General features: G+C 69.6%; 116 protein-coding genes and 1 pseudogene (2 of these 117 only partly in view). 50 read left to right on the forward strand and 67 right to left on the reverse strand.

The window, feature by feature from the left end; all coding sequences use genetic code 11:
• A protein-coding gene (locus EPO51_RS27050) for a lytic murein transglycosylase (protein ID WP_293357240.1) crosses the window boundary here: on the reverse strand, positions 1–442 show its start. 869 nt of this gene lie to the left of the window's left edge; the window shows 442 of its 1,311 coding nt (coding positions 1–442); the start codon lies at positions 440–442; its stop codon lies beyond the left edge, outside the window.
• Between the two features lie 130 nt (positions 443–572).
• Between EPO51_RS27050 and ykgO the strand changes: the two genes are divergently transcribed.
• From ykgO to EPO51_RS27065, 3 genes are all read left to right on the forward strand, one after another.
• Positions 573–698 (forward strand): type B 50S ribosomal protein L36, encoded by a 126-nt coding sequence (ykgO, locus tag EPO51_RS27055; RefSeq protein ID WP_068878397.1) that lies wholly within the window; start codon positions 573–575, stop codon positions 696–698.
• A gap of 9 nt (positions 699–707) precedes the next feature.
• Positions 708–1,313, forward strand: a complete 606-nt coding sequence (locus EPO51_RS27060) for an HAD family hydrolase (RefSeq protein WP_293357244.1) — start codon at positions 708–710, stop codon at positions 1,311–1,313.
• Positions 1,314–1,460: 147 nt separating this feature from the next.
• The gene (locus tag EPO51_RS27065) at positions 1,461–2,120 is read left to right on the forward strand and encodes an Npun_F0296 family exosortase-dependent surface protein (protein WP_293357246.1); all 660 of its coding nucleotides are present in this window, start codon (positions 1,461–1,463) and stop codon (positions 2,118–2,120) included.
• A 77-nt stretch (positions 2,121–2,197) separates the two neighbouring features.
• On the opposite strand, the gene folE is transcribed toward EPO51_RS27065, so the two are convergent.
• Positions 2,198–2,788: a GTP cyclohydrolase I FolE gene (gene folE, locus EPO51_RS27070; RefSeq protein WP_293357248.1), complete on the reverse strand. Its 591-nt coding sequence runs from the start codon at positions 2,786–2,788 to the stop codon at positions 2,198–2,200.
• Between the two features lie 129 nt (positions 2,789–2,917).
• Here folE and gapR point away from each other — a divergent pair, with 129 nt between their 5' ends.
• The 4 genes from gapR to EPO51_RS27090 all read left to right on the forward strand — a co-directional run bounded on the left by gapR (position 2,918) and on the right by EPO51_RS27090 (position 6,169).
• Entirely contained in the window at positions 2,918–3,187 is a 270-nt protein-coding gene (gene gapR, locus EPO51_RS27075; RefSeq protein ID WP_293357250.1) for a nucleoid-associated protein GapR, read from the forward strand.
• Entirely contained in the window at positions 3,184–3,507 is a 324-nt protein-coding gene (locus EPO51_RS27080) for a hypothetical protein (protein ID WP_293357252.1), read from the forward strand. Before gapR ends, EPO51_RS27080 begins: the two co-directional genes overlap by 4 nt.
• Positions 3,508–3,575: 68 nt before the next feature.
• A complete protein-coding gene (locus EPO51_RS27085; RefSeq protein ID WP_293357254.1) occupies positions 3,576–4,409 on the forward strand; it encodes a M15 family metallopeptidase domain-containing protein in 834 nt (277 codons plus the stop codon).
• Positions 4,410–4,543: 134 nt separating this feature from the next.
• Positions 4,544–6,169 (forward strand): amidohydrolase, encoded by a 1,626-nt coding sequence (locus EPO51_RS27090; RefSeq protein ID WP_293357256.1) that lies wholly within the window; start codon positions 4,544–4,546, stop codon positions 6,167–6,169.
• On the opposite strand, the gene EPO51_RS27095 is transcribed toward EPO51_RS27090, so the two are convergent.
• Together EPO51_RS27095 and yczE are read right to left on the reverse strand one after the other, a co-directional pair.
• Positions 6,166–7,650, reverse strand: a complete 1,485-nt coding sequence (locus EPO51_RS27095) for a sigma-54-dependent transcriptional regulator (protein ID WP_293357258.1) — start codon at positions 7,648–7,650, stop codon at positions 6,166–6,168. The two genes, EPO51_RS27090 and EPO51_RS27095, sit on opposite strands and share 4 nt — an antisense overlap.
• A gap of 106 nt (positions 7,651–7,756) precedes the next feature.
• Positions 7,757–8,368 carry a membrane protein YczE gene (gene yczE, locus EPO51_RS27100; protein ID WP_293357260.1) on the reverse strand — a complete coding sequence of 204 codons (612 nt, stop codon included), beginning with the start codon at positions 8,366–8,368 and terminating at the stop codon, positions 7,757–7,759.
• A 65-nt stretch (positions 8,369–8,433) separates the two neighbouring features.
• Between yczE and yczR the strand changes: the two genes are divergently transcribed.
• Together yczR and EPO51_RS27110 are read left to right on the forward strand one after the other, a co-directional pair.
• Positions 8,434–9,876, forward strand: coding sequence for a MocR-like transcription factor YczR (yczR, locus tag EPO51_RS27105; protein ID WP_293357262.1), 1,443 nt, complete (start codon positions 8,434–8,436; stop codon positions 9,874–9,876).
• 104 nt (positions 9,877–9,980) lie between these two features.
• On the forward strand, positions 9,981–12,095 hold the full coding sequence (locus tag EPO51_RS27110; protein ID WP_293357264.1) for a PQQ-dependent dehydrogenase, methanol/ethanol family: 2,115 nt from the start codon (positions 9,981–9,983) through the stop codon (positions 12,093–12,095).
• Here EPO51_RS27110 and rocD read toward each other — a convergent pair.
• Together rocD and EPO51_RS27120 are read right to left on the reverse strand one after the other, a co-directional pair.
• Positions 12,092–13,312, reverse strand: coding sequence for an ornithine--oxo-acid transaminase (gene rocD / locus EPO51_RS27115; protein ID WP_293357266.1), 1,221 nt, complete (start codon positions 13,310–13,312; stop codon positions 12,092–12,094). The two genes, EPO51_RS27110 and rocD, sit on opposite strands and share 4 nt — an antisense overlap.
• An 11-nt stretch (positions 13,313–13,323) precedes the next feature.
• Complete coding sequence (locus EPO51_RS27120) at positions 13,324–14,193, reverse strand: dimethylarginine dimethylaminohydrolase family protein (protein ID WP_293357268.1); 870 nt, start codon at positions 14,191–14,193, stop codon at positions 13,324–13,326.
• Between the two features lie 118 nt (positions 14,194–14,311).
• Here EPO51_RS27120 and EPO51_RS27125 point away from each other — a divergent pair, with 118 nt between their 5' ends.
• Positions 14,312–14,737: an Lrp/AsnC family transcriptional regulator gene (locus EPO51_RS27125; protein ID WP_293357270.1), complete on the forward strand. Its 426-nt coding sequence runs from the start codon at positions 14,312–14,314 to the stop codon at positions 14,735–14,737.
• Here the strand turns inward: EPO51_RS27125 and EPO51_RS27130 are convergent.
• A complete protein-coding gene (locus EPO51_RS27130) occupies positions 14,732–15,925 on the reverse strand; it encodes an alpha/beta fold hydrolase (protein WP_293357272.1) in 1,194 nt (397 codons plus the stop codon). The genes EPO51_RS27125 and EPO51_RS27130 overlap by 6 nt on opposite strands.
• On the opposite strand from EPO51_RS27130, the gene EPO51_RS27135 reads away from it, so the two are divergent.
• The gene (locus EPO51_RS27135; RefSeq protein WP_293357274.1) at positions 15,909–17,699 is read left to right on the forward strand and encodes a M3 family oligoendopeptidase; all 1,791 of its coding nucleotides are present in this window, start codon (positions 15,909–15,911) and stop codon (positions 17,697–17,699) included. The two genes, EPO51_RS27130 and EPO51_RS27135, sit on opposite strands and share 17 nt — an antisense overlap.
• A gap of 4 nt (positions 17,700–17,703) precedes the next feature.
• On the opposite strand, the gene EPO51_RS27140 is transcribed toward EPO51_RS27135, so the two are convergent.
• Complete coding sequence (locus EPO51_RS27140) at positions 17,704–18,471, reverse strand: sulfite exporter TauE/SafE family protein (RefSeq protein WP_293357276.1); 768 nt, start codon at positions 18,469–18,471, stop codon at positions 17,704–17,706.
• Between the two features lie 102 nt (positions 18,472–18,573).
• Between EPO51_RS27140 and EPO51_RS27145 the strand changes: the two genes are divergently transcribed.
• Positions 18,574–19,932 (forward strand): M24 family metallopeptidase, encoded by a 1,359-nt coding sequence (locus tag EPO51_RS27145; RefSeq protein ID WP_293357278.1) that lies wholly within the window; start codon positions 18,574–18,576, stop codon positions 19,930–19,932.
• 106 nt (positions 19,933–20,038) lie between these two features.
• On the forward strand, positions 20,039–20,539 hold the full coding sequence (locus EPO51_RS27150) for a DUF3617 domain-containing protein (protein WP_293357280.1): 501 nt from the start codon (positions 20,039–20,041) through the stop codon (positions 20,537–20,539).
• A gap of 19 nt (positions 20,540–20,558) precedes the next feature.
• On the opposite strand, the gene EPO51_RS27155 is transcribed toward EPO51_RS27150, so the two are convergent.
• The 7 genes from EPO51_RS27155 to EPO51_RS27185 form a co-directional block, all read right to left on the reverse strand.
• A complete protein-coding gene (locus tag EPO51_RS27155; protein WP_293357282.1) occupies positions 20,559–21,140 on the reverse strand; it encodes a hypothetical protein in 582 nt (193 codons plus the stop codon).
• Between the two features lie 56 nt (positions 21,141–21,196).
• Positions 21,197–22,165 carry a helix-turn-helix transcriptional regulator gene (locus EPO51_RS27160; protein WP_293357284.1) on the reverse strand — a complete coding sequence of 323 codons (969 nt, stop codon included), beginning with the start codon at positions 22,163–22,165 and terminating at the stop codon, positions 21,197–21,199.
• A 39-nt stretch (positions 22,166–22,204) separates the two neighbouring features.
• The gene (locus tag EPO51_RS27165; protein WP_293357286.1) at positions 22,205–22,714 is read right to left on the reverse strand and encodes a hypothetical protein; all 510 of its coding nucleotides are present in this window, start codon (positions 22,712–22,714) and stop codon (positions 22,205–22,207) included.
• A 113-nt stretch (positions 22,715–22,827) separates the two neighbouring features.
• Positions 22,828–24,450 (reverse strand): EAL domain-containing protein, encoded by a 1,623-nt coding sequence (locus tag EPO51_RS27170; RefSeq protein ID WP_293357288.1) that lies wholly within the window; start codon positions 24,448–24,450, stop codon positions 22,828–22,830.
• A gap of 137 nt (positions 24,451–24,587) precedes the next feature.
• A complete protein-coding gene (locus EPO51_RS27175) occupies positions 24,588–25,061 on the reverse strand; it encodes a GFA family protein (RefSeq protein ID WP_293357290.1) in 474 nt (157 codons plus the stop codon).
• Positions 25,061–26,134, reverse strand: a complete 1,074-nt coding sequence (locus EPO51_RS27180) for a carboxylesterase family protein (RefSeq protein ID WP_293357292.1) — start codon at positions 26,132–26,134, stop codon at positions 25,061–25,063. The genes EPO51_RS27175 and EPO51_RS27180 overlap by 1 nt, the downstream gene beginning before the upstream one ends.
• Before the next feature lie 55 nt (positions 26,135–26,189).
• Positions 26,190–26,921, reverse strand: coding sequence for a winged helix-turn-helix transcriptional regulator (locus tag EPO51_RS27185; protein WP_293357294.1), 732 nt, complete (start codon positions 26,919–26,921; stop codon positions 26,190–26,192).
• Positions 26,922–26,997: 76 nt separating this feature from the next.
• Here EPO51_RS27185 and EPO51_RS27190 point away from each other — a divergent pair, with 76 nt between their 5' ends.
• The 7 genes from EPO51_RS27190 to EPO51_RS27220 all read left to right on the forward strand — a co-directional run bounded on the left by EPO51_RS27190 (position 26,998) and on the right by EPO51_RS27220 (position 33,108).
• Entirely contained in the window at positions 26,998–28,143 is a 1,146-nt protein-coding gene (locus EPO51_RS27190; RefSeq protein WP_293357296.1) for an acyl-CoA dehydrogenase family protein, read from the forward strand.
• 88 nt (positions 28,144–28,231) lie between these two features.
• Positions 28,232–29,275 carry an alpha/beta fold hydrolase gene (locus tag EPO51_RS27195; RefSeq protein ID WP_293357298.1) on the forward strand — a complete coding sequence of 348 codons (1,044 nt, stop codon included), beginning with the start codon at positions 28,232–28,234 and terminating at the stop codon, positions 29,273–29,275.
• 63 nt (positions 29,276–29,338) lie between these two features.
• The gene (locus EPO51_RS27200; protein ID WP_293357300.1) at positions 29,339–29,581 is read left to right on the forward strand and encodes an aa3-type cytochrome c oxidase subunit IV; all 243 of its coding nucleotides are present in this window, start codon (positions 29,339–29,341) and stop codon (positions 29,579–29,581) included.
• A gap of 310 nt (positions 29,582–29,891) precedes the next feature.
• Positions 29,892–31,025: a Re/Si-specific NAD(P)(+) transhydrogenase subunit alpha gene (locus tag EPO51_RS27205; RefSeq protein WP_293357302.1), complete on the forward strand. Its 1,134-nt coding sequence runs from the start codon at positions 29,892–29,894 to the stop codon at positions 31,023–31,025.
• A 15-nt stretch (positions 31,026–31,040) separates the two neighbouring features.
• Positions 31,041–31,361: a proton-translocating transhydrogenase family protein gene (locus tag EPO51_RS27210; RefSeq protein ID WP_293357304.1), complete on the forward strand. Its 321-nt coding sequence runs from the start codon at positions 31,041–31,043 to the stop codon at positions 31,359–31,361.
• The gene (locus EPO51_RS27215; protein ID WP_293357306.1) at positions 31,358–31,699 is read left to right on the forward strand and encodes a hypothetical protein; all 342 of its coding nucleotides are present in this window, start codon (positions 31,358–31,360) and stop codon (positions 31,697–31,699) included. The genes EPO51_RS27210 and EPO51_RS27215 overlap by 4 nt, the downstream gene beginning before the upstream one ends.
• A complete protein-coding gene (locus EPO51_RS27220; RefSeq protein WP_293357308.1) occupies positions 31,696–33,108 on the forward strand; it encodes an NAD(P)(+) transhydrogenase (Re/Si-specific) subunit beta in 1,413 nt (470 codons plus the stop codon). The genes EPO51_RS27215 and EPO51_RS27220 overlap by 4 nt, the downstream gene beginning before the upstream one ends.
• 21 nt (positions 33,109–33,129) lie before the next feature.
• Here EPO51_RS27220 and EPO51_RS27225 read toward each other — a convergent pair whose 3' ends face one another.
• Together EPO51_RS27225 and EPO51_RS27230 are read right to left on the reverse strand one after the other, a co-directional pair.
• Complete coding sequence (locus tag EPO51_RS27225; protein WP_293357310.1) at positions 33,130–34,500, reverse strand: calcium-binding protein; 1,371 nt, start codon at positions 34,498–34,500, stop codon at positions 33,130–33,132.
• Between the two features lie 27 nt (positions 34,501–34,527).
• Positions 34,528–34,866 (reverse strand): helix-turn-helix domain-containing protein, encoded by a 339-nt coding sequence (locus EPO51_RS27230; RefSeq protein ID WP_293357312.1) that lies wholly within the window; start codon positions 34,864–34,866, stop codon positions 34,528–34,530.
• 135 nt (positions 34,867–35,001) lie between these two features.
• Between EPO51_RS27230 and EPO51_RS27235 the strand changes: the two genes are divergently transcribed.
• From EPO51_RS27235 to EPO51_RS27245, 3 genes are all read left to right on the forward strand, one after another.
• Positions 35,002–37,995 carry an autotransporter outer membrane beta-barrel domain-containing protein gene (locus tag EPO51_RS27235; RefSeq protein WP_293357314.1) on the forward strand — a complete coding sequence of 998 codons (2,994 nt, stop codon included), beginning with the start codon at positions 35,002–35,004 and terminating at the stop codon, positions 37,993–37,995.
• 126 nt (positions 37,996–38,121) lie between these two features.
• On the forward strand, positions 38,122–39,015 hold the full coding sequence (locus EPO51_RS27240) for a M23 family metallopeptidase (protein WP_293357316.1): 894 nt from the start codon (positions 38,122–38,124) through the stop codon (positions 39,013–39,015).
• The gene (locus EPO51_RS27245; protein WP_293357318.1) at positions 39,012–39,869 is read left to right on the forward strand and encodes an alpha/beta fold hydrolase; all 858 of its coding nucleotides are present in this window, start codon (positions 39,012–39,014) and stop codon (positions 39,867–39,869) included. The genes EPO51_RS27240 and EPO51_RS27245 overlap by 4 nt, the downstream gene beginning before the upstream one ends.
• Here the strand turns inward: EPO51_RS27245 and tilS are convergent.
• From tilS to EPO51_RS27300, 11 genes are all read right to left on the reverse strand, one after another.
• On the reverse strand, positions 39,851–41,047 hold the full coding sequence (gene tilS / locus EPO51_RS27250; RefSeq protein ID WP_293357320.1) for a tRNA lysidine(34) synthetase TilS: 1,197 nt from the start codon (positions 41,045–41,047) through the stop codon (positions 39,851–39,853). The genes EPO51_RS27245 and tilS overlap by 19 nt on opposite strands.
• Positions 41,035–41,898, reverse strand: a complete 864-nt coding sequence (gene ybgF / locus EPO51_RS27255; RefSeq protein ID WP_293357322.1) for a tol-pal system protein YbgF — start codon at positions 41,896–41,898, stop codon at positions 41,035–41,037. Before ybgF ends, tilS begins: the two co-directional genes overlap by 13 nt.
• Before the next feature lie 6 nt (positions 41,899–41,904).
• Positions 41,905–42,465, reverse strand: coding sequence for a peptidoglycan-associated lipoprotein Pal (gene pal / locus EPO51_RS27260; protein WP_293357324.1), 561 nt, complete (start codon positions 42,463–42,465; stop codon positions 41,905–41,907).
• Positions 42,466–42,533: 68 nt separating this feature from the next.
• On the reverse strand, positions 42,534–43,871 hold the full coding sequence (tolB, locus tag EPO51_RS27265; RefSeq protein WP_293357326.1) for a Tol-Pal system beta propeller repeat protein TolB: 1,338 nt from the start codon (positions 43,869–43,871) through the stop codon (positions 42,534–42,536).
• A complete protein-coding gene (locus EPO51_RS27270) occupies positions 43,871–44,665 on the reverse strand; it encodes an energy transducer TonB (protein ID WP_293357328.1) in 795 nt (264 codons plus the stop codon). The genes tolB and EPO51_RS27270 overlap by 1 nt, the downstream gene beginning before the upstream one ends.
• Positions 44,662–45,153, reverse strand: coding sequence for an ExbD/TolR family protein (locus EPO51_RS27275; RefSeq protein WP_293357330.1), 492 nt, complete (start codon positions 45,151–45,153; stop codon positions 44,662–44,664). Before EPO51_RS27275 ends, EPO51_RS27270 begins: the two co-directional genes overlap by 4 nt.
• A 3-nt stretch (positions 45,154–45,156) precedes the next feature.
• Entirely contained in the window at positions 45,157–45,858 is a 702-nt protein-coding gene (gene tolQ / locus EPO51_RS27280; RefSeq protein ID WP_293357332.1) for a protein TolQ, read from the reverse strand.
• Between the two features lie 50 nt (positions 45,859–45,908).
• Positions 45,909–46,352 (reverse strand): YbgC/FadM family acyl-CoA thioesterase, encoded by a 444-nt coding sequence (locus EPO51_RS27285; RefSeq protein WP_293357334.1) that lies wholly within the window; start codon positions 46,350–46,352, stop codon positions 45,909–45,911.
• A complete protein-coding gene (gene ruvB / locus EPO51_RS27290) occupies positions 46,349–47,374 on the reverse strand; it encodes a Holliday junction branch migration DNA helicase RuvB (RefSeq protein ID WP_293357336.1) in 1,026 nt (341 codons plus the stop codon). Before ruvB ends, EPO51_RS27285 begins: the two co-directional genes overlap by 4 nt.
• Complete coding sequence (ruvA, locus tag EPO51_RS27295; RefSeq protein ID WP_293357338.1) at positions 47,371–47,985, reverse strand: Holliday junction branch migration protein RuvA; 615 nt, start codon at positions 47,983–47,985, stop codon at positions 47,371–47,373. The genes ruvB and ruvA overlap by 4 nt, the downstream gene beginning before the upstream one ends.
• Before the next feature lie 112 nt (positions 47,986–48,097).
• Positions 48,098–48,799 (reverse strand): PEPxxWA-CTERM sorting domain-containing protein, encoded by a 702-nt coding sequence (locus EPO51_RS27300; RefSeq protein WP_293357340.1) that lies wholly within the window; start codon positions 48,797–48,799, stop codon positions 48,098–48,100.
• Between the two features lie 135 nt (positions 48,800–48,934).
• On the opposite strand from EPO51_RS27300, the gene EPO51_RS27305 reads away from it, so the two are divergent.
• The 3 genes from EPO51_RS27305 (at position 48,935) to EPO51_RS28120 (ending at position 50,766) form a co-directional block, all read left to right on the forward strand.
• A complete protein-coding gene (locus EPO51_RS27305) occupies positions 48,935–49,816 on the forward strand; it encodes an AraC family transcriptional regulator (protein ID WP_293357342.1) in 882 nt (293 codons plus the stop codon).
• Positions 49,817–49,931: 115 nt separating this feature from the next.
• Positions 49,932–50,387 (forward strand): DUF3788 domain-containing protein, encoded by a 456-nt coding sequence (locus tag EPO51_RS27310; RefSeq protein ID WP_293357344.1) that lies wholly within the window; start codon positions 49,932–49,934, stop codon positions 50,385–50,387.
• Between the two features lie 199 nt (positions 50,388–50,586).
• Positions 50,587–50,766 carry a terminase small subunit-like protein gene (locus EPO51_RS28120; protein ID WP_363201534.1) on the forward strand — a complete coding sequence of 60 codons (180 nt, stop codon included), beginning with the start codon at positions 50,587–50,589 and terminating at the stop codon, positions 50,764–50,766.
• A gap of 149 nt (positions 50,767–50,915) precedes the next feature.
• On the opposite strand, the gene EPO51_RS27315 is transcribed toward EPO51_RS28120, so the two are convergent.
• Positions 50,916–51,971, reverse strand: a complete 1,056-nt coding sequence (locus tag EPO51_RS27315; RefSeq protein ID WP_293357346.1) for an AraC family transcriptional regulator — start codon at positions 51,969–51,971, stop codon at positions 50,916–50,918.
• A 176-nt stretch (positions 51,972–52,147) separates the two neighbouring features.
• Between EPO51_RS27315 and EPO51_RS27320 the strand changes: the two genes are divergently transcribed.
• The gene (locus EPO51_RS27320) at positions 52,148–52,837 is read left to right on the forward strand and encodes a PEPxxWA-CTERM sorting domain-containing protein (RefSeq protein WP_293357348.1); all 690 of its coding nucleotides are present in this window, start codon (positions 52,148–52,150) and stop codon (positions 52,835–52,837) included.
• A 95-nt stretch (positions 52,838–52,932) separates the two neighbouring features.
• Here the strand turns inward: EPO51_RS27320 and ruvC are convergent, their stop codons facing one another.
• The 4 genes and pseudogenes from ruvC to EPO51_RS27340 all read right to left on the reverse strand — a co-directional run bounded on the left by ruvC (position 52,933) and on the right by EPO51_RS27340 (position 55,450).
• Positions 52,933–53,442, reverse strand: coding sequence for a crossover junction endodeoxyribonuclease RuvC (ruvC, locus tag EPO51_RS27325; RefSeq protein WP_293357350.1), 510 nt, complete (start codon positions 53,440–53,442; stop codon positions 52,933–52,935).
• 68 nt (positions 53,443–53,510) lie between these two features.
• Positions 53,511–54,200, reverse strand: coding sequence for an SHOCT domain-containing protein (locus EPO51_RS27330; RefSeq protein ID WP_293357352.1), 690 nt, complete (start codon positions 54,198–54,200; stop codon positions 53,511–53,513).
• A gap of 79 nt (positions 54,201–54,279) precedes the next feature.
• Positions 54,280–54,375, reverse strand: a pseudogene (locus EPO51_RS28200) (PEPxxWA-CTERM sorting domain-containing protein); the annotation flags it as partial.
• Positions 54,376–54,679: 304 nt separating this feature from the next.
• Positions 54,680–55,450, reverse strand: coding sequence for a site-2 protease family protein (locus EPO51_RS27340; protein ID WP_293357356.1), 771 nt, complete (start codon positions 55,448–55,450; stop codon positions 54,680–54,682).
• Positions 55,451–55,559: 109 nt separating this feature from the next.
• Here EPO51_RS27340 and EPO51_RS27345 point away from each other — a divergent pair, with 109 nt between their 5' ends.
• Complete coding sequence (locus EPO51_RS27345) at positions 55,560–56,186, forward strand: adenylate/guanylate cyclase domain-containing protein (protein WP_293357357.1); 627 nt, start codon at positions 55,560–55,562, stop codon at positions 56,184–56,186.
• On the opposite strand, the gene EPO51_RS27350 is transcribed toward EPO51_RS27345, so the two are convergent.
• From EPO51_RS27350 to EPO51_RS27360, 3 genes are read right to left on the reverse strand one after another with little or no spacing between them, the layout of a single operon-like run.
• The gene (locus tag EPO51_RS27350) at positions 56,183–56,659 is read right to left on the reverse strand and encodes a cupin domain-containing protein (RefSeq protein ID WP_293357358.1); all 477 of its coding nucleotides are present in this window, start codon (positions 56,657–56,659) and stop codon (positions 56,183–56,185) included. The genes EPO51_RS27345 and EPO51_RS27350 overlap by 4 nt on opposite strands.
• Positions 56,660–56,670: 11 nt before the next feature.
• Complete coding sequence (locus EPO51_RS27355; protein WP_293357359.1) at positions 56,671–57,255, reverse strand: TetR/AcrR family transcriptional regulator; 585 nt, start codon at positions 57,253–57,255, stop codon at positions 56,671–56,673.
• Positions 57,252–57,671, reverse strand: a complete 420-nt coding sequence (locus EPO51_RS27360) for an ester cyclase (protein ID WP_293357360.1) — start codon at positions 57,669–57,671, stop codon at positions 57,252–57,254. The genes EPO51_RS27355 and EPO51_RS27360 overlap by 4 nt, the downstream gene beginning before the upstream one ends.
• A 167-nt stretch (positions 57,672–57,838) precedes the next feature.
• On the opposite strand from EPO51_RS27360, the gene EPO51_RS27365 reads away from it, so the two are divergent.
• Positions 57,839–58,528 (forward strand): PEPxxWA-CTERM sorting domain-containing protein, encoded by a 690-nt coding sequence (locus tag EPO51_RS27365; RefSeq protein ID WP_293357361.1) that lies wholly within the window; start codon positions 57,839–57,841, stop codon positions 58,526–58,528.
• 18 nt (positions 58,529–58,546) lie between these two features.
• On the opposite strand, the gene EPO51_RS27370 is transcribed toward EPO51_RS27365, so the two are convergent.
• From EPO51_RS27370 to EPO51_RS27390, 5 genes are read right to left on the reverse strand one after another with little or no spacing between them, the layout of a single operon-like run.
• Positions 58,547–59,215, reverse strand: a complete 669-nt coding sequence (locus EPO51_RS27370) for a peptidylprolyl isomerase (RefSeq protein WP_293357362.1) — start codon at positions 59,213–59,215, stop codon at positions 58,547–58,549.
• Between the two features lie 8 nt (positions 59,216–59,223).
• Positions 59,224–59,820, reverse strand: coding sequence for a hypothetical protein (locus EPO51_RS27375; protein ID WP_293357363.1), 597 nt, complete (start codon positions 59,818–59,820; stop codon positions 59,224–59,226).
• Complete coding sequence (locus tag EPO51_RS27380; RefSeq protein ID WP_293357364.1) at positions 59,805–60,308, reverse strand: Cif family virulence factor; 504 nt, start codon at positions 60,306–60,308, stop codon at positions 59,805–59,807. Before EPO51_RS27380 ends, EPO51_RS27375 begins: the two co-directional genes overlap by 16 nt.
• An 8-nt stretch (positions 60,309–60,316) precedes the next feature.
• Positions 60,317–61,090, reverse strand: coding sequence for an EcsC family protein (locus EPO51_RS27385; RefSeq protein ID WP_293357365.1), 774 nt, complete (start codon positions 61,088–61,090; stop codon positions 60,317–60,319).
• The gene (locus EPO51_RS27390; RefSeq protein WP_293357366.1) at positions 61,060–61,209 is read right to left on the reverse strand and encodes a hypothetical protein; all 150 of its coding nucleotides are present in this window, start codon (positions 61,207–61,209) and stop codon (positions 61,060–61,062) included. Before EPO51_RS27390 ends, EPO51_RS27385 begins: the two co-directional genes overlap by 31 nt.
• A 171-nt stretch (positions 61,210–61,380) precedes the next feature.
• Here EPO51_RS27390 and EPO51_RS27395 point away from each other — a divergent pair, with 171 nt between their 5' ends.
• From EPO51_RS27395 to EPO51_RS27405, 3 genes are read left to right on the forward strand one after another with little or no spacing between them, the layout of a single operon-like run.
• Positions 61,381–61,752: a hypothetical protein gene (locus EPO51_RS27395; RefSeq protein ID WP_293357367.1), complete on the forward strand. Its 372-nt coding sequence runs from the start codon at positions 61,381–61,383 to the stop codon at positions 61,750–61,752.
• Positions 61,752–62,024, forward strand: coding sequence for a DUF5985 family protein (locus EPO51_RS27400; RefSeq protein WP_293357368.1), 273 nt, complete (start codon positions 61,752–61,754; stop codon positions 62,022–62,024). Before EPO51_RS27395 ends, EPO51_RS27400 begins: the two co-directional genes overlap by 1 nt.
• A complete protein-coding gene (locus tag EPO51_RS27405; RefSeq protein ID WP_293357369.1) occupies positions 62,021–62,299 on the forward strand; it encodes a DUF5985 family protein in 279 nt (92 codons plus the stop codon). The genes EPO51_RS27400 and EPO51_RS27405 overlap by 4 nt, the downstream gene beginning before the upstream one ends.
• A 48-nt stretch (positions 62,300–62,347) precedes the next feature.
• Here EPO51_RS27405 and EPO51_RS27410 read toward each other — a convergent pair whose 3' ends face one another.
• The 4 genes from EPO51_RS27410 to EPO51_RS27425 all read right to left on the reverse strand — a co-directional run bounded on the left by EPO51_RS27410 (position 62,348) and on the right by EPO51_RS27425 (position 64,583).
• Positions 62,348–62,836 (reverse strand): SRPBCC family protein, encoded by a 489-nt coding sequence (locus tag EPO51_RS27410; RefSeq protein WP_293357370.1) that lies wholly within the window; start codon positions 62,834–62,836, stop codon positions 62,348–62,350.
• A 64-nt stretch (positions 62,837–62,900) separates the two neighbouring features.
• Positions 62,901–63,596, reverse strand: coding sequence for an MgtC/SapB family protein (locus EPO51_RS27415; RefSeq protein ID WP_293357371.1), 696 nt, complete (start codon positions 63,594–63,596; stop codon positions 62,901–62,903).
• Positions 63,597–63,633: 37 nt separating this feature from the next.
• Positions 63,634–63,837: a hypothetical protein gene (locus EPO51_RS27420; protein ID WP_293357372.1), complete on the reverse strand. Its 204-nt coding sequence runs from the start codon at positions 63,835–63,837 to the stop codon at positions 63,634–63,636.
• On the reverse strand, positions 63,837–64,583 hold the full coding sequence (locus EPO51_RS27425) for a YebC/PmpR family DNA-binding transcriptional regulator (RefSeq protein WP_293357373.1): 747 nt from the start codon (positions 64,581–64,583) through the stop codon (positions 63,837–63,839). Before EPO51_RS27425 ends, EPO51_RS27420 begins: the two co-directional genes overlap by 1 nt.
• Before the next feature lie 115 nt (positions 64,584–64,698).
• On the opposite strand from EPO51_RS27425, the gene EPO51_RS27430 reads away from it, so the two are divergent.
• Positions 64,699–64,929: a hypothetical protein gene (locus EPO51_RS27430; RefSeq protein WP_293357374.1), complete on the forward strand. Its 231-nt coding sequence runs from the start codon at positions 64,699–64,701 to the stop codon at positions 64,927–64,929.
• A 3-nt stretch (positions 64,930–64,932) separates the two neighbouring features.
• Here the strand turns inward: EPO51_RS27430 and EPO51_RS27435 are convergent, their stop codons facing one another.
• The 10 genes from EPO51_RS27435 to EPO51_RS27480 form a co-directional block, all read right to left on the reverse strand.
• Positions 64,933–65,970 carry a collagen-binding domain-containing protein gene (locus EPO51_RS27435; RefSeq protein WP_293357375.1) on the reverse strand — a complete coding sequence of 346 codons (1,038 nt, stop codon included), beginning with the start codon at positions 65,968–65,970 and terminating at the stop codon, positions 64,933–64,935.
• Positions 65,971–66,107: 137 nt separating this feature from the next.
• A complete protein-coding gene (locus tag EPO51_RS27440; RefSeq protein WP_293357376.1) occupies positions 66,108–67,268 on the reverse strand; it encodes a collagen-binding domain-containing protein in 1,161 nt (386 codons plus the stop codon).
• Between the two features lie 107 nt (positions 67,269–67,375).
• The gene (locus EPO51_RS27445; protein ID WP_293357377.1) at positions 67,376–67,966 is read right to left on the reverse strand and encodes a histidine phosphatase family protein; all 591 of its coding nucleotides are present in this window, start codon (positions 67,964–67,966) and stop codon (positions 67,376–67,378) included.
• Positions 67,963–68,748: an SDR family NAD(P)-dependent oxidoreductase gene (locus tag EPO51_RS27450; RefSeq protein ID WP_293357378.1), complete on the reverse strand. Its 786-nt coding sequence runs from the start codon at positions 68,746–68,748 to the stop codon at positions 67,963–67,965. The genes EPO51_RS27445 and EPO51_RS27450 overlap by 4 nt, the downstream gene beginning before the upstream one ends.
• Before the next feature lie 18 nt (positions 68,749–68,766).
• Positions 68,767–69,600 carry an alpha/beta fold hydrolase gene (locus EPO51_RS27455; protein WP_293357379.1) on the reverse strand — a complete coding sequence of 278 codons (834 nt, stop codon included), beginning with the start codon at positions 69,598–69,600 and terminating at the stop codon, positions 68,767–68,769.
• A gap of 234 nt (positions 69,601–69,834) precedes the next feature.
• The gene (locus EPO51_RS27460) at positions 69,835–70,800 is read right to left on the reverse strand and encodes a quinone oxidoreductase family protein (RefSeq protein ID WP_293357380.1); all 966 of its coding nucleotides are present in this window, start codon (positions 70,798–70,800) and stop codon (positions 69,835–69,837) included.
• A gap of 98 nt (positions 70,801–70,898) precedes the next feature.
• Positions 70,899–72,299: a cytochrome P450 gene (locus tag EPO51_RS27465; protein ID WP_293357381.1), complete on the reverse strand. Its 1,401-nt coding sequence runs from the start codon at positions 72,297–72,299 to the stop codon at positions 70,899–70,901.
• An 89-nt stretch (positions 72,300–72,388) separates the two neighbouring features.
• Entirely contained in the window at positions 72,389–73,549 is a 1,161-nt protein-coding gene (locus EPO51_RS27470) for a DegT/DnrJ/EryC1/StrS family aminotransferase (protein ID WP_293357382.1), read from the reverse strand.
• A gap of 64 nt (positions 73,550–73,613) precedes the next feature.
• Entirely contained in the window at positions 73,614–74,891 is a 1,278-nt protein-coding gene (locus tag EPO51_RS27475; protein WP_465246646.1) for a metal-dependent hydrolase family protein, read from the reverse strand.
• Positions 74,892–74,962: 71 nt separating this feature from the next.
• A complete protein-coding gene (locus EPO51_RS27480) occupies positions 74,963–75,694 on the reverse strand; it encodes a TorF family putative porin (RefSeq protein ID WP_293357383.1) in 732 nt (243 codons plus the stop codon).
• A 49-nt stretch (positions 75,695–75,743) separates the two neighbouring features.
• Here EPO51_RS27480 and EPO51_RS27485 point away from each other — a divergent pair, with 49 nt between their 5' ends.
• A complete protein-coding gene (locus EPO51_RS27485; protein WP_293357384.1) occupies positions 75,744–76,655 on the forward strand; it encodes a LysR family transcriptional regulator in 912 nt (303 codons plus the stop codon).
• Here the strand turns inward: EPO51_RS27485 and EPO51_RS27490 are convergent.
• Together EPO51_RS27490 and EPO51_RS27495 are read right to left on the reverse strand one after the other, a co-directional pair.
• Positions 76,652–78,235 carry an AMP-binding protein gene (locus EPO51_RS27490; RefSeq protein ID WP_293357385.1) on the reverse strand — a complete coding sequence of 528 codons (1,584 nt, stop codon included), beginning with the start codon at positions 78,233–78,235 and terminating at the stop codon, positions 76,652–76,654. The two genes, EPO51_RS27485 and EPO51_RS27490, sit on opposite strands and share 4 nt — an antisense overlap.
• A 79-nt stretch (positions 78,236–78,314) precedes the next feature.
• On the reverse strand, positions 78,315–78,725 hold the full coding sequence (locus EPO51_RS27495) for a DUF2177 family protein (RefSeq protein ID WP_293357386.1): 411 nt from the start codon (positions 78,723–78,725) through the stop codon (positions 78,315–78,317).
• Between the two features lie 333 nt (positions 78,726–79,058).
• Between EPO51_RS27495 and EPO51_RS27500 the strand changes: the two genes are divergently transcribed.
• Both EPO51_RS27500 and EPO51_RS27505 read left to right on the forward strand, forming a co-directional pair.
• On the forward strand, positions 79,059–80,549 hold the full coding sequence (locus EPO51_RS27500; protein WP_293357387.1) for a sensor histidine kinase: 1,491 nt from the start codon (positions 79,059–79,061) through the stop codon (positions 80,547–80,549).
• The gene (locus tag EPO51_RS27505; RefSeq protein ID WP_293357388.1) at positions 80,546–80,947 is read left to right on the forward strand and encodes a response regulator; all 402 of its coding nucleotides are present in this window, start codon (positions 80,546–80,548) and stop codon (positions 80,945–80,947) included. Before EPO51_RS27500 ends, EPO51_RS27505 begins: the two co-directional genes overlap by 4 nt.
• A gap of 13 nt (positions 80,948–80,960) precedes the next feature.
• Here EPO51_RS27505 and EPO51_RS27510 read toward each other — a convergent pair whose 3' ends face one another.
• Both EPO51_RS27510 and EPO51_RS27515 read right to left on the reverse strand, forming a co-directional pair.
• A complete protein-coding gene (locus EPO51_RS27510; RefSeq protein WP_293357389.1) occupies positions 80,961–81,986 on the reverse strand; it encodes an SAM-dependent methyltransferase in 1,026 nt (341 codons plus the stop codon).
• A complete protein-coding gene (locus EPO51_RS27515; protein WP_293357390.1) occupies positions 81,983–82,783 on the reverse strand; it encodes a DUF1295 domain-containing protein in 801 nt (266 codons plus the stop codon). The genes EPO51_RS27510 and EPO51_RS27515 overlap by 4 nt, the downstream gene beginning before the upstream one ends.
• 140 nt (positions 82,784–82,923) lie before the next feature.
• Here EPO51_RS27515 and EPO51_RS27520 point away from each other — a divergent pair, with 140 nt between their 5' ends.
• The 11 genes from EPO51_RS27520 to EPO51_RS27570 all read left to right on the forward strand — a co-directional run bounded on the left by EPO51_RS27520 (position 82,924) and on the right by EPO51_RS27570 (position 94,928).
• Positions 82,924–84,261: an NAD(P)/FAD-dependent oxidoreductase gene (locus tag EPO51_RS27520; protein WP_293357391.1), complete on the forward strand. Its 1,338-nt coding sequence runs from the start codon at positions 82,924–82,926 to the stop codon at positions 84,259–84,261.
• Entirely contained in the window at positions 84,261–85,037 is a 777-nt protein-coding gene (locus EPO51_RS27525) for a DUF1365 domain-containing protein (protein WP_293357392.1), read from the forward strand. Before EPO51_RS27520 ends, EPO51_RS27525 begins: the two co-directional genes overlap by 1 nt.
• Positions 85,038–85,136: 99 nt before the next feature.
• Positions 85,137–85,799 carry a LemA family protein gene (locus EPO51_RS27530; protein WP_293357393.1) on the forward strand — a complete coding sequence of 221 codons (663 nt, stop codon included), beginning with the start codon at positions 85,137–85,139 and terminating at the stop codon, positions 85,797–85,799.
• A gap of 1 nt (position 85,800) precedes the next feature.
• Positions 85,801–86,610, forward strand: a complete 810-nt coding sequence (locus EPO51_RS27535; protein WP_293357395.1) for a TPM domain-containing protein — start codon at positions 85,801–85,803, stop codon at positions 86,608–86,610.
• Positions 86,610–87,323: a TPM domain-containing protein gene (locus tag EPO51_RS27540; RefSeq protein ID WP_293357397.1), complete on the forward strand. Its 714-nt coding sequence runs from the start codon at positions 86,610–86,612 to the stop codon at positions 87,321–87,323. The genes EPO51_RS27535 and EPO51_RS27540 overlap by 1 nt, the downstream gene beginning before the upstream one ends.
• 119 nt (positions 87,324–87,442) lie before the next feature.
• Positions 87,443–88,432, forward strand: a complete 990-nt coding sequence (locus EPO51_RS27545; protein WP_293357399.1) for a sensor histidine kinase — start codon at positions 87,443–87,445, stop codon at positions 88,430–88,432.
• An 88-nt stretch (positions 88,433–88,520) separates the two neighbouring features.
• Positions 88,521–88,985, forward strand: coding sequence for a (2Fe-2S)-binding protein (locus tag EPO51_RS27550; protein ID WP_293357401.1), 465 nt, complete (start codon positions 88,521–88,523; stop codon positions 88,983–88,985).
• A gap of 3 nt (positions 88,986–88,988) precedes the next feature.
• Positions 88,989–91,214 carry a xanthine dehydrogenase family protein molybdopterin-binding subunit gene (locus EPO51_RS27555; protein WP_293357403.1) on the forward strand — a complete coding sequence of 742 codons (2,226 nt, stop codon included), beginning with the start codon at positions 88,989–88,991 and terminating at the stop codon, positions 91,212–91,214.
• 23 nt (positions 91,215–91,237) lie between these two features.
• Entirely contained in the window at positions 91,238–91,810 is a 573-nt protein-coding gene (locus EPO51_RS27560; RefSeq protein WP_293357405.1) for a class I SAM-dependent methyltransferase, read from the forward strand.
• Between the two features lie 84 nt (positions 91,811–91,894).
• Positions 91,895–93,346 (forward strand): MFS transporter, encoded by a 1,452-nt coding sequence (locus EPO51_RS27565; protein WP_293357407.1) that lies wholly within the window; start codon positions 91,895–91,897, stop codon positions 93,344–93,346.
• Positions 93,347–93,431: 85 nt separating this feature from the next.
• Positions 93,432–94,928 carry an MFS transporter gene (locus EPO51_RS27570; RefSeq protein ID WP_293357409.1) on the forward strand — a complete coding sequence of 499 codons (1,497 nt, stop codon included), beginning with the start codon at positions 93,432–93,434 and terminating at the stop codon, positions 94,926–94,928.
• Here EPO51_RS27570 and EPO51_RS27575 read toward each other — a convergent pair.
• The 5 genes from EPO51_RS27575 to EPO51_RS27595 all read right to left on the reverse strand — a co-directional run bounded on the left by EPO51_RS27575 (position 94,906) and on the right by EPO51_RS27595 (position 100,430).
• The gene (locus EPO51_RS27575; protein ID WP_293357411.1) at positions 94,906–96,267 is read right to left on the reverse strand and encodes a vWA domain-containing protein; all 1,362 of its coding nucleotides are present in this window, start codon (positions 96,265–96,267) and stop codon (positions 94,906–94,908) included. The two genes, EPO51_RS27570 and EPO51_RS27575, sit on opposite strands and share 23 nt — an antisense overlap.
• 10 nt (positions 96,268–96,277) lie before the next feature.
• On the reverse strand, positions 96,278–97,228 hold the full coding sequence (locus EPO51_RS27580; RefSeq protein WP_293357413.1) for an AAA family ATPase: 951 nt from the start codon (positions 97,226–97,228) through the stop codon (positions 96,278–96,280).
• Between the two features lie 77 nt (positions 97,229–97,305).
• Positions 97,306–97,572 (reverse strand): Ada metal-binding domain-containing protein, encoded by a 267-nt coding sequence (locus EPO51_RS27585; RefSeq protein WP_293357415.1) that lies wholly within the window; start codon positions 97,570–97,572, stop codon positions 97,306–97,308.
• Between the two features lie 218 nt (positions 97,573–97,790).
• A complete protein-coding gene (gene amaB, locus EPO51_RS27590; RefSeq protein WP_293357417.1) occupies positions 97,791–99,314 on the reverse strand; it encodes an L-piperidine-6-carboxylate dehydrogenase in 1,524 nt (507 codons plus the stop codon).
• A gap of 3 nt (positions 99,315–99,317) precedes the next feature.
• The gene (locus EPO51_RS27595) at positions 99,318–100,430 is read right to left on the reverse strand and encodes a saccharopine dehydrogenase family protein (RefSeq protein ID WP_293357419.1); all 1,113 of its coding nucleotides are present in this window, start codon (positions 100,428–100,430) and stop codon (positions 99,318–99,320) included.
• A 121-nt stretch (positions 100,431–100,551) separates the two neighbouring features.
• Between EPO51_RS27595 and EPO51_RS27600 the strand changes: the two genes are divergently transcribed.
• Positions 100,552–100,977, forward strand: coding sequence for an Lrp/AsnC family transcriptional regulator (locus tag EPO51_RS27600; RefSeq protein ID WP_293357421.1), 426 nt, complete (start codon positions 100,552–100,554; stop codon positions 100,975–100,977).
• Positions 100,977–101,732 carry a PIG-L deacetylase family protein gene (locus EPO51_RS27605; protein ID WP_293357423.1) on the forward strand — a complete coding sequence of 252 codons (756 nt, stop codon included), beginning with the start codon at positions 100,977–100,979 and terminating at the stop codon, positions 101,730–101,732. Before EPO51_RS27600 ends, EPO51_RS27605 begins: the two co-directional genes overlap by 1 nt.
• Here EPO51_RS27605 and EPO51_RS27610 read toward each other — a convergent pair.
• On the reverse strand, positions 101,691–102,881 hold the full coding sequence (locus EPO51_RS27610; RefSeq protein WP_293357425.1) for a Gfo/Idh/MocA family protein: 1,191 nt from the start codon (positions 102,879–102,881) through the stop codon (positions 101,691–101,693). The genes EPO51_RS27605 and EPO51_RS27610 overlap by 42 nt on opposite strands.
• A 271-nt stretch (positions 102,882–103,152) precedes the next feature.
• Between EPO51_RS27610 and EPO51_RS27615 the strand changes: the two genes are divergently transcribed.
• Positions 103,153–105,648: an ATP-binding protein gene (locus EPO51_RS27615; RefSeq protein ID WP_293357427.1), complete on the forward strand. Its 2,496-nt coding sequence runs from the start codon at positions 103,153–103,155 to the stop codon at positions 105,646–105,648.
• Here the strand turns inward: EPO51_RS27615 and EPO51_RS27620 are convergent.
• Both EPO51_RS27620 and EPO51_RS27625 read right to left on the reverse strand, forming a co-directional pair.
• Positions 105,645–107,081: a CehA/McbA family metallohydrolase gene (locus tag EPO51_RS27620; RefSeq protein ID WP_293357429.1), complete on the reverse strand. Its 1,437-nt coding sequence runs from the start codon at positions 107,079–107,081 to the stop codon at positions 105,645–105,647. The genes EPO51_RS27615 and EPO51_RS27620 overlap by 4 nt on opposite strands.
• 20 nt (positions 107,082–107,101) lie before the next feature.
• Positions 107,102–109,143: the 3' portion of a TonB-dependent receptor gene (locus tag EPO51_RS27625; protein WP_293357431.1), read on the reverse strand. 472 nt of this gene lie beyond the right edge of the window; only the last 2,042 of its 2,514 coding nucleotides appear in the window; its start codon lies beyond the right edge, outside the window — the gene reads right to left on this strand; it ends in the stop codon at positions 107,102–107,104.

The following is a 109,143-nucleotide window of genomic DNA, read 5'->3' on the forward strand; positions in this document are numbered from 1 at the left end:
CCTGCCGCGGCACGCCGAAACGGTTCTCGATGTCGCCGATCATCGGGGTGTCGGCCGCCCGGCGCTGGCCGATGGCGATGCGGTCGGCGGTGACCACGCCCTTGATATAGTCGCCAACCGGCTTGGAGAATTCGGGCTGGCGGCTGTCCAGGCCGGCGACGCGGGGGTCGGGGGTCAGGCCGGCCATCTCGCGGCTCAGGATCTCGGGCTTGATCCCGGCGGCCAGCGCCCGGCCCTGGAACTCCGAGGCCCAGGCGTCGAAGATCATGTCGCCCGACGCCGTGGGCGGTGCGACCGACGGTGCGGCCGCCGGCGTGGCGGCCTCGACCGCGGCCACGGCCGCCGTGGCGACCGGCAGGACCAGAGTCGGCGGCGGGACGACGGGGCTCGCGCAGCCGGCGAGGGCGAGGAAGGCGGGGAGAACGCGACGACGCATCGGCATGACTCTAAAGTGCGTCGATCCGGGCCCCAATCAAAACGGCGTCAGGTTGACTCCGATACGGCCGACCCGTATATGCGCGCGCTCTTGTTCGCCAACCGGCTCTTCGGGGCCCGATTGAAGATACGGTCCCATGAAGGTCAGAAGCTCGCTCAAGTCGCTCAAGACGCGTCACCGCGACTGCAAGCTCGTGCGCCGCAAGGGCATCGTCTACATCATCAACAAGACCGACCCGCGCTTCAAAGCCAAGCAAGGCTAAGCCGGCCCGGTGTCGCCGAAGGCTGTCCTCTGGGACTTCGGCAATGTCATCGTGCGCTGGAACCCGCGCACGCTCTATCAGAAGATCTTTCCTGATCCGGTCGAGTGCGACCGGTTCCTATCCGACGTGTGCACGCTCGAGTGGCACACGCCGACGGATTGTGGCGTCACCTTCGCCGAGAATTGCGCCGCGCTGAGCGCCCGGCATCCGCAGCACGAGGCCGAGATCTGGGCCTGGCATCGGCGGTGGGACGAGATGTTCTCCGGTCCGATCGAAGAGACGGAAGCCGCCATCGAGGCCCTGCACGCCCGTGGCGTCCCGCAGTACGGCCTCTCCAACATCAGCCATGAAACGGTGGAGTCCACCCTGGCGATGAGCCCGGTGTTCGGGCGGCTGGCGGGCTTCGTCGCCTCGGGCCGCGAGGGCGTGATGAAGCCCGACCCGGCGATCTACCGGCTGGTCTGCGAGCGCTTCGGCCTGGCGCCGGCCGACATCCTGTTCGTCGATGACAGCGCGAGGAACATCGCGACCGCCCGGGACCTGGGTTTCGACGTCCACCACTTCACGGATCCGGCGGCGCTGCGCCCCGCCCTGGAAGCGCGCGACCTCATTTGAGGCGGCTGCGTCCGCGGACCTTATCCTTACGTACCGGTTAAGCTTGGCACGCGCGATGCATGTGTCCGGAAGCCGTCCCTGGCGGCTGTTTCAAATCGGTACGGGCTCCGCCGTGGGGTCTGTCACATAGAACGGACACCCACCACGATGCGTAATCGTAACCCCCTTCGCGCCCTGTTCGCCACCGCCGCTGCGACCGCCGTCCTGGCCGCCGCCGGCTCCGCCTCGGCGCTCACCATGACCATCTACAACACCGACGGGCCGCTCCCGGCCGGTCAGACGATGATCGAGGACTTCGACAGCATCCACGCCAGCGGCGATTTCACCTTCACGGGTGACTCGAACACCTTCGTGCGCAGCGGCCTGCTGGGTCTGGACCCGAACGTCTCCGCCCCGCCGCCCGGCGACACGACCAACTACCTGACCGTCGTCACCAACGGCACCGCCACCCTGACCTCCGCCAAGGGCCTGAATCAGTTCAGCTTCTACCTGGGTTCGCCGGACACCTTCAACTTCGTGACCTTCACGAAGATGGGTGGCGGCACGATCACCCTGCAAGGCGCCGAGATCTGGGGCGCGGCCACGGGTGACAACGGCAACCAGGGCTGGGGCCGCCGCGTCAGCTACAACTTCGATGGAGAAGCCGTCAGCAAGATCGAGTTCAGCTCCACGGGCAACTCGTTCGAGTTCGACAGCCTGGCCGGCACGGCCGTACCGGAACCGGCCACCTGGGCGATGATGATCATGGGCTTCGGCACGGCCGGCTCCATGCTCCGCCGCCGCCGCACCGCGTCTACGTTCGCCTAGCCCTCTCTCCACTCGGCGAACGAACTGAGAGCCCCCTGCCTTTCGCCAGGCAGGGGGCTTGTCTCGTTCTGGCGCAGCTAGTCGCCGTTGCGGACCAGGTCGAAGAACTCCTGGCGCGTGCGCGGGTCGTCGCGGACCTCGCCCAGCAGGTGGCTGGTCGTCAGGCGCGAGCCGGGTGTGTTCACGCCTCGCATCGTCATGCAGCTGTGCTCGGAGACGATGACCACGCCCACGCCCTTGGGCTGGAGGATGTCCTGGATCGCCTCGGCGATCTCCGCGGTCAGCTTCTCCTGGATCTGCAGGCGGCGCGCGAAGCCGTGGACCACGCGGGCCAGCTTCGAGATTCCCACCACCCGGTCGTTCGGCAGGTAGCCCACGTGGGCCTTGCCGAGGAACGGCAGCATGTGGTGCTCGCAGAAGCTGACCACCCGGATATCGCGCAGCAGGACCAGCTCGTCGTAGCCGCCCACCTCCTCGAAAGTGCGGGCCAGATAGTCCCGGGGGTCGGACTCGTAGCCGGCGAACAGCTCGCGATAGGCCTTCACCACCCGACGCGGGGTGTCGAGCAGCCCCTCCCGGTCAGGGTCGTCGCCGGCCCACTCGATCAGCGTGCGGACGGCCGCCTGAGCCTCCGCTTCGGTGGGTTTCCTGTGGGTTTCGTCAGCCATGTCGCCTCCGCGTCCACCGGCCTCAACGGATGGGGCGCGGCGGAGGTTCAGAGGCGCGTGACAGGGCGGCTGCGGAACACTAGGTTCCGCCGCTTTCCGCACCTCCGCATCTAGCTTAAAGGCTTGGCCATGGCCGACGACGCTTCCGCCCACCCCGACGTCCTGAACGCAACCGCCCAGGGCCAGCTCAAGAGCATCATCGAGCGCATCGAACGCCTCGAGCAGGAGAAGTCCGAGATCTCCGAGCAGATCAAGGAAGTGAAGGCCGAGGCCAAGGGCAACGGGTTCGACGTCAAGATCATCAACAAGGTGATCCGCATCCGGAAGCAGGACCGCGCCAAGCGCCAGGAGGAAGAGGCCATCCTCGACCTCTATCTCTCGGCGATCGGAGAGATTTGAGGCGCAAGGCGCCCGTTTCGCCCCACGAGGCCAGGAAGGCGGCCGCCAAGCGCGCCGCCCTCAACGCGCTGAAGCGCGCCCGGCGCACGGCCGACAAGGCCGGGGTCGAACTCTCCGACTGGGAGGGTGAATTCCTCACCGAGGTCGCCGACCGGGTGAAGACCTACGGTCGCGCGTTCGGCGACCCCGAGAAGGGGGCGCCGGGCGAGGCCCTCTCCGTGCTGCAGACCGTCAAGCTCAAGGAGATCGCCGCCAAGGCCAAGGGCGAGAAGAAGGAACTCAAGCGACGGCCCTTTCGGCGACGGAAGGCGGACGACTAGGGCGCGTTACCCCCGATTCACCATCCGTCTTCACGTTATTTTGGCCCTGATCGGGTCTAGTCGTCCTCGTGTCTGGATCTCGTCCTTTCCGAGCGGCCATTGGGGCCAGGGCTGCGCTGATCGGCGGGCTGCTGAGCGTGCTCGCCAGCGGGGCGTCGGCCCAGGCGATCACCGAGGCCAGATTCTCCACCATCATGGACACGGTGTTCGGCCAGGGCGCCTGGCGCATGACCGGCGGCTACCGCACGCCCGAGCGCGAGGACCAGTTGCGCGCCCAAGGCGCGATGACGGTGCGGCCCGGCGGCTTGTCGCGGCACTCGCTGGGTCGGCCCGGCGCGCCGGGCGCCTACGACCTCGTGGTCGACGGGATGAGCCCGAGCGAGGCGGCGAACCGCCTCCGCAACGCCGGCGCGCCGTTCGCCAGATACCAGCCGAAGGGCGCGCACGGCACCCAGGGCCCGCACCTGCATCTCGAACCCTATGGTTTCGGCCCTCCCGCGGGCAGCGGGCCGCGGTTCCAGGTGGCGTCGTTGGACCTCCCCAAGACGAAGGTGGAAGGCGGCCGTGCGCGGGCGATGACGATCGCCATGCCGGGGCCAAGCCCGCACGACGTCACGGCCGACAGCGCCGAGCTGGGACGTCTGCGCGCGAAGGCGGGGCAGGGCCACGCCTGGTCGCAACTGGAACTCGGCCGCATCTACGCCCTGGGCTACCTCGCGCCGCGCGATTTCGCCGAGGCGCAGTCCTGGCTGGCGGCGGCGGTCGACAACCCTCGCGCAGACCCCGAAGTCCGCGCCTCGGCCGCGGCGGGGCTCTCGGAAGTGACGGCCCTGCTTGAGGCGGAGCGGGCGCAGCAGCCGGCGCGGTACGCCAGGCTCAAGACGGGCGCCGCCGACCAGTAGCCAGAGCTGGCGGAAGCCAGATGACACCTCGGCTTTAACGGCTAATCTCTGAGCCGAGCGGGGAGATGGCGATGAGACAGGCGAGCCGGCGGGCATTCCTAGGCGCCGCGGGCGCGGCGTGGTCTGGGGGCGCGATGGCGGCTCTCGCGCCGGAAGAGCCCGACCTCGTGGTCTTCAACGCCAACGTCCACACGGTCGACCCGGCGCGACCGCGGGCCGAGGCGTTCGCGGTCCGGGGCGACCGGTTCGTGGCGGTGGGCTCCAACGACGACATCCGCTCGTTGATCGGCAAGCGCACCCAGACCTACGACGCGCGACGGATGACGATCACGCCGGGGTTCATCGACACCCACAACCACCCCGTAGGCGACGTCCTCTTGTACGAGGTGCTGGTCGGAAATCCGTTCGAGGTCGAGTTCGTCACCATCGACTCCATCGTGGAGAAGCTCGCGGCCAAGGCGCGGGCGTTGCCGCCGGACACCTGGGTCGCGGGCCACTTCTTCGACGACACCAAGGTGAAGGATAAGCGGCAGCTCACCATGGCCGACCTCGATCGGGTCTCGAAGGCGCATCCGGTGGTCGTGAACCACCGCGGCGGTCACACCGCCTTCTACAACAGCCGCGCCTTCGCCCTGGCCGGAGTGACCAAGGCGACACCGAATCCGCCCGGCGGAACCTATGACCGCGACGCCGCCGGCGAGCTGACGGGCCGGGTCACCGACATGGCCATGGAGGTGTTCGACAGCGTCGGCCGCCGGGCCACGTTCTCCCCGGAGGAGACCGCGCGCCGCGCCCGCGACGGCCTGGCTCACATCTCGCGCGAGTTCGCACGTTACGGGCTGACCACCGTCCATCACCAGGGCGGAGACCTCGCCGCCCTGCAGGACGTCCGCGCCCGCGGCGACCTCAAGCACCGGGTCAGCTACGAGCCGATCGGGCCGGTGCTGGAGGCGATGATCCGCGCAGGCCTCAAGACCGGCTTCGGCGACGACTGGATCCGGCTGGGCGCCACCTTCGAGCACATGGTCGACGGCTCGTTTTCGGAGCGGACGCTGGCCATGAGCAGGCCGTTCCCGGGTCGGACGCCGCCCTACTACGGCAATCTGGTGGAGGACCAACCGACCCTGAACGCCTGGGTCGAGCGAGTTCACCGGGCTGGCATCGACGTGAACTGCCACGCCAACGGCGACGTGGCGATCGGCAACGCGCTGACGGCGATGGAGCGGGCGCAGAAGCTGTTCCCCCGGCCCGAGGCGCGGTTCAAGATCACCCACTGCACCCTGGTGAACCCGGACCTGGTGCGGCGGATCAAGGCGCTGGACGCCACGCCCGCCTGTTTCACGACCTATGCCTACTACAACACCGACAAGTTCGGTTTCTACGGCGAGGCGTTCATGGAGAACGCCATGGCGTTCCGCAGCTTCCTGGACGCCGGCGTCAACGTGGCCGCCGGGTCGGACTTCTACCCCGGGCCCTTCGCGCCGCTGATGGGCATCCAGGGGATGGTCACGCGCACCGGGTGGAACGGCGAGACCTGGGGCGCCAACCAGCGGATCACGGCCGCCGAGGCGCTGCGGGTGAACACCCACAACGGGGCCTACGCCAGCCGCGAGGAGGCCCTGAAAGGCTCCATCACGCCGGGCAAGCTGGCCGACTTCGTCGTGTTGGCCGACGACCTGCTGGCGGTCGCGCCCGAGAAGATCAAGGACATCCAGATCGTCCGCACCGTCACGGGCGGACGGACGATGTACCAGGCCTAGGCGGCGACCTCTTCGGCCTCGGCCGCTTCGCCGGGGCCTTTCACCAGGCCCTCGAGGCCCTGTTCGCGGACCTTGCGATAGAGCGTGGAGCGGCCGATGCCGAGGCGGCGGGCCACCTCGCTCATGTGGCCGGCGTAGACCTCGATGGCGAGCTGGATGAGGTCGCGTTCTATCTCCTCCAGCGTCCGCAGGTGGCCGCGGGCGTCCAGGATGCGCACCGGCTGTTCGGGGACGGGCGCTTCGCCCGACGTCACGACACCGGGCGCCGGCGCCGACGAAGAGGCGACATATTCCGGCGGCGGCGCGGCGATCCCCGAGATCGCGGGGAAGTCGTGCGGCTGCAGATAGGGCGCGTCGGCGAGCACGATGGCGCGGTAGACGGCGTTCTCCAGCTGGCGGACGTTGCCCGGCCAATCGAAGGCCGTGAGGCAGGCCAGCGTCTCCGGCGTGGCGCCCACCACGGACTTGCCCTCTTCCACGTTGAAGCGGCGCACGAAGCAGTCGACCAGGGCGGCGACGTCCTCTTTGCGCTCGCGCAGGGCCGGCGCCTCGATCGGGAAGACGTTCAGGCGATAGAACAGGTCTTCGCGGAACCGGCCCTCGGCGACCGCCTGGCTGAGGTCGCGGTTGGTGGCCGAGACGATACGGACATCCACCTTGATCGAGCGCTTGGCGCCGATCGGGTCGATCTCGCTCTCCTGCAGGGCGCGCAGCAGCTTGACCTGCACGTCCAGGGGAAGCTCGCCCACTTCGTCGAGGAACAGGGTGCCGCCGTTGGCTTCCTGGAACTTGCCCAGGTGCTTGTCGCTGGCGCCGGTGAAGCTGCCCTTCTCGTGGCCGAACAGGATGCTCTCGACCAGGTTCTCGGGGATGGCGCCGCAGTTCACGGCCACGAAGGGCTTGCCGGCGCGCTCGGACGAGCCATGCACGGCGCGCGCGATCACTTCCTTGCCGACGCCGCTTTCGCCGGTGATCAGGATCGGGATGGACGACTTGGCCGCCCGCTCGCCCATGCGCTTGACCATCAGCATGGCCGGCGAGCCGCCGATCAGGTCGTCGAAGGTGGTGCGGCCGGTGGCGTGCTTCTTCAGCCGGTCCACCTCGCTCTTCAGCGAGCCCATGCTCAGCGCGTTGCGGATGGACACGGTGATCCGTTCCGGGCTGGCGGGCTTCACGAAGAAGTCGCAGGCGCCGGACTGCATGGCCTGCACGACGGTGTCGATGCCGCCCGTGGCGGTCAGCACGATCACCGGCTGGTTGAAGGCGCGGGCGCGCATCTCGACCAGGGTGTCCTGGCCCGAGATGCCGGGCATCACCAGGTCCAGCAGGACCACGTCGACGGCGGCGCCGGAGTTCAGGTGCTGGATCGCCTCGTCGCCGCTCTGGGCGTGGGCCACGGAGAATCCGTCGCGCTCCAGGACGGCCTGGATCAGACGGCGTTGCGTCGGGTCGTCGTCGACGACCAGGACCGTTTTGGCCATATGAAAACACCCACCTAAACCGGACGCTCCTCCGTTCTGGACGAGGTCTCTTCTTGTCCCTGATTGGTACAGGGGAAGGGTAAAGGCGACGTTTCGGAGACCCGAATCAGGGGTTAACGGCGATGGTTTCCTGCGGCCTGCGGTCGCGGACCGTGAACAGGGGCAGGAAGGCCTGCACCAGGGGGCCGATGGCGAAGGCGTAGAGCACGGTGCCCACGCCGACCGTCCCGCCAAGCAGCCAGCCGATCGCCAGGACGGACAGTTCGATGCCGGTGCGGACTCCGCGGATGGACCAGCCCGTGCGCCGATGGAGGCCGGTCATCAGGCCGTCCCGCGGGCCCGGCCCCAGCCCCGCGCCGATATACATGGCGCCCGCGATCCCGTTGACGACCACCGCCAGCGCGAGGCCGACGCCCCTGACCGCAAGGCCGCTCAACTCGGGGAGGACCAGCAGGGTGAGGTCCATCGCGGTCCCGATCACCAGGACATTGGCGATCGTGCCCAGGCCTGGCTTCTGGCGCAGGGGGATCCACAGCAGCAGCACCACCGCGCCGACGATATTGACCAGCATGCCGATCGAGAGGCCCACATGCCCGGCCAGGCCCTGGTGGAACACGTCCCACGGGTCGAGGCCGAGGCCGGCGCGCACCATCAGGCCCATGGAGGCGCCATAGAGCGATAGGCCGAAGAGGAGCTGGATCAGACGGCGGGTCATCATCATGCCGATCCAGATCGTCGAAACTGGCCCTGGAAAACAGGTCCAGTTCTGCGAAGGTGGCTTCCATGAGCACTCGCCGCATCGGTCCAGCCTCCCTCACGCGCCTCCTCGGCGCGTGGCGAGGCGAGCGTACCGGACCCGCCTATCGCCAGTTGGCCGACGGCCTGCGCCTGCTGATCCTCGACGGCCGGCTGCCGCTGGAGGTGGTGCTGCCGGGCGAGCGCGAACTGGCCCAGGCCCTGGAGGTCAGCCGCACCACCGTCACCGCCGCCCTGGGCCGGCTGCGCGACGACGGCTTCCTGGACCGTCGCCAGGGGGCAGGGGCGCGCACCCGGCTGCCGGCCGGGCCGGGCGAGCGGGGGGTGACGCCGCTCGTCGCCGGCGCTGCGGCGGAGGGGATGATCGACATGGCCTCGGCGGCGCCGCCCGCCGTCGAGGTCATGCACCAGGCCTATGCCGCGGCCCTCAGCGCGCTGCCCGCCCACCTGCCGGAACATGGCTACGCCCCGCTCGGGCTGACCGTGCTGCGCGAGACCATCGCCGCCCGCTACGCCCGCCGCGGCCTGCCGACCTCGCCGGACCAGATCATGGTCACGAACGGCGCACTGCACGCCCTGGCCCTGATGCTGCGGCTGACCTGCGGCCCGGGGGACCGGGTGGTGATCGACCATCCGACCTATCCCCACGCCATCGACGCGATCCAGCGCGCTTCGCTCCGCCCGCTGCCGGTCGGGCTGCCGGGCGCGAGCTGGGACGTGGACGGCGTGGCGGCGGCGCTGCGCCAGAGCGGCCCGAGGCTGGCCTATTTCATCGCCGACTTTCACAACCCCACCGGCCGCTGGATGGGTCCGGAGGCGCGCGCCGCCATCGTCGAGGCCGCGTTGGGGGCCCGCACCACCGTGATCTTCGACGAGACGCTGCTGGACCTTTGGCTGGATGGCCCGATCCAGCCCTACGCCTTCGAAGAGCCGGACGTGGGGCTGGTGCGCCTGGGCTCCACCGGCAAGAGCTTCTGGGGCGGGCTGCGGTTGGGCTGGATCCGGGCCGACGTCCAGACGATCCAGGCGCTGTCGCTGCGCCGCTCCTCGCTGGATCTCGGCACGCCGGTGCTGGAGCAACTGGCCGCCGTCCACCTGCTGACCCACGAGGACGCGCCCCTGGACACCCGCCGGGCCCTGCTGCGCGGCCAGCGCGATCACCTGCTGGGCCTGGTACGCCAGGCGCTGCCGGACTGGAAGGTGGCCTCGCCGCCGGGCGGGTTGTCGCTGTGGGCCGAACTGCCGGCGCCGGTCTCCACCGCCATGGCCGCCACGTCCGAGCGGTTCGGCGTCCGCCTGGCCGCGGGCCCCCGCTTCGGTGTCGACGGCGCCTTCGAGCGCTTCCTGCGCCTGCCATATACCCAGGCGCCCGAGGTGCTCACCGAGGTGGTCGGCCGCCTCGCCCAGGCCTATGCGCGGCTCCAGCCCGGCCAGGTGTCGGCGCGAAGCCAGATGGGCGCGGTAGTCTAGGCTGCGGCCCGCGTTCCGCTGCGGCACGCTTGCGGGATGAGGCAGCCGGGGCATAGTGCCGCCTGAACGCCGATCATTCGAGAAGTCGGCTGCTGGGAGGCGTCATGAAGCTCGTCGGTTGGGGTGTCGCGCTGGCTTTGGCCTTGAGCGTGGCCGCGTGCCAGAAATCCAGTCCCGGGAACGTGGACGCGAAACGCCTCGAGGCGGCGGCCACGAACGGCGAATGGCTCTCCTACGGCAAGGACTACAACGAGCAGCGCTTCAGCCCGCTGGACAAGGTCAATGCGTCCAACGTCGGCCAGCTCGGCCTGGCCTGGTACGCCGAGTTCGACACCGACCGGGGCCAGGAAGCGACGCCGCTGATGGTCGATGGGGTGCTCTACACCTCGACCGCCTGGTCCAAGGTCTTCGCCTTCGACGCCAAGTCCGGCAAGCAGCTCTGGAAATACGATCCCGGCGTGCAGGGGGCCAAGGGCTTCGACGCCTGCTGCGACGTGGTGAACCGGGGCGTCGCCGTCTGGAAGGGCCGCGTCTACGTCGGCACCATCGACGGCCGGCTGGTGGCCCTGGACGCCAAGACCGGCAAGGTCGCCTGGAGCCAGCAGACCACCGACAACTCCAAGCCCTACACCATCACCGGCGCGCCGCGGGTGGTGAAGGACAAGGTGCTGATCGGCAACGGCGGCGCCGAGTACGGCGTGCGCGGCTACATCTCGGCCTATGATGCGGCCACCGGCAAGCTGGCCTGGCGCTTCTTCACCACGCCCAACCCCACCGGAGCCGCGGATGGCGCCGCCTCCGACAAGGTGATGGCCGAGAAGGTCAACGCCACCTGGTCGGACGGGGAGTGGAAGCAGACGGGCGGCGGCGGCACGGTCTGGGATTCCATGGCCTACGACCCGCAGCTCGACATCATGTACTTCGGCATCGGCAACGGCACGCCCTGGAACCATCAGAAGCGGTCGGGCGGCAAGGGCGACAACCTTTTCCTCTCCTCGATCCTGGCCTTGAAGCCGGACACCGGGGAGTACGTCTGGCACTATCAGACCACCCCGGCCGAGAGCTGGGACTACACCGCCACCCAGCACATCATGCTGGCCGACCTGAATATCGGCGGGAAGCCGCAGAAGGTGCTGATGCAGGCGCCGAAGAACGGCTTCTTCTACGTGATCGACCGGGCGACGGGTAAGCTGATCTCGGCCAAGCCCTATACCAACATCACCTGGGCCACCGGCGTCGACATGGCGACCGGACGGCCGATCGAGACCCCCGGGGCGCGCTACCAGACCTCGATGGTCCTGCAGGTGCCGGGGCCGTTGGGGGCCCACAACTGGCAGCCCATGGCCTTCAACCCGAAGACCGGCCTGGTCTACATCCCGCTGAACGTCACGCCGTTCGCCTACGCCGATGACAAGGGCGGCAGCTACAAGGCCGGCGCCTGGAACGTGGGCGTCGACTTCGTGATCAATTCCCTGCCCACCGACCAGGCGCAGATCACGGCGCTCACCTCGATGATCAAGGGCCAGCTGGTGGCCTGGGACCCGGTGAACCAGAAGGCGGTCTGGACGGTGAACCACCCCTACTTCTGGAACGCCGGCGTGCTGTCGACGGCCGGCGGCCTGGTCTTCCAGGGCGCGGCGGAAGGCCAGTTCTCGGCCTATGACGCGGCGAACGGCAAGGCGCTCTGGACCTACAAGACCGGCAACGGCGTAATCGCCGCGCCGATGAGCTACGAGCTGGACGGCGAGCAGTATGTGGCGGTGATGGTCGGCGTCGGCGGCGGCGGCCAGATCTCGGCGCCGGGCTCTATGCCCACGCGGCCGCGCCTGCCGGGTCGGCTGCTGGTGTTCAAAGTGGGAGGCAAGGCCACGGCGCCGGAGTTCCCGGCCACGACCAAGCCGGCCATCGACCTGACCAACGTCAGCTCGACCGGCGACGTGCAGCACGGCTTCGAGCTGTTCCACAAGAACTGCCAGGTCTGCCACGGCCCCAACGCCTCGGGCGCCTGGCTCCCGGACCTGAAGACGTCGCCGATGGTGATGACCGCCGACAACTGGAAGGGCGTGGTCATCGACGGCGCCAGCGCCAGCCGCGGCATGGCCAGCTTCGCGCGGTTCCTGAACGCCAAGGACGCCGAGGACATCCGCGCCTACGTGCTGCTGGAGGCCCGCAAGGCGGCGCAGGCGACCGCGCCGCCGCCGCCGACGCCCGCCGGCTAGGGCAGCACCGCCGCGAACTGCTCGGCGATCCAGTCGGCCTGGTCGTCGGAGAGGATCAGCGGCGGGGCGATGCGGATGGTGTGCTCGTGGGTCTCCTTGGCCAGGAGGCCCCGGGCTTGCAGCGCTTCGCAGATGCGCCGCGCGCCGCCGGCGTCGTGGTTCAGCTCGACGGCGATCATCAGGCCGCGGCCGCGGACTTCCTTGACGCGCGACGCCTTGATCCCCGCCAGCTCGGCCTGGAGCCGGGCGCCGACCCGGGCGGCGTTCTCGATCATGCTTTCCTCGGTCAGCACCTTCAGCGCCGCGCGGGCCACCGCGCAGGCCAAGGGGTTGCCGCCGAAGGTGGAGCCGTGCTCGCCGGGGTGCAGGACGTCCATGACCTCGGTGTTCGAGAGCACCGCCGACACCGGATAGAAGCCACCCGAGAGCGCCTTGCCGATCAGGGTGAGGTCGGCCTCGATCCCCTCGTGCTCCTCGGCCAGCAGCTTGCCGGTGCGGCCGAGGCCCGTCTGGATCTCGTCCAGGATCAGGATGACGTTGTGCCGGGTGCAGAGCTCGCGCACCCGCGTCAGATAGCCGGCGGGTGGGACGATCACGCCGGCCTCGCCCTGGATCGGCTCGACCAGGAAGGCCACGGTGTCGGGGCCGATGGCGGTCTCCAGGGCGTCGGCGTCGCCGAACGGGACCATCCGGAACCCCGGCGCGAAGGGGCCGAAGCCGCCGCGCGACTGCGGGTCGCTGGAGAAGCCGACGATAGCCACCGTGCGGCCGTGGAAGTTGTCGGCCGCCACGATGATCTCGGCCTGGCCATCCGGCACGCCCTTGACCTCGTAGCCCCACTTGCGGGCCACCTTCAGCGCCGTCTCGACCGCCTCGGCGCCCGAGTTCATCGGCAGCACCTTGTGGGAATTCGTCAGGGCGCAGAGCTCTTCGTAGAACGGCGCGAGCTGGTCGTTGCGGAACGCCCGCGAGGTGAGCGTCAGCTTGGCCGCCTGCTCGACCATGGCGGCCAGGATCTTCGGGTGGCAGTGGCCCTGGTTGACGGCGGAATAGGCCGAGAGGCAGTCCAGGTAGCGATTGCCGTCGACGTCCCAGACATGGACGCCCTCGCCACGGGTCAGCACCACGTCCAGCGGCTTGTAGTTCTTGGCGCCGTACAGGGCCTCGGTCTCGATGTAGCGGGTGGCGAGCGTACGCTTGAGCGCGATGTCGTTCATCTGGAGGCTCCCTATTCGGCGGCGTGCAGCTGGGCGGCGGGGACGGTGGTGCGGTCGAGCCGCAGGGTCATGCAGTAGGAGGCGCCGCCCGAGAGGATGAACGGGTCCAGGTCCACTTCGACCAGGCTGTAGCCGCGGGCGCGCAGCTTGGCCTTCAGGCTGTCCGGGGCGCGGGCCATGATCACCTTGGCGTCGAGGTTCACGGCGTTGACGCAGAACGCGGCGGCTTCCGCGGCCGTGGCCTCGATGCGCTGGTGTTCCGGCACACGGGCGTGGATTGCAGCCAGGGCCTGGGGCGTGAAGGCGGCCGGGTAGTACAGCACCTTGCCGCCCGCCAGCGGGCAGAAGCAGGTGTCGAGGTGATAGAACTGCTCGGTGGCCAGTTCCAGCGCGACCGTCTCGTGGCCGAAGGTCTTGCGGATGAAGGGGATCGCGCCCTGGCTGGAGCGGGGGCCGTAGCCGCACCAGAAGAACCGCCGCTCGGCGTCCCAGATCGCGTCGCCCGCGCCCTCGTGGAACAGGCCGTCCGGCAGGTCGACGATCTCGTGGACCAGGCCGCGGGTCTTCAGCCGCTGGAAGACCGAGCGGAACACCGGCTCCTCGCCCTGGCGCTCGGCGTGGCGGAAGCGGGCCAGGAGCACCTTGCCGTCCAGCACGACGGCGGCGTTGGCCGGGAAGACCAGGTCCGGCAGGCCCTTCACCGCGCCGATGGTCTCCACGTGGGCGCCGGCGGCGATCAGCGCGGCGCGCAGCGCGGCGGAGCCGGCGCGGGCGGCGGCGGCGTGCGCCGGCGTCCAGCCCTTGGGGTCCATCCACGGATTGATCCGGTAGCTGACGTCGAAACAGCTGGGATCGGTCATCAGGAAGGTGGGGCGGTCCATGCGGGCTCCTGCGGGCATCGTCGCAGGTCAGGGTCGCTCCGGAGGGTGTTAGCGTATAGTCCGCAACCTGATACAATACGCTGATCAGGTTGTCGTTTCGTCAGGATGGGGCGCCGATATGGTGGATGAGCTGGACCAGAGGCTGATCGGCCTCCTGCGCGCCGACTCGCGCACGCCCGCCGCGAGTCTGGCCAAGGCGCTGAAGGTCTCGCGGGGGACCGTGCAGAACCGGATCGAGCGGCTGGTCGCCCGGGGCGTGGTCCAGGGCTTCACGATCAAGACCCGCCCGGACATGGACGCCAACCGGGTGCGCGCCGTCATGACCATCGCCATCGAAGGCGAGCGGTCCGGCGCGGTGGTCAAGGCGCTGAAGGGCTTCCCGGAAGTCTCCGCCGTCCACACCACCAACGGCCGCTGGGACCTGGTGGCCGAGCTGGACGTCGAGACCCTGGCCGCCTTCAGCCAGGCCCTGGACCGTATCCGCCAGATCGAAGGCATCGCCTCGACAGAGACGTCGATCCTGCTGGCGACCCAGAAGCTATGAGCCGCTGATCCCATCCGCCAGGACGCGAGGCCGCACACGGGTTCGGAGCTCGCGCAGGAAGGCGTCGGGCATGGTCAGCAACGCGTCGTGCCCACCACCCGGGAGCACGGCGATGTCTTTCAAGGGGGCCTCAACCTCCGACAGGTAGCGCTCAGTTGGCTCTTCGGGCGTGTAGAGGTCCCGGTCGCCCTGGAATATGAAGATCGGCACGCTGAACCGCCCACCGATGCGCCGCGCGTCGAATTCGGCGACCTCGTTGAAGGACCCGGCCTGGGCGACCTTCGGAGCGGCGAGATAATCGTGGGTCTGTTTGAGGCTCATCTGCGGCGCGACCAGGAGGAGGGGCGCCATCCGTTGGAAGAGGTGTTGCTCGGCAGGCGTGTCGACGGTCGCCAACCATTTCCGCTGCACGAGGAGCTCGGCCAAGTCCTTGTAAGGCGGCGGGCCAAGCCGGCGGAGTTCGTCCACGCCGTCGCGGACGCCCGCCGCCCGCAGTCGTTCGAACACCCGTTCGTAAGACAGCGTTTCCTGTTCGGCCTTGCTCGACATCTGGCCGGCCCCGACGTACGCCGCGAACAGGTCCGGCCGTCGTTGGATCATCTCGAGGCCGACGGCGGAACCCCACGAGTGGCCGAGCAGGATCACCCGAGCCCCCGGCAGCCTGCGCTGCACATGCTCGGCCACCTCCAGCCCGTCGCGCGCGATCCGGTCGATGCTGATGGGCTGGGGCCCGTTGCGGCTGAACGTGCGGCCCGCGTCGCGCTGGTCCCACTGCACGACCGTGAATTCCGACTCCCATGGCCGGAAGACGCGCGTCAGCGGCGACATGGCGAAGCCCGGGCCGCCGTGCACGACGATGATGACGGGGTTGGCGCGATGGAGCCCCCGCATCTGCACCCATTGGGCGACGCCACCGATGTCGATGAAGCCGCTCTCATCGACGCCGTCGGGCGTGGCGATCGCCAGGTTCCGGGCCTCGCGCCATTGAAGCACGCTCCGCGTCACCAGCAGGGCGCTGACCAGCGCTACGACCACAACGACGACGACCAAGGCGATATGGGCGAGTCTCAAGGCGACCTCATCGGGAGCTGGACTGTGGCTGGCCCACATCGAATGATCAAATGTGATCGCGCGATGGTCCCGGCGGGGGCGCGGAGCTAAGCTCCAGGCCATGAACGCCCCCTTCAAGACCGACGCGCTGCCCGAGTGGCGGCTGGACGACCTCTATGCCGACCGCGAGGATCCGCGGATCGAGGCGGACCTCGTCGAGGCCGAGCGGCTGAACGGCGAGCTCGCCAAGCTGGAGGGGCGGCTCGTCGCGACCCGCGACCGGCCGGCCGAGCTGGGCGGGATCATCGATCGCGGCATCGAGCTCTACGAGCAGGCCACCAACGCCATGTGGAGCGTCGGCGCGTTCGGCTCGCTCTCGGCCTCGGTGGCGCGGGACGATCCGGCCTGGTCGAAGTTCGAGTCCGACCTGCGCGCGCGGTCCGCCCAGATCGCCCAGCTCAGCCTGTTCTTCACCCTCGAGATCAACAAGCTGGACGACGTGGAGCTGGAGGCGGCGCTTCGGGCCAACACGTCCGCCCAGCGCTGGCGGCCCTGGTTGCGGCGGGTGCGCGCCGGACGGCCGCACGAGCTGTCGTCCGAGCTGGAGAAGCTGTTGCTGGACAAGGCGCCGGCCACCGCCAACTGGGGCCGCCTGTCGGACGAGACCCTGGCCAAGCTGTCGGCCAGGGTGGGCGGCGAGACCCTGACTTTGTCCGAGCTGCTGAACCGGATGTCGAGCCCCGACGCGGCCCAGCGCAAGGCGGCGGCCGCGGCCCTTTCGAAGGCGCTGGGCGAGCGCACCTCGACCCTGGCGCTCTGCCTGAACACGCTGGCTTTCGAGAAGCAGGTCGAGGACCGCTGGCGCAAGTTCGACAGCCCCGCCGCGGGCCGCCATCTCGCCAACGAGGTGGACGCCGACGCGGTCGAGGCCCTGGAGGCGGCGGTGGTCGAGAGCTACGCCTCGGTCAGTCACCGCTACTATGCGCTCAAGGCCAAGGTGCTGGGTCGCGATTGCCTCGACCACTGGGACCGCAACGCCCCGCTCGATACGTCCCAGCCGCGGACCTACACATGGGACGAGGCCAAGAGCACGGTGCTGGAGAGCTTCCAGGCCCTGGCGCCCCAGTTCGCCGACATCGCGCGGACCTTCTTCACCAACCCCTGGATCGACGCCCGACCGCGGCCCGGCAAGCAGTCGGGCGCCTATTCGCACTCGGTGACGGCCACCCGGCACCCGTTCGTGTTCATGAACTACATGGGCGAGCGGCGCGACGTGCTGACCCTGGCCCACGAACTGGGCCACGCGGTTCACCAGACCCTGTGCAAGCCGCTGGGCACCCTGCTGGCCGACACGCCGCTGACGCTCGCCGAGACGGCCTCGATCTTCGGCGAGGGCCTGGTGTTCGAGAAGCTGCTGGCCGAGGCCTCGAAGGCGGAGCGGCGCGGGCTGCTGGCGGGCAAGATCGAGGACGGAATCAACACGGTGGTCCGCCAGATCGCGTTCCACCGCTTCGAGACCCGCTTCCACGCCGCGCGCCAGCAGGGGGAATTGTCCGCCGACGAGATCGGCGGGCTCTGGGTGGAGATCATGGCCGAAAGCCTCGGGCCGGCCGTGCGCCTGGACAAGGGCTATCGTCACTACTGGGCCTACATCAGCCACTTCGTACACTCGCCATTCTACGTCTACGCCTATGCGTTCGGGGACCTGCTGGTCCGCGGTCTGATGGAGAAGCGCCGGGAGGATCCTGTGGCCTTCGCGCCGCTCTACGAGAAGCTGCTGGCCGGCGGCGGCGCCAAGACCTACGTCGAGGCCCTGGCCGTGTTCGGGCTGAACCCGCGCGAGAAGGCCTTCTGGGCGGCGGGGATGCGGCAGCTGGAACGGCTTGTGGACGAGTTCGAGGCCCTGGTCTGAGCCCTCAGGCCTTCGACCAGGCTTCCCAGAGCAACTGCCCGCCGACCAGGATCATGAGCACGTAGATCAGGGTGTAGAACCGCGCCGCGTCGATCCGGCGGACAAGCCAGACGCCGGCGAAGGTGCTGGCGATGGCCACGGGCAGGAGCGCGGCGGCGGTCAGCAGGTTCTGCGCCGTGAACTGGCCGAGCGCCCAGTAGGCCGGGACCTTGATCCAGTTGATGGCTGCGAAATAGATCGCCGTGGTCCCGACCAGGCTGGCGGGCGCGAGGTTCCGGGGCAGAACCCACATCTGGAACGGCGGCTGGCCGGCGTGGGCGATCTGGCTGGTGAAGCCAGAGGCGGCGCCCAGCGCCACGCCCAGCGCGGTATCGGCCGCGGGCGGGACATTCCGCGGCGCCTGGACCCGGCCGCCGCGCGCCAGCCACAGCCGGTGGAGGGCGAACAGGATCGAGATCGCTCCCAGGACCGCGAGGATGGCCGTCGACGAGACCTTCGCCGCCAGCAGGTAGCCCAGCACGATGCCGACCACGGCGCCCGGCAGCATGACCGCCAGCACCCGCCGGTCCCAGGTCTTCCGGAAAGCCCACACGCCGACCACGTCCTGGACGATCAGGATCGGCAGCAGGATGGCGGCGGCCTTCACCGGCGAGATGGCCAGCGCCAGCAGCGGCATGGCCACCGCACCCACGCCCGAGAATCCGCCCTTGGCGAGTCCCATCAGGATCACGGCCGGGATGGCCAGCGCATAGAACAAGGAGTCGGTGAGCATCCGGTCCGGGCCTAGCGTGGCGCCGCGGGCGGGGCAACGGGAGCGCGGACGTTGCGCCGGCCGGCGGGCTTGCTAGTGATGCTCGATCCAAGGGGGACCTCGATGAGTTTCAAACTTGCCGCAGCGATCGCTGCCTCGCTGGGCCTGTCGTGCGCCGCCGCCCATGCCGCCGAGCCGCCGTTGCTTCCCTTGAGCGAGACCGAACAGGCCCAGCCGTCCCTCCCGCCGGTCCTGACCCTGCGCGACCGGGCCAAGGTTGTGGACGCGATCCTGGCCGACCGGCTCGAGACGGTGGTTCCGAAGCTCATGCGCGAGCAGGGGATCGACATGTGGGTGCTGGTCGCCCGCGAGTATCTGGAAGACCCGGTGGTGGCGACTATGTTGGACGCCGAGAGCCTGCGGGCCCGGCGCCGCACCATCCTGGTGTTCTTCGATCCGGGCGGCGGCAAGCCGGTGGAGCGCCTGACCGTCAGCCGTTACGGCCTGGGCGGCCTGTTCAAGCCGGTGTGGAATCCCGACGCGCAGCCCGACCAATGGAAAGCCCTGTCCGAGGTGATCGAGGCCAAGGACCCGAAGAAGATCGCGGTGAACACCTCCTCGCTCAGCGCCTTCGGCGACGGCATCACGCTAAGCCAGCACACTGAGATGGTCGCCGCGCTGTCGCCGGCGCTGCGTGGCCGGCTGGTGTCCGGCGAGGGCCTCTCCGTCGGTTGGCTGGAGACCCGTACGCCGCTGGAGATGAAATACTACGCCGGCATCGTGCGGCTGGCGCATGCCGTGCTGGCCGAGGGCTTCTCGTCCAAGACCATCAAGCCCGGCGTCACGACGGCCGACGACGTGGTCTGGTTCTATCGCGAGCGGCTGGCGCGGCTGGGGATCGACACCTGGTTCCACCCCTCGGTCGGGATCACCCGGCAGGGCGCGAAGGACCTGCTGGAAGGTGACGCGGTCATCCAGAGGGGCGACCTTCTCTGGTGCGATTTCGGCGTCACCTATCTGCGCCTTAACACCGACACCCAGCACCTGGCCTATGTGCTGAAGGACGGCGAGACCGACGCTCCAGCGGGCCTGCGGGCCGGTCTGGCGGCGGCGAACGGCGTCCAGGACGCCCTCACCTCGTCCTACGCGGTCGGCAAGACTGGCAACGAAGTCCTGGCCATCGCCCGCGCCAAGGCGATCGCCAAGGGCCTGAAGCCGTCGATCTACTCCCACCCGCTCGGCTACCACGGCCACGGCGCCGGCCCGGCCATCGGCATGTGGGACGACCAGAACGGCGTGCCGCACGGCGAGTTCAAGATCCACCCGGACACCGCCTGGTCGATCGAGCTCTCGGCCTTCGCCCCCGTGCCCGAGTGGGGCGGCCAGGAGGTGCAGTTCCGCACCGAGGAAGACGCCTTCTACGACGGCCGGCAGGTACGGTACCTCGATGGGCGGCAGACGGCGCTGACCCTGATCAGGTAGGCCGCCGTTCGCGTCGACTTGCGGATCTCGCTCGGGACGCGAGCGGGGTGGCGCATCGCGGCGATTCAATGCATGAGCGCGCTCCCGTTTTTTTCCGGAGCCCATTATGCGTTTGCCCTCGCTTGCCTTCGTCGCCCTGATCTCGCTGGCGGGCTGCGACAAGCCCGAGGCGATCAAGGTCTCGCAGGCCGCCGCGGCGACGCCGGCAGGCCTGACGATCGGCGGCGACGGCCTGCCGCGCGTGAAGCCCGGCCTCTGGGAGGTCCAGGAGACCTCGGAAGGCCAGACCGAGACCACGCGCCACTGCACGGGCGCCGAGGTGGACGCCGACCTGCGCGAGATGCTCACGCGCGAGACTCCCGGCTGCAAGACCGAACGCTCGGCGAACCCCGGCGGTCTGAAGGTCAAGGCGCTGTGCGATCAGGCCGGCGGCCTGAAGACCGACAGCACGATCGTGATGACGGGTTCGGAAGACGCTTACGAAATGAAGGTCGGCATCTACCTGGTAAGCGCGGACGGGACGCGTGAGGGCAGCGAGTCGGTTCTCAAGGCCCGCTGGACCGGCGCCTGCCCGGCCGGCGTCAAGCCGGGCGAGGACGTGGAATAGGGTTTGGCGGCGGCGGCGCTCACCGCCCTTCCCGCACGAGGTCCAGGACCCAGTTGTCCTCCCAGGTGCGGCCGCCGTCGATGGAGAACGACTGCACGAAGTGGGCCGTGTCGCGCCCGGCGTGGGTCCAGACGTAGCGGACGAAGATCGCGCGCCCGCCAAACACCTCGTAGTCGTAGAGCTCGCCCCGGCCATTCCTGAACCTGCCGATGGTCGGGGGCAGCATGAGCTGCCCCTTGGCGGCGTTGACCAGGTAGATGCTCCACTCGCCGCTGTCGGGGTTGTAGAGCCGCAGGGTCTGGCCATCGATGCGCTTGCCGTCCTTGGTGGAGACGTCGAAATCCTCGAAATTGCCCCGGCCGCCCGCCAGTTTGCGGGTCTTGGACGTACCTTCGTATTCGAGCCAGACGTCAGAGCCGGAGAGCGGCTTCTCCAGCTTGCGCAGCTTGGCCTTCCAGTCGCCGATCAGGAAGTCGAACCCGCCCCAGCCATCCGGGTCGGCCGCGCTGTTGGCGGGACCGGCGGCGGGGGCCTGGGCGAAGGCCGGCTGGGCGCAGAGCAGGGCGGCGGCGAGCGCGCCGGCTTGAAGGAGACGATGCATGTGGACCTCACGTGAAGCGGTGAGGCCTTATGCGGTCCAATAACTGACACCGAGCGTCAGGATTTATCGGGCGCGTAGATTTTCGTCAGGCGGCCGGCGATCTCGCCCATCCGGGTCCGCAGCTCCGGGGGCGACAGCACCTCGGCGTCCGCGCCCAGCTTAAGAAAGTCCGATGCGGCGTGTTCGACGGACTCGATCGGGACGGTGACCCGCGCCCAGCCCGCATCATCGACCTCTGCGGCGCGGGCGGCGCGCTCGGCCACCGGGCTGACGTTGCAGATGGCCTTGAGGCCCGCCGGCGACAGGCGCAGCACCGCCTCGCCCCTGTAGAGACGGTCCTCGAAGTCGCGGACCCAGGCCTGCCAGTAGCCTGGCAGGTCGAAGGCCGCGGGCCGCTCGAAGGTCTCGGGCAGTAGGTCCAGGGCCTGGATGTTCGAAACGCGGTAGGTGCGCGGCTTCCCGCCCGACTGGGCGACCGCGTACCAGACGCCCGCCTTCAGGGCCAAGCCGAGGGGCTTGAGGTCACGGTCGACGACCCCGGTCCAGCTGTCGTAGCGGATGCGGATCCGGCGTGCGGTCCAGACGGCCTCGGCCAGCTGCGGCAGCACCTCGGTGTGATCGGCGTTGCGGTACCAGCCGATGGGATCCAGGTGGAAGCGGCTGCCGATCCGCGCCGCGCCGCTGCGACCCTCGGCGGGCAGGGCGGCCAGCAGCTTGAGCTGGGCCGCCGCCATGGCGTCGCCCAGGCCCAGGTCGGCGGCGGGGCCGGGCAGGCCCGACAGGAACAGCGTCTCGGCCTCGGCGGGGCTCAGGCCCGTCAGCCGGGTGCGATAGCCCTCCAGAAGCTGGAACCCCCCGCAGCGGCCACGGTCGGCGTAGACCGGCACGCCCGCCGCGCTCAGGTGGTCGATGTCGCGGTAGATGGTGCGGACCGAGGTCTCGAACTCGTCGGCCAGCGCCTGGGCCGTCATCCGTCCCCGGGTCTGGAGCAAGAGCAGGATGGAGAGCAGGCGGCTCGCACGCATGGGCGGAGCCTAGCAGCCAAACCGGACATGTAATGTCAGCTATTCGCGCATCGTGTAGCCGCGCGGCCGGCGGGCGAACCAGCCCGCCACGACGCACGAGACCTCGCCCTTGCGGACCGTGACGGTGGTGCGGCGGCCGGGGCCGGGCTGGAAGGTGACGGTCTCGCCGGGCGCCTGGACGGTCACGGCGCCGGGGCCGCTGAACTGGCAGACGCTGTAGCTGTCGGGGTTCATGAACCCATCCTCGCGGAACGCCGAACAGCTCACGTCGCCCAGATGCCGGGTGAAGCTGACCTTGTTGTAGGTGAAGGTCTTCGGCGGCTTGTGGCCGACCACCGAGAGCTGGGGCCGGTCAACCACGGGGCAGGGCGGCCCGGCGATGGTCCACTGCTTCTTCTCGGCCTGCAGCCCGGCCCAGGTCCGATAGACGTCGATCCCCGGGATGGCGGCCAGCAGGAGCAGCATCCCGCCCAGGCCGGCGTTCTGGAAGAAGACGTCACGCCTGGACGATCGGCGAACGCGCCGCTCCAGAGTCTCGAAGTCCTTCATCTCTGGACCGCTCTCCATTTCCACGGAGAGAACTACGAATGTAATTTCTGGAGCGCCGCAAGAGGCTGGCGGCGATTTTTCTTACATTTGTAATCAAAGGCGGGGCGTCGGCCTCAGCCCCAGGTCTCCTGCGCGCCCCGCCGGCGGGCCGGCGGAAGCGCGGGCCGGGGCCCCGGCCGGCCGAACAGCCAGCCCTGGCCGAGCCGGACGCCCAGGCCGGCCACCTGCTGGGCCACGTCCTCGGTCTCGATCATCTCGGCCACCGTGACGACGCCGAGTTCGGCGCACAGTTCGGCCAGGCGTCGCAGCAGGGTCACGTCGCGGGGACGGGTGTCGAGGGCGCGGACGAAGCGTCCATCGAACTTGATGATGTCGGCCTCCAGCTCGCGCAGGTAGTCCAGCGACGCGGACCCTGCGCCGAAGTCGTCGAGGCAGACCACATGGCCCGCCGCCCGCAGGCGCTGGATCTGGGCGTTGGCCGCGGGAAGATCGGAGAGCCTGTGGCTTTCGGTGACCTCCAGCATGAGCCGTGGCCTCAGCGCCGGGAACGCCGCGGTCGTGAGGAGGACCTCGTCCACGAAGCTCGGCGATTCCAGAGAGAAGGCGCTGAGGTTGGCGGCGATGCGGGTGTCCGGCGTGGAGTCCCTCAGCGCGGCCGCGACGGTCTTCACGATGGTCAGGTCGAACTCGACGACCAGGCCGAGCTCCTCGGCCAGCTTGATCGTCTCCGCGGGGCCTCCGCCGCCCTCGAAGCGCGTCAGGGCCTCGTAGTGGTGTATGTTGCGGGTCCTGAGGTCGACGACGGGCTGGTAGACCAGCTCGAAGCGGCCATCGCGGACCATTTCCTTGAAGCGCTTGGAATCGGCCACGGTCTTGCGCAGCGCTGCGTCGAAGCCCTGGGCGGCGGCGGTCGGGCCGTCCTCAATGCAGCGGTCCAGGGCATAGCGGATCGCCCTCAGGCTCTCGCCGGGGGACGTGGGATCCAGGGCCAGCTCGCCGGACGACATCTCGACGCTGGGCCCGGCGAGTTCGCGGATGCGCCGGGCGAGGACCTCGGGTCCCCCGGGGCCGGAGCGCAGCATGGCGAACCGCTCGGAGCCGAGGTCGGCGGCGGGCGTCCCGCCGTATGAGGCCGCGCGCAGGACAGCGGCCAGCTTGCGCCGCGCGGTCTCCGCGGCCTCGGGATCCATGGCGGCGAGCGCCGGCGCGAGGCCGGTGAACTCCAGGAGATCGACGTGCAGGGGCGAGCCGGTCTGCTCGGCGTGCTTGAGCAGGCTGAGCGCCGCCGTCTCGAAGTCTTCGCGGCTGGTGAGCCCGGCCGCATCGACCTGGACCTGCGCCGGGCTTGGCTGCCAGAGGCTCAGGGCGGCGGCCACGCCGCTGCGCTCGGGCATCTGGAACAGCGAGAGGGTCGCTGGCTGGACGCCCTTCTGGCCGGCGAGGCCGACCTTGAAGGGGCCACGGCGTTCGCCCGGGCGAAGATCGTGCAGCACGGCCTCGATCAGGTCGGCGTCCGCTGCGTCGATCAGGTCGAGGAACCGCTCCCCGGCCAGGGACTCGGCCTGGCGGCCGACCAGTTGGCCGCCGGCGCCGGTCCCGAAGACGATCCGCCCGTCCCTGGCCACCTCGAGCACCATGTCGGCGCTGGCGAAGACGAAGGCGAGGAGCTGGAGCACGCTGGGCGTGTCCGAGGCCGGCCGGCGGCGCGCCGCGGCGCCCGACTCGACCCTGCTCAACAATGCCGCCATCCCTCTCCACCTCGACCGCGAGAACCACAGCGATGGGGACCCGGCCGCTGCACGTCGAAGGGGATACCCGGACAGTGCTTACGGGGTGTTGAACGCCGGAGAGATTTGTTCGAGGGGCGGGCCCCTCAGAACATCGGATCGGGCGGCGGGCGCTTCTTCTTCCGGCTCGGGCGCTCCCACATCACGCCCGGATAGCCTTTCAGCGGGGCCAGGGGCTCACCCAGGTAGGTCCAGTCCGCCTGCTGGCCGAGGTTCATGTGGTAGCGCGGCTCGCGGCCGGTGCGGGTCGTGAAGAGGGCGCGAGGGACATTGACCATCTGCGGCGATCGGGCGCGCTCGTAGAAGAGTGGCGTGCCGCAGCGGGCGCAGAAGCTGCGGGCCGTCCCCGCCGCCTCGTCCTCGAAGCGGGTGACGTGGTCCTCGCCCTCCAGCACCCGGAAGCGGCTGCGCCAGCTGCCGACATAGGTGGCGTAGGCTGCGCCGTGCGCGTGGCGGCTGGCGGCGGAGTGATCGTGCCACGCCCAGCGGGCGGGGACGCCGATCTCAACCTGGACCGCGCCGCAGACGCAGGCCCCCACTGCGACGTCGCCCCTGGCCATCAGCCGGCTTCCAGCCAGTCCAGGATCGCGGCGTTGGCTTCGCGCGGGTAGGTGTGGCTCAAGTCTTCGATCTCCAGATAGGTCACCGCCGCCCCGGCGCGGCTCAGGCCCCGGGCCGCCTCGCGGGCCATGTCGATCGGGAACATCCAGTCCAGTGCGCCATGCACGATGTGGATCGGCAGCCCCGTGATCCGCCCGGGCTCGGCGAAGCTGGCCAGCATCGGGTGGAAGGCCGCCGAAACCGGGGCCAGGTGGGTGAAGGGCGAAGTCGGCTCCAGGCCGCTGACGTAGCAGAACGTCCCCCCGTCGCTCATGCCGGTCAGCAGGATCCGGCGCTCGTCGATGTTCCAGCGGCCCCGGACGTAGTTCAGCAGTCGGCCAAGGTTGGGGGTGTCCGGATCCTCGCCGCTGATCGCCCAGGTGCGGCCGATGGCCGTGGGCGCCGCCAGGATGGCGCCACGGCTGCGGGCGTCGCGCAGCCAGTTCCAGAGGAACGCCCGGCCATTGCCGCCACCGCCATGCAGGGCGACCACCAGCGGCCATGCGGTCTCGGGGTCGTAGTACTCCGGCACATAGGCCGAAAACCCGCCGCGGGAGTCCGGGGCGTTGTCGTAGTGCAGGACGCCGGTGTCCTTGCTGGGCTCGGCCCTGGCGAGGCGGCGCAGCAGGTCGGCGTCGTCGCGCACTGCAGCGTCGAGGAAGAATCGACTGACCGGCGCCAGATTGTGCGCCAGGGGATAGAGCGCTTCCTGCGCTTGTGGCAGGTGGCGCAGCGCCCGGAAGATGGCGGTCAGGCGGTCCGGGTCCTGCGGCGCGGCGCGCAAGCCGTCGTAGGCGGCCAGCGCCTCGTTGGCGGCGGTGATCAGGCAGGTGCGGATCCGGTCCAACTCGGCGGGCCAGGCGTCGAGCCGGCGGCCCTGGGCGCGGAGGTCCGCATCGGGCTGGCCGACCGCGGCCATCACGGCGTCGAAGTCCGGCGGGTTCAGGTGGCGCGCGACGAAGCCCAGACGTTCCAGCGCCTGCAGCAGGGGCGGCAGGAAGGCCACCAGGTCGTCAAGTTCGCGCTCTTCCACCGATCCCCTCGCAGCCCGGGACTCCAACCTAGGATGCGAGCCCGGAAATGAAAGCCTAGGGCGGGAAAGCCAGGACGCGGAGCGCCGGCGCCTCCGACAGCCGCAGGACCCGTTTCAGTTCGGCGACCTTCGGCGGTTGGCCCGACAGGCCGATGTCGCCGGCCGCGATCGCCTCGGCGAGGCCGCGGTGGCCCATCCAGACCCGGACGAAGGCCTCCAGGTCGGCCGACAGGACGACGTCGACCGCTTCGCCGGGGTCCTTCAGGCAGACCTCCACGTCGTCGCTGCGGAGGATCATCCACCAGTAGCGGCGGGCGGCGTGGGCCCGCGGGATACCTCGGAAGTCGAACCGCAACACGATCTGGCGGTCCGGCAGTTCCGACTGGGAGATCTGCCGGCGCATGCCCCACATCAATAGCGTTGGGTCCAGCTCCTCGTGGGCGATGCGGCCCTGGCCATGGCGCTGGCCCCAGTCGGACATCAGGGTGACGATCCCGCCCAGGTGTTCGCCGGCCGGGGTGAGGCGATAGAGCTTGCCCTGGGCCAGCGGCTCGGTGGCGATGACCCCCGCCTCCTCCAGCTCGGCGAGGCGCTGCACCAGCAGCGCCCGCGACATCAGCGGCACGCCGCCGTGGACCTCGGTGAACCGCTTGGGTCCGAAGCAGAGTTCGCGCACGATGAGCGGCGTCCATCGCTGGGCGAAGATCTCGGCGGTCTTGGCGACCGGGCAGAATTGTCCGTAGCCCTTCATGTGGCCGAGGGTCGTCGGATGAACGCGGTTCGACAAGTTCATTCTTCGAACTGGAAGCCGAGCGGCCATCTGGAGGAAGAGGATGCCAAGACTTCCGATTGAGGACCATCCGATGACCGTCAACGTCAAAAGCCCACCCGCCACGACCATCCCCACCGACTGGGTGCGCCGCGCCCACGACCTGGGCCCGCAGATCGCCGCCCGCGCGGCCGACGCCGACGAGAGCGACGCCTTCGTGGCCGAGAGCCTGGCGCTGCTGAAGGCCGAAGGCTTCCACACCGCCGCGGTCCCGGCCGAACTGGGGGGCGGCGGGGCCAGCCACGCCGAGCTCTCGGCCATGCTGCGGGTCCTGGCGACCTACTGTGGCTCGACCGCGCTCGCCCTGGCCATGCACACCCATGCCGTGGCCCTGCCGGCCTGGCGCTGGCGCCGCACGCCGGAGGCGGTCGAAGGCCTGCTGAAGCGGGTGGTGGCCGAGGGCCTGACCCTGGTGTCAAGCGGCGGCTCGGACTGGCTGGACGGCTCGTGCAAGGCGACGCCGGTGGACGGCGGCTTCCGGGTCAGCGGGCGCAAGGTGTTCGCCAGCGGCTGCATGAGCGGCGACCTGCTGGTCACCATGGCCGTGCTGGACGCGCCCGAGGGCCCGACGGTCATGCACATGGCGATCCCCATGAAGGCCGACGGACTGAAGATCCTCGACACCTGGCGGACGCTGGGCATGCGCGCCACCGGCTCCCACGACCTGGAGCTCGACCAGGTGTTCGTCCCTGATGCCGCGGTCACGGTGAAGCGACCCGCCGGCAAATGGCACCCGCTGATGCACATGGTCACCCTGATCGCGTTCCCGCTGATCATGAGCGTCTATGTCGGCCTGGCCGAGGCGGCGCGGGAGAAGGTCCTGGCGCTCGCCGGAGCGCGCAAGGCGTCGGCGGACACCGAGCTGCTGATCGGCGAGATGGAAACGCAGCTCAGCGCCGCGCGGCTGGCGCTGGGCGACATGCTCGCCTGCGCGGCGACCGACGAGCCGGGCCCGGACGCCACCAGCCGGATCATGACCGGCCGCACCCTGGTGGCGCGGGGGGCGATCGCCGCGGTGGAGAAGGCCATGGCCGCGGCCGGCGGCGCCGGCTTCTACCGCCGCACCGGGCTGGAGCGGATCTGGCGCGACGTCCAGGCCGCCCGCTACCACCCGCTGCAGGAAAACGCCCAGGCGCGCCTCGCCGGCCGGCTGGCGCTGGGCCTGCCCATCGACGGCTGAGTCTGCCTGCACAGGTTTCCCGCCGCCTGCTTCGGGGCGGCGGGGTATCTGCTTGCGATTTTTCAAACGACCGTTAGACCCGTTGGGAATGGCCAACGACGCGACAGACAAGACCGGTTCTTCGAAGGAAGCCTACGACGACCGGCCGTTCCATTTCGACAACCTTCCACCCGAGGTGCGGGCGCCGCTGGCGCCCTACGCGGGCGCGGAGCCGCCGACGCCGGCCTGGTTCCGGTGGGCCGTCGCGCAGGAGCCTGAGCGCGGCTTCGTCACTTCGCACGGCACCCAGATCGAGACCCTGACCTGGGGCGAGCCGGGCAAGCCCGGCCTGCTGCTGGCCCACGGCAACAGCGCCCATGCCGACTGGTGGAGTCCGCTTGGCCCGTACCTGGCGAAAGACTTCCGCGTGACCTCGATGTCGCTGGCCGGGATGGGCAATTCCGAATGGCGCGAGACCTATCGGTTTCATGACTTCGCCGACGACGCCGAGGCCGTCTCCCGGGCGACGGGCCTGTACGACGGGGGGCGCAAGCCGATCTATATCGGCCACTCGTTCGGCGGCGGGCAGGTGTTTTTCGCCGCGGCCCGGTACCCGGAGCACATGCATGCCGCCGTACTGGTCGACACCGGCTTCGGCGGGCCGCCGCCGGAGGTGATGGAGGCCCAGGCCAAGCGGCGCGAGTTGCTGGCCAATATCCCATCCGCCGACCGGCCCAGCCGGGTCTATCCCACCATCGAGGCGGCGCTGGAGAGGTTTCGCCTCATGCCGCCTCAACCGACCGAGAACCACTATGTGCTCGACTTCATCGCCCGCCGCTCGTTGAAGCGCGCGCCGCTGCCGGACGGCTCGGGCGAGGGCTGGACCTGGAAGTTCGATCCCCAGATGTGGGAGAAGCTGGACCGGACCGACGGGCTGATAGGCGGCAATATGCCGGAGCTGGCCGTGCCGGTGGTCCACATCTACGGCGAGAAGAGCCGGATCGTCGAGCGGCGGGGGGCGGGCGAGCCCAGCTTCCTGGACAGCCAGGTGATGAACATCGAGATCCCGGATTCGCATCACCACGTGATGATCGACCAGCCATTGGCCCTCGTGGCGGCGCTTCGCACGCTTCTGGCCACTTGGCCGCATTGAACCGCGCGGGCGGTTCGTGTATCGCCCGCCCCGACTTCCCATTCATCCGAGAGTGAAATCCAGATGGCCGGAGCTTCTTCCGACTACCAGCGCGGCGGCATGGACATCGCCGAGCAGACCGCCACCTTCCACCTGGTCATGGGCCTGACCAAGTGGGGCTCGCTCTACATCAGCGCCGCCCTGCTGTTCTTCGTCCTGCTGTTCTGCACCCACACCGGTTTCGTCGGTTCGGCGATCACCGCCGTGGTGATGGCGGTGCTGGGCACCCTGCTGCTGCGCGACAAGAAGACCGTCGCCGCGCACTGACGCCTTCCAGGCCGCACGACCTCGACCAGCCTCCGCGCAAGCGGAGGCTTTGTCGTGCCTGGTCCCTAGGGACGCGGTTGTTTTTCGGGTGAGGCCGAGCCGGCTGAACAATGCTCGGCGGCCGGGCATGGCCTTGCGTCCTTCCCGGCCTAATCCCTGGCGGCGGGAAGAATGTTGCGCCGCACTGCTGCAGTGCGGCATGAACTTTCAAACGGCCGTTCGAAACCGCCGGCCGGGGCGGCTGGACAAGGTGTGAGAACGCCCCCTATGGTCGCGCCGCAATCGCGCCGATCGGGGGATTTCGCGGACCATGGCCGTCATCGCCGTCACCAAGGAGCGCCGCGCCGGGGAGACCCGTGTGGCCGCCGTCCCCGAGACGGTGAAGAAGCTCATCGGCGCCGGATTCTCCGTGGTCGTGGAAAGCGGCGCGGGCGTTTCCGCCGCCTATCCCGACGCGGACTACACGGCCGCCGGGGCCATGATCGCCAAGACCGCCAAGGACGCGATCGGCAAGGCCGACATCCTGTTCAAGGTGCGCCCGCCCGAGGCCGACGAGATCAAGGCGCTGCAGAAGGGCGCGATCGTCGTCGCCACCCTGAACCCCTACATGGAACGCGCCACGCTGGACGCCCTTGCCAAGCAGGGCGCCACCGCCTTCGCCATGGAGTTCGTGCCGCGGATCACCCGCGCCCAGGTGATGGACGTGCTGTCCTCCCAGGCCAACCTGGCCGGCTATCGCGCGGTGATCGAGGCCGCAGAGGCCTACGGCAAGGTCATGCCGATGATGATGACCGCCGCCGGCACCGTCGCCGCGGCCAAGGTGTTCATCATGGGCGTCGGCGTCGCGGGCCTGCAGGCCATCGCCACCGCCCGGCGCCTCGGCGCGGTCGTGACGGCCACGGACGTGCGGCCGGCCACCAAGGAACAGGTCGAGAGCCTGGGCGCCAAGTTCCTCGCCGTCGAGGACGAGGAGTTCAAGAACGCCCAGACCGCCGGCGGCTACGCCAAGGAGATGAGCAAGGAATACCAGGCCAAGCAGGCCGAGCTCGTCACCAGCCACATCGCCAAGCAGGACATCGTCATCACCACGGCCCTGATCCCCGGCCGGCCCGCGCCGAAGCTGGTCAGCGCCGCCCAGGTGGCCTCCATGAAGCCCGGCTCGGTGCTGGTGGACCTGGCCATCGAGCAGGGTGGCAACGTCGAGGGCGCCAAGCTGGGCGAGGTCTTCGAGACCGCGAACGGCGTGAAGATCCTGGGCGTGGCGAACCTGCCCGGCCGGGTCGCCACGGACGCCTCGGCCCTTTACGCCCGCAACCTGTTCGCCTTCGCCGGGCTGTTCCTCACCAAGGAAGGCGCCTTCGCGCCGGACCTGGAAGAAGAGATCCTGAAGGCCGCCCTGGTCACCCATGGCGGCGCGGTCGTCCACCCGAACCTCAAAGCCTGATCCGGAGCTGAAACGATGGATGTCGATCCCACGGTCTTCCGCCTGGCGATCTTCGTGCTCGCGATCTTCGTGGGCTACTATGTGGTCTGGAGCGTCACGCCGGCCCTGCACACGCCGCTGATGGCGGTGACCAACGCCATTTCCTCGGTGATCATCGTGGGCGCCCTGCTGGCGGCCGCGGCCAGCGGCGCGAACGGCGAGCTGACCACCAACATCATGGTCTCCAAGGGCGCCGGCGCTGTCGCCGCGGCCTTCGCTGCGGTGAACATCTTCGGCGGCTTCCTCGTCACCCAGAGGATGCTGGCCATGTACAAGAAGAAGGACAAGGCGAAGTGAGCGCCGACACCCTCTTGGGGGTGCTCGCCATCGTAGCCTTCAGTCTGGCCGGCTTCGCCGCGCTGTCCGCCGGGGGGCTCATCGGCAGGCTCCCGCCGCGCGCGCGGCGGGTCGTGACCGCCGTCGGCTGGGCGGTCTACGCCCTCTTCCTGTCGGGCATGGTCTATCGGTCGCTGCTCATGGAGCGCGGATTGGTCGAGCGCGGCCACCTGTCGCAGGCCGCGGGGCTCGCGGCTTGGGCGGCGGTCAGCCTGGTGCTTGGTATTCTGACGGTCCGCCGGATCGCGCGGACACTCTCACAAACGGACCATCACACGGGGACGGGGGCCTCCGCATGAACGCCAATATCGCGGCCATCCTCTATCTCGTCTCCGGGGTGCTGTTCATCCTGGCGCTGCGGGGCCTCTCGTCGCCGACCACCAGCCAGGCGGGCAACCGCAACGGCATGATTGGCATGGCCATCGCGGTCGCGACGACGCTCTGGCTGCTGGGGCCGAAGCTGGACCCGCTGACCATCGGCCTGATCCTGGGCGGCGTCGTGCTCGGCGGCGGCGTCGGCGCCCTGATCGCGCGGCGGGTCGCCATGACCGCCATGCCGCAGCTGGTCGCCACCTTCCACAGCCTGGTCGGCGCGGCCGCCTGCCTGGTCGCCGTGGCGGCGATCTATACCCCGGCCGCCTACGGCATCCTGGGCGACGACGGGCGCATCCACCTCAATTCGCTGATCGAGCTGTCGCTGGGCCTGGCCATCGGGGCCGTGACCCTCACCGGCTCGGTGATCGCCGCCCTGAAGCTGAACGGCAACATGAGCGGCGCGCCGATCATGCTGCCGGCCCGCCACCTGCTGAACCTGGCCCTGGGCCTGGGCATCGTCGCCCTGGTCGTCGTCCTGGTGATGAGCGGCGGCTCGGCGCTGTGGGCGTTCTGGGGAATCCTGGTGCTCAGCCTGGTTATCGGCGTCACCCTGATCATTCCGATCGGCGGCGCGGACATGCCGGTCGTGGTCTCGATGCTGAACAGCTACTCCGGCTGGGCGGCGGCGGCCCTCGGCTTCACGCTGGAGAACATCACCCTGGTCATCACCGGGGCGCTGGTGGGCTCGTCGGGCGCGATCCTCAGCTACATCATGTGCAAGGCGATGAACCGCAGCTTCGTCTCCGTGATCCTGGGCGGTTTCGGCGCGGACGACAGCGCCGCCGCGGCCGGCGGCAAGGTCGAGACCCGGCCGGTGAAGCAGGGCTCGGCGGACGACGCGGCCTTCATCATGAAGAACGCCAGCAAGGTGATCATCGTCCCCGGCTACGGCATGGCCGTGGCCCAGGCCCAGCACGCGCTGCGCGAGATGGTCGACAAGCTGAAGGAGGAGGGCGTGGAGGTGAAGTACGCCATCCACCCCGTGGCGGGCCGAATGCCCGGCCACATGAACGTGCTGCTGGCCGAGGCCAACGTCCCCTACGACGAGGTCTTCGAGCTGGAGGACATCAACGCCGAGTTCGCCACCGCCGACGTGGCCTTCGTCATCGGCGCCAACGACGTCACCAACCCGGCCGCCAAGACCGACCCGACCTCGGCGATCTACGGCATGCCCATCCTGGATGTAGAGAAGGCCCGCACCGTGCTGTTCGTGAAGCGCGGCATGGCGGCAGGCTACGCCGGCGTGGAGAACGAGCTGTTCTTCAGGGACAACACCATGATGCTGTTCGCCGACGCCAAGAAGATGGTCGAAGGCATCGTGAAGGGGCTCTGAGCGCCCCTTCCGCCGGCGACGTCAGCCGAAGATGTCGTCGCTGCCCAGGCCGCGGCCGGTGATGACGATCGGGTTGTCCTCGCCGCCCAGGACGTTGCCGCGCCAACCGACCAGCACGTATCCATCGAGGACGCCGTCGCCGTCGACGTCGACGTCCACGCGGGTCAGCGGCGGCCCGACCAGGGTCGGCCCGAAACCGCCACCCCCGCCGCCGCCGTCGCCGCCATGATCGGGCCGCAGCGTCGGATGGGTCGGATCGACGCCTTGTCCCGTGAAGCCGCCCTCGCCGCCGTCGCCGCCGTCGGTCGTGGGCGGCGCCGTCCTGTCGTCGGAGCCGGGCCTCTGCGGAAGCTGGACGAACCGGCCGTTGGCCAGGGTCAGCCTGTCGCCTTCCAGCCGGCTGAAGTCGAGAATGGTTCCGAGCAGCGTGTCGGCGTGGCCCAGCTGGACCGGCGCCTGGATCACGAAGGTGTCGGCGCCCTCACCACCCTCGGCGACCGCGTTGGTCGTGAGCTCGATCCGGTCGTCGCCGCCGCCGCCTTGCAGCAGGTCGTGGCCGCCGCCGCCGCGCAGGGTGTCGTTGCCGGCGCCGCCGACGATGTGCTCGTCGGCCGACGTGCCGACCAGGTTGTCGTCGCCATCCGTGCCGTGGATGACCACGGGAGCCTCCGCTTCGGCCTTGGCCGAAGCCACCGCCGCGGGCTCGGCCTTCGCGGCCGGCGCAGGCTCGGCGGGCGCGACGGCCGGCGCCGAGGCGGGTGCTTCCTCGCGCGGCGCCGCGGCCGGCGCTGGCTCTTGCGAGGGCGCCATCAGGGCGACCACCGCGGGCGCGGCGCCGGACGTCGAGGGATGCAGGGTCGCACCCTGGGTCGCCAAGTCGCGGTCCTGGGACGGACCGTCCGCCTCCGGCGGAGGCGGTGACGGTTCGGTCGGCAGCTCCGGCGGCTTCTCCGCCGCTTCGGCTTCCCCGCCGACTCCGGTGGTCTCGTAGAAGAAGCTGGTGGCGACCACGAGCGCCAGGAAGGTCTGGCCCTGGCGGGCTGTGAGGCCGAAGGGCAGGATCGTGGCCGACTGCGGCGCGACGTCGCCCTCGGTCGCCTCGAGCCGCTCGCGCAGCGCCGTATGCAGGTCGGCGTTCTCATTCACCGCGTCGTCCACGGCCGAGTGGACCACGAACGTCCCGTCTATGCGGGCCACGTGGATGAGCACGTCGCCGTCGCTGTCGGTGACGACGCACCACGGGTCGCCCTCGTCGGTGGCTCCGAAGACCACCTCGACGCGGATACCGCTGGCCGACAGGCGATCGGCCAGGTCCTGCAGGCGCGCACGCTCAGCCGCGGTCCAATCGCCGCTGTCGCGCACACGATTAACGAAGGGAACGACCTGACCCATCGGTTCGGGAAGCATCTCCTGGGGGCGCTAGCCGGTGGCCCGGTCCTTCCGGACCTCGGACACGCTCTCGGCGCCGAACAGCAGTCTATATAGTTCGGGTTCGTAATAGCGCAGCAGCGTTTTGGCGAATTCGCCGGGCTCCAGGCCCAACGCCTCGGCCCACGCGCCCTGGGTCTCGATCGGCAGGCGGCCCAACCCGCTCTCTACCTGCGAGACGAACGTATAGTAGCGCAGCCCCACCTTCTCGGCCAGTTCGGCCTGGGTGAGCCGGGCCTCTTCTCGCGCGGTCTTCAGCCAGCGGCCGGCCTGCTGGCGCAGCACCTTGATCTGGGCGGCCTTGGCGGGATCGGTCGCGGGTCTCGGCATCATTGGCTCCGGAGCTTGCAAAGCGCCCTTGCGGTAGGGGTGCAAGCCGCATAATACAGTATTTACGCAACAAATAACTACACGACGTATAGCCGCTTGTTCCTCGCTATCATGTCGCCACGTTTCAGGAAAGCAATGAAGCGCCTCCTCGTCTCCGCGGCCGTGCTGCCGCTCCTCTACGCCGCCTCCGCTCACGCCGAGACAAAGATCTCCACCGCCACCACGGCGCCGGTCAAGACATCGACCGTCGCCAGCGGCCAACCCGACCACATCACCATCGACACGGCGGGCTCCATCGCCCCCACCGTCGCCGGTCCGGCGGTCACGATCGATACGTCCAACGCCGTGGTGAACAACGGCTCGATCACCTTCACCGGGGTCAATGGCGCCACGGGCGTCCAGGTAAACAGCGGCGTCGCGATGGCGCTCGCCAACAACGGCACGATCAGCGTGGCGGAGGACTACACGGCCACCGACACCGACAGCGACGGCGACCTGGACGGCGTCTTTGCCCAAGGGTCGGCCCGGTTCGGCATCCGCGTGCTGTCGCCGGGCGCGATCGGCAGCATCGCCAACGCCGGCACCGTCACCGTCGAAGGCAACGACTCGGGCGCCATCTCGATCGAAGGCCGGCTGACGGGCAGTCTGACCAGCTCGGGCGCGGTGGCCATCGTGGGCGACCGCAGCGTCGGCGTGCGCGCCGATTCCGTGTCGGGCGACGTGAAGATCCTGGGCGCCGTCCAGGCCCAGGGCGAGAGCACGGTCGGCGTCCAGCTTGGCGACGTGGACGGCGCGGTCGTGCTTCAGGGCGCGATCAGCAGCACCGGCTATCGCAGCGCCGACCGGCTGGCCGACGCCGCGCGGGCCAAGCTCGACGCCGACGACCTGAGGCAGGGCGGCGGCGCGGTGCGCATCACCGGCAACGTCGGCAAGGGGATCCTGCTGGACCGCCCGCCGACCGACAGCAGCACCACCGACACCGACGAGGACAAGGACGGCATCGCCGACGCCTCCGAGAGCACGGCCACGATCGCGTCCTACGGCGCGGCTCCCGCCATCGACATCGGCGGCGCCGGCGCGACGACCATCGGCGTGGTCGGGACGGGCGACCTGGCATTCGGCTTCGTCAACAAGGGGTCGGTCACAGGTAACGGCGTGAACGATGGCATCGCGGGTACGGGTCTGCGCATCGGCCAGGTCGGCGGAGGCGTGGTCACCGTCCAGGGCGGGATCAACAATATCGCCGGCGCCACCATCGTCGGCCGTGCGTATCTGGCGCAGTCGACCGGTGTCCTGCTCAATTCCAACGCCGTGGTCCCCGTGCTGCGCAACGCCGGTTCGGTCGGCGCGGAGCAGAACGGCGGCCTGCACGATGCGCGCGCCATCGTCGACCTCTCGGGCACGCTGGCGCTGGTGGAGAATTCTGGGATCATCCGCGCCGTCGTCAATCCGGCGACCGGCGTCACCCAGACCGGCAAGACCATCGCCATCGACCTGTCGGCCAACACCGCCGGCGCGACGGTCCGCCAGGCCAAGGTGAACACCACCGACGCCCCCGCCATCGGCGGTGACGTGCTCTTCGGCGCCGGGGACGACCGCCTGGAACTGCTGGCCGGAACCTTCGCCGGGACCATGAGCTTCGGGGCCGGCGCCGACAGCCTGGTCGTGGACGGCGGCGCGACCGCGGCGGGTCGCATCTCCGACAGCGACGGCCGCCTCGGCATCGACGTGCGCGACGGCCGCCTGGCCATGACCAACACCGAGACGGTGACGGTCACGTCGCTGAACCTGGGCGCCAAGGGCGTGCTGGCGGTCAGCGTCGACCCGACGGTCACCAACACCCGCCTGAACGTCACCGGCGCGGCCACCGTGGCCACCGGCGCACAGGTGGACGTGACGCTGACGGCGATCTCGCGCGGGTCGCAGTCGTTCCAGATCGTCCAGGCCCAGAGCCTGACCGTGGGCCAGGCCGGCGCGACGCTGGCCGGGGCGCCGTTCCTGTACAACGCCAGCCTGCGGGCGGACACGACGGCGGGCGCGCTCTATGTCGACCTGCGGCCGAAGACGGCCACCGAGTTGGGGCTGAACCGCTCCGGCTCCCAGGCCTACGACGCGGTTTTCGCCTCGCTCGACAAGGACGACGCGATCGAACAAGCCTTCCTGGGGCAGCAGACCCAGGCCGGGTTCCAGGGCCTGTACGACCAGATGCTGCCCGACCACTCCGGCGGCGTGCTGATGTCCGCGGCCGCGATCTCGTCGGCGGTGTCGGGCGCGGTGGCCGTGCCCATGGCCATCGACCGCTCGTCGGGGACCGCCATGTGGGCCCAGGAGGTCGCCTTCAACATCCGCCGCGACAAGGATGACGCCGCAGGCTTCAAGAGCCAGGGCTTCGGTTTCGCCGCCGGCATGGACCTGCAGGGCGAGGCCACGGCCCTGGGCGCCAACGTCAGCTTCGTCACCACCGACGTGAAGGACCGCGGCGCCGCCGCGGGCGAACAGATCTCGATGAACCTGTTCGGCGCCGGCCTCTACTGGCGCCTGGACGGCGGTCCGCTGCAGGCGGCCGTGCGCGGCGGCGTGGGCTATGCCTTCTTCGACGGCGACCGGCGGCTGGAGAGCCCCACGCTCAGCCTGCGGGCGGATTCCAAGTGGAACGCCTGGATGGTCGACGCCTACGCAGGCGCCTCTTACGAGATCCGGATGGGCGGCTTCTACGCGCGCCCCGAGCTGTCGGCGAGTTACCTGCGGCTGGCCGAGGACGGCTACAAGGAGAAGAACGGCGGCGCGGGCTTCAACCTGATCGTCGACAAGCGCACGGGCGACATGCTGACCGGGGAGGCGCTGCTGGCCCTGGGCTGGAAGTTCGGCGACGAGACCTACTTCGCGCCCGAGATCAAGGCGGGCTATCGCGGCAAGCTGGCCGGCGGGCCCGCCAGCACCACGGCCCATTTCGAGGGCGGCGCCGATTTCACCCTGGATCCGGAGGACGTCTTCAAGGGCGGCGCGGTGGTCCGGGCCGGCTTCCGCGGCGGCGCGGCGCGGGTGGTCTACGCGGTCAACGGCGGCGCCACGATGGACAAGGACTACAGGGAATACGACGTCCGCGCGACGGTGCGCTTCCAGTTCTGAGCCATGGCTCGACGGGCCGTGGTTTGCCCACGGCCCGCTTTTTGCCTAGAACCCCCGGCAGTCTGCCGGCCGGTCCCGAGCGGGCACGGCCTCGACCGCGCAGCGGCTGGTGGGAGTTCGAGAAGCGTGGCGTCAGAACGGAAGCCAATCCTGAAAGGGCGCACGCGCCTCGCCGCCGAGGCGGCGATCGTCGCGGCGGCTGGCCTCAGCGCGTTCGCCGTGGCCCACGCCTCGCTGCTGGTTCCGCCGCTTCAGACGCATCCCACCAAGACCCAGGTCGCCCTGACCAGCGCCAGGATGGCGCAGGCCCAGCCGGCGGAGGACGAGGTGCTGATCGCCTTCGAGGAGCCGGTGCCCGGCCATGCGGTGGTCTCGCCGTTCGGCCTGCGCCAGCTGCCCTGGGAGGGCAACGGCCGGCTGCATGAGGGCGTCGACATTTCGGCCGACAGCGGCGTGCCGGTGATCGCCGCCGCCGACGGCGTCGTCGTCGAGGCCGGCGTCAAGGGCGGCTACGGCCGCTACGTCGCCGTGCGCCATGCCGAGCGCCTGACCACCTTCTACGCCCACCTGGGCGGCATCGAAGCCGGGGTTAAGCCGGGCGTGGCTGTGACTGCCGGCATGCCGCTGGGCCGCATCGGCTCGACCGGCACGTCCACCGGCCCGCACCTGCACTTCGAGATCCGCGACGCCCAGCAACGCCCGCTGGACCCGTCCATGTTCCTGGGCAAGGCCTTCGCCGAGGCCGGCGACCTGCCGCTGGACAAGGCCAAGCGCTACTCGGGCCGGGTCCGCATGGCCTATGTGTCCTTCATCCCCGAGAGCAAGCGGGCGCTGATGGACGCCCGCGACGGGAGCTCGCTCACCGTCCGCCGCAAGACGACGGACGCCCAGGACCTCGCCGCCGCGGAGCGCAACCTGCAGAGCCAGATGCGCGACACCGCCAAGCGCGAGAAGATCGACGGGATGAAGGAACTGTCCATCGGGCCCGATGGCCGCCCGCGCGCGCAGCTGAACCTTTGAGCCGATACCGCGGCGAGAAGGTCGACATTGGCGGCCGCAGCCTGCGCATCGTCCGTGCGGGGCCGGCGGCCGGCGCGGCGCCCCTGATCGTCTGCGAGCACGGCGCGTTCGGCTGCGCCTCGGATTGGGCGGTCGTGCAGGAAAAGCTCGCGGCCAGGGGCCTGCGCAGCCTGGCCTATGACCGCGCGGGCCTGGGGCACTCCGACGCCGGGCCCGAACCCCGCGACGGGCGCGCGATCAACGACGACCTCGAGGCGCTGCTGGGGGCGCTGGGCGAGATCGGCCCGATCGTGCTGGTGGGCCACTCCATGGGCGGCCTGATGGTGCGGTTATTCGCGCTGGAGCGGGAGCGGCCGCTGGCCGGCCTGGTGCTGGTCGACGCCGTCACCCCGGACGTCTTCAGCCTGCCTGGCGGCTCGAGCGCCATCCGCGGCTTCGGCCGGCTGTTGCAGGGGGTGAGCCACGGCGCGAAGCTGGGCCTGATGGTCCCGGTCTCGTGGATCAGCGGCAACCTGATCGGCCTGCCCGGCGCGGCCGGCGCCGAGAAGCGGCGCATCCACGCCTCGGCGCCCCATGCGCATGGGGCGGCGGCCGAGGTGATCCAGTGGCCGGAGACCTCGCGCATGGCCGGGGCGGTGGAGCTGCCGCCCGACCTGCCGGTGGCGGTGGTGACCGCGGGGCCGCATCGCGGGCGCGGGCCGCTGAAGGCCATCCAGGAAAAGCCCGCGAAACAGTCGCGCGCCGGCTTCATCGAGCACGTCGAGCCTTCGAACCACGCCAACCTGCTGGGCCCCCGCTACGCCGACGCGATCCTGCGCGGCGTGGAGCACGTGCTTCAGTCCGGCTCGCGCTGAACCAGGCCTGCGGCGGCCCGCAGGCGCTCGCCCACCAGGCTGTCCAGGCCCGCCAGCGTGACCGCGCCGTCCGCATCGACGTGGGCGGGCAGGGCGCCGCGGGCGGCCGCCGGAAAACCCCGAACCGTCTCCTGCTGCGCCGGCGACAGGCGGCGCGTGAGGCCCGCAAGGCGGCGGACCTCATGGCCCGACGGGATCTCGAAACGGCCGTCCCAGACGCCGGGGGGATGCAGGGGCGCAAAACCTCCGCGCGCCGCCTCGCCCGGCTCACGGAAGACCTGGATGGTCATGGCGTCGGCCTCGATCCGCGCGCCGGCCAGGGTGGCTACGAACGGCCTGGAGCGCCGTAGGGCGTCGGCGGCTCGGGCGACGCGGGCGGACGCAGGCAGGCGCTCCCCGCCCCCGGCGCAGACCGCCGCCAGGGCGACGAAGCGGTGCGCGTCGCTAGGCGCCGCGGCCTTGAAGTCGGCGCGCGACAGAGAGATGACGCCCGCCCGTTCAGCCGCCAGCATGGCGAGCGCCAGGGGCGCCTCGGCGCGGACCGGCGGCGCGTGGCCGGCGCCGGCCATGCGGACGCGGCTGCGGGCGTAGCGAGGATCGCTGTTGGCCGGGTCGTCGATCCAGGTCTTGCCGCGGGCGGCGAGCCATTCGCGCAGTTCGGCCCGGCCGGCCGCCAACAGCGGGCGCAGCAGGAACAGCCCGCGCCCCTCCGGCCAGACGGGCGACGGCGACCAGGGACGCGGACCGGGCGTCGTGGCGCCGGCGGCGCGCATGGCCGCCGCCTCCGCGACATCGTCGGCGGTGTGGCCCAGCAGGATCACCCGCGCGCCGGCCTCACGCGCGGCCGTGGCCAGCAGGCGATGGCGGGCGAGGCGCGCGGCGGCGGGCAGTCCGGCGGCGGGCTTGTCGCCGGACCAGGCCAGGGCGCGGAACGGGCGTCCGAGACGCTCGGCGGTGGTTGCACAGGCGTCCGTCCAGGCGGCGCTGCCGGCCTGCAGGCCGTGGTCCACGGTGAGGACGACCAGCTCGCGCCCCGCCTCGCGCGCCCAGGCGTCGGCGATCAGCGTCAGGGCGAGGGAGTCGCCGCCGCCGGACAGGCCCACGGCCAGGGGACGGCGGCCGTCACGTCGAAGATGGTGGTCGAAGGCTTGGCGGGCGGCCGCCTCTAGGCCGCGCACTTGGCCTGGGTGCGGGTGGCGGCCGCCCGGCTGGCGATGTTGGGCGGGGCCTTGGGGTAACGGCGGGCGAACTCGGCCAGGGTCTGGCAAGCGTCGGAAGGCTTCTTCAGCGCCACGAGCGAGCGCGCCAGCTCCACCACGGCGTCAGGCGCCCAGGCGGTCTGCGGCCAGCCCCGGATCGCGCCGATATAGGCCTGCGCGGCGTTGGCGTGGGCGCCGCGGACGCTCAGCGTCTTGCCCCACCAGTAGCGCGCCTCCGCCGTCTTCGGCGCGTCGGGATAGATCTCGACGTAGTTCGCGAAGGCGGCTTCCGCCCCGTCGTAGTCGCCGGCCAGCATCAGTTGCCGGGCCTGGGCGAAGTCCTTGGCCGGGTCGCCGGGCGGGGCGGGCGGGGGTGGGACGCCGCCCAGGGTGTCCGCCGGCGGCGGGGCCTCGGTCGCGGCCATCTTGCCTTCCAGCGCGGTCAGGCGGTCGGTCAGCGCCTGGACCTGGGTCTTCAGCGCCGCGTTGTCCCGCTTGGTCTGGTCCAGCTCCCGCGTCGCGCCCTCGAGCGAGCCGTTCACGCCGCGCAGGGTCTGTTCCAGGTCGCCCAGCTTGTCGGCCATCTCGGCCATGCGTGCGTCGGTGTCGGCCGGCTGCACCACCACGGGCTTCCCGCTGTCGCGCAGCTGGAAGACGATGGCGCGCAGCTCGCGCACCACCTTCTCCATCCGCTCCACGCGCTTGGCGTCGCGCGCGTCGAGCGGATCCGGCTGGCCGGCCGGCGGCAGGGGCGTCTGTGAGATCGCCGGGCCAGCCGTCCCGAGGACGGCCAGCGCCAGCAACATTACAGGGAAGCGGCGTGCGCGCATGAAGGCCTAGCGCGCGCCCGAGACGATGGCCGTCCGCGCGTTACGGTTCTTCTGCCAGGACTCCTCGCCGCTGCCGGTGTCGATCGGCTGTTCCTTGCCGAACGAGATGGTGGAGATCCGCCCGCCCGTGACGCCCTGGCCGACCAGGAAGTCGCGCACCGAGTTGGCGCGCCGGGCGCCGAGCGCCAGGTTGTATTCCCGCGTGCCGCGTTCGTCCGCGTTGCCTTCGATGCGCACGACGACGCTGGGGTAGCGGCGCAGCCACTCGCTCTGGGCGGTCAGCAGCGGACGGGCGTCCTCGCGGATGTCATGGCTGTCGGTGTCGAAGTAGACCCGGTCGCCGACGTTGACGATGAAGTCCTGGGTCGAACCGGGGAGGGCTCCCACGGGCTGGCCGCTGACCGGGCCGGTGCTGGGCGGCAACGGGGTCGACGGGCCGGTGGACGATGGGGGCGTCTGCGTCGGGAAGCTGGGCTTCGGCTTGCTCTGGCAGGCCGCGAGCGAGGCGGCGGCCGTCGCGATCAGGGCCAGGCGCAGGACGGTGCTCCCGGTGAAGCTTCGGACCATGTACGTCTCCTCGAGCGTTGAGTTGCAAATCATTTGCAGGGTCTATCGGGCGGGATTGCGGCGCAAGTCTAGTTGAGCAAAGGCGACCAGGCGGGGTCCGACCCTGCGCCAGGGTAAGGCATCGGCTGAAGGATTCGCCCAGTGACATCCACACTCCATAACTTGGGCGGGCCCCCTGGGGTTTCACGCGAGAACATAAGAACTCGACCGTTGGGCGCCCAGGTCGGGCCTTCGTCCAGGTAGCTGGAGGTCAAGAGGCGCTCGTCGGAACCGTCCGGACGCATGACCCCGATGTGGAATTCGCCGCCGGTTTGTTTGGTGAAAGCAATGAATTCGCCGGTCGGGCTCCAGACCGGCGTGGTGTAGCGGCCGCCCCCGCCGGAGATGCGCCGCGCGCCCGAGCCGTCGGCCCCCATCACGTAGAGTTGCGGCGAACCAGCCCGGTCCGAGTTGAAGACGATCCTGGATCCGTCCGGGGAGAACGAGCCCGAAGTGTCGATCGCCGGGTCGGTGGTGAGCCGCGTGGAGGTGCGGCTGGCCAGGTTCATGACATAGATGTCGCTGTTGCCGGCGCGCTCGACCGAGAACACCACCTTGCCGCCGTCGGGCGAGAACCGCGGCGAGAACACCATGCCCTGGAAGGTGCCCAGGCTCTCGCGCCGGCCGCTCTCCAGGTTGAAGAGATAGACCGTGGACGAGTCCTGCTTCAGCGACATGTAGGTGATCTCCTGGCTGTTCGAGGAGAACCGGGGCGTCATGACGATGCTGTCGCCGGAGGTCAGGTAACTGGGATTGGCGCCGTCCTGGTCCATGATCGCCAGGCGCTTGGTGACCTGCCCCCGGGCGCCGCTCTCGGCGACGAACACCACGCGGGTGTCGAAATAGCCCTTCTCGCCGGTCAGCCGCTCGTAGACGGCGTCGGAGATCTTGTGGGCGACCTTGCGCCAGCTTTCCGGGCTGGCGGTGAACTGCAGGCCCAGCAGCTGCTGCTCGGCGAAGACGTCCCAGAGGCGGAAGTCGACACGAAGCTTGCCGCCTTCGACCGTGACCTGGCCGTTCACCAGCGCCTGGGCGTTGATGGTCTTCCAGTCGGCGAACCGCGGCTGGACGTTGGCGGTCAGGCCCTTCTCGATGAAACTGTTGGGGTCCAGCGGCCGGAACAGGCCCGAGCGCTGCAGATTGGCGGAGATCACCTGGCTGATGTCGCCGCCCACCTGGCCGCCGCCGAAGGCCGGCACGGCGATGGGCAGGGGCTGGACGTCGCCGCGGTTGACGTTGACCTCGATCTCCGCGCGGGCGGGCTGGGCGATCGCCACGGCCGTGATCGCGCAGAGCAGGGTGAACAGCAGGGCCGCCGCCCGCGAGGGAAGAGTCTGGCGCGTGGGCAGGCTCCGGGCTTGGGTCATCACGTGCAGGCCTCTCGGGCGTTGAAATTGACGGCGATGCGGTCGCCATAGAATTCGCGGGGCAGGCCGCGGAACGGCGCGGCGGCGTAGACGGCGCGCACGGCGCGGTCGGCGGCCGCCTGGGCCACGGGGGTCCGCGCGCCCTGGATTTGGGCGGCGACATCGCCCACCACCTGGCCGCCGATGCCCATCTGGAAGATCACCCGCACGACCACGTTGCGGCCGCCCTCCACGTCGCAGTTGGGATTCCAGCGGCGCTGAAGCTCTTCGGCCAACCCCTGCATGGCGGCCCCGGCGGCCAGGCCGGTCCCCAGGGTCTGGCGCGCGACCGGAGCCGTCTCGGCGCGGGTCTGGCCCTTGGCGGCGGCGGAGGGTCGCTGCGGGGCGTTGCGGGCCGGCGCCTTCAGGCTGGCGGAGAGCGCGTCGAGGTCGAAGCTCTTCTCGGCGGGCTTGGCTGGGGTCTTGACCGCGGGCGCGGGCTTCGGAGCGGGGGTCGGGGCGGCCTTCGGCGTCGGGGGTGGCGGCGCCGGCGTGGGAGGCGGCGGCGCGGGTTCGGGCGGCGCCTCGGCCACCGGCTCCTCGGTCGCCGCTTCCTGGGTCTCGGGGCCCTGCTCGGCGGGGCGGGTGTCGGTGTCGGGCGCAGTGGAGACGATGGTCACGGGCACCACCGAGCCCACCTTCAGGTCGCGGTTGCCCCAGGTGATCATGAAGGCGGCCGCCACCGCGACGTGCAGGCCGATGGAGCCCAGCGCCGCCGGAGAGACCTCGATGCGCCTGGCGCTGGCCCGGCTCACGGAGCGGCCTCCTCCTTGTCCGTCGCCCCGGACGAGGGGCCGCCGGTCTCGGTGATCAGGTTGATCGAGGTGAAGCCCGAGGTGGAGAGCGAGGCCATCACCCGGGCGACGATCTCATAGCTGGCCTTGCCGTCGGCTCGCACATAGATCGGCCGCGTGCTGTCGGAGGCCATCTCCTTCAGGCGCGGCGCCAGGTTGGCGAAGGGGACCTCGTTCTCGCCGACGTAGATGCGTCCGTCGGCGCGGATGGAGAGCGTGATGGGGTCGGGCACGTCCTGCATGGCGCCGGCCTCGGTCTTGGGCAGCTCGACCGGAACCCCGGCCGTGAGCAGCGGCGCCGAGATCATGAAGATGATCAGCAGCACCAGCATCACGTCCACCAGCGGCGTGACGTTGATCTCGGAAAGCGCGCCGCGGCGGCCGCGGCCGTAGCGACGGCGCCGCTTGGAGCCGCCCGCCGCGAAGGCGTCGTTGGCCGACAGCGCCATGCTTCAGCCCCCCGCCAGACGCCGCTGGATGGCCGTGGAGAGGTCGTCGGCGAAGCTTTCCAGCCGGCCCGAGTACTTCCCCGCGGCGGTCGAGTAGGCATTGTACGCCACGTACGCCGGGATCGCCGCGGCCAGGCCGATGGCGGTGGCGAGCAGCGCTTCGGCGATCGAGGGGGCCACGATGGCCAGCGAGGTGTTCTTCTGGATGGCGATGGCCTGGAACGACCGCATGATACCCCAGACCGTGCCGAACAGCCCCACGAAAGGCGACGCGGTGGCGACGATGGCCAGGACGCCCAGGCCGGCTTCCACGCGGGCGCTCTCGCGGGCGATGGTGGCGTCGAGGTGCCGGTCGATGCGCTGGATCAGGAAGGCGGTCTGGCCCTCGCTGGCGGACCCCTTCACGCGGGCGTCGCGCCACTCCTTCAGCGCGCCCTGCAGCATGCGGGGCAGGGCGTGGGCGGGGCGTTCGCCGGCGTCGGCGGCCACGTCTTCCAGGCTGCGGCCGGAGGCGACGGAGTCCTCGAACTTGTCGGCCTGGCGGTTCAGGGCCGCGAACTTGAACATCTTGTCCAGGATGATCGTCCAGGACCACAGCGAGGCGATCGCCAGGCCGATCATGACCAGCTTCACGACCCAGTCGGCGCGGACGAAGATGCTGAGAAGGTCGAAGCTCTCGGGCGTGACGGCGGCGGCCGGGTCCATTGGGTCTCCTAGTCGTGTCCGGTCGTGGTTGGCGGGGTTCGGTGGCGATCTTATGGCGTGGCGAAGTAGGGCCTGAGCAGATCGACCATGTCGCGCGGCGGTCTTATGGCCCGGCCCTTCATGTCGATGCACACGGCCTGGACCTGAGCCGCGGCGATCAGTTCGTCGCCTCGGGTGATGCGCTGGCTGACCAGCAGGCGCGGTCCCTTCACGTCGTCATAGGTCGTACGGACCACCAGCGCATCGTCCACCCGGGCGGCGCGTTTGTAGTCCAGCTCGATGCGAACGATGGTGAAGGCCGTGGGTTCCGGCAATGCCAGCAGGGCGCTGTGGCTGATGCCCACCACGCGGAAGAAGTCGCTCCGCCCGCGCTCGAAATAGCGCAGGTAGTTGGCGTGGTAGACCATGCCGGTGAAGTCGGTGTCCTCGTAATAGATCCGCACCGGCAGGCAGTGCTCGCGGCCTTCCAGCCAGCCGGATGAGGGCTCGCTCATTCGAACAGGTCCCCGCCGCCAGTGGGGATGGACTTGGGCGCCGCCAGGCCCAGGTGGCTGTAGGCCTTGGCGCAGGCCATGCGGCCGCGAGGCGTGCGCTGGATGAAGCCCTGCTGCAGCAGGAACGGCTCGATGACGTCCTCGACCGCGTCGCGGGCCTCGGCGATCGCATAGGCCAGGGTCTCCACGCCCGCGGGACCGCCGGCGTAGTTCTCGATCAGGGCGCGCAGGTAGCGGCGGTCCAGCGCGTCCAGGCCGTGCTCGTCCACGTCCAGGCGGGCCAGGGCCGAGGCGGCGGCCTTGCGGTCGATGACGTCGGCGCCATCGGCGGCGGCGAAGTCCCGGACCCGGCGCAGCAGGCGTCCGGCCACGCGCGGCGTGCCGCGGGCCCGGGTGGCGATCTCGGCCGCGCCGTCGGGGGACAGGTTGGTCCCCATCTTCACCGAGGCGCCCAGCAGCACCTTCTGCAGCTCGGCGTGGGTGTAGAACTCCAGCCGGATCGGGATGCCGAAGCGGTCGCGCAGCGGGGTGGCCAGCAGGCCCGCCCGCGTGGTCGCGGCGACCAGGGTGAAGGGCGCCAGGTCGATGCGGATCGAGCGCGCCGACGGCCCTTCGCCGATCATCAGGTCCAGGACGTGGTCCTCCATGGCCGGGTAGAGGATCTCCTCCACATTGGCCGGCAGGCGGTGGATCTCGTCGATGAAGAGGACGTCGCGGGGTTCGAGGTTGGTCAGGATCGCGGCCAGGTCGCCGGCCTTGGCCAGCACCGGCCCGGAGGTGGCGCGGAAGTTCACCCCCAGCTCGCGGGCGACGATCTGGGCGAGCGTGGTCTTGCCCAGGCCCGGCGGCCCGAACAGCAGCACGTGGTCCAGGGCCTCCTCGCGCTGCTTGGCGGCCTCGATGAAGACGCGGAGGTTCCCCTTGGCCTGCTCCTGGCCCACGAACTCGGCGAGGGTCTGCGGCCTGAGCGCCTTGTCCGCCGGCTCGAAAGGCTGCGGCTCGCCGGAGATGATGCGGGTCACCGCCCCAGCTCCTGCAGGGCGGCCTTGATCAGGGCGGGCGGCTCGGCGTCTTCGCCCAGGCGGATGGCGGCGGCTTCGACCACGCGGCGGGCGGCGGGCTCGGCGACGCCCAGGCCCATCAGGGCGGCGACCGCCTCGCCGGAGGCCGAGGCCTTCATGGGCTGGGGCGCGTTGATCTGGCCGTGGAAGGCCGCCACCGGCCCGTCGGTGATCGGCTTGCCCTTGAGCTCGGTGACGATGCGCAGCGCCAGCTTGGGGCCGACGCCGGAGGCGCGGGCCACGGCGGCCCTGTCGTCGCGCGCCACGGCGCCCGCCAGCTCGGCCGGCGGCAGGACGTCCAGCACCGCCAGGGCCGCCTTCGGCCCCACGCCCTGGATGGTGCGCAGCAGGACGAAGGCCTGGCGGTCCTCGCGGGCCAGGAAGCCGTAGAGGGTCAGGCCGGTCTGCTCGCCCCAGTGGCTCTCCACATGCAGCACCGCCTCACCGCCCACCTCGGGTAGGCGCGACAGGGTCCGCGACCCGCAGCGCACGACATAGCCCACGCCCATCACGTCGATGAGCGCTTCTTCCTCGCCGACTTCGGCGACGGCGCCGCGCAGGCGTCCGATCATGTGCGAATCACGTTCGGCATGTGTTCTGGAGGAGTACCGCAGCGCGGACTCTCAGGGAACAATGCGGAGCTTATGCAGCGGGCGGCTGGGGGGCCGCCCGCCGTTGTCGGCCTCAGGCCACGAGGCCCCGGCGCTGGCGCAGGGCGGCGCCCATGCCGAAGAAGCCCAGGATCATCATCGCCCAGGTCGCCGGCTCCGGCACGCCGCCGACGTCGGCGCCGATGACCGTGAGCGCGAAGCCGGTGGAGTCGTAGGTGTAGTTGCCGGCCGCCCCGAGGGTGAAGCTGACGCGCTGGCCGGCGGCCAGGTCGGCGTCGAAGCCGAAACTGCGCGAGCCGCCGATGAAGGTGTCGGCGAACTGCTGGGTGGTCCCCACATAGCCCGCGATGTCGACGCCGGTCGGCGAGATGTCATGGGCCTGGTAGCTGCCGGCGAAGCTGTAGAGGCCGGCGGTGGGGGCCACGAACTGCACGACGGTGTCCACGCCGGTGTCGGCGTGCAGGTTCAGGAAGCCCGCCTGGAAGAACGAGCTGCCCGGCGGGTCGTAAGTCCCGTCCACGGCCTTGGCGACGGACGCCTCGCCGTTGCGCACGCAGAAGACGCCGGCCGCGCCGCCGCACTGCGCCTGGGTGGTGGGATAGGCGGTGGCGGTCCCGGCGAAGGCGCCGGTGAAATAGCCGACCGCGAAATTGCCGGTCTGCACCGCCCCGTCCACCAGCTGGAACTGATCGTAGGCCACATAGCTGGCGGCGGTCGCCGGCGCCGCGACGGCGGCGAGCACCCCCGCCGCGATCAAGGATGTCAGAACTCTCATCGTACCTGCCCCGTTGGCTTGGAAATGGGTCACGGACCATTTCGTGTCGGCCAATGGGCTGACGGGATTGGAGATTCCCGCCACGCCGGCGATATTCGGGCGCGGTTCGGCCCGCGTGGTGACCGGGGGTTGAGTATGGCGGACGAGATTCCCCAGGCAGGGACTGCGCCGCTCGCCGTGCGCTTCCTGCGGCCCGCCGCCGAGCTCTCCGGGCTGATCGACGCCTACTACATCCTTGATGCGTGGCGTGCGGTGTCGGACCACCTGTTGGCCGGCCCGGGCAATGTGCGCTTCCAGCTGGCGGGCGAGTGGCGGCTGACCGTGGACGGCGCCCATTCGCCGACGCCGCAGCAGTCGGGGCTGTTCGGCCCCACCGACCGGGCGGCGATCTTCGCCTCCACCGGCCGCGCGATCATGCTGGGGGCGGGGTTGACGCCGGTGGGCTGGGCCAAACTGTTCGACGCCGACGCCAGCGACATGGCCAACCGCGTGCAGACGCTCTCCGACTTCGTGGGCGTGGCCGATGCGGACGGGCTCTATGCCGACCTGATGGCCGCGCCGGACGACCTGGGCATCGCCGCGGTGCTGGACAGCTGGTTCACCGCACGCGCCGCCGCCCGGCCAGACGCCGATCCGCGGGTCGCCGTTCTGGCGCGGGAGCTGCTACAACCCCACGACGACGTGACTTCGCTGGCCGCGGCGGTGGGGGTCTCCGAGCGCACCCTGGACCGCCTGTGCAAGCGGGGGTTCGGCTTCACGCCCAAGCAGTTGCTGCGCCAGAAGCGCTTCCTTCGCACCCTGGAACGCGTGCGCGGCGTCCTGGACCAGCCACTCTCGGGGCTGATCGACGACGGCTATTTCGACCAGGCCCATTTCAACCGAGACTTCCGTCAGTTCATGGGCATGACCCCGACGGAGTACTTCGACTCGCCGAGGGAGATCATGCGCCGCTCGGCCGAGCTGCGGCGCGAGCTGAACGGGCTGGGGTTGCAGGGACTGCACCCGGCGCGGGGGTGAAGGGCGTACCTTCGACCCATTGCTGTCATTGGCGTCCGACAAGATGAATGGCTCGGTTCAGCCCTTCCCGTCATCGCGGCATTCGAGATGATTCAGCGATCAGGAGGAAAGCAGCTTGGAACACCCACCCCAAGTCGGAGACCGCCTCACGGACAAATCCGCACCGCCGGATGACGCGATGATCCGCGACTGGATCGGGCGGGAGGCGTTCGAGCACTGGAGCGCGCTGCGAGACTGGATCGATGCTTCATACCCTGGCGTATTCGCCCCGGACTGGATTTATGGCGGCAAGAAACACGGCTGGTCGCTGCGCTATAAGAAATCCAAAGCTTTCTGCACGTTTGTGCCCGAATACCGGGCGTTCTCGGTCGTGGTCGTGTTGGGAGCGGCAGAGAGGGAAAAAACCGAGGCGCAGCGCGACACACTGAGTCCTCGCCTCATGGCGCTTTATGACGAGGCCGAAACGTATCGCGATGGCAAATGGCTGAAGATCGGGATTTCCTCCGCAGCGGAACGACGAGACGTGACGGAACTCCTGGGGCTCAAACGCCCGCGCCGCGCAATTCCCTGAGGCCCTGACGGCAGTTAGGTCCGCAATTCGGCCGTTCCGCGTGCCAGCGTTGGACGATCGCTCCCCACCCTGTTGCTGCCGTTCGGGACGTCCGCTGACGATAGGGTTTGCGGGCGTCCGTCTTTCGTCGCGGTGTCATCGATCGCCGTGATGTTCACTAAATGTTCACATTCTGGTCGCGTCGCGCTACACTCCGCCCATGCCTCACTCCCCACGCCCAAACGCCGTCCGCACCCTTGCGCCGCAGCCCCATCCGCGCGGCATCTATGCGTCGAAGTATGACCCCGAGCTGGCGGCGCGGATCTGTGAGCGGCTGGCGGCGGGGGAGAGCCTGAGGTCGATCTGTCGGGCGGACAAGGCGATGCCGACCGAGAGCTGAGGACCTACGCGAAGTCGATGCGGGCGCTGGCGAAGATCGAGACCCGGGCGCTTCGGCGATGCGCGCAGATCGCGCCCAGGACCTATGCGTCCGGGCCGTATGGGCCGGAGACGCGGGACCGGGAGGTCGACTAGGCCACCCGCCGCTGATCACGCCCTGCCGGAGTCGAGACCCAGCAGCCAGCGGCCCATGGAGGCGAAGCCCTGATCGCCGGAGAACGCCGCCTCCGAAAATCCGTCGCGTCCCACGGCCGCGCGCAACTCGGTCGGCGACACGCCGAATGCGCGCTGGAAGGCGCGGCTGAACACCGAGGCGTTCCCGAACCCACATTGCAGCGCGATGGCGCCGACGCGGTGATGCGCGCCGGCGGGGTCGGTGATCAGTCGACGCGCCCGCTCCAGCCGACGTTGAAGGATATAGCGCCCCACCCCACCCATCGGCTCGAAGGCCCGAAACAGCGTCGCGCGCGAGACGCCGAACCGGCGATACAGCGACCCCGGCCCCAGGTCGAGATCGCCGAGATGGTTCTCGATATGCCGCCGGAAGGTCAGGAGCGTCGCGGCGGAATTGGACCGGGCGATGACGTCGCGCCCGTCGTCCGATGCGCCCGCGAAGGCCGCGATCAGCGCGGCGGTGCCTTTCGCGGCGACCGCGCCGTCGGCGGCGTTAAGGGCCGGCGCCTCCGCGAACAGCTTCTCCAGATGGCTGACCAGCATCGCGTTGAGCGGGCGCGACTTGCGCAGGATCCGGCCATGGAGCGTATCGAGATCGTCGACATAGGGCTGGAGCGTCGCGCGGGGCAGGATCAGGGTCAGGCTGGCATAGTCGGGCGCCCGCAACGTGACCGGGCGCGACAGATCAAGAAAGCAGACGTCGCCAGCCTGGACCTCGGTCGAACGTCCCTCGATGTCGAGCGCACATCCGCCCTCGGTGTAAATCAGGAGGGAGATGTGATCGAGCGCGCCTCGCGCGATCGTCAGCGGGTCACGCCGAAAGAGCGCGGCTGACGAACGACCGGAAACGATGGCGACATCCGAGAACTGATAGCCGGTCGCTTCGATCGCGAAGGACGACCGCGATGTCGCATCGAGCGCGTCCATCGCGAACATGGGCCCCAGCCCATCGCGCCAGAGTTCGAATTCGCGTGCGTTTCCCCGGGTGACGGACAGGTCCACGCGAAATTGCGAAGGCATCCGGCCGCGCATTCCCTCCGCTGATCGCAACCCACTCTCCATCACAGATGACGCCTCCCCGCCTGCCGCGCGGAGAGCGGATTTGCAAGGCGTCTCAATCTGCTGATCGACGGTCTCAATCTCGGGTTGCCGCCTTTTCCGGCCCCCCGGGCCCCCATAGAAGCGCGCAGCATTCGAGGGGTGGCGAGATGAAGTTCAAGCGGTTCCTGTCCGGCGTCGGCGCGATCATGGCGTTTTCAGCGATCCTGGCCGGCCCGGCCAACGCCGTCGTCAGCTATGACACGCTCACCGGCCTCCCCTTCGACGGGGGCTATCGGACCGTGGGCACCTCACGGAGCATTTTCGGCGACACCAGCCACTCTGTCGGCGTGCAGTTCACGGCGGCCGCGACCGGCTACATCGACAGCCTGACGCTGGCGCTGTACGGCGCGCCTTCCGGTCTGGTCACCATCTACAGCGACAATGGAAGCAACAGGCTTGGGACCGCTCTCCAGAGCTTGGCGCTGAGTGAAAGCATGACGCCGAATTCCTATGCGACCGGCGTCTATGCGAACGGCGTGACGCTGCAGCAGGGCGCGAAATATTGGGTTCTTGCCGTGGCTCCGACGAACGCGCCGCTGCAAAGGTGGAATACCGTCAACTATGTGGACGCCGGCCCGCACTTCAACTTCATCGGCACGTCCGATTGCTGCGCGCAGGAAGTCACCTCCGGCATCTATGTCGCCTCCAACGCCATCAATGGCTTTGCCTTGAAGGTCACGATCGCGAGCGCCGCGACGGCCGTGCCCGAGCCCGCGACATGGACCCTGCTCATTGCGGGCTTCGGAATGATCGGCGCGGCGGCGCGGCGCAAAACCAGAGCTTTCGCGAGCGCCTGAGGCGCTCGCACCCTGGGCCGGAACGTGCTGCTCCACGACGGCTCGTTCGAGGACTGGTCGCGCCGCGTCGGGGCGGTAGAGACGGCGAAGTCGGTCTAAGCCACCCGGCGGGCCGTCCGCGCATGCGCGTGGGCTATGGCCACGGCCAGGGCGTCGGCGGAATCGCTGGCGGTCTTGCCGGCGGTGGGGAGCAGGCGGGCGATCATCCAGCCGACCTGGGCCTTGTCGGCGCCGCCCGTGCCGACGACGGCCTTCTTGACCACGGTGGCGGCGTATTCGGCCACCAGCAGGCCGGCGCGCGCGGGGACGATCATCGCCATGGCGCGGGCATGGCCCAGCTTCAGCGCCGACTGGGCGTTGCTGTTCATGAAGGTCTCCTCGACCGCCGCCTCGTCGGGGGCGTGGGCCGCGATGACGGCCTCGATCCCGGTGAACAGGCAGAGCAGGCGCTCGGCGAAGGGCAGGCTGTCCTTGGGCGCGATGACCCCGTGGGCCACATGGCTGAGCCGCGCGCCCTCGCACACGATCACGCCCCACCCGGTGCGGCGCAGGCCGGGGTCGAGGCCCAGGATCCGGACCGGCGGGAGGCGAATCGGAGCGTTCATCGTCTGTTCCAGCGAAGATGCCCGAACGACGAAGGGGTGGGAATGGTGAAGAGAGGGTGAAGAGGGGCTCAGGCGCGGCCGAGGATCTTGGCCTTCATTTCCTGGAACTCCGCGTCGCTGACGGCGCCCGAGTCCAGCAGCTCCTTGGCCTTGCGGATCTCCTCGACCATGCGGTCCGCGCCGGCGCCGCCGGTCCCGTCGCCGCCGCCGATCATGACCCCGCCGGACGCGGCGCGGGTCTCCTCCAGGCCGCGGACCCGGCGCTTCTCCTCCCAGGCCTGCTCCTCGTACTGCGCCTTGGCGTACATGCCCGAGGCCGCCTCGCTGGGGACGCCGTCGACCACGATGCCGGGATGGCCCGCGAGCAGGCTGTCGAAGGCCAGGTTCGAGCCGCAAAGGGTGTCGAGGATGTTCTGCTCCAGGCGGACGTCCTTCAGGTCCTTCCACTGCATGTCGGCCATCTTGAAGCCGCCCAGCAGGCCGCGCCGCACGACGAGGATGCGGCTGGAGGTGATGGCGATGGCGGTGCGACGGCTGAAGAGCGCGAAAACGCGATGCTGGAGCGCGCGGGTGATGACGGTCTCGCCGGTCATCAGGGTCTTGTCGAGGGTGGCGTTGGCCTTGTCGGCGCGCTCGTCGGCGCCCAGGAAGACCAGGGCGGCCCAGACGGCCAGGGCGATGGTCCCGACACCGAGGCTCAGCACCACGATCAGCAGCCAGATGCCGATGGCCTGCAGCAGGCTGATGACGCCCTTCATCCGACCCTCCGGCGACGTCCCGTCGCTCAGGCGACGCTATCGGGCGCGGCGGCCGCCCTCAAGCGGGATCGATCCGCGCTCAGAGATCGCCGATGGCGCGGCGGCGGCGCAGAATCTGGCCGGCGGCGCCGAAGCCCACGATCATCATCGCCCAGGTCATCGGCTCGGGGACCGCGGCGGCGAGATGGTAGAGGCTGGCCAGGCTCTGCGCGGCCGGGGTCGCGGCCTCCGCGGCCGGACTGTCCTCGCTGGGCGTGGTGAGCGGCTGTTCGTAGACCTCGGCGGCGCCCGCGGCGGACGCAGAGGCCAGGGTGGCGGCGGCCACGGCGGCGACAAGGAGACGGTTCACGACAAGACTTCCCCGTATGGCCCGCACGACGACCGCGTCTCGCGGATCGTGTTCAGGCATGGGGTAACTCATGGACCCCTGTTACGACAAACGCTTGCCCCTCAGAGGGGAAATCGCTTGTGGGCCGCGGTCACCGCCAGAAGTGGAAGGCCGCCCAGCCGGCCTGCATGGCGTCGGTGGGGACGCCCAGGGCGGCGGCCAGGAACACCGCGACCCCGAACAGCAGGCCGCTGAACCCCGGGACCAGGAACAGGGCCGCCAGCAGGAGCAGCATCGCCAGGCCCTCGAAGCGGGCGATGACGGGCGCCCAGGCCTTCGGCAGGAACGGGCGGATGGCGTTGAAGCCGTCCAGGCCGGGCAACGGCAGCAGGTTGAGGATCAGCGCCGTCGCCTGGAGGAAGGCCAGCATCGCCAGGGCCGCGAACAGCGGATCGGGCAAGGCGGCCTGGCGCCAGAGGTTGAGCACGAAGGCCAGGGCGAGCAGGACGGCGAGGGTCGCCGCCGGTCCCGCGAGCGAGGCGGCCGCCCGCCAGGCCGGGCTGCGCATCAGGTCGTTGCGCAGATAGACCGCCCCGCCCGGAAAGCCGATGCCGCCCAGGGCCAGGGCGATCAGCGGGATCACCAGGCTGGTCCCCAGGTCGCCGTACCGCCGCGGGTCCAGCGACAGGTAGCCCTTCTCCCGCACCGTATGGTCTCCAGCCAGGTAGGCCACGCCGGCGTGGGCGAACTCGTGCGCCATCACCGCCAGCACCCAGCCGGTGAGCACGAAGGCGAAGGTGAGCGGCGTCCTGGCGGGCGCCGTCAGGGCGAGGGCGGCGCCGAACGCCACGCAGGCGGCCAGGAGGCCGAGGCCGACGAGGTTGTTGGGCGGGGCCTGGGGCTTGGCCGGGATGGCGGTCATGGGGGAGAGATAGGCGGCGTCGGGGCAAACACCTACTGGCGGGTGTGTCCGCTTGACTCCGGCCGCCCCGCCCCATTCGATTGCCGGATATCGGTGCGGGGGCATCAACGTGAGCGAAGTAGCCGAGGCGCCGCCGTCAGCGGCGCCGAACACGCGCGAGCATCTGCAAGCTTTGCTGTCGCAGATCATCGACCATCCGGAACTGCGGGTTCAGATCTCCGACGAGATCGAACAGACCTTTACCCAGCGCCGCGCCGTGCTGGTGCTGGACATGAGCGGGTTCTCGCGCACCACCCAGGTGCATGGCGTGGTCTCGTTCCTGATGATGATCCACCAGATGCGGCTGCTGGCGGTGCCCACCATCGAGGCCAGGGGCGGGGTGCTGGTGAAGGCCGAGGCGGACAACCTCTACTGCCTGTTCGACACGGTCGACGAGGCGGTCGGCGCCGCCCGCGAGATCATCCGCCAGCTCTCGACCGTGAACCCGCTGCTGCCGGCGGGCCGCAAGCTCTACGCCTCCATCGGCATCGGCTTCGGCGACATCCTGGTGCTGGGCGAGGAGGACCTGTTCGGCGACGAGGTGAACCTGGCCTCCAAGCTGGGCGAGGACGTGGCCCAGGGCGGCATGATCCTGCTGACCGAATCCGCGCGCGCCGAGCTGGCCGCGCCCGTGAACACCGTCGAGGAGCGGGCCAGCATCTCGGGGCTGACCCTGGTCTATCACGTGGTCGGCTAGGCCTTGTGGATCGGGTCGATCCAGGCGACCCCCTCGGGGGTCTCGGCCGGTTCGATCTCCAGGTTCACGACGACCGCGTCGCTGTCGGAGCGCACCAGGACGCAGGACAGGGTCTCGTCGGTCGAGGCGTTGATTTCCTGGTGCGGCACGAACGGCGGCACATAGATGAAGTCGCCGGGGCCGGCCTCGGCGACGAACTCCAGCTTCTCGCCCCAGCGCATCCGCGCCCGGCCGGAGACCACATAGATCACGCTCTCGAGCGGGCCATGATGATGGGCGCCGGTCTTGGCGTTGGCGTGGATGTGGACGGTGCCCGCCCAGAGCTTCTGGGCTCCCATGCGGGCCCGGTCGATGGCGACGGCGCGGTCCATGCCGGGCGTCGTGGCCGCCGCGGGATCGAGCTGGTCGCCATGGACGACGCGGACGCCGGAATGCTTCCAGCCGTCTTCGGGAACGGGAACGTCTTCACTCATGGGCGGAAAGGCTAGCCTTTCCGCGCGGCCTCCACCAGCGCCCGGATGGCCCAGAGGCGGACGCGGCGGGCCTCGGTGTCGGGGATGCGCAGCACGTCCTTGAAGGCCACCACCGCCTCGATGCCGAGCAGCGGGACCAGGGCCTTGGAGAGGGTGTCGAACGCCTCCGGAGCGAACTGGGCGCGGGCCGGCTCCAGCGCCTCCGCGATCAGCGGCGAGCGGCGGTTCTGGCGGACCGGAGCCTCGGGGTCGCCCGCGCGCTGCACCGACTGAGCCAGCATCACCCGCAGGCCGGCCTCGTTGGCGGCCATCATCCGCGACAGCGCCGCATCCAGCCGCTCAAGCCGGGCGACGGGGTCGCCCGCTTCCTCGCCGGCGAAGATCGCCTCGGCCGTCGGCACGGCGACGTCCAGGGCGGCTTCGAGCAGCAGCGCGTCGAGGCCGGGGAAGTAGCGGTAGGCGGTGGCGCGGGAGACCAGCGCCGCCTCGGCGATCTCCTCGAAGCTGGGCGTCCGGCCTTCGCGCATCAGCCGCGCGGCGGCCTCCAGCAGGTCCTTGCGGGTGCGGAGCTTCTGGTTGGGCCGGGGCCCGCTCATTGCGGCAGCTGCTGGACGATCGCCGCCAGGTCGAGCCAGACGTTCTCCCGCTTCATCCGCCCGTCCGGGGCATACTCCACCACGTGCAGCAGGCGGAATTCCAGGGGCCGGCCGCGGCCCTCCAGGCCAAACGGGCGACCGGGCGCCCTGCCCCGCCACACGCTCTCGTCGACCAGGAAGTCCTCGCCGTAGAGCCGGCGGACCGTCTCGATCCTCCCGTCGGCCAGGTCGGCGAACAGGCTCTCGTAGAAGCCCCGCGCGCCCTCGGGCCCGACCGTCGGGCCGGTCGGGAAGCCCACGATGTCGTGCTCGCAGTCGGGGGTCAGGGTGGCGAGGACGCCCGCCACGTCGTCGGCCTGCTCGAAGCCGAAGTGCTCGTCGATCTTGGCGTCCATCTGGGCGCGGGTAAGGGGCATGGCGGCGTCTCCGTCGGTACGGCGACGCTTATACGTGAGATAATGGTCTCATGTAAAGACGACGGTCTCACAAATTCCCTGGTACTCGCCTCACGGGGGAGTTCGGCGCCCATGCTTAAAGAACTATGTATTCTCAACGTGAACGCAGACACGGGGTACGTATAAAAATGAAACGCATTGCGATCGCCGCCCTCGCGGCCGGCGCCATGGTGGCTGGCTCGGCCAGCGCGGCGACCAACCTTGTCATGAACGGCAGCTTTGAGACGGGCACCCTCGATTGGGTTTATTCGGGCGTCGGTGACGACGTTCCGGGCCACAAGGCGACGATCATCGACTACAACTCGGGCGCGGGCTATCCGACCGGCGCTTTCGGCGAGCCGATCCCCTTCGATGACTCGGCCTCGCCCAGCCCGGACGCCGTCGGCTCCCACGCCGCCTATTTCGTGGCTGACCATTCCACTGAAACCCTGTCGCAGACGGTGTCCCTCGACGTCGGTCTCTACACGATCGGCTTCTCGGTCTATGTGCCGTTCAACGGCTTCAACAATAGCGGCAACGCGACCTTCACCGGCACCGTCGCTGGCGTGAACCTGGCGAACTTCACGGTCGACGGCACCACGCCCGGCGTGTGGAAGCATTACGCCGGCGTCGCCAACATCACGGTGGCTGGCGACTATCTGACCTCCTTCACCTACGACTCCGGCTTGGCCCCAGCCGGCGACTTCGTGGTCGACCGCGCGTACATCGTGGCTGGCAATGTGGTGCCGGAGCCCTCGACGTGGGCCCTGATGATCACCGGTTTCGGTGGCGCGGGCGCCATGCTCCGTCGCCGGCGTCAGGCCGCCGTCGCGGCGTAAGCCGACAAGCATTCGTTTCTAGAGTACGCGGGAGGCCCTGGTGATCTTCACCGGGGCCTTCAGCATTTCGCCCTTCATGGCGCCTTCGCCCCGATTGGGGTCGACGGGCATGGCGATGATCTTCTGGACCACGTCCAGTCCTTCGACGACCTGACCGAAGGCGGCGAACCCGGGCGTCTTCTTCGGATCCTTGGGGTCGGCGTCGAGATAGCTCATGTCGCCCAGGGTGATCGACCAGTCCGACTGCGCGGTGCCCGGCGCATGGCGACCCATCGAGATCGTCCCGTTCGTCTTGTGGGTCAGACCGGTCTTGATCGTGGACTCGTGGGCGATGGGTGGCAGCACCTTCTTGGGGTCGTTCTGCAGGCCGCCCTGGATCAGGCCGTAGTCGTTTCCCGTGTAGCCCGGCGGGCGCGAGGCCCGGTAGAAGGTCGCGCCGTTGAACAGGCCGCGGTCCACGTACTTGAGGTAATTGGCCACCGTGATCGGCGCCTTGTCGGGGAACAGTTCGACGACGATGACGCCTTGCGCGGTCTCCAGCTTCACCTTTGGATTGGGCTTGGCTGGCGGCGTGGGCGGGGGCACAGGCGCCGGATCGGGCGCGGGAGCCAGCGTGGCGGCGGGCTGGGCGTGGGCGGCGCTGGTGAGCGCGGCCAGCGATAGCGTGATGAGCGTGCGGCGGAGCATGCCGCAGACTAGACCTGCGGCAGGCGGCTCCGCCAGTCCGGGTCGCGGTCGTTCGTGATGCCGACCACTTGCAGGAAACTGACCGCGGGCACGGCCTTTCCGGTTACCGACTGGCGAGCCTCCACATAGAGCGGGACGACGACCCACGACGGCGGGAAGCCCTTGAGGTCGGGATCGGTGACCAGGCTCGGGGGCAGGGCGCGCTCGAACGCCGGCGTGCAGCGGAAGTGCAGCGGAGCGATGGACCCGCAGTCCAGCAGCACCCGGTCATCGTCCAGGTCCGCCGGCAGGGCGCCGGTCAGCCCGCGGGCCCGCAGGACGCCGGCGGCGACGAACCGGCCGGTCCGGCTCCAGCGGTCGTCGTCCGGCGTCGGCTCGCCGCACATAGGGCACAGCATGGCGCGCACGCTGTCGCGCTGGCGGCGCAGGTGATTGCGGGCGTTCAGCGGCTTGCCCTGGCCCGGCTTCCACGCCTGCAGGGCGGCGACCTGGCCGTCCACGGTGGGGCAAGGTCCGACCCCTGCCGGCGCTTCCTCGGACCAGCTCACGACCCAGGGGATGTCGACGCCGATCTTCGGCGGCGCAGGAACTACCGGTTGGCGCATTTGAAGAACGTATCCGTGTGGCCGTTGGAGAGAAGCCGCCCGCCCTGCAGCACCAGCGCCTGGCCGCGGTAGGCGCAGAGCCGGCGTACCTTGCCCTCGGTCTCCACGGTCGTGGTGACGCGCGAGACGACCCGGGCCGAGCGTCCGTCGGCGGCGACCTGGACCCGCGTGACCTGGCCGGCCTCGCGCGGCCAGACCTTGGCGAAGGCCTTGCGCGCCTGGACGCGGGCTTCCGGCAGGCGGCTGGTCCCGTAGAGCACGGGCGGCTGGTCGCCGGCGTAGGCCTGGTCGGTGAAGCGGGCGTCGGGTGTGAAGGCCGCGAAATAGCGGTCCAGCTCGCCCTTGTTCCAGGCGGCTTCCTGCCCGGCCACGAAGGCGCGGACCTGGGCCTCCGCGATCGCGGGCTGGGCGGCCGCCGGCGCCGCGACGAAGGTCAGCAGGAGGGCGGCCAGCAGGAGGGCGGCCGGAAGGAAGGCGAACCTGCGCATGCCGCTCCTCAACTCGCGAGCCAGCGCATCCGATAGCCGTTCATGGCCGTGTCGCCCAGCCGTTCCAGCAGCCGCCAGTTCACGAAGGCGCCGATCGGAGCCCCGACGATCGGGATCATCTGGGCCAGTTTCGCCAGGTCGATGTAGTCGCGGTACTCGCGCTGGAAGGTCCGCCAGTCGAAGTGCTCGAAGTCCGCCGGATGCTGGCGGCCGTCCCAGCCCTCCAGTCCGTGGAACACCGCGGCCCGATGCTCCGCGCCCGAGAAGGCAAGCTGGAACAGGGCCAGGATGTAGAGCCGCTCGTCGAAGCGGTCGGCCTCGTGGCCGTAGAGGGCCGAAAGGTCGAACAGCAGCTTGACCTTGATGACCAGCAGGGCCGGGAAGTCGGCGAGCGCCAGCCAGAAGCCGCCCGCGCCGGCGACGCCGCCCTCGACGGCGGCGGTCTTGCGGTAGGCGTCGATGGCCTCCCGCGCCCGGCGGTCGCGCTCGGCCAGGGAGACGCCGATCAGCGGCGGGGCGGTCGTCAGGTCGGCGCCGGTGAGGATGGTGCGGGTCATGCGCTCGATCACCGTGGTCACGGCGGCGTGGACCTGTTCCGGGATGATGCGGTTGATCCGCCCCTGCACGCCGCGAGCGGCGCGGTCGAGTGCGTTGGGCGGCTTCAGCACCTGGGCGCGCCAGTGCGCGACCTCGACGCGGGCCCAGCCCTCGTAGGCGGCGTCGCCGGCTCCGAAGGGTGGGGTGGCTCGAGCTATCGGAACATCACCAGCTGCAGGATCCACGCGGCGAGCGCGGTCAGCACCGTGCCCGTGAGCAGGCCGCGCACGAAGGCGCCGTTGCGCTCCCACCAGACCCGCCGCACGCGCATCCGCTGGGCCCGATCGACCTTCCGTCTCTGCATGTCGTTCCGTTCCCCCCGCTGGCGGCCGTTCTAGCGCACCAAGCCGGGACCGGTCGAATCCCGAACCTCGGTCGGCGACGCGGTTTGCGTCGCGCAGCCGGGCTTTTGGGTTGATCCTCTGGTCAGCGCCTATAGGTTCGCGCGGGTCGGGGGGTCGTTCCGGAGCATATATTGTCCGACGACCCAGAACTTGCTGCGTTCGCGCGCGAGCACATGAGATCCGTCTGGGCGGTCGAGCTGTTGCTGCTGCTCCGGCGTGACGCCGAGCGCTGTTGGGCGCCGGACGAGCTGGTGCGGGAGCTTCGCGCCAGCAACAATCTCGTGCGCGACAACCTGGCGGCCTTCCAGAAGAGCGGACTGGCGGTCGAGGACGACGCGGGTTGCTGGCGATATGCCCCGGCCATCCCGCTGCTCGACGATCTGGCGATTCGGCTGGAGGCCGCCTACCGTGAGCGGCCGGTGGCGATCATCAACCTCATCGCGGCGCCCCCGGACCCGATCCAGGGGTTGGCCGACGCATTCAAATGGCGAGGGGACAAGTAATGACCGCCCTGGGCCCCTCCCTGGTCTACGCCCTGTGCCTGGCCGCCAGCGCCGTCTGCGCGTTCCTGCTGCTTCACGCCTGGCGGCAGACGCGCTCGCGGTTGTTGTTCTGGGCGGCGTTGGGCTTCGTCTTCCTGGCCGTGAACAACCTGTTCCTGGTGGGCGACCTGGTGCTGTTCCCCCAGGTGGATCTATGGGGCTGGCGACAGGCCGCCTCGGGACTATCCGTGGCGGTGCTGCTCTACGGCTTCGTCTGGGAGGCCGAGCGTTGACCCAGCCCGATCCGATCATCGCGGCCTTCACGTCCGGCGCCCTGACGATGGGCTTCCTGGCGGTGGGCCTGTTCTTCCTGAAGTTCTGGCGGCGGACCGGCGACCGCCTGTTCGCCACTTTCGCGGTGGCCTTCGCGCTGCTGGCCGTCAATCAGGCCGCGCCCGTGCTCACCAGCATCCCGGACGAGCATCAGGGCTACATCTATCTGCTTCGGCTGGCCGCGTTCCTGCTGATCATCCTGGCGGTGCTGCGCAAGAACTTCGGGCGGCGGTGAATCTTCCTCTCCCCCGAGGTTGGGCCTCGGGAGAGAGGAGGGTCGACGCTATTTCGCCTCGGCCATGCCCTTCATGGTGGCCATGACGCCGGCGAACATGGTCTGGCGACGGGTCTTGTTGGCCTCGCGCTGTTCGGCGGGGACGCTCGTCTGGTCGAAGAACAGGCTGTAGACCAGCTTCGAGCTCTTCTTGTCGATCGGGCGGATCTCCACCGTGCCATGGTAGAGGATCTTCGGGTCCACGTCGGCGTAGGTGTAGGACAGCGGGGTGACCGCCACGATCACCTCCTCGATCCGGTTCGCGATCTTGCGCACGGCGCCCAGCTCGCCGTCCTTGCCCGAGGTGATCTCGCAGGTGGTCTTCAGCCACGCGCCGATGTCGCAATAGCCCTTCATCTTGGCCCACGCCGTCTCGGCCGGCAGGTTGATGGTGGTCTCCTGGACGATCGAGACGTAGTCGCCGGCGGCCCGGGCGGAGCCAGCGAGGCTGAGCGCGGCGACACAGGCGGCGAGGCCGGCGAACGGACGGATGGTCATTTCTTTGGTTTCCCCCAATGGACTGGCGCCACTGTGGACGGCGCATACCGGTTTTCGCAAGCGCTCAGGGATTCCTCGGCTCGATCTCGAAGCCCAGAACGCGGTCGTCGGCGCACAGGCGCTCGGCCAGCTCGCGCGTCTGGCGGCCGCTGGGGCCATGGAGCGCGGCGCCAAGCTCGATGGCCTCCCCCCGGTGGGTCAGCTTGTGGCCGACCGCGCGCGGCTTGAGGCTGAGATCCGTCATGAGCTTGAGGAACGCATCCTCCGGGAACGGGCCTGGACGGCGATAGCGGACACAGACATCGATAATGTCGCTCTGCGGCAGGTGGCGGTCGACCCAGCGATAGGCGATCAGCACGATCAGGGTCGCCGCCGTGCCGCCGATGGCCAGGCCATAGGCGCCGACGCCATAGAGGGTGCCCAGCGCCGAGGTCACCCACAGCGACGCCGCGGTCGTCAGGCCGTGAACCGACAGCCCGGAGCGGAAGATCACCCCTCCGCAGAGGAAGCCGATGCCGGTCAGGATGCCGTGCGCCATCCGGACGGGATCGATGCGGATCACGTCCTGCGGCGTGTCGGCGGTGAGCCAGGAAAGCTGGTGGATCGCCAGCAGCATGAGTAGCGCCGAGGCCAGGGCCACCAGGGTGTGGGTGCGCAGGCCCGCCGCGTGGCCGCCGAATTCGCGCTCGATGCCGATCAGCCCGCCGGCGACCAGGGCGCCGACGATCGGCAGGACATAGGCGAAGAAGATCGGCTCCATGGGGAGCCCAAGCGGCAAGCGCCGCCGTAGGTTCCCGTCAGAGGAAGGCCGGGACCACGTAGATCGCCGCCAGGACCACGATCACCACCAGCAGGATCAGCCCCGCGCGGGGATTGGAGCCCAGGAACGACGCGTTGGGCGCCTTGGGCTTTGGCGGCGGCTTCTTCGCAGCCTTCTCCCGCTGCTGCTTGTAGCGGCGCAGGTCCGTGACGCGTGGATCCTTGGGTGGGGGCCTGGCCATCAGCCCGCCAGTTTCTCCAGGTCCTCGGCCGAGATGTCGGCGTTGGAGTAGACGTTCTGGACGTCGTCGTCGTCTTCCAGCGTCTCGATGAGCTTCATCAGCGTGCCGACCGCGTCGCCGGTGAGCGGGGTCAGGGCCTTGGGGCGCCAGGCGAGCTTGGTGGACTGGGCCGGGCCCAGGGCGGCTTCCAGGGCGGCGGCCACGTCGGAGAGCTGTTCGAAGGCGGTGTAGATGGTGTGGCCGTCCTCGTCGGACTCGACGTCGTCGGCCCCGGCCTCGATGGCGGCCTCCATGACCTTGTCCTCGGAGCCGGCCTTGGCGTCGTAGGTGATCTGGCCAACCCGGTCCCACATGAAGGACACCGAGCCGGTCTCGCCCAGGTTTCCGCCGCACTTGGTGAAGGTGGAGCGGACGGTCGAGGCCGAGCGGTTGCGGTTGTCGGTCAGCACCTCGACGATCACGCCGACGCCGCCGGGGCCGAAGCCCTCGTAGCGGATCTCGTCATACGACTCGGCGTCGCCGCCGGAGGCCTTCTTGATCGCCCGGTCGATGACGTCCTTGGGCAGGGATTCGCTCTTGGCGTTGTTCACCGCCAGGCGGAGACGCGCATTCATCGCGGGGTCGGGGAGGCCCATCTTGGCCGCCACGGTGATCTCGCGGGAGAGCTTGGAGAACAGCTTGGAGCGCACGCTGTCGGCGCGCCCCTTGCGGTGCATGATGTTCTTGAACTTTGAGTGTCCGGCCATGGTTCCGAGCGGCGATGCGTTTCGTGCGAGGCGGTGCTTCTAACCCGGACGACGGCCTGCGAGGAACCCCCGGCGGAGCCAAGGGTTAGCCCTGGTCGTCAGCCGGAGCTTTTCCATGACCCTGCCCACCGACGAATTCACCCCAGAGACGCCCAGCGGCGATCTAGTCCACTGGATGGAGCCTGGACGCGCGCAACTGGGGGTCGCAGGCGTCTCGACCGCCGCCGTGGCGGTCTTCGCCCTCGGAGTGGTCGCAGCCTTCGGCGCGCTGGCGGCCTTCCGCTGGCTGGCGCCGCGCCGCGACGGCCTGCCGCCGTGGAAGTGGCGCCGAGGCGCCCTGCACTAGGCGCTAGGCGGCGAGGGCGCGGCGGCGGCGGATCACGGTCCCGGCCGCGCCGAAGCCCAGGATCATCATCGCCCAGGTGGCCGGCTCGGGAACGCCCGGGAAGGTGTAGCCGCCGAAATTGGCCATGTGGACCTCGCCGCCCTGGTTGAAGTCGGCGAACACCGCGGTGCCGGTGATGGGGGAATTGCTGAAGGTGGCCGAGGCGTTCGGCGCCAGGACCGAGCCCTTGAACTGGCCGTTGAAGCCGATCGTCGTGGCCTCGTAGAAGTTCCAGATCACATTGGCGCCCAGGGTGCTGGCGTCGTCGCCGCCGTTCCAGTTCGTGCCCGAGGGCAGGACCGGCGCGGAGCCCTTCACGTTGACGATGACGAAGTCGTACGTGCCGATGTCGAACGTGATGTTGCGGCCGTTCAGGATGTCGGTGCTGTCCAGGAAGTAGACGGCCGGACCGGTCCCGGACGGCGCGCCGAGCTCGAAGTGGATCTCGTTCGAGCCGACCAGCGTGTAATCGACCGTCTTGGCGAGCAGCGAGAGCTCCTGGGAGAGATTGTTCAGCGTGGCGTAGTAGCTGGCCTCGGTCGCGGCCAGCGAGGCGGCCAGCCCCGGCACGTTCTGGTTCACCGTGCTGCCGTTCAGGTTAACCTGGTTCAGCGTGCCGCCGACGTTCACCGTCTGGACGCCGTTCAGGTTGAACTGGTTGTCGACCGAGCCGCCGATCAGCGCGCCGGCGCCGTTGTTCAGGTTCTTGGTGTCGCCCTTGACGTCGCCGACCACCGTCAGGCCCGGCTGGGAGGGGCCGGGGTTCGCGCCGAACGAGCCGGGGTTGTTGTAGAAGGTCGCTGAAGAGCCGGTGACGTTCCCGCCGATGAACGCGCGGCCCTCCACGTCGTGGCCGGCCTTGAAGTCGCCGAACGTGATCAGGTTGTACTGGGTCATCAGCTCGAGACCCGCGTTGATCTCGGTCACCCCGGCCTGGGCGCCGGTCGCGCCGAACGCAATGGCCGAGGCGGCGAGCGACGCCGCGAGCAGACGATAGGTCATGTGTAGTTCCTCGACGCCCCCGAGCGCTAATGGCCCGTTAGCCAAAGTTAAGCTTTGCAGCAAGGCCACTCGCCGCCCGGGGGAGAAACCCGACGTTGCGACTCAATCGCAGGTCATGATCGTCGGCCCGCGGCGCCTCAGTGGGCGAACGCCGTGCGCCGACGGCGGAGCACCGCGCCGATCGCGCCGAAGCCCACGATCATCATCGCCCAGGTGGACGGCTCGGGAACAGGGGTGACGATCGCGGCCAGGCCCTTGGGCGCCTCGACCGTCAAGCCGCCGCCGTAGGTCCCCATCTTGATCACGCCCTTCTGGTCCAAGGTGTCGAACACCGCCGTGCCCTGGATGAAGTTGCCGATCTTCGCGTCGGCGTTGGGCGCGAGGACCGAGCCGTAGAAGACCTTGCTGCCGAAATCGAGGGTTTCGGCCTGGTAGAAGTTCCAGATCACCTTGGTCCCCAGGCCTTCGGCGGCCTGGAAGTTGATCGTGTTGCCCAGCGAGATGTTCGCGCCCGCCACGTTGACGATCACGGTGTCGTAGGTCGCCGGATCGGCGAACTCCAGGCGGCTGCGGTTCTTGAACAGCTGGTCCAGGTTGGAGAGGTTGAACACCGCCACGCCCGTGCCCGCGCCGGCGTTGAAGATCGCCGCCTGGCCGTCGGCCGAATAGGTCATGGCGCTGGTGGCGGTGAGGCCGGCCAGGTAGGCCGACAGGTCGCCGAAGCTGTCCACATAGCCGTCGCGCTGCGCCTGCAGCGTCGTCTGCAGGCCGGCGACGGTGTGGTCGCCCAGGGTGACCTTGCCGTTGACGTAGCCGCTCTTGCCGCCGCCGATGTAGACGTTCTGGCCGTTCACGTTCTTGGCGTCGCCGTCGATGTAGACCTGGGCGCCGCCGTTGATGTTCTTGCCGTTGCCGTCCACCTCGATCCTGCCGCTGGCGTTGACGCCGCTGTCGAGGTTGCCGCCGACCTTCACGCCGCCACCGTTGCCGACGTTCTTCGGGCCGTCGGTCACGTCGCCCACCACGGTCAGGGCCGTGCCGGTCTGGCCCTTGGGGTTGGTGAAGTAGTTGCTGGATCCGCCGCTGAGGTCGCCGCCGACGAAGGCGCGGCCTTCCACCGTCTGGTTGGACTTCAGGTCGCCCAGGGTGATCAGGTTGTAGGTCTGCATCGCCGCGAGGGCGGCGTTGATCGACGCCGCGTCCTGCGACGGGGTCAGGACTTGCGCCGCGGCGGCGGGGGTCGCGACGACCAGAACCAGGCTGGCGGCGATCACGGAGAGGGGGCGATAGAGCTTCATCTCCAGCCCTTACGCACGCCGACGGTTAAGGGAGGCGGAATCCGGGGAATGGACCGGATGCCGCACCTACCCAAAACGGGGCGCTGGAGCGCCGCGGCCCGCAGCCGCTATTCGACGGGCTCGCAGTCGAACCGGTCGATCTGGCCGCCCTGCAGGCGGAAGACCGCATCCTGCGGCACGTCCTGTCGAAGCGTGTTCGGACGGTCCAGGCCGGCATAGGCGCCGCGCAACACCCGGCCCCAGACGCCGTGGCTGACCGCGATCACCCGCCGCTCCGGCTCCGGCGGCAGTTCGCCGAGCCAGCCGGCGGCGCGGGCGTGGACGTCCTCGAACCTCTCGCCGCCCGGCGCACGGAAGAACCATTCGCTGCGGTCCACATTGTCCGGCTGCCGCGTGGCGACGTCGGCCCAGAGCTGGCCCTCCCACTCGCCGCAGCAGATCTCGGCCAGGCGCGCGTCGGTCTCGATCGTGAGGCCGGTGGCCCGCGCGATGGCGTCGGCCGTGCGCTGGGCGCGGCCGATGGGGCTGGCGACCAGGCGCCAGCCCTCCGAGCCTTCGCGGCGGACCAGATCGTCGACCAGCCCGGCCATCGCCTGCGCCTGCCTCACGCCCAGGGGCGTGAGGTCGGATTCGGTGTGGCCCTGGATGCGGCGCTCGCGGTTCCAGAAGGTCTCGCCGTGACGGACGAGGATGATCATTTCTTGCGGCGCACCACAGGGTGCGAGGTCGACAGGCCGCCGTCCACCGCCAGGGTCTGGCCGTTGACGTACGAGGCGTCATCGGAGGCCAGGAACAGGGCCGCGTTGGCGATCTCGATCGGCTCGCCGTAGCGGGTGGTTGGGTTGAGCTGCCCGATCTTGTCCTCGTTGCCGCGGGCCCGGGCGCCGTCGAAGATCGGCTTGGTCATGCCGGTCTCGATCAGGCCGGGGGCGACGGCGTTGACGCGGATCCCCGTGCCGTAGAACTCGTTGCAGGCGGTCTGGACCAGGCTGATCACGCCGGCCTTCGAGGCCGAATAGGCGGGCCCGCCGGCGCCCGAGCGGATGCCCGCCACCGAGGCGGTGCAGATGATTGAGCCCTTGCCGTTGGGGATCATCGCCTCCGAGGCGTACTTCACGCCCAGGAACGCGCCGATCAGGTTCACCCGCAGGATCTCGGCCCAGTAGTCGGCGGTCTGTTCGTGCAGCGGCGCGAAGCCGCCGGAGATGCCGGCGTTGGCCCAGAAGATGTCCAGGCCGCCGAACTCGGACTTGGCGGTCTCCACCAGCGATCGCACGAAGGCGTCGTCGCCGGCGTCGCCCTTCAGCGCCACGGCCTTGCCGCCGGCCGCCCTGATGGCCTCGGCCGTCTCGTCGACCGCGTCGGCGCGGTCGGCGATGACCATGTTCGCGCCCTCGGCGGCGAACAGCTTGGCGGCGGCGCGGCCTATGCCGCTGGCCGCGCCGGTGATAACGGCCGTGCGGCCGGAAAGACGTCCCATGGTGTGCCTCGTTCTTGTCTAGACGTTCGTCTTGGTTCGGGCGGCGGCCGCGCAGATTGCGTCGGCGAAGATCTCGTAGAGAGCCGGCGGTAGGTCGTGGCCCATGCCGGGGATGACCCGCAGTTCGGCGCCGGGGATCGCGGCGGCCGTCAGCTCGCCGCCGATCGGCTGGATCAGCGGGTCGTCGGCCCCGTGCAGGACCACGGTCGGCACGTTCAGCCTGCGCAGCTCTTCGGTGCGATCGCCATCTGCGCCGATCGCCTGCCGCTGGCGGCCGACGCCGGCGGGATTGAAGGCCCGGCGGTGCTCGGCGACCGTCCGTTCGCGGAGCTCGATGTCGGTCCAGCGATAGGCGGGGCTGCCGATGGTGCGGGCGTTCCTCATGCCGTGGGCGATGAAGGCCTCGTAGTCGGCCTCGGGGCTTGGCGGGGGATTGCTGATCACCGCCATCGCCTCGGGCGTCGCGACGACGTCGGCCGACGGCGCGGACATGATCGACGTCATGGAAAGAACGCGCCCGGGATGGTCGATGGCCATCCGCTGGACGATCATACCGCCCATGGAGACGCCGGCGATGTGCGCGCGGGCGACGCCTGCCGCGTCCAGGACGGCGACCGCATCGTTCGCCATGTCGGCCAGGACATAGCGCTCGGTGGGCCAGGTGGAGAGGCCGGTGTCGCGGTTGTCGAAGCGGATGGCGCGATAGCCGCGGGCGACCAGCGTCTCGCAGAACGCCGCGGGCCAGCGGGTCATCTGCGAGCCCAGGCCGTTGACCAGCAGGATGGTCTCCGGCCGATCGTCCCCGAAGGTCTCGAACGCCAGTTCGACGGCGCCGTTACGGGCTTTCGGCATCGAATATCCCTCCTCTGACGTACCCTGTCGGTTGCATGCGATCGCCTGCGACGATCCTGACGCGTGAATCGGCTGGTCTTCCCATGACTTGTGGGCCAATCATTGCCCAAGAGTCGCCTTGGGGGAGGGGCCGAGCGAAGCCATGCGAGTGATCGTTCCCCTCTTGCTGTCCCTGGCGATGTGGGCGTTCATCCTGCTCGGGCTCGCAGGCCTGTGGCTCAAGATCTTCGGCCACTAGGGAATCAGCAGCACCCGGCCGACCGCCTGACGGCTCTCGATGTAGCGATGCGCCTCGGCCGCCTCAGATAGCGGGAACTCCCGGTCGATCAGCACCTTGAGCTCGCCCCGGGCGACGTCGTCGATCAGCCGCTGGATGTTCTTCTGCACCCGGTCAGTGGCGATCTCGGCGCCCAGGAAGACGCCCGACAGGCTGCGGTTGCCGCCCATCATCGAGCCCACGTCGACCTGCATCGGTTCGCGCCCGGCCTGGCCGACCATCGAGACGCGGCCGCGGTAGGCCAGGCTCAGGATCGAGGATTGCAGGGTGGGGCCGCCCACCGAATCCACGATCACGTCGCAGCCCTTCTTGTCGGTCAGCCGCATGACCTCGGCCACCACGTCGTGGGTCTTGTAGTTGATGCCGTGGGTCAGGCCGATGGCCTTCAGCTTCTCCAGCCGCTCGTCCGACGAGGCGGTGGCCAGCACCATCGAGGCGCCCGCCCGCGCGGCGAGCTGGATGGCGGCCACGCCGACGCCCGACGCCCCGGCCTGGACCAGGACCACCTCGCCCTTCTTCATGCGCCCGAACTCGAACAGGCAGTCGTCGGCGGTGCCGAAGGTGACCGGGATGACCGCGGCCTCCTTGGTGCTGAGGCCGGGTGGGACCTTCCAGGCGGTCATGGCAGGGACGGCCCGCAACTCGGCGTGGCTGCCGAAGGCGCCAGTGCTGCAGACCTTGTCGCCGACCTGGAACTTCGTGACCTCCGCGCCGACCTCGACCACCTCGCCGGCGGCCTGGTAGCCGACCACGTGCGGCTTGGTCATCAGCGGGCCGCGCCAGCGGTTCAGGGTGTCGCCGCCCTCGATGGACACGGCCTCGACGCGGATGACGATGCCCTTGGGATGGCACTCCGGATCGGGGAAGTCCTCGTACCGCAGGACGTCCGGCGACCCGTTCTCATAATAGACGGCGGCTTTCATCGGACGCTCCCTCAAACGCTTGTTTGAAGCACGCTTCTCATGCCCTAGCGGCAGGCGCAAGCGCTCCGGCGCGTCTGGCGTTCGCTCGCGCGGCTCGGCTACTCGGCCGCGAGCGCCGCGGCTCGCGTCCGGCGCCGCAGTCGCATGGGCAAGCCGCCCCTGGGCCGCAGGGTCACGTTGTGGTGCAGCTTGACCGGGGCGTCGGAGACGAGGTCCAGGGCGTAGTGCTGGGCCACGGTGGCCAGGATCAGGATGATCTCGTTCACCGCCAGCATTTGACCGATGCAGACGCGGGGGCCCGCGCCGAACGGCATCGTCGCCAACCGGGGGCGACCTTCGCTGCGCTCGGGCAGGAAGCGATCGGGTTCGAAGCGTTCGGGTTCGTCCCAGGTCTGGCGATGACGCTGCTGAACCCAGGGGGCGAGGACCATGTACGTCCCGGTCTTGACCGGTGTCTCGCCCAGCATATCCGGCGCTGCGGCAATCCGGGCCGACATGCCGGGAGCCGGCGGGAACAGGCGCAGGCATTCATCCACCAGCCGGCGGGTGAAGGGCAGGCTGGCGATGTCGGCCTGGCCCGGCGTGCGGCCGCCGAGCACCTGGTCCAACTCGGCGTGGAGCCGGGCGGCCTCGTGCGGGTGCTTGGCCAGCAGGAACCATGCCCAGGCCATGGCGGTGGCGGTCGTCTCGTGGCCGGCCATGAAGATGGTGATGACCTCGTCGCGCACCTCGCGCGCCGAGAGGCCCGCGCCGGTGGTCTCGTCGCGGGCGGCGATCAGGCGGGAGAGCAGGTCGTCCGGCGGATCGGCGGAAGCCTCCCGCGCGGTGATCATCTCGGCGATGGCGCCGTCCAGCGGCCGGAAGAGCGCGGCCATGCGGGTCTCACGGGCGGCCATCCGGAACTTCCAGACTACGGGCAGCAGGTCGAGCAGGTTGAAGTCGGCGAGGTCGGGCGTGTCGTCCAGGGTCCGCGCGATCAGCGTCTCCAGGCCCTGGCCCGCTTCGTGGAACATGGTGCGGGCGATGATCGACAGGGTCAGAGCCGTCATCTCTTCGGCGGCGTCCACGACGGAGCCGTCCGGCAGTTCGTCCCAGCGCTGGAGGAAATGCTCAGTGCAACCGGCCATGGCTGGGGCGTAGCCGGCGACGGAACGTGGGTCGAAGGCCGGCGCCATGGTCCGGCGGTGTTTGCGCCAGAGGTCGCCGTCGATGCCCAGGAGGCCCTGGCCGAACAGGGCGGAGAACATACGCAACTCCAGCGGCGCCTTCGGATAGTTGGCCGCCTTGTCCACCAGCACATGCTTGGCCAGCACCGGGTCGCCTATGAAGATCATCTCGCCGATCAAGGTCTTCCGGCGGACGAAAGGCTCGTGGAACATCGCATCGGGCACGGACCACGGCATGCGCAGCCGCCGGCCACGCAAGCGGTCCGTCAGCGACAGCGTCGGCTTGTCGGCGAGTGCGCCGGGCAGGATTGGGTACGCGTCACGGTCGGGCATGGGCATGCCTCCAGGAACGGTGGCCTGTCGCCACTATAGCCTGGCTCTCGCCGCGCGCGAGAGGGGGATGTGGGCGTCGCGAAGTACAACTACCCGTTGCGTTTCACGTGGTTCCTGATCGCCGCGACGATGTGGTCCTGGTCGGCCTCGGTCAGGTAGGCGTGCATGGGCAGGGCCAGCACCTTTTCGGCCGCGGCCTCCGTCACCGGCAGGCCGCCGGGCTGGGGATAGCGGGCGTAGGGCGCCTGTCTGTGCAGGGGCACGGGATAGTAGACGGCGGTCGGCACGCCTTCGCCGCGCAGGTGCGCGGCCAGGCCGTCGCGGTCCTCGGCCTCGATGACGTATTGCGCCCAGACGGAGACTCCGTCCCGGATCACAGGCGGGGCGCGGACCACGTCGCCCAGGCCTTCGGCGTAGCGGGCGGCGACGCGGTTCCTGGCCTGGATCTCGTCGGCGAAGATCGAGAGCTTCTGGAGCAGGACGGCGGCCTGGAGGGTGTCCATCCGGCTGTTCATCCCGACCCGCATGTTCAGGTACTTCGGGTCGTGGTCGAAGGTGCGCCCCTCGAGGTCCGACTTTACCGCCTGGCCGTGGACCCGCAGGCTGACCAGCAGGTCGTGGAACCGGGCGTCCTTGCTCAGCACCGCCCCGCCGTCGCCGTAGCAGCCCAGCGGCTTGGCCGGGAAGAACGAGGTGGTGGTGACGTCCGCCCAGTGGATCGGGTGCTTGCCGTCCAGGGTGCAGCCGAAGCCCTGGGCCGAGTCCGAGATCAGCTTCAGGCCGTGCTTCGCGCAGACCGCGGCGATGGCGGGATAGTCCGCCGGCTGGCCGAACAGGTCGACGGCGATGACCGCGCGCGGCGTGAGCTTGCCGTCCGCCTTTACGGCCGCGACGGCGGCGTCCAGCCTGGCCGGGTCGATGTTGTAGGTGTCCGGCAGCACGTCCACGAAGACCGGCGAGGCGCCCACCAGCGGCATGGCCTCGGCCGTGGCCGCGAAGGTGAAGGACGGGCAGAACACCGCGTCGCCCGGCCCGATCTCCCAGGCCATCAGCGGCAGCACCAGCGCCTCGGTGCCCGAGCCGCACGACAGGGCGTGCGGCGCCTGGCCGAAGGCGGCGAGCTCGGCCTCGAACTGGGCGATCTCCGGGCCCATGATGTAGGCGCCCGAGCGGACGACCTTGAGGATCGCGTCCTCAAGGGGCTGGCCCAGCCGCTGGCGCTGGGTCTGCAGGTCGATGAAGGGGATCATGGCGGCGGCTTATGCCCTGCGCCGGCGGGCGCCGCCAAACACGCTTGGTATCGGTGTGTTTCCCTCAGTCCTTGTAGACCGTCCCACTCTTCATCACGAAGCCGACCTGCTTCAGGACCTCGACGTCCTTCAGCGGGTCGCCCTGGACGGCGATCAGGTCGGCGCCGTGGCCGGGGGTGAGGCTGCCGGCGTCGGCCGAGATCTGCAGGTGGTCGGCGGCGTTCACGGTGGCGGCCTGGATGGCTTCCAGCGGGGTGAGGCCGGCCTTGACCAGCAGCCCAAACTCGCCGGCGTTGTCGCCGTGGGCCGAGACGCCGGTGTCGGTGCCGAAGGCGATCTTCACGCCGGCCTCGTGCGCCCGCCTGGCCATGGCCAGCATCTTGGGACCCGCCTCCAGCGCCTTGGCCGACTGGGCGGGGGTGAGGAAGTTGTTCGGACCGCTGGCCACGCGATAGACGAAGTCGCCGGCCATCAGGGTCGGCACCAGGTAGGCGCCGTTCTTCTTCATCAGGGCGACGCCTTCGGCGTCCAGATAGGTGCCGTGCTCGATCGAGTCGCCACCGGCCTTCAGGAAGCTGGTGATGCCGTCGGCGCCGTGGGCGTGGGCGGTGACGCGCCGGCCCATGCGGTGGGCGGACTCGACGATCGAATTGAGTTCGTCCTGCGAGAACTGCTGGGCCAGGCCCGCGGCGGTGTTGGACAGCACCCCGCCCGTGGCGGTGATCTTGATGACGTCTGCGCCCTTCCAGACCTGCTCGCGCACCGCGCGGCTGCAGTCGGCGGCGCCCGAGCAGACCGAGCCCGGCCGCAGGACGTGCATCACGTCCTCGCGGAAGCCGTTCACGTCGCCGTGGCCGCCGTGGACCGAGATCGCCGATCCGGCGGCGACGATCCGTGGGCCGGGCACGTCGCCCAGGGCCGTGGCCTTGCGCAGGGCGAAGACCGCGTCGTTGTCGCCGCCCAGGTCGGCCACGGTGGTGAAGCCGGCCATCAGGGTGCGCTTGGCGTAGCGGGCGCCGATCAGCGCCTGTTCGGCCGAGGACTCGGTCACCTCTTCCAGGCGCGAGTTCGCGCCCTGCTGGCTGGTGATGTGGACGTGGCTGTCGATCAGGCCCGGCAGGACGAAGCTGGTCTTCAGGTCCACGACCTTGCCGCCCGGCTCGGAGACGTAGCCGTCGGCGATGCGCACCACCTTGCCGCCCTGGATCACCAGGGTCTTCTGCGTTTCAACCTTGCCCGAAGCGGGGTCGACCAGGACGCGTCCGGCCTGGACGAAGGTGGTGGCCTGGGTCTGCGCCACGGCGGGCGCGACAAAGGCGGCGGCGAGCGCCGCACCGAGGATGAAGGTCTTCACGGGTGTCCCCCAGAAACAAGCTGGCCGGACCCTAAATTCGAAGTCCGGGAAGCGCCAGCTCAGAACAGGATCAGCGGCATGACCGCCGTGATCGCGGCGGTGAGCGCCGGGCCGCAGATGTCGGGGTTGTAGCCGCAGCGGGCCTTGGAGAGGTCGGTGTCCTGGTAGCGCACCTCGAAGACCAGGTGCTTCCAGGTGGTCGCGGCGCCCAGGCTCCAGTAGGTGCGGTCGGCGTTGCGCTCGCTCCAGCGGCGGCCGGCCAGCGCCTTCAGGGTCAGGTGGGGCGAGACGGCGTACTGCGCCTCGCTCTCGATCCGCCAGGCCTCGCCGGAGCCGTACGAGCCCTCGGGCACGTAGCTGGTCAGGCCGACCAGGGTGAGCGGACCTTGCCTGCGGGTCACCGCCACCTTCCCCTGCCAGAAATTGTAGGTCGGCCCCGGCGTCTCGTTGTCCGGGAAGGCCGTGTACATGACGTCCAGCTTGAGCTCGGTCTTCGGGTCGAGCTTGAGGTTCTTCCCGCCGTAGACGTCGACCTCGTAGGAGGTTCCGAAGTCGTTGAAGTCCACCTGGCTGGCGAAGACGCCCACGTACCAGCCGTCGGGCCGGAAGTTGTGGACGTTGGCCTGGATCGCGGCGTGGCGGTCGGAGTTCGAGACGCCCTGGTAGCGGTAGTCGCTGGCGATCGCGACGGTGGAATAGAGCCCGCCCCAGTCGCTCGCGCGGGCGGCCGGGGCGGGCAGTTGCGAGGCCGCGAACAGCAGAGCGGCGGCGGGGAGGGCGGCGTGTGTCATGGCCGCGGTGGTAGCGCCGCCACGGGTTCAGGCGTATTGAATTGGCTGAATGAGTGATATCGATCAAAACAAACTTAGGCGCCTGGACGGCGGCCTCCTGCTGGTGTTCCGCGAGCTGCTGCGCAGCGGTCGGGCCAGCGTGGCGGCCGAACGCCTCGGCCTGTCGCAACCGGCGATCAGCCACGCCCTGGGCCGGCTGCGGGACCTGTTCGAAGATCCTCTCTTCGTGCGCCGGCCGCACGGGTTCGAGCCCACCCGGCGGGCGATCGAACTGGGGCCGCGGATCGAGGCGTTGATCGCCCTGGCAGGCGACGCGTTGACCCCCGACAGCCGCTTCGACCCGGCGAGCAGCAAGCGGATGTTCCGGCTGAGCGCGCCCGAGTTCGTCACCGCCCTGATCGGGGGGCAGTTGGTCAACCGCCTCAAGGCCGTGGCCCCCGGCGTGACCTTCGTCGTCGTCCACCACACCGAGGATCAGGCGTTGCGGGCGTTGAAGATCGGCGAGGCGGACTTCGCCGTCGGCCGCTTCGGCGCCGCCCGGCCAGGCTATGTCGTCGAGCCGCTGTTCGAAGACGCCTACTGCGCCGTCGCGCGGGTCGGGCATCCGAAGATCGACGGCGCCATGGACTGGGAGACCTGGCGCGACACCGGCCACATCTATGCGCGCTCGACCAGCGAGACCGGCGGCGACGTGACCAAGGACGAGGGCGACGGCCTGGCCGCGATGCTGGCGGCCGTGCCGCAATGGCTGACCGCCCTGGTGCTGGTGGCTTCCACCGACGGCATCGCCACGGTGCCCCGCCGCCTCGCCGAGCGGCACGCGAAGATGCTGGGCCTGCAGGTCATCGACCCGCCGTTCGAGCCCTTCCGGATCCAGGTGTCGGTGATGCGCCGCACCGGCGTCTCAGACGCCGGCGTCGACTGGTTCCTGGACGAGGTGCGGGCGGCGGCGACCGTCTAGATCTGCCGCGCGCGGCCTTCCCAGTAGGGTGCGCGCACCTTGCCGCGCTGGATCTTGCCGGCCTCGGAGCGCGGCAGGCTGGCCACGAAGTCCAGGCTGCGCGGGACCTTGAAGCTGGGCAGGCTGTCGCGGGCGAAGGCCAGGATCTCGTTGGCCAGCAGGTCCGAGGGCTCGTAGCCGGGCTTCAGCAGGATCACCGCCTTGACCTGCTCGCCCCACTCGTCGTGCGGCACGCCGACCGTCGCGCTGTCGGCGACCGCCTCGTGCTTGATCAGCTCGTTGTCGATCTCCTGCGGATAGATGTTCACCCCGCCGGAAATGATCGTCTCGGCGCTGCGGCCGGTGAGGAACAGGTACCCGTCGTCGTCGAAGTAGCCCATGTCGCCCATGGTGAAATAGTCGCCGACGCGGGACGCCTGGGTCTTCTTCTCGTCCTTGTAGTAGGTGAAGCCGCCGCCGGGCGGGAGCTGGTGGTAGATGGTCCCCGAGACGTTCGGCGGGCACTCGTTCCCCTGCTCGTCCAGGATCTTGGAGCCCAGCAGTTCGGGCTTCTTGCCGACCGAGCCCGGCTTGCGCAGCCACTCCTCGGAATTGATCATGAAGCCCGCGCCGCCCTCGGAGCCCGCGTAGTACTCGCTGAGCACCGGGCCGAACCATTCGATCATCGCGTGCTTGACCTCGGGCGGGCAGGGGGCCGCGCCGTGGACGATGTACTTCACGCTGCGGATGTCGTGCCGGGCCTTCACCTCGATCGGCAGCGCCAGCAGGCGCTGGAACATGATCGGCACCAGATGCATGTGCGTGACCCGGTGCTTGGCGATGGTTCGAAGCGTGTGCTCGCTGTCCCACTTGTCGAGGAAGACCAGGGTGGCGCCGGCGCCCATGGCGGCGCGCACGTCGAAGGCCAGCGGGGCGGCGTGATAGGCCGGACCGGCGCAGAGCTGCACCGAGGCGGCGTCGTAGCCGCGCAGCGCGTACATGGCCTGGGGTGCGACCACGGGGGTCGGACGGAAGACGCCCTTGGGCCGGCCCGTGGTGCCCGAGGTGTAGAGCATCTGGTTGCCCAGGACCGGGTCCTCGATGTCGGAGGGATCGAGGCCGGCCAGGGCCTGGTCGTAGTTCACGAAGCCGTCGATGCCGCCGCCGACGGCGACCTTGAGGCGCAGGTTCGGAGCCTGGGCCGCCGCCGGGGCGACGGTGGCGATGCGGGCCTCGCCGAACAGGGCCTGGGCCTCGCAGTCGTTGAGGATGTAGGCGACCTCGTCGACCGTCAGGTGCCAGTTCACCGGGGTGATGCGGAAGCCGGCGCGGAGCGTGGCGGACTGCACCTCCAGGAACTCGTGCCGGTTGGAGAGGATCAGCGCCACGGAATCGCCGGCCTTGAGCCCCGCCTGGCGCATCAGCCGCACCAGCCGGTTGGCATTGGCGTTGACCTCGGCGAAGGAACGGGTCGCCCCGTCGGGATCGATCACGGCCGCCTTGTTCGGCTGCACGTCGGCCCAGACCGCCATGGTCATGCCGTTGAGCGAAGCCGCCTCAAGGCGATGGTTCAGATCCTGCCGCTCGAGCACCGCATCCATCCCGTTCCTCCCGCACAGATTTACACTGTATCGTTCTCAATCTTCGAAAACGACAATGGCACGGGTGAGGCGAGGGCGGCTAGGCCCTCATGCGCCGGATCACGATCCCGCCGACGGTGGCGCCGACCGCTGTGAGGAACGTCCCCCAGGTGATGTCGATCAGGGTGATCTGCGTCGCCCAGACCTTGAGCGTCGCCTGGTTGGTCAGGTCGTAGGTCGCGTAGCACAGCGCGCCCAGCATGGCGCCGGCCGCCGTGGTCTTGATCAGCGGCTTGTCGCGCGTCGGCCAGATGGCCAGGGCGAGCACGCCCAGGATGTAGACGAAGTAGAAGACGATCGCGGCCGGGAAAGACACCGGGTCGCTGTCGGGCCGCAGCACCGCATCCAGTGTCGGCCGGTAGACCTTCGGTCCGAACTGGCTGAGCCAGACATAGTCCAAGGCCGCGATGGCGCCGGCCGTGGCGAAATAGGTCGCGGTCAGTCGAATCATCAACCGGTCTCTCTGCTGTCGCTGCCCGACGCGCGTCGTCAGCAGGCGCGTGGCTTCAATCCACAAGCATCGTTATGGCGACGTCTGACAACAAGCCAGGGAGTGACATCCGGATTGTCGGGATTCTGACGTAACAACGAAACGCTATTGCCCTCCTGGCCGCCAGGGCGCGTGTATGTTCCGGAATACGCGTCCCGGCCTGGACGCGGGCGGAGGCCGCCAGGCTGAGCGATGCTCTTGAAAGGCCAAGGATTGTACCGCTCTCCTCCCACTTCGGGCGCTCTCCCATTGCTGACACACTGGATTGGTGACGGCCGCCCACGATCGAAGGCTGTGGCTCTGGCCGCCGGCGCCGCCGGCGCCGCCTCCTCCATCGCTCTGGGACTCCTGCTGAAGGCCCAGACGGGCGGCGGGGAACCGCTTATGGCGGTGTTCCCGATCCTCCTGGTCGTTTGCCTTGGGTGGGGCGCGATCGCGGGTTGGGTCAGTCTCATCGCAGGCGTGGTCGGGGCCTGGTACTTTTACCTTGGCCGGCAGTTTTCATTCGTGGTTGGAGAAGAAGACGTCAGGGCGCTGGCCGTGGCGCTCGTCGTGGGCGTGCTGATAATTGGTGTCTGCCTGCTGCTGCGGTCGTGCATCGTCTCGCTCCAGGCGAGCAACGCCGCCTCGCTCTTGCTGGCGACCGGGCTTGCCGATCGCGGCCGGGAACTGGACAACCTGAACGCTGAACTCACCCTCGCGCTTTCGGACAAGTCCAGCGCCGTGGAGGCCCTGTCCCTGACCGAGGCGCAATTCCGAACCAGCTTCGAGGCCGCCGCCGTCGGCAAGGTGCAGGCCGAACCGCACACCGGCCGCATCATTCGGGCCAACCGGGCGTTCGCCGAGATGCTGGGATACGAACCCCAGGAACTCGAAGGTCGGGATGGGTGGGAGTTCACTCCGGTGGAAGACCGGGCGGAAGAGTCAGCGGCGTATCGCCTCGTCCTTGAGGGACGCCAGGCCGTCTATCTGCGCGAGAAGCGCTATCTCCGCCGCGATGGCACGACCATCTGGGGCCGGGTGTCGGCGACGATCACGCGCTCGCCGCAGTCGGGCGCGCCATTGCTGGCGATCGCGGTCATAGAGAATATCGACCATCGCTATAAGGCCGAGGCAGAGCTGGTTGCGGCGAAGGCGGAACTGGAAGGGATCCTCGCTGACCGTGACGCGACGATCCTCCAGCGCAACCTTCTGCTGCGCGAAGTCTACCATCGGGTGAAGAACAACCTGCAGATCATCGACGGATTGTTGATCATGCAGGGCCGACGGATCGCCGATCCCGACGCGAAGGCTGCGATCGCCAGCCTTCGCGGCCGGATCTACGCCCTGGGTCTTGTCCATCAGCAACTGATGGGGTCGCACGACCTGGAAACCTTCGACATCGCGCCCTTCCTCAATGACCTGTCGGCGAACATCCTCGAAGGAGGCGCGGCGAGAAACGTCGTACTTAGCGTTCGCGCGCCGCCGCTGTCCGTGGGGCTGGACTTCGCGTTACCCCTCGGCCTCATCGTGACCGAACTCATCACGAACTCGCTGAAGCATGCTTTTCCGAGCGGACAGGGGAACCTTGAGGTTATCCTTGAGCGTTTGGCCGATGGCGCGATCGTGCTGGTTGTCGCCGACGACGGGCGCCACGTCGAAGCGAAGGACACGGCGGACGGCACGGGTTCACTCGGGATGACGATCATCACGGGTCTCGCCAAGCAACTTGGAGGAAAATTGACGATAAACACCAGTCAAGGCACCCGCAGCGAACTGCGCATCGCCGCGCCGTCGCTGACGTGACGATCTCCCGAGCGAGTGTTCTGGTCGTTGATGACGAATTCCTGGTGGCAGAGGGTCTGTGCATGCAAGTTGAGGAGATGGGACACTCAGTGTGCGGCACGGCGGCGACCGCCGACGAAGCGATCCTGCTGGCGCAGGAACACAGGCCGTCCGTCGTGTTGATGGACATGCGCCTGAGGGGAGAGAAAGACGGCGTCGACGCTGCGCTGGCGATCTACTCAACCGTTCGCTCCAGGGTGATCTTCGTCACCGGGTCGAAGGAGCAGGCCACGATTGACCGCATCGAGCTCGACCATCCGGCCGGCATGCTGTTCAAGCCGGTTTCGAGCCATCAACTCAGGAGCGCGATCGAATTCGCGATCACTGAGGGGCCTTGGAACGACTCCGCCGAATCGTAACGGGCCCCGGCCGTTACGCTGGCCGCAGCCGATAGTGGCTCACGCCCCATTCCGTGCCGCCACGGTGGCCGAACAGGCCGGCGGTGGCCAGGAAGAACAGCCGCCAGCGCCTGTGCCACAGGGTGGCGTCGGCGCCGTAGACGCTCTCCAGCACAGGCCGGATCTTCGCGAGGTTGCGGTCGTAGAGCTCCAGCCAGTGCAGGGCGGTCTTTTCGTAGTGGGTTCCGCTCCAGCGCCAGTCCTGCTCCAGCACGAACAGGTCGGGGAACTGGGCGATCAGCCCGTGGCTGGGCATGACGCCGCCCGAGAAGAAGTGTTTGGCGATCCAGTCGGCCTCGTCGTTCACGTCGAAGCGGTAAGGCGTGGTCTTGTGCGTGAAGACGTGGATGAACAGGCGGCCGTCGGGCTTCAGCCAGCCCTTCACCCGGCTGAGCAGGGCGCGCCAGTTCGCCATGTGCTCGAACATCTCCACCGAGACCACGCGGTCGAACTCGCCCGACGCCTCGAAGTGGTTCATGTCGCAGGTGATGACCTCCAGGTTCGACAGGCCGCGTTCCTGGGCGCGGGCCATGATAAAGGCCTTCTGGCTGGCCGAGTTCGACACCGCGGTGATCCGGGCGTTGGGATAGGTCCTGGCCATCCACAGCGACAGCGAGCCCCAGCCGCAGCCCAGTTCCAGGATCCGCTGGCCGTCCTGCAGATCGGCGTGCTCGGCGGTCTCCTTCAGGCCGTGTTCCTCGGCCTGGGCCAGCGTGTCGCCGGGGTTCCGGTAGAGCGCCGAGGAGTATTTCAGCTGCGGGCCCAGGCAGTTCAGGAAGAACTCGGCCGGCACCTCGTAGTGTTGGGCGTTCGCCGCGTCGGTGTGCTCGGCGATCGGGCGCTCGGCCATCTCGCGGGCGAAGGTCGCATCGGCGTCCGGGCCTGTATTCCGCATCTGCCGGCGGGCGTTGGCCACCAGCAAGGTGATCGCGGTCTTGCGGACCACGTCGGGCAGCGGCGCGCCTTCGAAGGCGTCGATGGTGGCGGCGATCAGGCTCATGCAGGACGGACTCGCTTGGGGGGCAGGGGGAAGAAGACGCCGACGCGCGCCTGGTAGTCGCGGAACCTGTCGCCGCGGGACTTGAGCATGGCCTCCTCCAGCGGCGGGACGCCGGAGACATAGCGGAGCAGGACGTACATGACAGCGGGGGCGATGAGGGTCAGGAGGCTGACCGGCCGGGACGGGTCCAGGGCCATCGCCGGATAGGCCATCCAGCCCAGCCACTGGAAGAAGTAGTTCGGGTGGCGCGACCAGGCCCAGAGGCCGGTCTCGATGACCTTGCCCTTGTTGCCCGGGTCGGCCCGGAACCGCTTCATCTGGGCGTCGGCGATGGTCTCGCCGACGATGGCGGTCAGGAAGACCAGCGCCGCGAGCGCGTCGCGCAGGTCCAGGGAAGGCTCCGGCCGCTTGGCCGCCGTGACCACGCTCAGCGCCAGCAGGGCGGTGGCGGGCGCCTGGGGCAGGCTGACCCAGAGCATGGTGAGCGGGTAGTTCTTCGCCGTCCTGCGGAACTCGGCGTAGCGCGCGTCCTCGGGATGCCCCGCCACCCGCGGCGCCAGGTAGAGGCCCAGCCGCAGGCCCCAGACCAGCATGAAGGCCGCGACCAGCAGGCGGCGCGCGAGGCTGGTGTCCGCGCCCGTGGCGACGAACGCGGCGCCGGCCAACAGCAGGCCGCTCCCGAAGCTCCAGAACACGTCGGTCCAGCCGCCGTTCTTCACGGCGAGGCCGAACGCCCACGCCGCGATCATCACCCCCAGCATGAGGGCCAGGACGCCCAGGACGATCTGCAACAACATGCCTCGCTCTCCGTTGGCATACGACCACGATCCGCCGCCAGACGCATCCGGCCCTGTGAGCGGGCCGTAGCATTTGCTAAGCAACCGGCGTGGGACGGCGCGGCGGTTCGCTGGCGTGCAGCATGGGGTTTGGAGTGCAGATGAGCGGCGGTGAACGGCTGAGCGTGGCCGTGGTCGGCAGCGGCGTCGCGGGCCTCTCGGCGGCCTGGCTGCTGTCCCAGAAGCACGACGTCACCCTGTTCGAAGCCGATCCTCGCCTGGGCGGCCACGCCCACACCGCCGAGGCGCCGGGGCACCACGGCCCGGTCGCGGTCGACACCGGCTTCATCGTCTACAACGAGGCCAACTACCCAAACTTCACTGCCCTCCTGGCCCACCTGGGCGTGCCCAGCGTGAACGCCGACATGAGCCTGTCGGTGTCGCTGGACGACGGCGCGTTCGAATATTCCAGCTTCGGCGCCCTGGGCGTCTTCGCCCAGAAGCGGAACTTCTTCTCGGCCCGGTTCTGGGGGATGCTGCGCGACATCTCGCGCTTCTACCGCCACGCGCCGCGCGACCTGGCGAACCTGAAGGCGCCGGAGATCTCGCTGGAGGCCTACCTCGAGCAGAAGGGCTACTGCCAGGCGTTCCGCGACGACCACCTGCTTCCCCAGGCCGCGGCTATCTGGTCGACGCCGCTGAAGGAGATCGGGGCCTATCCGGCCGCCTCGCTGATCCGATTCTTCCTGAACCACGGGATGATGAGCATCTTCGGCCGCGGCCTGTGGCGCACGGTCCAGGGCGGGTCGCGGACCTATGTCGAGAAACTTGCCGCCGCTTTCCGGGGCGAGCTCCGCAAGGGCGCCCGGGTCGCGGGCGTGCGACGCGACGCCAACGGCGCCGAGCTGCGCCTGGCCGGCGGCGGCCGCGAGCGCTTCGACCAGGTGGTGCTGGCCACGCACGGCGACACCGCGCTCGCCCTGCTGGACGACCCCACCCCCGAGGAGAAGCGTCTCCTGGGCGCCTTCCGCTACAGCCGTAACCTGGTGGCCCTGCACACCGACGCCATCCTGATGCCCAAGCGCCGACGCGCCTGGTGCAGCTGGAACCACATCGGGATGCGCGCCGCGCCGGGCGAGGGGGCGGTCACCTACTGGATGAACCGGCTGCAGAGCCTCAAGGACGCTCCCGATCTCTTCGTGACCTTGAATCCGAACAAGGAGATCGCGGCCGAAAAGCTGATCAAGACCGAGGTCTACGATCACCCGCTGTTCGACGCCGGCGCCGTCGCCGCCCAGCAGGTGTTCTGGGATATCCAGGGCGTGCGGCGCACCTGGTTCTGTGGAGCCTACCTAGGCCACGGCTTCCACGAGGACGCGCTGCAGTCGGGCCTGGCCGTCGCCGAGCAACTGGGCGGGGTGCGCCGGCCCTGGACCGTCGAGGGCGAGTCCGGCCGCATCCACCTGCGCGGGCCGGCCCTGCAAGAGGCGGCCGCCTGATGGCCTGCTCCGGGCTCTACGCCGGGATCGTGTCGCACACCCGGCTGAAGCCCCGGCGCCATTCCCTGCGCTACCGCATCTTCATGCTGCTGCTGGACCTGGACGAGCTCGCCGAGCTGGACCGGGACCTGAAGCTGTTCTCGCTGCGCAGATTCAATCTCGTCGGTTTCGATCCACGCCGGCACGGCGACGGCTCGGCGATACCGCTGAAGAGCCAAGTGGAGGCCCAGCTCGCCGCCGCCGGCATCGCCCACGGCGGGCCGATCCGGATGCTGGCCATGCCGCGCATCCTGGGCCTCGGGTTCAATCCGCTGACCGTCTATTGGTGCCATCGCCCTGACGGCGCGCTCAGCGCCATCCTCTACGAGGTCAACAACACCTTCGGCGAGCGGCACAGCTATCTGATCCCGGCTGAAGACGCGCCGGTGGTGAGGCAGGCCTGCGACAAGGGATTCTATGTCTCGCCGTTCATGGACATGGACCTCAAGTACGCCTTCCGGGTGCGGCCGCCGGCCGACCAGGTCCAGGTGCTGGTGGACGTGGACGATGAGGAAGGCCGGGTCCTGGCCACCGGCTTTGTGGCGCAGCGCCAGGACCTCACCGACCGCAATCTCTTCCGCGCCTGGCTTACCCATCCCTGGATGACCTTGGGCGTGGTCGGCGCCATCCACTGGGAGGCGCTGTTCATTTGGCTGGGGGGCGAGAAGATCCGCCAGCGGCCGGCGAAGCCCGAGTGGCCGGTGACGGTGGTGACGCCCGCCAAGCTGGCGGCTTGAGCCCGCCGGGGAACCAAGCCGCGCCGGCTGCCGTTGCGCCCGATCAAAGCGCGGGCCAATTATCCATGGTCTGGCGTTCGCGCCTTTGAGGGGACTCCGATGACCAGCCTGATCCGTCGCTTCCGAGCCCTTGCGCTCGTGCTGATCGCGCCCCTGGCGCTGGCCGCCTGCGGGATCAACTCGATTCCGACCAAGGAGGAGAAGGCCAAGGCCCAGTGGGCCGAGGTGCAGAACCAGTACCAGCGCCGCGCTGACCTGATCCCCAACCTGGTCGCCACGGTGAAGGGCTACGCCGCCCAGGAATCCAGCGTGCTGATCGGGGTCACCCAGGCGCGCGCCGGCGCCCTGCAGGTGCGCTCCGACGCCGGCATCACCACCGACCCGGCCGCTTTCCAGCGCTACGCGGCCGCCCAGAACAACCTGTCCCTGGCGCTGGCGCCGATGCGGGTGCTGCAGGAAGCTTATCCGGACCTGAAGTCGAACGAGAACTTCATGGCGCTGCAGAGCCAGCTGGAGGGCACCGAGAACCGGATCGCCATCTCGCGCCGGGACTACAACGAGGCGGTCCGCGACTTCAACACCACCCTGCGGACGTTCCCGCAGATCATCTGGGCGAAGACGATGTATTCGTCCTCGAAGCCCATGCAGCTCTTCCAGGCCACCGCCACGGCCCAGTCCGCGCCCACGGTCGACTTCGCGCCGACCGGCCCCGCCGCCGCGCCGCCCGCCGGCGCCGCGCCCGGCTCGCCGCCGCCGAAGTAGGTTGGCTCCGTTTCACCGCCTCTGGGTCGCGTTCGGGCTCGCGCTGGTCCTGCCCACGCTGGCCCTTGCCGCGCCGAAATTCCCGCCGCTGACCGGACGGGTGGTCGATGACGCCCAGATTCTCTCGCCGGCGACCGAGGCGCGGCTGACGCAGGAACTGGCGACGCTGGAACAGCAGACCGGCCACCAGCTGGTGGTCGCGACCCTGCCGGACCTGCAGGGCTACGAGATCGAGGACTACGGCTACCAGCTGCTTCGCACCTGGGGCATCGGCCGCAAGGGCGAGGACGACGGGGTGATCCTGATCGTGGCCCCCAACCAGAAGAAGGTGCGGATCGAGGTGGGGTACGGGCTCGAGCCCGTCCTCACCGACGCCCTTTCCAGCCTCATCATCCAGCGGGCCATCCTGCCGGCGTTCAAGGCGGGCCAGATGGAAAAGGGCGTGGTCGCCGGGACCGAGGCGATCGCCCGCCAGATCGGCCTGCCCCCCGACCAGCAGAAGGCCGCCATCGCCGAGGCCGAGGCTGCGCCGAAGGTCACGATCAATGCCGACCAGGCCGGCGACAGCGGCGGCGGCGTGCCGATCATCATCATCGTGGTGATCGTCTTCTGGGTGCTGAGCGGCGTGCTGCGGGCCTTCGGCGGTCGCCGGCGCTCCGGCGGCAGCGGCCTGTGGTGGCTGTTGCCCTTCCTCCTGTCCGGGCCCGGTGGCGGCCGACGCGGGGGCGGGGGCTGGAGCGGCGGCGGTGGGGGCGGCTTCTCCGGCGGCGGCGGATCGGGCGGAGGCGGCGGCGCCTCCGGGAGCTGGTGATGACAAAACTCCTGCTCGGATCCGAAGACCTGGCCGCCATCGAGGCCGCCGTGCGCGCCGCCGAGACCCGTACGCGTGGCGAGATCTACTGCGTCCTGGCCGAGGAGAGCTCGGACTATCACGCGACCCCGCTGGCCTGGGCGGCGGGCGTGGCCCTGCTGGCGCCGGCGATCCTGCTGCTGTTCGGGGTGCAGGTGACCGCGCCGGACATGGGCATGTTCGGCGGCTGGACCGCGGACCAGGTGGAGGACGTCAGCGAGGCGACCGCGCGCGCGGCCTTGGTCGGCACGCTCCTGCTGCAGGGCCTGCTGTTCCTGGCGACCCTGTTCCTGGTGGCGATCCCGCCGGTGCGCCGGACGCTGACGCCGCGTGGCATGAAACGCGACCGGGTGCTGCAGCGAGCCGAGGAGCAGTTCCTGTCCAAGAACCTGCACGCGACCCGCGAGCGCACCGGCGTGCTGATCTACGTCTCCGCGGCCGAACGGATGGCCGAGCTGATCGCCGACGAGGCCATCCACGCCCAGGTGCCGGACGATACCTGGGACAAGGCCATGGCCGCGCTGACGACGGGCCTGAGGCAGGGACGTGCGGCGGAGGGGTTCACGGCGGCCATCGGCCTGTGCGCCGATGTCCTGGCCGAGCGGTTCCCGGCGCGCCCTGACGACAATCCGAATGAGTTGCCTGACGCCATAGTTGTATTGTCTCGCCCCTAAAGGGAGTAAGCTCCACGCTCAAGCTGCGGCCTATTGGACTCGGCGGTTGTCGCAGCGTCGCAGCGGCCCCAGACTGAACGCTGGCTGTGGGCGAGGCCGTTGGGGGCCGGTTTTTGGCTATGGGCGACGCGGAATCCATCGAGAGCCTGCACGAGCGGCTTCGCCGCCTTGAGGCGGCGGTGGAGGCGACCGGCCTGGGCCTCTGGGAATGGGACGTCCGCAGCGGCGATCTCACCTGGAACGACCGCAACCGCGAACTGTACGGCGTCGGGCACGGCCGCGCCTTGACCATTGAGGACTATGCCGCGCTGGTTCATCCCGACGACCGGGAGCGGATGGCCGAGGTCTATCGCGAGGCCAGCGAGCGGCCTGACGGCGGGGTCTTCGGCTACGAGCATCGGACGCTGGCGGCGCCGGGCGGCAAGACCCGCTGGCTCCTGACCCGCGGACGGGTTCTGAAGGACGCCGACGGCGTCCGGACGGTCGTGGGATCGAACCTGGACATCACCGACCGCAAGACGGCCGAGGAACGGCGCAGCCTGGTGCTGCGCGAGCTGGCGCACCGGGCCAAGAACGGCATCCTGGTCATGATGACCATCGTCGCCCAGACAGCCAGGCGGGCGGGCAGCGTCAAGGATTTCGAGCAGGTGCTGATGGGGCGCCTGCAGTCCATGGCCGACAGCCAGGACCTGGTCACCCAGGCGTCGGGCCGTTCGCTGCGGCTGGCCGACCTGCTGGCGCGGGCGCTGACCCCGTTCGACTCCTCGCGCTTCGATATCGACCCCCAGCTGCAGGAGATCAGCATCTCCAACGAGATGGTGGTGGCCATGGCGCTGCTGCTGCACGAGCTTTCCACCAACGCCGTGAAGTATGGCGCGCTCTCCGCCCCGGCCGGGCGGGTGAAGCTGGGCTTGGCCGGCACGCTCGATGGCACGGCGCGCCTGAACTGGACGGAGCTCGGCGGGCCCGAGGTGAAACCTGTCACTCGCAAGGGCTTTGGCACCCGGCTGCTGGACATCTCGCTTCGCAACGACGGCGGCCACGTGGTGGCCCGCTTCGAGCCGGCCGGGTTCCAGGCCGACATCCACTTCCCGCTGGCTCTGCGCTAACCCCGCAAGATTACAGTTCCGTCATGCAGCGGTGCTTTGCCGGATAGGGCCCGCGGAGTAGCATCTCCGAAACGGGCGGAGACGCGGCATGGCCTATACCCTCAACGTGAACGGCAAGGCGGTCAGCGCCGACGTGGACGGCGACACGCCGCTGCTCTGGGCGCTGCGCGACACCCTGGGCTTCGTCGGAACCAAGTACGGCTGCGGGGTCGCGGCCTGCGGCGCCTGCACCGTGCATGTGGACGGCCAGCCGATGCGCTCCTGCCAGATCCCGGTGGAGAGCGTCGGCAAGGCCAAGATCAGCACCATCGAGGGGATGGCCGCCCATCCCGTCGGCAAGAAGGTGCAGGCCGCCTGGACCGAGCTGGACGTGGCCCAGTGCGGCTACTGCCAGGCTGGACAGATCATGTCGGCCACCGCCCTGCTGGCCAAGACGCCCAAGCCCACCGACGCCCAGATCGACGAGGCGATGAACGGCAACATCTGCCGCTGCGCCACCTACGTCCGCATCCGGGCGGCCATCAAGCGCGCCTCCGGCCAGAAGGAAGTCTGAGCCATGACCTTCCATGACCAAACCTCTGCCGTGCGGGGGGCGAACCGCCGCGAGATCCTGACCTCGGTCGGCGCCGGCGGCTTCACGCTGGCGTTCTCGATGGCCTCCAGGGCCGAGGCCCAGGACGACGTCGCCAAGCCTCTCAACGCCTACGTGACCGTGGCGCCGAACGGCCAGGTGACCATCCTCGCCAAGAGCCCCGACGTGGGCCAGGGCGTGAAGACCATGCTGCCCATGCTGATCGCCGAGGAACTCGACGTGGCGTGGGAGGACGTGCGGATCGAGATGGCGCCGAACGATCCCAAGACCTATGGCCGCCAGTTCGCCGGCGGCAGCATGGCCACGCCGATGCATTGGGAAGACCTGCGCCGCGTGGGCGCGGTGGCGCGCGCCATGCTGATCCAGGCGGCGGCGACGGCGTGGAACTGCGGCCCCGGCGACTGCACGACCGTTCCCGGCGAGGTGATCCACAAGCCGTCCGGCAAGAAGCGCACCTACGGCTCGCTGGCGATGGCCTGCGCGAACGTCACGCCGCCCGATCCGAAGACCGTGGCCCTGAAGGACGCCAAGGACTACCGCATCGTCGGCAAGCCGGTGGTGCAGTACGACACGGCCAGGATCGTCACGGGCCAGCCCCTGTTCGGCATCGACCAGCGCCGGCCGGGGATGCTGTACGCCACCTATGTCAAGGCGCCGGTGTTCGGCGCCAAGGTGGCCAGCGCCGACCTCGAGGCCGCCAAGGCCGTGAAGGGCGTGAAGGCGGCCTTCATCGTGGCCGGCGCCGACGACGCCTTCGCGCCGGCGGGCGGCCATATCGGCCAGGGCCTGATGCCGGGCGTGGCCGTGGTGGCCGACAACTGGTGGGCGGCCAAGAAGGGCCGGGACAAGCTGAATGTGAAGTGGGCCGAACATCCCACCGGCGCCCAGTCCAGCAAGGGTTACGCCGAGCAGGCCGCCGCGCTGAACGCCGGCAAGCCGCTGCGCAACGCCCGCAACGACGGCGACGTGGACGCGGCGCTGAAAGGCGCGGCCAAGACCGTGGAAGCGGCCTACGCCTACCCCTTCCTCAGCCACGCGAACCTCGAGCCGCAGAACTGCACGGCCGAGTTCAAGGACGGCAAGCTGGAGGTCTGGGCGCCGACCCAGTTCCCCGAGCCGGGCCGCCAGCTCTGCGCCAAGACCCTGGGCATGAAGCCCGAGGACATCACCGTGAACATGGTCCGCGGCGGCGGCGGCTTCGGCCGCCGGCTGGCGAACGACTACATGGTCGAGGCGGCCTGGATCGCCCGCGAGGCCAAGGCGCCGGTCAAGCTGGTGTGGACGCGCGAAGACGACATGCAGCACGACCACTACCGCCCGGCCGGCTTCCACTTCTTCAAGGGCGGGCTCGACGCGCAGGGGAACCTGACCGCGCTGCAGGACCACTTCGTGACCTTCGCCAGCGGCACGGGCCCGACGGCGCCCAGCGCCGGCATGTCGGCGGCCGAGTTCCCGGCCCGCTTCGTGCCGAACCTGCGCTACGACGTCAGCACCATCCCGCTGGGCGTGCCCACCGGGCCTCTGCGGGCGCCCGGATCCAACGCGCTCGCCTTCGCCTTCCAGTCCTTCATCGACGAGATGGCCCACGCGGCGGGCGCCGACCCGCTGGCGTTCCAGATCAAGTTGCTGGGCGACAAGGACGTGGTGGGCGAGGCGCCCGCCGCCTATGCCGCGGGCCGCATGCGCGGGGTGCTGAAGGCCGTCGGCGAGATGTCGGGCTGGGCGAACCGCGGCAAGCTGCCCAAGGGCGAGGGCATGGGCGTGGCCTGCTACTACAGCCACCAGGGCTATTTCGCCGAGGTGGCGCATGTGGCGGTGTCGGCGGAAGGCGCGGTGAAGGCGAAGAAGGTCTGGGTGGCCGCCGACGTAGGCCGCCAGATCATCAACCCGCACGGGGCGCTCAACCAGGTGCAGGGCTCGGTGCTGGACGGCATCTCCGAGGCGCTGCACCAGCAGATCACCATCGCCAACGGGGCCGCCGAACAGAGCAACTTCACCGACTACCCGCTGATGCGGATCTCGGAGGCGTGCCCGGTGGAAGTGAAGTTCCTGAAGACGGAGTTCAACCCGACCGGCCTGGGCGAACCCGCCCTGCCGCCGGCGATCCCGGCCCTGACCAACGCCATCTTCGCCGCGACCGGGAAACGCGTCCGCAGCCTGCCGATCACGCCCGACATGCTGAAAGCCTGAACGACCTCGAGCGTACCCCGTCGATGAAGTTCAACATGGGCTGCGGCCTCAACAAGAAGCCGGGCTGCGTCAACGTCGACTCCTCGTCGGGGTCGGCGGCCGACGAGATCTGGGACCTGGAGAAGACCCCCTGGCCCTGGCCGTCGGACTGCGCCGAGGAGGTGTTCTTCATCCACTCGCTGGAGCACATGGGGGGCGACCCCAAGGTGTTCCTGGCGATCATGCAGGAGCTCTACCGGATCTCGAAGCCCGGCTGCCGGATCCACATCCACGTGCCGCACCCGCGCCACGACAACTTCCTGGGCGATCCCACCCACGTGCGGCCGATCCTTCCGCAGATGCTGAAGCTGTTCGACCGGCAGCTCAACGAGGCCTGGCGCGCCAAGGGGCTCTCGAACACGCCCCTGGCGCTCTACCTTGGCGTCGACTTCCGAATGACCGGCCAGATGACGGTCCTGGACGAACCGTTCGCCACCCAGTTCAGGGACGGCGCGCTCTCCGAGGCCGAAGTCCGCAACTTGGTCCGGCGCGAGAACAATGTGGCGAACGAGTATCGGATGACGCTGGAAGCCCACAAGGATCCTCCGGCCGCCTGACGGCGCGGCGCCCCGTCGCCAGGGTTGCCACGCCGCGCACAACCGATACCGTCCGGCGCCGGAAGACCCGCGCGGGAGATACAGTTGGCGGTCGCAGAAGAGGGGATCGCGGCGGCGGGGCGAAAGCCCTCGATCCCCGTGAAGTTCTTCTACGGCCTTGGGAACATGGGGGAGTCGTCGTTCATCACGGCGGTGGCCTTCGTGTTCTTCTACTACACGGCCGTCCTCGGGCTGTCGGGCAGCCTGGTCGGGGCCGCCCTGTTCCTGGGACTCTGCGCCGACGCCGTGGTGGATCCGTTCTTCGGGTCCTGGTCCGACAATCTCAAGTCGCGGTTCGGCCGGCGCATCCCGCTGATGCTGTTCGGCGGCCCTCTGATGGGGCTGTCCGTGGGCATGCTGTTCATGCCGCCGCCCGGCCTGCCGGACCTGGCGCTCTTCGCGTGGCTCGCCGGCTGGGCCATGGCGGTCCGGGCGTTCGTGTCGATGTTCCACGTGCCTTACGTGGCCTTGGGCGCGGAGATGTCGTCGGACTACCATGATCGCTCCAGCGTGGTGGCCTGGCGTACGGTCTTCGGGATCCTGGCCCAGGGCGGGATGACGGGGATGGCCTACTCGGTCTTCTTCAAGGGCGACGGCGGCCTCCAGAAGCCGGACGGATACCCGGCCTTCGGCTGGACGGTGGCGGCGCTGATCGCCGCCTCGACCCTGATCTCGACCGTGGGCTCGGCGCGCTACGCCGCCGCCTTGCCCAGCGTGGCGCCGGTCCGCCAGCACCTGTTGCGACGGCTTCCCGGCGAGGTGCTGGAGATATTCCGCAACGCCTCGTTCCGTGCCCTCTTCTTCTCGGCGGCCATCTGCTACACGGCCGTCGGCGTGAATTCGGCCTTCAACAGCCACGCCTACGTCTTCGTCTGGAAGTTCCAGCCGGACATGATTCAGACGGTGACCTTTTCCTTCCTGGGCGGGCTCTTCGTGGGCGTGCCGCTGACGCCGGTGGTCGCGCGGCTGCTGGAGAAGAAGACCGTGGTCCTGATCGGCATGGGGCTGGTGGCCGGCGCCTGGATCCTGTTGGGCGCGCCCAGGATCCTCGGGCTGGTCGACCTCTCGGGGGCTCCGGCCCTGCCCCTCGTCGCGGGCTTGGTTGCGGTCGCGGGCGTCGGCGCGGGCTTCTGCGCCATCACCTATCCCTCGATGATGGCCGACGCCGCCGACGAGCACGAGCACCTGTTCGGGCGCCGGCGCGAAGGGCTCTACTTCGCGGGCCTGGGCTTCGCCTTCAAGGCGGCCACCGGCCTGGGTGTCCTGGTCTCCGGCTTCGCCCTGGACATCATCGGCTTCCCCAAGGACGCCGGCCGCCAGGTCGGGCTGGTCCTGCCCGAGGCGCTGCAGGACCGGGTCCTGTTCGCCTGGGGACCGCTCGGCGCCCTGATGGTCCTGGCCTCCATGGCCATCGTCACGGCCTATGCGATCTCGCGCCACCGCCACGCCGAGGTGTCCGCCGCCCTGCGGCTGCGCCGGGGAGCCGCCGCGGAATAGCCCGCCCCGTGACGTGGGGTCACGGTTGCCATGCCCCGGCAGGGGGATACCGTTCCTTCAACAAGAACCGCACGGGAGGAACCAGGTGGCGGTCGTGGAAGGCATAGGCGGCGAGGCCGTCGCGACTCCGGCGACCCTGGATCGGGGCGAACTCCGGCCCCCCGCCGCTGTGAAGTTCTTCTACAGCATCGGGCAGTTCGTCGAGTCCGGCTATCTGGCGATCAACACCTTCATCTTCTTCTACTACACGGCGGTGCTCGGGCTGTCGGGCAGCCTGGTCGGCGCGGCGCTGGCGATCAGCATGTGCCTCGACGCCGTGGCCGATCCGCTGATCGGCTCCTGGTCCGACAGCGTGCGGTCGCGGTTCGGGCGGCGGCTGCCGGTGATGCTGCTGGCGGGGCCCCTGACCATGCTGACCATGGGCCTCCTGTTCACCCCGCCCTCGGGGCTCTCGCCCTTCCTGCTCTTCGGCTGGCTGACCCTGACGAAGATGGGCGTCCGCGGCTTCGCCTCGATGTACAACATCCCCTACTTCGCGCTCGGCGGAGAGATGTCGGACGACTATGCGGAACGCTCGCGCATCGTCGCCTTCCGGCTCCTGGCCGGCATCCTGGTCACGGTCCTGATCACCGCCCTGGCCTATTCCGTGTTCTTCGCCGGGGCGGGCGGCCTCCAGCGGCCGGACCGCTATCCGGCGTTCGGCTGGACGACCGCGGCCCTCGTGCTCGCCGGCGCCCTGATCTCGTGCGCCGGCGTCTGGCGCTACGCCGCCTCCCTGCCGCAGCCCAGCACCCCGCCGGCGCCCATGATGGGGCGGTTCGTCGGCGAGCTCGTGGAGATCTTCCGCAATCGATCCTTCCGGATCCTCTTCTTCTCCATGCTGCTCTTCACCAGCGCCGCCGGGGTGAGCACGGCGCTCAACAACCACAGCTACGTCTTCGTCTGGAAGCTGCGGCCCGAGACGATCCAGGTGATCACCTATGTCTTCCTGGCCGGCATCCTGACGGGCGTTCCACTCACACCCCTGCTGCTGCGCTGGCTGGAGAAGAAGAGCGTCGTGGGCCTGGGCTTCGCCATGGTGATCGGGGCGTGGGTCACCCTGCCGGTGGCCCGGGCGCTGGGCCTGTTCGCGCCCACGGGCGCAGAGGCCCTGCCGCCGTTGATGCTGATGAATCTCGTGGTGGGAGTCGGCTCCGGCCTGATCTTCATCGCGATCCCCTCGATGATGGCCGACGCCGCCGACGAGCACGAGCACCTGTACGGCGCCCGCCGCGAAGGACTGTTCTTCTCCGGCCTCGGCTTCGCCGGCAAGGCGGCGGCCGGTATCGGCGGCATGGTCGGAGGCTTCGCACTCGACCTCATGCACTTCCCGAAGGACGTCGGCCGCCAGGTGGACGCGCTGGTCCCCGAGGGCGTCCTGAGCGGCCTGGCCCTCGCCTGGGGACCGCTCCCGGCCGCTCTCTGTATCCTGGGAGGCCTGATCTTCGCCCCCTATGCCATCACCCGGCGGCGGCACGACGAGCTTACGGTCGCGCTGAAGCTCAAGCGGGCCGCCGACGTCAGTGCGGGACGTAGCTCCTGAGCACGTCGTCGATGATGCGTTCCAGCTGCTCGATGGTGCCGCACTGCTTGGCCACGTGGCAGAAGCGGGCGTAGCGGTTCATGACGCTGTCGCCCTGGCCCCAGTAGCTCTCGGGCTCGGGGTTCAGCCAGATCACCGCTCGGGACCGGTCGTGGATCTGGCGCATGATGTCCAGGCGCGGGTCGGCGAAATTCGACCGTCCGTCGCCCAGGAAGATCACCGTGGTCCGTCGGTCCAGGCTGTCCAGGTGCTGCTCGGCGAAGTCCTGCAGTGAGCGGCCGTAGTCGGTCTGCTGGAAGCCGATCTCCTGCAGCACCTTCAGGATCGCGCCCTCCACCGCGTTGTCGTCCAGCACGTCGTTGACGCTGATCAGCCGGCCTGAGAACGCGAAGGCGTCCATCCGGTCGACCACCTCGTTCAGCGAATAGAGGAAGGTCAGCAGGAACTGGGCGGCGGCGGCCACCGACTTGCTCACGTCGCAGATCGCCACGATCGACGGCCTGTCGATCTTCTTCACCTTCCACTCGATCTGGAAGGGGATGCCGCCGTGGGCCATGGAGCGGCGCAGGGTCTTGCGGACGTCCAAGTGGCCCTTCTGGGCGGCGCGGCGGCGGCGCGCGTATTTGGTCGCCAGCCGCTTGGCCATCTTCTTCACCAGCGCCTGCATCAGCTGGTAGTCGACCGGGTCGACCCCGCCGTCAGCGTTGAGCTGCTTCTTGGCCAGCCGTTCCTCGCGCAGTTCGCGGGCGGAGCCTGCGGCGTAGAGGTCGTGCTGGCGGGCGACGTACCGTTGGGCTTCCGTGAACAGGTCGCGGCGCGCCTGGTCCAGCCGGTCGGCCAGGCCCTGGCCCTCGCCGTTCGGCATGCGGCGCGCGTTGGCGATGATCCGCTCGATCTCCTCCAGGCCCATCTCCTCCAGCAGGCGCCGCGTCAGGCGGCTGCGCTGGGTGGAAAGCCGGATGTCGGCGACCCCGGCGCGGGCGGCGGCCTCCTCCATCGACTGCTGGATCTGGGCGTTGTCACCCTGCAGCACCGCCTGGGCCAGGGGCGAGCTCTCGGTCGCCGCCATGTCCTCTTCGGACGGCTCGCCCTGCTCCGAGGCGGATGGCGGCGGCATGCCGACCGCGTCGCGGCTGAAGAAGCTTTCGAACACGCTCTCGAACCGGTCCACCTCCTCGGCGGACTTGGCCAGCGTCGAGCATAGGGCGTCGCGGAACAGGGTCCGGTCGCCATAGCCGGTCACGGCCACGGCCCGGCTGGCGTCGATCGCCTCCGCCGGCGAGACCCGGACGTCGGCGGCGCGCAGCGCCCGGAAGAACTGTTCGAGGGTGTGCTGCATTACCGCCCCGCTAGCGCCTGTGCAGCAGTTCCACCACCTGCGGTTCCACCGCCGTGATGTCCTGCTCGAACTTCAGGATCACGTTCAGGGTGTCGCGCACCACCTCCGGCGCCAGGCTGCCCGCGTGCAGCAGCACCAGGGCGCGGGCCCAGTCGACGGTCTCGGAGATCGACGGCGACTTGCGCAGGTCCATGGTCCGAAGCGTCTGGACGAAGGCCACCAGCTCGCGGGTCAGCTTGGCCTCGATGCCGGGCACGCGGGCCGCGACGATCCGCTCCTCCAGCGCGGCTTCCGGCAGCGGGATGTGCAGGTGCAGGCAACGGCGCTTCAGGGCGTCGCCCAGGTCGCGGACGTTGTTCGAGGTCAGGAACACCAGCGGCGGGGTCTTGGCCTTGATGACCCCCAGCTCCGGCACCGAGACCTGGTAGGCCGACAGCACCTCCAGCAGGAAGGCCTCGAACGCCTCGTCCGACTTGTCGACCTCGTCGATCAGCAGGACGCAGCCGTCGTCGTGGCGCAGCGCCTTCATCAGCGGCCGCGGTTCCAGGAAGGGCTCGGAGAAGAACAGGTCGCCCATGCCGTGCAGGCGGTCCATGGCGGCGTCCATGTCGGGCGCGTCGGCCAGCGCCTCGCCCATCCGGTCCTTGAGGATCTGGGTGTAGAGGAGCTGCTTGCCGTACTTCCACTCGTACAGCGCCTTGGACTCGTCCAGACCTTCGTAACACTGCATTCGGATCAGCGGCAGGCCGAGCAGGGTGGCGGTGGAGAGCGCCAGTTCCGTCTTGCCGACGCCGGCCGAACCCTCGACCAGGATCGGCTTCTCCAGCTTCACGGCCATGAAGAGCGCGGTGGCGATGCGGCGCGAGGCGATATAGCCGACCGAGCCCAGGCCCTCGATCAGGGTGTCGACAGAAGCCAGCGGGTCGGCGGCGTTGGCCGCCGCCGGGGGGGAAATCGTCAAAATACGGTCTTTCGAAATGAAGCTCTGAAAGCCCGATTGTGCCAAGCGCGCCGCGCGCAGGCAAACGACCGTTTGAGTTATGACGCGCCGAAGCCCGCCGGATCCCGTTTCCACTCTGCATAGCGCTGCGGCAGGCATCGCGCGCAGGGCCGGTAGCCCGCGGCGATCGCGGCGGATTCGTCGGCGAAAAAGACCCGATGGCGGGCGTAATGGCCGCGGGCCAGCCAGCGCAGGGCGCTGGGGCAGTCGAGCCGGCCATAGCCTTTCAGCCGGCGATGGCCGCCGAGGATTCCCGGGGTGGCGCTGTCATAGGTCCGGCCGTCGGGGCCGATCAGGCGGAACATTCCCGATGATGGCGCGGGCGGCGGCCGGGGTCTGGCGACATCCGGCCGCTGATGCCCCTTGCTCCTCCCCCGCGAAGCGGGGGAGGTGTCAGCGAAGCTGACGGAGGGGGCGCGAGGCCGGAAGCTCGGAGCGGGCCGCCTTGCGCCCCCACCGTCTCGCCGCCGATGGCGTCGATCCACCTCCCCCTTCTAGACGGGGGAGGAGCTTTGGAAGCGGCTCACACGTCGAACTGCACGCCTTGGGCCAGCGGCAGGGTCTTGCCGTAGTTCAGGGTGTTGGTGGCCCGGCGCATGTAGGCCTTCCAGGAGTCCGAGCCCGCCTCGCGGCCGCCGCCGGTCTCCTTCTCGCCGCCGAACGCCCCGCCGATCTCGGCGCCCGAGGGGCCGATGTTGACGTTGGCGATGCCGCAGTCCGAGCCCCGCGCCGAGATGAAGGTCTCGGCCTCGCGCATGTCGTTGGTGAAGATCGACGACGACAGGCCCTGGGGCACGTCGTTCTGCAGCGCGATGGCCTCGTCCAGGTCGCGGTACTTCATGACGTAGAGGATCGGCGCGAAGGTCTCGCGCTTCACGACGTCGGCCTGGGCATCCATTTCGACCAGGGCCGGGCGGGCGTAGAAGGCCTCGCCCATCTCCACCCGCTCGCCGCCGGTGACCTTGCCGCCGGCCGCCCTGGCGTCGGAGAGGGCCTTCTGCATCAGGTCGAACCCGGCCTGGTCGATCAGCGGGCCGACCAGCGTGCCCTGCTCGCGGGGATCGCCCACCTTCACCGAGCCGTAGGCCGCCTTCAGGCGGGGCAGGAAGGCGTCGTACTGGCTCTCATGGACGAACAGCCGGCGAAGCGTCGTGCAGCGCTGGCCGGCCGTGCCCATGGCCGCGAAGGCCACGCCGCGGAGCGCCAGGTCCAGGTCCGCGGTCGGCGCGATGATCGCGGCGTTGTTGCCGCCCAGCTCCAGCAGGGCGCGGGCGAAGCGCTGGGCCAGCTTGGGGCCGACCGCGCGGCCCATGGCCGTCGAGCCGGTGGCGCTGACCAGCGGGACCTTCGGATGGTCGACCAGGGCCTCGCCCACCTCGCGGCCGCCGATGACCACCGACGATAGGCCGGCGGGGACTTCGCCGAACCTGGCGCAGGCGCGTTCGAACAGGGCCTGGACGGCCAGCGCCGTCAGCGGGGTCTTCTCCGACGGCTTCCAGACGCAGGCGTCGCCGCAGACGAAGGCCAGGGCCGAGTTCCACGACCACACGGCCACGGGGAAGTTGAAGGCCGAGATGACGCCGACCACGCCCAGCGGGTGCCAGGTCTCCATCATCCGGTGGTCCGGGCGCTCGGTCGCGATGGTCAGGCCGAAGAGCTGGCGCGACAGGCCGACGGCGTAGTCGCAGATGTCGATCATCTCCTGGACCTCGCCCAGGGACTCCGAGGTGACCTTGCCAGCCTCTAGGGTCACCAGGGCGCCCAGGTCGGCCTTGGCCGCGCGCAGCTCTTCGCCGAGCAGGCGGACCAACTCGCCGCGGCGCGGGGCCGGCACGTTACGCCACGCCAGGAAGGCGCCGTGGGCGGCCTCGATGGCGGCGTCGACGTCAGCCTTCGAGGCGTCGTGGACATGGGCCATCACCTCGCCGGTCACCGGCGAGCGGACGGGACGGTTCCCTCCGGTCCAGAGGGTGTCGGCGACGCCGAGACGGCCGAGAACGGCGGCGGCTTCCGCCGAGGCGGAGGTGATCTTGGATTGCACGGTCATGGTCTACTCGGCGGCGGCGCGAAGCTGGGGGAGAACCTCGTCCTGCGCGTAATAGCGCCCGAAGCGGTTCGCGAGGAAGGCGTGCAGCGGGATGTCTTCCTGCCGGATGAAGCCCTCGGTGGGCAGCGAGCCGTCGGTCAGCATGTCCAGCACCGCGCAGATCGCGCCGGCGGTGGTGATCTGGATGGCGCTCTTCAGCTCGCCGCCGATCTCCTGTGAGAAGACCTTGTTGACGTAGGTCTCCTGCATCAGGTGGCCCTTCTTCATCCCCGAGACGGTGACGAAGACGATGACCACGTCCTGCATGGTGGCCGGGACCGAGTTCTCCAGGATGTCCTTGAGCACGTCGCGGCGGTTGCGCAGGTTCAGGTCGTTCAGCAGCGCCTTCATGATCGCCGCGTGGCCCGGATAGCGGATGGTCTTGTAGTTCAGGTTCCGCACCTGGCCGTCCAGGGTGTGGCAGAGCGTGCCCAGGCCGCCCGAGGTGTTGAAGGCCTCGTAGGTGACGCCGTCCAGGGCGAACTCCTCGCACTCTTCCAGGGCGGGGGTCTCGCGCAGCTTGCCGTTGGTGATCGCCTCGCAGGGCTCGCAGTATTCGTTGATCACCCCGTCGGTGGACCAGGTGAGGTTGTAGTTCAGCGCGTTCGACGGATAGCGGGGCAGGGCTCCGACCCGCAGGCGAACGTCGTGCAGATGGTCGAAGTGCTTGATCAGGTCCCAGGCGGCGATGGTGATGAAGCCGGGGGCCAGGCCGCATTGCGGGATGAACGCGGTCTTGGAATCCACGGCCAGCTCGCGGACGATCCGGCTGGCGGCCACGTCCTCGGTGAGGTCCAGGTAGTGGGCTTGGGCGGCCTTGGCGGCGCGGGCGACGGCGGTGGTCAGGTGGTAGGGCGCGCAGTTCACCACCGCGAAGCAGCCCGCGATCCGGGCGGCCAGGGCCTCGGGGTCGTCGATGGCCATGGCGGCGGTGTCGACGCCCGCGCGGCCGCCCAGTTCGGCGAGCGCCTCGGCCGACTGGTCGATCACCAGGGCCTCATAGGCGCCCGAGCTGACCAGCAAATCCACGACGGTGGAGCCGATCTTACCGGCCCCGACGACTGCTACCTTGCGCATTCCACGATCCCTGTCTGACTTCGACCCAGAATCCGGTGGTCTGCGGCCATATACAATTGGCGCCCCGGCGATATGCGGGTCTATTCTGGGCGGATCGCCGACTGGATTGTGCGGAACGCCGATGGATGACCTGGACGAACACCTGCTGGCCCGGCTCCGCGACAACGCCCGCGCGCCGGTCGCCGAACTGGCCCGCGCCCTGGGCCTCTCACGCACCACGGTGCAGAGCCGGCTGGCCAAGCTGGAGCGCTCGGGGATCATCGCGGGCTATGCGGTCCGGCTGGCCGGGGCCTACGAGGCCGGCCGCGTCCACGCCTTCATCATGCTGACCGTCGAGCCCAAGCAGGCGGCGGCGGTCACCGCAGCGCTGAAGCGGATGCCGGCCGTGCGCCGGCTGCAATCGGTCAGCGGCCCCTTCGACATGATCGCGACCGTCGAGGCCGCGGGCGTCGCCGAGATGGACGCGACCATCGACGAGATCGGGGCGGTGAAGGGCGTCGAGCGCACCAACACCTCCCTGGTCCTCTCCACCAAGTTCGACCGCTGATGGCGACCATCCTCGCCGTCCACGCCCATCCGGACGACGTCGAGATCCTGATGGGCGGGACCTTGGCGCTGATGGCCGGCCGGGGCCATACGATCCGGATCGTCACCGCAACGGCGGGCGAGGGCGGCTCGGCCGAGTTCGACCCGGCCGAGACCGGCCGCATCCGCCAGGCGGAGGCCGCGGCCTCTGCGGCGCGGATCGGGGCGGACTACCGCTGCCTGGGCTTCCCCGACCTCGGCGTCTTCAACGACGACGCCTCGCGCCGCGCGGTCACCGAACTGGTCCGCTGGGCGCGGCCCGACGTGGTCATCACCGGGTCGCTCGCCGACTACCACCCCGACCATGAGGCCGTCAGCCTCCTGGTCCGCGACGCCTGCTTCGCCGCGCCGGTGGCCAACTACCGCACCGGGCCCGCCGCGGCGCTCGACGCCATTCCGGCGCTCTACTTCACCGACGCCATCGGCGGCCGCGACCGGGACGGCGCGCGGTTGAAGCGCGACTTCGCGGTGGACATCGGGGCGACCTTCGCGACCAAACGGGCGATGCTGGCCGAGCACCGGAGCCAGCAGGCCTGGGTCCTGCGCCAGCACGGCATCGCCGACCTGGGCGCCGACATGGAGGCCTGGAGCCGCCGCGTGGGCTCGGACTTCGGCGTCGAGTTGGCCGAGGGCTTCCGCCAGTACCGCCACCCGCCCTATCCGAAGGCTGCGGCGCTACAGGACCTCGTCGGCGAGGCGCTGCTCGCCAACCCCTGAGCGCGCGGCGTCGAAACGGGCCCACATCGGCGCGCACTCGACCACTTGGCGCTCCTCCATCGCGCGGTCGATGGCCATGACGGTCAGGCCGGCCTCCATCGACTCGTAGGGCGTCACCGGGAACGCCCCCCGGCCTTCCAGCGCCGCCAGCAGGTCCAGCGCCATGGCCTGGTCGGCGCCGTTGTGGGCGTCGGCGGTCACGCCGCCGTATTCGATCTTCTCGGGCTTTCCGCGGAACAGGGCGCGCCGGACCATCAGCTTGTTACGCACCAGGTCGGCGATCAGGGTCCCCTCGGTCCCGGCCACGTACCAGCGCCGTTCGGTGAGCGCCGTGTGGCTGTTGGCGTGGAAGGAGAGGCGCACGTCGTTGGCGTATTCGATCATCGCCACCTGGTGATCGGTGACGTCCATGTCGGACTGGAAGGCGTCGTTGGCCGCCCCCCAGCCGGCGTCTCGCAGGACATAGGCGTCCGAGCCGTCCTCGTAGGTCCGCGGCGGCTCGCGGCGCTCCGAGGTGAAGATCCGCCGGCCCCCGAAGCTGGCGACGCGCTCCGGCCGGGCGCCCACGAGGCGTCCGAACACGTCGAAATCGTGGACCACCTTGTCGAGGAAGTACGAGCCGCCCCACGCCTGCTTCCGACGCCAGTTGCGGGCGATATAGCCGCCGTGGTCGGGCGCCAGGTGCTCGGTGGCGTCGATGGAGACGATCTCGCCCAGGTCGCCGGAGTCCACGCGGCCCAGCACGTCGCGCACGATGGGCAGGGAGCGCATGACCAGGCCGACGTAGACGGGCGGGGACGCGCCCGCGAGGCGCCGCGCCAGCGCCTCGGTCTCGTCCTCGGTGCGGACGATCGGCTTCTCGGCGAAGATCGGGACGCCCGCGTCCAGCGCCAGCATCAGGTGCTCGAAGTGCAGGTGGTTCGGCGCGCCCAGCGTCAGGAGGTCGAACGGGCCGGCGCGCAGCAGTTCGGCAGGGCTGTCGAACGCCCGGCCGGCGTGGATGCCAGCGGTCGCCAGGATCGGCGCGCCGACGGGCGCCGGGTCCGCGTGCCCCACGACGTCGAGGTCCCAGCCCACCTCCTTCATGGCGGCGAGCACGTGGGCGATGCGCTGGCCAAGGCCGATCACGCCGATGCGGTAGGTGGTCATGGGCGCATGATGCCCCGGCCAAACACACTCGTCATCCCACGGCCGCCTGCCAGGGCGGACCGGGGGACCCAAGCGGAGATGAGGTCGGTGGCGAGGCCGTTTGGGGCCGCCGGATCAGCCTGCGCCCGCGGCATATGGACCCGATGCGGATTCCTCCGGCGACAGCCGCCCGCCATGGCCCAGCTTCACCATAGGTGTCGGATTTTCCAGCCTTTACCCGACTTCAACGAACCAGGTTCAAAACGAAGGTGAGGTACAGGTTCCACGTTCGATGAAATCCCTCTCCCGCCGGTTCCTGGTCAGCGTCGGCATCATGACGCTGGTCGTGACGATCTTCAGCACCCTGGGGGCCTTCGTGGTCTTCCAGCGCGAGCTGTCGAATCGTCAGATCGGCTACCTCGAGGACTATGTCCGCGAGCGCTCCAGCAACGTCGAGCGCCGGTTTTCGAACCTGGCGGCGCTGCACAAGGCCGCCGGCGAGGAGCTGGAGCGGCGGATGAACCGCCTGTCCGACGCCGAGGTCGACCGCCTGGCGGACATCTATTTCCCGGTCCGCCCCGACGGCACGCGCCGCAGCCGCGACCGGTACTTCGACGGCACGATGCAGGATGGCCAGTACATCTATGGCATGGGCGCGCTGATCGGGCGCGCCGACGAGCTGACCCGAGATGAGAAGCGGGCCCTGGTGGCCTCGTTCGAGCTGGTGGCCAACTTCGGCCAGGCCGCCCGCAAGGATTACGACAACTTCTATTTCTTCGTGCCGCCGCAGACGCGGCTGGTGCTGTTCGGCCCCGACCGGCCGGACAAGCTGATGTTCTACCGCCATGAGGCGCCGGCCGACCTCGATATCTCCAAGGAGGAGATGTCGAGCCTGACGAGCCCGAAGAACGACCCCGCCCGCGTGACCCGCTGCACCAACCTGCAGCGGCTGATCCAGGACGAGGTGGGCGAGCGACTGGCCACGGCCTGCCTGACGCCGGCCGATGTCAACGGCCGCCAGGTCGGGGCCTTCGGCTCCTCGATCGAATTGACCGGCTTCCTGGCGAACGCGGTCAAGACCTCGCTGCCGGGCGCCTCGACCCTGCTGGTCACCGCCAAGGGCGAGATGATCGCCTACCCGGGCTTCACCGTGCCGGGAAAGGCGGCCGAGAAGACCGTCGCCGACTACGAGCGCCGCCTGGGCCTCAAGGCCCTGGTCGCCGCCATCAACAAGACCGGCCGTCCCGACGGCGTGATCACCAGCCCGGACGGCAACCAGATCGTGGCGTATGGCCGCCTGGCGGGCCCGGACTGGTACATGATGCTGACCTATCCCAAGGCGTCGGTCGCCGCGTCGGCGGCGAAGTCGGCGTCGTGGGTGCTGGGCCTGGGGGCGTTGGCGACGGCGCTGCAGACCCTGCTGGTCGTCTATCTGGCGCGGCGGACCATCACCTGGCCGCTGCAGCGGCTCGCGGATTCCTGCGAGGCCGACGAGGCCAAGCGGCCCGACGTCGGCGTCGAGGAGCGCCGCAACGACGAGATCGGCGTCCTGGCCCGCGCCCTCAGCGCCGAGCGCGGCAAGGCCGAGGTCGCGATGGCTTCCCTGGAGGACCGGGTGCGAGAGCGCACGGCCCAGCTGGAGCGGGCCAACGCCGAGAAGTCCCGCTTCCTGGCCAACATGAGCCACGAGCTGCGCACGCCCCTCAACGGGGTGATCGCCATCTCGGAGACCCTGTCGCGCCAGCAGGAGACGCCCAAGGGCAAGGAGCTGGCCGAGCTGATCGTCTCGTCCGGCCGGCTGCTGGAACGCGTGCTCACCGACATCCTCGACTTCTCGAAGATCGAGGCGGGCGAGATCAAGCTGGCCCGCGACGAGTTCGCGATGTCGACCCTGGTCAGCCGGATCGCAGAGCTGCATCGCGCCTCCGCCGAGACCAAGGGCCTCGACTTCTCCTGGTCGGTGGCGCCCGAGGCCGACCGCCGGTTCGCCGGCGACACGGTGCGCCTGACTCAGGTGCTGTCGAACCTGCTCTCCAACGCCGTGAAATTCACCGAGGCCGGCGAGGTCCGCCTCGAGGTGGACGCCGCGGGCGGGACCGTGGGCTTCACCGTGGCCGACAGCGGCATCGGCTTTGACGAGGAGGTGCGCGCGCGCCTGTTCCGCCGCTTCGAACAGGCGGACGCCTCGATCCGCCGCCGGTTCGGCGGCACGGGCCTGGGCCTGGCCATCAGCCGCTCGCTGGTCGAGCTGATGGGCGGGTCCATCGAGGTCGCGTCCGAGCCCGGCCGCGGCTCCACGTTCTCGGTCCAGGTTCCTCTCGAACGCGTCGAGGGCGAGGCCGAGGAGGTCGACGACAATCCCTTCGAAGGCTTCGACATCGCCGGCGCCCGCGTCCTCCTGGCCGAGGACCATCCCACCAACCAGAAGGTGGTCCAACTCGTGCTGGACTCGGTCGGCATCGACCCGGTGATCGTCGAGAACGGGGCCCTGGCCCTGGAGGCCCTGCGCACCGAGCGGTTCGACGTGGTGCTGATGGACATGCAGATGCCCGAGCTGGACGGCCTCTCGGCCACCCTCCAGCTCCGCGTTTGGGAGCGCGAGCAGGGTCTGCCGCGCACCCCGGTGATCATGCTGACCGCCAACGCCCTGGACGAGCACATGAAGGCCAGCTTCGAGGCCGGCGCCGACCAGCACCTCTCCAAGCCCATCCGCGCCGACGCCCTGATCGAAGCCATCATCCACGCCATGGCCGAGAGCGAAGCCCGCGGCGAAGAGGCGGCGGCCTAGGGTCTCAAGTACACCGGGTTACCCAGCAGCCAGAGCTTGCCGTCCGGGCCGCGCACCTCGACCCGCAGCCACTTGGCCCGGGTGACGTCGACGCTCAATGTCCGGGTCTCGTCGGCGGCAAGCGGCTTGCGGTCGGGCCACAGGTTGTCGACGGCGCCGCTGGGGACCGTGATGTCCCCGCCCGCCGCGCCCACGACGTGGATCTCGACCTCGACGGTCTTCGCCGCGCCGTAGGCCAGAGTCTCGCCCATCGTGGCCGACCTGCCGCCCGCGCGGACCGTCACGTCCAGCAGCCGATCCTTCGTCCCTTGGGTGTCGATGAAGACCCGCCCCTTGCGGATGCCGTCCAGGATGGCGTCCTGGCTGAGGTTCTCGGCGTGGACGACGGTGGTGGGCGCCCCCACGCCGCGCAGGCCGGTCAGGCTGGCGTCGTGGTTGTCCGAGCCGCCGACCGCGGTGACGTGGAAGCCGTCGTTCAGGCGCTGGGTCCAGAACGGGATGCCCGACAGCGGGCCGGAACTGTTGATCCCGTTGATCGCCTCGATGGCGGGAATGCGGGCGAAGTCGGTCTTCGCCGTCCAGCCGCAGCCCATGCAGGTCTCGCCCGACGGCTGGCCGGGATGATTCAGCGAGATGACGCCCTTCGCCGCCTCCACCTGGTCCAGGATCCTGTTCAGGTCGGGCGCGCGCGGGCCGCCGAGCTGGAAGTCCAGCGGGGCTGTGACGCCGAAGACGTTGGCGTGGCCGTGGAAGGTGGTGACCTCGCGGCCGGGGATCAGCAGCAGGTCGTCGTAGTAGGGCTGCAACTCGGCCAGGTCCTGGAAGTGGGCCGGGGTGTTGTGGTCGGTCACGGCCACGAAATCGAGGCCGCGCGCCGAGGCCGCCTCCAGGCTCCTGAATAGCGGGCAGGGGATGCGCTTGCCGGTGTGCGAGGCGCACGACCCGTCCGAATGCTGGGTGTGCATATGCAGGTCGCCGCGGTACCAGCCCGGCCCGGACTTCAGCGGCGCGTCCGCGAAGCCGTGGAACACCGCGGCGCGGTCCTGGGTGATCCTGGCGGTGTAGTCGGCCCGGCCGTCTTTGCGCAGGTTCGGAACGCCCAGGATCAGCTTCCATTCCCCAGCCGGCAGCGGGCCGGGCAGGTAGGACGGCGTGGCCCAGGTGTCGGTGATCGTGAACTTCGCCTTGTTGCCGCCGCTCCAGCCCCGGAACCGCTGCGGGTCGCGGACGCCCAGGTCGATCACCGACTTCTGGTCCTTGCCGGTGTAGGCGAACTCGACGCTGACCGAGGTGGTGCCGGCCGGCACGCGGAACGGGACCTCGCGATAGGTCTGGTGGTCGGCGCCGGTCATGACCCCGGTGAGCGTCAGGGTCTCGGCGGCGGCCGGAAACGCGACGAGCGCGGCGGCCGAAGCCACCGCGCTCGCGATCATCGAAGCGAGAGCCGCCCGCATCAGAAGCGGTAGAGGATGGCGGCCTTGAAGGTCCGGCCGAGCTCGGGCCGGGCGAGGTAGTACTTGGAGCCGACCTCGCCGGAGATGAACTGGCCGGCGCGAGGATTGCCCTCGGTCAGCCCGATCTCGTTGGTCAGGTTCGTGGCGTAGCCGTAGATCGTGACGGCGTCGGTGACATTGTACCGGACCTGGGCGTTCAGCAGGAAGTAGTCCGGGATGGTCAGGGTGTTGGCCAGGTCCGAGAACCGCTTGCCGAAGTACTGCAGGTCCAGCTCGGCGCGCAGCTTGCCGTCCAGCAGGTTCACCCCCGGCGTGGCCCGGAAGCTGACCTTCGGCGTGCGGGTGATGGTGTGGTCGGTGAAGTCGCGCGCCCGCAGGCAGTCCGAACCCGCCGTGGTCACGTCCGACGGCAGCGGACAGGCGCCGCCCACTTTGGCGACCCGCTCGTTGAAGATGAACTTGCCCAGGTGCGGGTCCTGCAGGGTGGCCTGCACGGTCATGTCGAACCACTCGGTCGGCCGCATCTGGCCTTCCAGCTCGAAGCCGTAGGTCTCGGTGGAGGCGAACTCGGTGCGGCTGATGAAGCTGTTGGTCGCCAGGTCGAAGACGGTCTCGCTGAAGCTCTGGCTGTCGAACTTCGTCAGGAACCCGGTGAGGTAGACCGAGAACATCGGCCGATCGACCTTGATGCCCGCCTCGTAGAGGTCGCTGGTCGAGGACCGCGGCGCGGTGTTCGTCGGGTTGGTGATGAAGTCGCCCAGCGACGGCAGGCGGAAACCCTTGGTGTAGCGGGCATAGGCGCCCACGTCGGGGTTGAACTGGTAGTTCACGGCCACCGAGCCGCCCCAGTCGTCGAACTTGCGGTCCAGCGGCGTGAAGACCCCGTTGCCGCTGATCGCCTGGTCGTCGGCGAAGCTGGTCGTCTGGTTGAGGTTGATCGTCGAGCTGCCCTCGTTGCGGCCCGAGAGCTTGATGTGCTCCCAGCGGGCGCCGAAGTCGACGCGCAGCTTGTCGGTGATCTGCCATTCGTCGGCCGCGTAGAGCGCCCAGGTGTCGGACTTGCCCTCGGCGTTGTTGAACTGGGTGCCGTAGCGCGAGAACCCGTTCTCGGTGAAGTTGGCCACCACCTGGCCTGCCGCGTTCACGCCTTGCAGGTTCAGCAGCCGGGCGTTGTCGCGCACGTCGATCAGCACGCTGGATCCGGCCTGGAAGAAGGTCTCCTCGGCGTTGGCGTAATAGATGCCGAACGCCACGTCGTGGCTCTGGCCGCCGACCTCGAACCGGCGCTGGAAGCGCAGGTCGTTGATCACCTCGTCCAGGGTGATGTCCTGGGTGCGCATCGCCGCGTCCATCACCAGGCCCTGGCCGTTCTGGTTGGCCACGTCGAACGCCTGGCCGCCGTTGACGTAGGTCAGCCTACCGCTGACGACGCCGAGCGAGGCGCCGCGGGCCACGTCGCGGGCGATCCGCACCGAGGCCGCTTCGGGCGTGTTCGGGAACAGGGCCGAGCGGGTGAAGTCGCTGGTCCGGTAGCGGAAGCCTTCCTTGATCTCCCAGCCGGCGAACTCAAGTGTCCCCTGGACCGTGTACTGGGTCAGCTTGATGTCCGAGCCCTTGGTCTGGTCGAAGTCGAAGGGGCCACGGTTGGTGCGGAAGACGAGCTTGCTGGTCTCCGGGCCGGCGAGCGTGCCGTAGTTGGCGTCGAAGCCCGGGATCTCGGCGGTGCCGCCGTGGGAATTGAAGGTCAGCGGCACCGGCAGGTAGAAGATGGTGTTGTCGTCGATGTGCTTGACGTTCAGGTCGATGGAGCCGCCTTCAAAGTCGCGGCCGACCGAGAACCGCACCTGGCCGCCCTCGTTGCCCTTGAAGCCCGGGTCACGGACGCCGTCGTCCGAACGGTAGAAGCCGCCCAGGCCCACGCGGAACCCGGCGACGGGACCGCCGACCCAGGCGTCGCCGCGCCAGTAGCCCCAGTCGCCGATCTCCGCCTTGGCGAGGCCTTCGAACTGGTCCGAGCCCTTGCGGGTGATGAAGTTGATCG

The sequence above is a fragment of the Phenylobacterium sp. genome, from assembly GCF_004297125.1.
Classification (GTDB): domain Bacteria; phylum Pseudomonadota; class Alphaproteobacteria; order Caulobacterales; family Caulobacteraceae; genus Phenylobacterium.

Excerpts from the sequence above, each read along its gene's own strand:
- EPO51_RS27090 (WP_293357256.1), top strand. The coding sequence starts at position 4,544 with ATGGCGGCTCTCGCGCCGGAAGAGCCCGACCTCGTGGTCTTCAACGCC.
- EPO51_RS27330 (WP_293357352.1), bottom strand. The coding sequence starts at position 54,200 with ATGAAGGGCGTCATCAGCCTGCTGCAGGCCATCGGCATCTGGCTGCTG.
- EPO51_RS27285 (WP_293357334.1), bottom strand. The coding sequence starts at position 46,352 with ATGAGCGAGCCCTCATCCGGCTGGCTGGAAGGCCGCGAGCACTGCCTG.
- EPO51_RS27175 (WP_293357290.1), bottom strand. The coding sequence starts at position 25,061 with ATGGCCAGGGGCGACGTCGCAGTGGGGGCCTGCGTCTGCGGCGCGGTC.
- EPO51_RS27450 (WP_293357378.1), bottom strand. The coding sequence starts at position 68,748 with ATGGGACGTCTTTCCGGCCGCACGGCCGTTATCACCGGCGCGGCCAGC.
- EPO51_RS27620 (WP_293357429.1), bottom strand. The coding sequence starts at position 107,081 with ATGATCGCGAGCGCGGTGGCTTCGGCCGCCGCGCTCGTCGCGTTTCCG.
- EPO51_RS27545 (WP_293357399.1), top strand. The coding sequence starts at position 87,443 with ATGGGCGACGCGGAATCCATCGAGAGCCTGCACGAGCGGCTTCGCCGC.
- EPO51_RS27065 (WP_293357246.1), top strand. The coding sequence starts at position 1,461 with ATGCGTAATCGTAACCCCCTTCGCGCCCTGTTCGCCACCGCCGCTGCG.
- EPO51_RS27160 (WP_293357284.1), bottom strand. The coding sequence starts at position 22,165 with ATGCGTGCGAGCCGCCTGCTCTCCATCCTGCTCTTGCTCCAGACCCGG.
- EPO51_RS27390 (WP_293357366.1), bottom strand. The coding sequence starts at position 61,209 with ATGCAGAGACGGAAGGTCGATCGGGCCCAGCGGATGCGCGTGCGGCGG.
- pal (WP_293357324.1), bottom strand. The coding sequence starts at position 42,465 with ATGGTCCGAAGCTTCACCGGGAGCACCGTCCTGCGCCTGGCCCTGATC.
- EPO51_RS27200 (WP_293357300.1), top strand. The coding sequence starts at position 29,339 with ATGGCCGGAGCTTCTTCCGACTACCAGCGCGGCGGCATGGACATCGCC.
- EPO51_RS27320 (WP_293357348.1), top strand. The coding sequence starts at position 52,148 with ATGAAGTTCAAGCGGTTCCTGTCCGGCGTCGGCGCGATCATGGCGTTT.
- EPO51_RS27605 (WP_293357423.1), top strand. The coding sequence starts at position 100,977 with ATGGCGACCATCCTCGCCGTCCACGCCCATCCGGACGACGTCGAGATC.
- EPO51_RS27145 (WP_293357278.1), top strand. The coding sequence starts at position 18,574 with ATGAGTTTCAAACTTGCCGCAGCGATCGCTGCCTCGCTGGGCCTGTCG.
- EPO51_RS28120 (WP_363201534.1), top strand. The coding sequence starts at position 50,587 with ATGCCTCACTCCCCACGCCCAAACGCCGTCCGCACCCTTGCGCCGCAG.
- EPO51_RS27305 (WP_293357342.1), top strand. The coding sequence starts at position 48,935 with ATGGCGGACGAGATTCCCCAGGCAGGGACTGCGCCGCTCGCCGTGCGC.
- EPO51_RS27375 (WP_293357363.1), bottom strand. The coding sequence starts at position 59,820 with ATGCGCCAACCGGTAGTTCCTGCGCCGCCGAAGATCGGCGTCGACATC.
- amaB (WP_293357417.1), bottom strand. The coding sequence starts at position 99,314 with ATGACCGTGCAATCCAAGATCACCTCCGCCTCGGCGGAAGCCGCCGCC.
- EPO51_RS27365 (WP_293357361.1), top strand. The coding sequence starts at position 57,839 with ATGAAACGCATTGCGATCGCCGCCCTCGCGGCCGGCGCCATGGTGGCT.
- rocD (WP_293357266.1), bottom strand. The coding sequence starts at position 13,312 with ATGAACGACATCGCGCTCAAGCGTACGCTCGCCACCCGCTACATCGAG.
- EPO51_RS27430 (WP_293357374.1), top strand. The coding sequence starts at position 64,699 with ATGACCCTGCCCACCGACGAATTCACCCCAGAGACGCCCAGCGGCGAT.
- EPO51_RS27135 (WP_293357274.1), top strand. The coding sequence starts at position 15,909 with ATGAACGCCCCCTTCAAGACCGACGCGCTGCCCGAGTGGCGGCTGGAC.
- ruvC (WP_293357350.1), bottom strand. The coding sequence starts at position 53,442 with ATGAACGCTCCGATTCGCCTCCCGCCGGTCCGGATCCTGGGCCTCGAC.
- EPO51_RS27455 (WP_293357379.1), bottom strand. The coding sequence starts at position 69,600 with ATGCCGAAAGCCCGTAACGGCGCCGTCGAACTGGCGTTCGAGACCTTC.
- EPO51_RS27275 (WP_293357330.1), bottom strand. The coding sequence starts at position 45,153 with ATGGCGCTGTCGGCCAACGACGCCTTCGCGGCGGGCGGCTCCAAGCGG.
- EPO51_RS27410 (WP_293357370.1), bottom strand. The coding sequence starts at position 62,836 with ATGACCATCCGTCCGTTCGCCGGCCTCGCCGCCTGTGTCGCCGCGCTC.
- EPO51_RS27560 (WP_293357405.1), top strand. The coding sequence starts at position 91,238 with ATGAAGTTCAACATGGGCTGCGGCCTCAACAAGAAGCCGGGCTGCGTC.
- EPO51_RS27190 (WP_293357296.1), top strand. The coding sequence starts at position 26,998 with ATGACCGTCAACGTCAAAAGCCCACCCGCCACGACCATCCCCACCGAC.
- EPO51_RS27415 (WP_293357371.1), bottom strand. The coding sequence starts at position 63,596 with ATGGAGCCGATCTTCTTCGCCTATGTCCTGCCGATCGTCGGCGCCCTG.
- EPO51_RS27585 (WP_293357415.1), bottom strand. The coding sequence starts at position 97,572 with ATGTTCCGCCTGATCGGCCCCGACGGCCGGACCTATGACAGCGCCACC.
- ruvA (WP_293357338.1), bottom strand. The coding sequence starts at position 47,985 with ATGATCGGACGCCTGCGCGGCGCCGTCGCCGAAGTCGGCGAGGAAGAA.
- EPO51_RS27220 (WP_293357308.1), top strand. The coding sequence starts at position 31,696 with ATGAACGCCAATATCGCGGCCATCCTCTATCTCGTCTCCGGGGTGCTG.
- EPO51_RS27575 (WP_293357411.1), bottom strand. The coding sequence starts at position 96,267 with ATGCAGCACACCCTCGAACAGTTCTTCCGGGCGCTGCGCGCCGCCGAC.
- gapR (WP_293357250.1), top strand. The coding sequence starts at position 2,918 with ATGGCCGACGACGCTTCCGCCCACCCCGACGTCCTGAACGCAACCGCC.
- EPO51_RS27300 (WP_293357340.1), bottom strand. The coding sequence starts at position 48,799 with ATGAGAGTTCTGACATCCTTGATCGCGGCGGGGGTGCTCGCCGCCGTC.
- tolQ (WP_293357332.1), bottom strand. The coding sequence starts at position 45,858 with ATGGACCCGGCCGCCGCCGTCACGCCCGAGAGCTTCGACCTTCTCAGC.
- EPO51_RS27510 (WP_293357389.1), bottom strand. The coding sequence starts at position 81,986 with ATGAGCCTGATCGCCGCCACCATCGACGCCTTCGAAGGCGCGCCGCTG.
- EPO51_RS27225 (WP_293357310.1), bottom strand. The coding sequence starts at position 34,500 with ATGGGTCAGGTCGTTCCCTTCGTTAATCGTGTGCGCGACAGCGGCGAT.
- EPO51_RS27350 (WP_293357358.1), bottom strand. The coding sequence starts at position 56,659 with ATGAGTGAAGACGTTCCCGTTCCCGAAGACGGCTGGAAGCATTCCGGC.
- EPO51_RS27485 (WP_293357384.1), top strand. The coding sequence starts at position 75,744 with ATGAGTGATATCGATCAAAACAAACTTAGGCGCCTGGACGGCGGCCTC.
- EPO51_RS27525 (WP_293357392.1), top strand. The coding sequence starts at position 84,261 with ATGGCCTGCTCCGGGCTCTACGCCGGGATCGTGTCGCACACCCGGCTG.
- EPO51_RS27610 (WP_293357425.1), bottom strand. The coding sequence starts at position 102,881 with ATGACCACCTACCGCATCGGCGTGATCGGCCTTGGCCAGCGCATCGCC.
- EPO51_RS27205 (WP_293357302.1), top strand. The coding sequence starts at position 29,892 with ATGGCCGTCATCGCCGTCACCAAGGAGCGCCGCGCCGGGGAGACCCGT.
- EPO51_RS27490 (WP_293357385.1), bottom strand. The coding sequence starts at position 78,235 with ATGGATGCGGTGCTCGAGCGGCAGGATCTGAACCATCGCCTTGAGGCG.
- EPO51_RS27095 (WP_293357258.1), bottom strand. The coding sequence starts at position 7,650 with ATGGCCAAAACGGTCCTGGTCGTCGACGACGACCCGACGCAACGCCGT.
- EPO51_RS27445 (WP_293357377.1), bottom strand. The coding sequence starts at position 67,966 with ATGATCATCCTCGTCCGTCACGGCGAGACCTTCTGGAACCGCGAGCGC.
- EPO51_RS27355 (WP_293357359.1), bottom strand. The coding sequence starts at position 57,255 with ATGAGCGGGCCCCGGCCCAACCAGAAGCTCCGCACCCGCAAGGACCTG.
- EPO51_RS27460 (WP_293357380.1), bottom strand. The coding sequence starts at position 70,800 with ATGAAAGCCGCCGTCTATTATGAGAACGGGTCGCCGGACGTCCTGCGG.
- yczE (WP_293357260.1), bottom strand. The coding sequence starts at position 8,368 with ATGATGACCCGCCGTCTGATCCAGCTCCTCTTCGGCCTATCGCTCTAT.
- folE (WP_293357248.1), bottom strand. The coding sequence starts at position 2,788 with ATGGCTGACGAAACCCACAGGAAACCCACCGAAGCGGAGGCTCAGGCG.
- EPO51_RS27465 (WP_293357381.1), bottom strand. The coding sequence starts at position 72,299 with ATGCCCGACCGTGACGCGTACCCAATCCTGCCCGGCGCACTCGCCGAC.
- EPO51_RS27155 (WP_293357282.1), bottom strand. The coding sequence starts at position 21,140 with ATGCATCGTCTCCTTCAAGCCGGCGCGCTCGCCGCCGCCCTGCTCTGC.
- EPO51_RS27595 (WP_293357419.1), bottom strand. The coding sequence starts at position 100,430 with ATGCGCAAGGTAGCAGTCGTCGGGGCCGGTAAGATCGGCTCCACCGTC.
- EPO51_RS27425 (WP_293357373.1), bottom strand. The coding sequence starts at position 64,583 with ATGGCCGGACACTCAAAGTTCAAGAACATCATGCACCGCAAGGGGCGC.
- EPO51_RS27530 (WP_293357393.1), top strand. The coding sequence starts at position 85,137 with ATGACCAGCCTGATCCGTCGCTTCCGAGCCCTTGCGCTCGTGCTGATC.
- EPO51_RS27110 (WP_293357264.1), top strand. The coding sequence starts at position 9,981 with ATGAAGCTCGTCGGTTGGGGTGTCGCGCTGGCTTTGGCCTTGAGCGTG.
- EPO51_RS27235 (WP_293357314.1), top strand. The coding sequence starts at position 35,002 with ATGAAGCGCCTCCTCGTCTCCGCGGCCGTGCTGCCGCTCCTCTACGCC.
- EPO51_RS27480 (WP_293357383.1), bottom strand. The coding sequence starts at position 75,694 with ATGACACACGCCGCCCTCCCCGCCGCCGCTCTGCTGTTCGCGGCCTCG.
- ykgO (WP_068878397.1), top strand. The coding sequence starts at position 573 with ATGAAGGTCAGAAGCTCGCTCAAGTCGCTCAAGACGCGTCACCGCGAC.
- EPO51_RS27435 (WP_293357375.1), bottom strand. The coding sequence starts at position 65,970 with ATGACCTATCGTCTGCTCGCGGCGTCGCTCGCCGCCTCGGCCATTGCG.
- EPO51_RS27340 (WP_293357356.1), bottom strand. The coding sequence starts at position 55,450 with ATGACCGCCATCCCGGCCAAGCCCCAGGCCCCGCCCAACAACCTCGTC.
- EPO51_RS27420 (WP_293357372.1), bottom strand. The coding sequence starts at position 63,837 with ATGGCCAGGCCCCCACCCAAGGATCCACGCGTCACGGACCTGCGCCGC.
- EPO51_RS27195 (WP_293357298.1), top strand. The coding sequence starts at position 28,232 with ATGGCCAACGACGCGACAGACAAGACCGGTTCTTCGAAGGAAGCCTAC.
- EPO51_RS27470 (WP_293357382.1), bottom strand. The coding sequence starts at position 73,549 with ATGATCCCCTTCATCGACCTGCAGACCCAGCGCCAGCGGCTGGGCCAG.
- EPO51_RS27440 (WP_293357376.1), bottom strand. The coding sequence starts at position 67,268 with ATGAAGCTCTATCGCCCCCTCTCCGTGATCGCCGCCAGCCTGGTTCTG.
- EPO51_RS27400 (WP_293357368.1), top strand. The coding sequence starts at position 61,752 with ATGACCGCCCTGGGCCCCTCCCTGGTCTACGCCCTGTGCCTGGCCGCC.
- yczR (WP_293357262.1), top strand. The coding sequence starts at position 8,434 with ATGAGCACTCGCCGCATCGGTCCAGCCTCCCTCACGCGCCTCCTCGGC.
- EPO51_RS27550 (WP_293357401.1), top strand. The coding sequence starts at position 88,521 with ATGGCCTATACCCTCAACGTGAACGGCAAGGCGGTCAGCGCCGACGTG.
- EPO51_RS27380 (WP_293357364.1), bottom strand. The coding sequence starts at position 60,308 with ATGCGCAGGTTCGCCTTCCTTCCGGCCGCCCTCCTGCTGGCCGCCCTC.
- EPO51_RS27125 (WP_293357270.1), top strand. The coding sequence starts at position 14,312 with ATGGTGGATGAGCTGGACCAGAGGCTGATCGGCCTCCTGCGCGCCGAC.
- EPO51_RS27120 (WP_293357268.1), bottom strand. The coding sequence starts at position 14,193 with ATGGACCGCCCCACCTTCCTGATGACCGATCCCAGCTGTTTCGACGTC.
- ybgF (WP_293357322.1), bottom strand. The coding sequence starts at position 41,898 with ATGCGCGCACGCCGCTTCCCTGTAATGTTGCTGGCGCTGGCCGTCCTC.
- EPO51_RS27540 (WP_293357397.1), top strand. The coding sequence starts at position 86,610 with ATGACAAAACTCCTGCTCGGATCCGAAGACCTGGCCGCCATCGAGGCC.
- EPO51_RS27555 (WP_293357403.1), top strand. The coding sequence starts at position 88,989 with ATGACCTTCCATGACCAAACCTCTGCCGTGCGGGGGGCGAACCGCCGC.
- EPO51_RS27515 (WP_293357390.1), bottom strand. The coding sequence starts at position 82,783 with ATGTTGTTGCAGATCGTCCTGGGCGTCCTGGCCCTCATGCTGGGGGTG.
- EPO51_RS27360 (WP_293357360.1), bottom strand. The coding sequence starts at position 57,671 with ATGCCCCTTACCCGCGCCCAGATGGACGCCAAGATCGACGAGCACTTC.
- EPO51_RS27520 (WP_293357391.1), top strand. The coding sequence starts at position 82,924 with ATGAGCGGCGGTGAACGGCTGAGCGTGGCCGTGGTCGGCAGCGGCGTC.
- EPO51_RS27370 (WP_293357362.1), bottom strand. The coding sequence starts at position 59,215 with ATGCTCCGCCGCACGCTCATCACGCTATCGCTGGCCGCGCTCACCAGC.
- EPO51_RS27495 (WP_293357386.1), bottom strand. The coding sequence starts at position 78,725 with ATGATTCGACTGACCGCGACCTATTTCGCCACGGCCGGCGCCATCGCG.
- EPO51_RS27600 (WP_293357421.1), top strand. The coding sequence starts at position 100,552 with ATGGATGACCTGGACGAACACCTGCTGGCCCGGCTCCGCGACAACGCC.
- EPO51_RS27165 (WP_293357286.1), bottom strand. The coding sequence starts at position 22,714 with ATGAAGGACTTCGAGACTCTGGAGCGGCGCGTTCGCCGATCGTCCAGG.
- EPO51_RS27230 (WP_293357312.1), bottom strand. The coding sequence starts at position 34,866 with ATGCCGAGACCCGCGACCGATCCCGCCAAGGCCGCCCAGATCAAGGTG.
- EPO51_RS27615 (WP_293357427.1), top strand. The coding sequence starts at position 103,153 with ATGAAATCCCTCTCCCGCCGGTTCCTGGTCAGCGTCGGCATCATGACG.
- EPO51_RS27140 (WP_293357276.1), bottom strand. The coding sequence starts at position 18,471 with ATGCTCACCGACTCCTTGTTCTATGCGCTGGCCATCCCGGCCGTGATC.
- EPO51_RS27210 (WP_293357304.1), top strand. The coding sequence starts at position 31,041 with ATGGATGTCGATCCCACGGTCTTCCGCCTGGCGATCTTCGTGCTCGCG.
- EPO51_RS27150 (WP_293357280.1), top strand. The coding sequence starts at position 20,039 with ATGCGTTTGCCCTCGCTTGCCTTCGTCGCCCTGATCTCGCTGGCGGGC.
- EPO51_RS27315 (WP_293357346.1), bottom strand. The coding sequence starts at position 51,971 with ATGCGCGGCCGGATGCCTTCGCAATTTCGCGTGGACCTGTCCGTCACC.
- tolB (WP_293357326.1), bottom strand. The coding sequence starts at position 43,871 with ATGACCCAAGCCCGGAGCCTGCCCACGCGCCAGACTCTTCCCTCGCGG.